Source organism: Mycobacterium sp. HM-7, assembly GCF_053852335.1.
In genome coordinates, this window is the sequence record NZ_CM132657.1 from 1,464,856 (window position 1) to 1,579,959 (window position 115,104).

97 protein-coding genes and 3 tRNA genes (2 of these 100 cut by a window edge) are annotated in these 115,104 nt (G+C 66.9%); 51 read left to right on the forward strand and 49 right to left on the reverse strand.

Annotation, left to right across the window (positions count from 1 at the left end):
- On the forward strand, nt 1-104 hold the final stretch of the coding sequence (locus ACWW1C_RS07110; protein ID WP_455982781.1) for an IF2 family translation initiation factor. The gene continues 565 nt to the left of window position 1, outside the view; the window shows 104 of its 669 coding nt (coding positions 566-669); its start codon lies beyond the left edge, outside the window; its stop codon occupies nt 102-104.
- Between the two features lie 208 nt (nt 105-312).
- On the opposite strand, the gene ACWW1C_RS07115 is transcribed toward ACWW1C_RS07110, so the two are convergent.
- Together ACWW1C_RS07115 and ACWW1C_RS07120 are read right to left on the reverse strand one after the other, a co-directional pair.
- Nucleotides 313-2,013 carry a hypothetical protein gene (locus ACWW1C_RS07115; RefSeq protein ID WP_455982782.1) on the reverse strand — a complete coding sequence of 567 codons (1,701 nt, stop codon included), beginning with the start codon at nt 2,011-2,013 and terminating at the stop codon, nt 313-315.
- A 292-nt stretch (nt 2,014-2,305) separates the two neighbouring features.
- Complete coding sequence (locus tag ACWW1C_RS07120) at nt 2,306-5,494, reverse strand: arabinosyltransferase domain-containing protein (protein ID WP_455984184.1); 3,189 nt, start codon at nt 5,492-5,494, stop codon at nt 2,306-2,308.
- A gap of 130 nt (nt 5,495-5,624) precedes the next feature.
- On the opposite strand from ACWW1C_RS07120, the gene ACWW1C_RS07125 reads away from it, so the two are divergent.
- Together ACWW1C_RS07125 and ACWW1C_RS07130 are read left to right on the forward strand one after the other, a co-directional pair.
- On the forward strand, nt 5,625-6,242 hold the full coding sequence (locus ACWW1C_RS07125; RefSeq protein ID WP_455982783.1) for a TetR/AcrR family transcriptional regulator: 618 nt from the start codon (nt 5,625-5,627) through the stop codon (nt 6,240-6,242).
- 73 nt (nt 6,243-6,315) lie between these two features.
- Nucleotides 6,316-6,948, forward strand: a complete 633-nt coding sequence (locus ACWW1C_RS07130) for a hypothetical protein (RefSeq protein ID WP_455982784.1) — start codon at nt 6,316-6,318, stop codon at nt 6,946-6,948.
- A 22-nt stretch (nt 6,949-6,970) separates the two neighbouring features.
- On the opposite strand, the gene ACWW1C_RS07135 is transcribed toward ACWW1C_RS07130, so the two are convergent.
- A complete protein-coding gene (locus ACWW1C_RS07135; protein ID WP_455982785.1) occupies nt 6,971-8,110 on the reverse strand; it encodes a sensor histidine kinase in 1,140 nt (379 codons plus the stop codon).
- Entirely contained in the window at nt 8,110-8,844 is a 735-nt protein-coding gene (locus ACWW1C_RS07140; protein ID WP_455982786.1) for a winged helix-turn-helix domain-containing protein, read from the reverse strand. Before ACWW1C_RS07140 ends, ACWW1C_RS07135 begins: the two co-directional genes overlap by 1 nt.
- A gap of 137 nt (nt 8,845-8,981) precedes the next feature.
- Here ACWW1C_RS07140 and ACWW1C_RS07145 point away from each other — a divergent pair, with 137 nt between their 5' ends.
- The 3 genes from ACWW1C_RS07145 (at nt 8,982) to ACWW1C_RS07155 (ending at nt 11,706) form a co-directional block, all read left to right on the forward strand.
- Entirely contained in the window at nt 8,982-9,281 is a 300-nt protein-coding gene (locus tag ACWW1C_RS07145; protein ID WP_455982787.1) for a hypothetical protein, read from the forward strand.
- A gap of 96 nt (nt 9,282-9,377) precedes the next feature.
- Nucleotides 9,378-10,565, forward strand: coding sequence for a CaiB/BaiF CoA transferase family protein (locus ACWW1C_RS07150; RefSeq protein ID WP_455984185.1), 1,188 nt, complete (start codon nt 9,378-9,380; stop codon nt 10,563-10,565).
- Complete coding sequence (locus ACWW1C_RS07155) at nt 10,558-11,706, forward strand: thiolase family protein (protein WP_455982788.1); 1,149 nt, start codon at nt 10,558-10,560, stop codon at nt 11,704-11,706. Before ACWW1C_RS07150 ends, ACWW1C_RS07155 begins: the two co-directional genes overlap by 8 nt.
- On the opposite strand, the gene dmpG is transcribed toward ACWW1C_RS07155, so the two are convergent.
- The 3 genes from dmpG to ACWW1C_RS07170 are packed head-to-tail and all read right to left on the reverse strand — an operon-like array spanning nt 11,703 to nt 13,791.
- Nucleotides 11,703-12,710, reverse strand: coding sequence for a 4-hydroxy-2-oxovalerate aldolase (gene dmpG / locus ACWW1C_RS07160; RefSeq protein WP_455982789.1), 1,008 nt, complete (start codon nt 12,708-12,710; stop codon nt 11,703-11,705). The genes ACWW1C_RS07155 and dmpG overlap by 4 nt on opposite strands.
- Nucleotides 12,707-13,168 carry a hypothetical protein gene (locus ACWW1C_RS07165; RefSeq protein WP_455982790.1) on the reverse strand — a complete coding sequence of 154 codons (462 nt, stop codon included), beginning with the start codon at nt 13,166-13,168 and terminating at the stop codon, nt 12,707-12,709. Before ACWW1C_RS07165 ends, dmpG begins: the two co-directional genes overlap by 4 nt.
- Nucleotides 13,165-13,791 (reverse strand): TetR/AcrR family transcriptional regulator, encoded by a 627-nt coding sequence (locus ACWW1C_RS07170; RefSeq protein ID WP_455982791.1) that lies wholly within the window; start codon nt 13,789-13,791, stop codon nt 13,165-13,167. Before ACWW1C_RS07170 ends, ACWW1C_RS07165 begins: the two co-directional genes overlap by 4 nt.
- Nucleotides 13,792-13,869: 78 nt before the next feature.
- On the opposite strand from ACWW1C_RS07170, the gene ACWW1C_RS07175 reads away from it, so the two are divergent.
- The 4 genes from ACWW1C_RS07175 to ACWW1C_RS07190 are packed head-to-tail and all read left to right on the forward strand — an operon-like array spanning nt 13,870 to nt 18,277.
- Entirely contained in the window at nt 13,870-15,384 is a 1,515-nt protein-coding gene (locus tag ACWW1C_RS07175) for a bifunctional 3-(3-hydroxy-phenyl)propionate/3-hydroxycinnamic acid hydroxylase (RefSeq protein WP_455982792.1), read from the forward strand.
- On the forward strand, nt 15,381-16,250 hold the full coding sequence (locus ACWW1C_RS07180; RefSeq protein WP_455982793.1) for an alpha/beta fold hydrolase: 870 nt from the start codon (nt 15,381-15,383) through the stop codon (nt 16,248-16,250). Before ACWW1C_RS07175 ends, ACWW1C_RS07180 begins: the two co-directional genes overlap by 4 nt.
- Nucleotides 16,247-17,230: a VOC family protein gene (locus ACWW1C_RS07185; RefSeq protein WP_455982794.1), complete on the forward strand. Its 984-nt coding sequence runs from the start codon at nt 16,247-16,249 to the stop codon at nt 17,228-17,230. Before ACWW1C_RS07180 ends, ACWW1C_RS07185 begins: the two co-directional genes overlap by 4 nt.
- Before the next feature lie 18 nt (nt 17,231-17,248).
- Nucleotides 17,249-18,277 (forward strand): amidohydrolase family protein, encoded by a 1,029-nt coding sequence (locus tag ACWW1C_RS07190; RefSeq protein ID WP_455982795.1) that lies wholly within the window; start codon nt 17,249-17,251, stop codon nt 18,275-18,277.
- 177 nt (nt 18,278-18,454) lie between these two features.
- Here ACWW1C_RS07190 and ACWW1C_RS07195 read toward each other — a convergent pair whose 3' ends face one another.
- Both ACWW1C_RS07195 and ACWW1C_RS07200 read right to left on the reverse strand, forming a co-directional pair.
- Nucleotides 18,455-19,756, reverse strand: a complete 1,302-nt coding sequence (locus ACWW1C_RS07195; RefSeq protein ID WP_455982796.1) for an acyl-CoA dehydrogenase family protein — start codon at nt 19,754-19,756, stop codon at nt 18,455-18,457.
- 91 nt (nt 19,757-19,847) lie between these two features.
- Nucleotides 19,848-20,465, reverse strand: coding sequence for a hypothetical protein (locus ACWW1C_RS07200; RefSeq protein WP_455982797.1), 618 nt, complete (start codon nt 20,463-20,465; stop codon nt 19,848-19,850).
- A 196-nt stretch (nt 20,466-20,661) separates the two neighbouring features.
- On the opposite strand from ACWW1C_RS07200, the gene ACWW1C_RS07205 reads away from it, so the two are divergent.
- A complete protein-coding gene (locus tag ACWW1C_RS07205; RefSeq protein WP_455982798.1) occupies nt 20,662-23,514 on the forward strand; it encodes an MMPL/RND family transporter in 2,853 nt (950 codons plus the stop codon).
- Here ACWW1C_RS07205 and ACWW1C_RS07210 read toward each other — a convergent pair.
- Nucleotides 23,490-24,101: a TetR/AcrR family transcriptional regulator gene (locus tag ACWW1C_RS07210; RefSeq protein WP_455982799.1), complete on the reverse strand. Its 612-nt coding sequence runs from the start codon at nt 24,099-24,101 to the stop codon at nt 23,490-23,492. The genes ACWW1C_RS07205 and ACWW1C_RS07210 overlap by 25 nt on opposite strands.
- Nucleotides 24,102-24,194: 93 nt before the next feature.
- On the opposite strand from ACWW1C_RS07210, the gene ACWW1C_RS07215 reads away from it, so the two are divergent.
- From ACWW1C_RS07215 to ACWW1C_RS07240, 6 genes are read left to right on the forward strand one after another with little or no spacing between them, the layout of a single operon-like run.
- The gene (locus tag ACWW1C_RS07215) at nt 24,195-24,719 is read left to right on the forward strand and encodes a DUF4242 domain-containing protein (protein WP_455982800.1); all 525 of its coding nucleotides are present in this window, start codon (nt 24,195-24,197) and stop codon (nt 24,717-24,719) included.
- The gene (locus ACWW1C_RS07220; protein WP_455982801.1) at nt 24,716-25,738 is read left to right on the forward strand and encodes an acyl-CoA dehydrogenase family protein; all 1,023 of its coding nucleotides are present in this window, start codon (nt 24,716-24,718) and stop codon (nt 25,736-25,738) included. The genes ACWW1C_RS07215 and ACWW1C_RS07220 overlap by 4 nt, the downstream gene beginning before the upstream one ends.
- Nucleotides 25,714-26,433: an ABC transporter ATP-binding protein gene (locus ACWW1C_RS07225; RefSeq protein ID WP_455982802.1), complete on the forward strand. Its 720-nt coding sequence runs from the start codon at nt 25,714-25,716 to the stop codon at nt 26,431-26,433. The genes ACWW1C_RS07220 and ACWW1C_RS07225 overlap by 25 nt, the downstream gene beginning before the upstream one ends.
- On the forward strand, nt 26,430-27,584 hold the full coding sequence (locus ACWW1C_RS07230; RefSeq protein ID WP_455982803.1) for an ABC transporter substrate-binding protein: 1,155 nt from the start codon (nt 26,430-26,432) through the stop codon (nt 27,582-27,584). The genes ACWW1C_RS07225 and ACWW1C_RS07230 overlap by 4 nt, the downstream gene beginning before the upstream one ends.
- Complete coding sequence (locus tag ACWW1C_RS07235; RefSeq protein WP_455982804.1) at nt 27,581-28,387, forward strand: ABC transporter permease; 807 nt, start codon at nt 27,581-27,583, stop codon at nt 28,385-28,387. The genes ACWW1C_RS07230 and ACWW1C_RS07235 overlap by 4 nt, the downstream gene beginning before the upstream one ends.
- 9 nt (nt 28,388-28,396) lie before the next feature.
- The gene (locus ACWW1C_RS07240; RefSeq protein ID WP_455982805.1) at nt 28,397-28,990 is read left to right on the forward strand and encodes a 2-C-methyl-D-erythritol 4-phosphate cytidylyltransferase; all 594 of its coding nucleotides are present in this window, start codon (nt 28,397-28,399) and stop codon (nt 28,988-28,990) included.
- 57 nt (nt 28,991-29,047) lie between these two features.
- Here the strand turns inward: ACWW1C_RS07240 and ACWW1C_RS07245 are convergent, their stop codons facing one another.
- Entirely contained in the window at nt 29,048-30,289 is a 1,242-nt protein-coding gene (locus ACWW1C_RS07245) for an IS30 family transposase (protein WP_455982525.1), read from the reverse strand.
- Between the two features lie 100 nt (nt 30,290-30,389).
- Nucleotides 30,390-31,091 (reverse strand): IspD/TarI family cytidylyltransferase, encoded by a 702-nt coding sequence (locus ACWW1C_RS07250; protein WP_455982806.1) that lies wholly within the window; start codon nt 31,089-31,091, stop codon nt 30,390-30,392.
- Nucleotides 31,092-31,248: 157 nt separating this feature from the next.
- Here ACWW1C_RS07250 and ACWW1C_RS07255 point away from each other — a divergent pair, with 157 nt between their 5' ends.
- From ACWW1C_RS07255 to acpS, 4 genes are all read left to right on the forward strand, one after another.
- Complete coding sequence (locus ACWW1C_RS07255; protein WP_455984186.1) at nt 31,249-32,451, forward strand: low temperature requirement protein A; 1,203 nt, start codon at nt 31,249-31,251, stop codon at nt 32,449-32,451.
- 123 nt (nt 32,452-32,574) lie between these two features.
- Entirely contained in the window at nt 32,575-33,300 is a 726-nt protein-coding gene (locus ACWW1C_RS07260; protein ID WP_455982807.1) for a DUF1906 domain-containing protein, read from the forward strand.
- A 539-nt stretch (nt 33,301-33,839) separates the two neighbouring features.
- Nucleotides 33,840-43,070, forward strand: coding sequence for a fatty acid synthase subunit beta domain-containing protein (locus ACWW1C_RS07265; RefSeq protein WP_455982808.1), 9,231 nt, complete (start codon nt 33,840-33,842; stop codon nt 43,068-43,070).
- A gap of 43 nt (nt 43,071-43,113) precedes the next feature.
- Complete coding sequence (gene acpS, locus ACWW1C_RS07270; protein ID WP_020102278.1) at nt 43,114-43,506, forward strand: holo-ACP synthase AcpS; 393 nt, start codon at nt 43,114-43,116, stop codon at nt 43,504-43,506.
- 68 nt (nt 43,507-43,574) lie between these two features.
- On the opposite strand, the gene ACWW1C_RS07275 is transcribed toward acpS, so the two are convergent.
- On the reverse strand, nt 43,575-44,213 hold the full coding sequence (locus ACWW1C_RS07275; protein WP_455982809.1) for a LysE family translocator: 639 nt from the start codon (nt 44,211-44,213) through the stop codon (nt 43,575-43,577).
- Between the two features lie 48 nt (nt 44,214-44,261).
- Here ACWW1C_RS07275 and ACWW1C_RS07280 point away from each other — a divergent pair, with 48 nt between their 5' ends.
- The gene (locus ACWW1C_RS07280) at nt 44,262-45,605 is read left to right on the forward strand and encodes a M20/M25/M40 family metallo-hydrolase (protein ID WP_455982810.1); all 1,344 of its coding nucleotides are present in this window, start codon (nt 44,262-44,264) and stop codon (nt 45,603-45,605) included.
- Nucleotide 45,606: 1 nt separating this feature from the next.
- Here the strand turns inward: ACWW1C_RS07280 and ACWW1C_RS07285 are convergent, their stop codons facing one another.
- From ACWW1C_RS07285 to bcp, 6 genes are all read right to left on the reverse strand, one after another.
- A complete protein-coding gene (locus ACWW1C_RS07285; RefSeq protein WP_455982811.1) occupies nt 45,607-46,875 on the reverse strand; it encodes an amidohydrolase family protein in 1,269 nt (422 codons plus the stop codon).
- A 15-nt stretch (nt 46,876-46,890) separates the two neighbouring features.
- A complete protein-coding gene (locus tag ACWW1C_RS07290) occupies nt 46,891-47,691 on the reverse strand; it encodes a class II aldolase/adducin family protein (protein ID WP_455982812.1) in 801 nt (266 codons plus the stop codon).
- On the reverse strand, nt 47,678-49,294 hold the full coding sequence (locus ACWW1C_RS07295; protein WP_455982813.1) for a class I adenylate-forming enzyme family protein: 1,617 nt from the start codon (nt 49,292-49,294) through the stop codon (nt 47,678-47,680). The genes ACWW1C_RS07290 and ACWW1C_RS07295 overlap by 14 nt, the downstream gene beginning before the upstream one ends.
- 41 nt (nt 49,295-49,335) lie before the next feature.
- Nucleotides 49,336-50,106, reverse strand: coding sequence for a FadR/GntR family transcriptional regulator (locus tag ACWW1C_RS07300; RefSeq protein WP_455982814.1), 771 nt, complete (start codon nt 50,104-50,106; stop codon nt 49,336-49,338).
- Nucleotides 50,107-50,212: 106 nt separating this feature from the next.
- The gene (locus tag ACWW1C_RS07305; RefSeq protein ID WP_455982815.1) at nt 50,213-50,452 is read right to left on the reverse strand and encodes a hypothetical protein; all 240 of its coding nucleotides are present in this window, start codon (nt 50,450-50,452) and stop codon (nt 50,213-50,215) included.
- 107 nt (nt 50,453-50,559) lie between these two features.
- Nucleotides 50,560-51,033 carry a thioredoxin-dependent thiol peroxidase gene (bcp, locus tag ACWW1C_RS07310; protein WP_455982816.1) on the reverse strand — a complete coding sequence of 158 codons (474 nt, stop codon included), beginning with the start codon at nt 51,031-51,033 and terminating at the stop codon, nt 50,560-50,562.
- 91 nt (nt 51,034-51,124) lie between these two features.
- Here bcp and ACWW1C_RS07315 point away from each other — a divergent pair, with 91 nt between their 5' ends.
- The gene (locus ACWW1C_RS07315; protein ID WP_455982817.1) at nt 51,125-51,349 is read left to right on the forward strand and encodes a DUF3618 domain-containing protein; all 225 of its coding nucleotides are present in this window, start codon (nt 51,125-51,127) and stop codon (nt 51,347-51,349) included.
- 9 nt (nt 51,350-51,358) lie between these two features.
- Here ACWW1C_RS07315 and ACWW1C_RS07320 read toward each other — a convergent pair whose 3' ends face one another.
- Entirely contained in the window at nt 51,359-51,523 is a 165-nt protein-coding gene (locus ACWW1C_RS07320) for a hypothetical protein (protein WP_455982818.1), read from the reverse strand.
- Between the two features lie 417 nt (nt 51,524-51,940).
- Between ACWW1C_RS07320 and ACWW1C_RS07325 the strand changes: the two genes are divergently transcribed.
- From ACWW1C_RS07325 to ACWW1C_RS07335, 3 genes are all read left to right on the forward strand, one after another.
- Nucleotides 51,941-52,013, forward strand: a tRNA-Lys gene (locus tag ACWW1C_RS07325).
- A 144-nt stretch (nt 52,014-52,157) separates the two neighbouring features.
- Nucleotides 52,158-52,511, forward strand: coding sequence for a hypothetical protein (locus ACWW1C_RS07330; protein WP_455982819.1), 354 nt, complete (start codon nt 52,158-52,160; stop codon nt 52,509-52,511).
- A gap of 67 nt (nt 52,512-52,578) precedes the next feature.
- Nucleotides 52,579-52,932, forward strand: coding sequence for a nuclear transport factor 2 family protein (locus ACWW1C_RS07335; RefSeq protein WP_455982820.1), 354 nt, complete (start codon nt 52,579-52,581; stop codon nt 52,930-52,932).
- A gap of 2 nt (nt 52,933-52,934) precedes the next feature.
- Here ACWW1C_RS07335 and ACWW1C_RS07340 read toward each other — a convergent pair whose 3' ends face one another.
- The 6 genes from ACWW1C_RS07340 to orn all read right to left on the reverse strand — a co-directional run bounded on the left by ACWW1C_RS07340 (nt 52,935) and on the right by orn (nt 59,704).
- Entirely contained in the window at nt 52,935-53,504 is a 570-nt protein-coding gene (locus ACWW1C_RS07340) for a GNAT family N-acetyltransferase (RefSeq protein ID WP_455982821.1), read from the reverse strand.
- A gap of 112 nt (nt 53,505-53,616) precedes the next feature.
- A complete protein-coding gene (locus ACWW1C_RS07345) occupies nt 53,617-53,856 on the reverse strand; it encodes a hypothetical protein (protein WP_455982822.1) in 240 nt (79 codons plus the stop codon).
- On the reverse strand, nt 53,856-54,905 hold the full coding sequence (locus ACWW1C_RS07350; RefSeq protein ID WP_455982823.1) for a DUF6883 domain-containing protein: 1,050 nt from the start codon (nt 54,903-54,905) through the stop codon (nt 53,856-53,858). The genes ACWW1C_RS07345 and ACWW1C_RS07350 overlap by 1 nt, the downstream gene beginning before the upstream one ends.
- Nucleotides 54,906-55,613: 708 nt before the next feature.
- A complete protein-coding gene (locus tag ACWW1C_RS07355; protein ID WP_455982824.1) occupies nt 55,614-58,751 on the reverse strand; it encodes an N-6 DNA methylase in 3,138 nt (1,045 codons plus the stop codon).
- Between the two features lie 200 nt (nt 58,752-58,951).
- Nucleotides 58,952-59,024, reverse strand: a tRNA-His gene (locus tag ACWW1C_RS07360).
- A 50-nt stretch (nt 59,025-59,074) separates the two neighbouring features.
- Nucleotides 59,075-59,704 (reverse strand): oligoribonuclease, encoded by a 630-nt coding sequence (gene orn / locus ACWW1C_RS07365; protein ID WP_455982825.1) that lies wholly within the window; start codon nt 59,702-59,704, stop codon nt 59,075-59,077.
- Nucleotides 59,705-59,784: 80 nt separating this feature from the next.
- Between orn and ACWW1C_RS07370 the strand changes: the two genes are divergently transcribed.
- Nucleotides 59,785-61,368, forward strand: a complete 1,584-nt coding sequence (locus ACWW1C_RS07370; RefSeq protein WP_455982826.1) for a helicase HerA-like domain-containing protein — start codon at nt 59,785-59,787, stop codon at nt 61,366-61,368.
- A gap of 94 nt (nt 61,369-61,462) precedes the next feature.
- Here the strand turns inward: ACWW1C_RS07370 and cmrA are convergent, their stop codons facing one another.
- Nucleotides 61,463-62,269 carry a mycolate reductase gene (cmrA, locus tag ACWW1C_RS07375; RefSeq protein ID WP_455982827.1) on the reverse strand — a complete coding sequence of 269 codons (807 nt, stop codon included), beginning with the start codon at nt 62,267-62,269 and terminating at the stop codon, nt 61,463-61,465.
- Nucleotides 62,270-62,302: 33 nt separating this feature from the next.
- Between cmrA and ACWW1C_RS07380 the strand changes: the two genes are divergently transcribed.
- Entirely contained in the window at nt 62,303-63,637 is a 1,335-nt protein-coding gene (locus ACWW1C_RS07380; protein ID WP_455982828.1) for an MFS transporter, read from the forward strand.
- Here the strand turns inward: ACWW1C_RS07380 and ACWW1C_RS07385 are convergent.
- Together ACWW1C_RS07385 and ACWW1C_RS07390 are read right to left on the reverse strand one after the other, a co-directional pair.
- Entirely contained in the window at nt 63,634-64,296 is a 663-nt protein-coding gene (locus tag ACWW1C_RS07385; protein WP_455982829.1) for an MmpS family transport accessory protein, read from the reverse strand. The genes ACWW1C_RS07380 and ACWW1C_RS07385 overlap by 4 nt on opposite strands.
- A 67-nt stretch (nt 64,297-64,363) precedes the next feature.
- Nucleotides 64,364-65,032 carry an SACE_7040 family transcriptional regulator gene (locus tag ACWW1C_RS07390; protein WP_455982830.1) on the reverse strand — a complete coding sequence of 223 codons (669 nt, stop codon included), beginning with the start codon at nt 65,030-65,032 and terminating at the stop codon, nt 64,364-64,366.
- A 92-nt stretch (nt 65,033-65,124) separates the two neighbouring features.
- Between ACWW1C_RS07390 and ACWW1C_RS07395 the strand changes: the two genes are divergently transcribed.
- Genes ACWW1C_RS07395 through ACWW1C_RS07415 form a run of 5 tightly spaced genes read left to right on the forward strand, consistent with a single transcriptional unit; the run spans nt 65,125 to nt 71,140 of the window.
- A complete protein-coding gene (locus ACWW1C_RS07395) occupies nt 65,125-66,687 on the forward strand; it encodes a carboxyl transferase domain-containing protein (RefSeq protein ID WP_455982831.1) in 1,563 nt (520 codons plus the stop codon).
- A gap of 1 nt (nt 66,688) precedes the next feature.
- A complete protein-coding gene (locus tag ACWW1C_RS07400) occupies nt 66,689-68,677 on the forward strand; it encodes an ATP-binding protein (RefSeq protein ID WP_455982832.1) in 1,989 nt (662 codons plus the stop codon).
- Nucleotides 68,674-69,837: an acyl-CoA dehydrogenase family protein gene (locus tag ACWW1C_RS07405; RefSeq protein ID WP_226521200.1), complete on the forward strand. Its 1,164-nt coding sequence runs from the start codon at nt 68,674-68,676 to the stop codon at nt 69,835-69,837. The genes ACWW1C_RS07400 and ACWW1C_RS07405 overlap by 4 nt, the downstream gene beginning before the upstream one ends.
- On the forward strand, nt 69,834-70,337 hold the full coding sequence (locus ACWW1C_RS07410) for a MaoC family dehydratase (protein ID WP_455982833.1): 504 nt from the start codon (nt 69,834-69,836) through the stop codon (nt 70,335-70,337). Before ACWW1C_RS07405 ends, ACWW1C_RS07410 begins: the two co-directional genes overlap by 4 nt.
- The gene (locus ACWW1C_RS07415) at nt 70,334-71,140 is read left to right on the forward strand and encodes an HpcH/HpaI aldolase/citrate lyase family protein (RefSeq protein WP_455982834.1); all 807 of its coding nucleotides are present in this window, start codon (nt 70,334-70,336) and stop codon (nt 71,138-71,140) included. The genes ACWW1C_RS07410 and ACWW1C_RS07415 overlap by 4 nt, the downstream gene beginning before the upstream one ends.
- Before the next feature lie 6 nt (nt 71,141-71,146).
- Here ACWW1C_RS07415 and ACWW1C_RS07420 read toward each other — a convergent pair whose 3' ends face one another.
- Nucleotides 71,147-71,824 carry a LuxR C-terminal-related transcriptional regulator gene (locus ACWW1C_RS07420; protein WP_455982835.1) on the reverse strand — a complete coding sequence of 226 codons (678 nt, stop codon included), beginning with the start codon at nt 71,822-71,824 and terminating at the stop codon, nt 71,147-71,149.
- Nucleotides 71,799-74,045: a sensor histidine kinase gene (locus ACWW1C_RS07425; protein WP_455982836.1), complete on the reverse strand. Its 2,247-nt coding sequence runs from the start codon at nt 74,043-74,045 to the stop codon at nt 71,799-71,801. The genes ACWW1C_RS07420 and ACWW1C_RS07425 overlap by 26 nt, the downstream gene beginning before the upstream one ends.
- A 475-nt stretch (nt 74,046-74,520) precedes the next feature.
- Here ACWW1C_RS07425 and pdhA point away from each other — a divergent pair, with 475 nt between their 5' ends.
- From pdhA to ACWW1C_RS07440, 3 genes are read left to right on the forward strand one after another with little or no spacing between them, the layout of a single operon-like run.
- Nucleotides 74,521-75,618 (forward strand): pyruvate dehydrogenase (acetyl-transferring) E1 component subunit alpha, encoded by a 1,098-nt coding sequence (pdhA, locus tag ACWW1C_RS07430; RefSeq protein WP_455982837.1) that lies wholly within the window; start codon nt 74,521-74,523, stop codon nt 75,616-75,618.
- A gap of 1 nt (nt 75,619) precedes the next feature.
- Complete coding sequence (locus ACWW1C_RS07435) at nt 75,620-76,672, forward strand: alpha-ketoacid dehydrogenase subunit beta (protein ID WP_455982838.1); 1,053 nt, start codon at nt 75,620-75,622, stop codon at nt 76,670-76,672.
- Nucleotides 76,669-77,877 carry a dihydrolipoamide acetyltransferase family protein gene (locus tag ACWW1C_RS07440; RefSeq protein WP_455982839.1) on the forward strand — a complete coding sequence of 403 codons (1,209 nt, stop codon included), beginning with the start codon at nt 76,669-76,671 and terminating at the stop codon, nt 77,875-77,877. Before ACWW1C_RS07435 ends, ACWW1C_RS07440 begins: the two co-directional genes overlap by 4 nt.
- Before the next feature lie 13 nt (nt 77,878-77,890).
- Here ACWW1C_RS07440 and ACWW1C_RS07445 read toward each other — a convergent pair whose 3' ends face one another.
- Entirely contained in the window at nt 77,891-78,643 is a 753-nt protein-coding gene (locus tag ACWW1C_RS07445; protein WP_455982840.1) for an enoyl-CoA hydratase, read from the reverse strand.
- 120 nt (nt 78,644-78,763) lie between these two features.
- Between ACWW1C_RS07445 and ACWW1C_RS07450 the strand changes: the two genes are divergently transcribed.
- Complete coding sequence (locus ACWW1C_RS07450; protein WP_455982841.1) at nt 78,764-79,432, forward strand: MspA family porin; 669 nt, start codon at nt 78,764-78,766, stop codon at nt 79,430-79,432.
- A gap of 338 nt (nt 79,433-79,770) precedes the next feature.
- Here ACWW1C_RS07450 and ACWW1C_RS07455 read toward each other — a convergent pair whose 3' ends face one another.
- Both ACWW1C_RS07455 and ACWW1C_RS07460 read right to left on the reverse strand, forming a co-directional pair.
- Nucleotides 79,771-80,361, reverse strand: a complete 591-nt coding sequence (locus ACWW1C_RS07455; protein WP_455982842.1) for a hypothetical protein — start codon at nt 80,359-80,361, stop codon at nt 79,771-79,773.
- A gap of 19 nt (nt 80,362-80,380) precedes the next feature.
- Nucleotides 80,381-80,454 (reverse strand) — tRNA-Arg (locus ACWW1C_RS07460).
- 130 nt (nt 80,455-80,584) lie between these two features.
- Between ACWW1C_RS07460 and ACWW1C_RS07465 the strand changes: the two genes are divergently transcribed.
- The 8 genes from ACWW1C_RS07465 to ACWW1C_RS07500 all read left to right on the forward strand — a co-directional run bounded on the left by ACWW1C_RS07465 (nt 80,585) and on the right by ACWW1C_RS07500 (nt 94,447).
- Nucleotides 80,585-82,066, forward strand: a complete 1,482-nt coding sequence (locus ACWW1C_RS07465) for a wax ester/triacylglycerol synthase family O-acyltransferase (RefSeq protein ID WP_455982843.1) — start codon at nt 80,585-80,587, stop codon at nt 82,064-82,066.
- Nucleotides 82,063-83,640, forward strand: a complete 1,578-nt coding sequence (locus ACWW1C_RS07470; RefSeq protein WP_455982844.1) for an HAD-IB family hydrolase — start codon at nt 82,063-82,065, stop codon at nt 83,638-83,640. Before ACWW1C_RS07465 ends, ACWW1C_RS07470 begins: the two co-directional genes overlap by 4 nt.
- Nucleotides 83,637-86,003 (forward strand): glycerol-3-phosphate 1-O-acyltransferase, encoded by a 2,367-nt coding sequence (locus tag ACWW1C_RS07475; RefSeq protein WP_455982845.1) that lies wholly within the window; start codon nt 83,637-83,639, stop codon nt 86,001-86,003. The genes ACWW1C_RS07470 and ACWW1C_RS07475 overlap by 4 nt, the downstream gene beginning before the upstream one ends.
- A gap of 148 nt (nt 86,004-86,151) precedes the next feature.
- On the forward strand, nt 86,152-86,604 hold the full coding sequence (gene ssb / locus ACWW1C_RS07480) for a single-stranded DNA-binding protein (RefSeq protein WP_455982846.1): 453 nt from the start codon (nt 86,152-86,154) through the stop codon (nt 86,602-86,604).
- 171 nt (nt 86,605-86,775) lie between these two features.
- Complete coding sequence (gene ettA, locus ACWW1C_RS07485; RefSeq protein ID WP_455982847.1) at nt 86,776-88,449, forward strand: energy-dependent translational throttle protein EttA; 1,674 nt, start codon at nt 86,776-86,778, stop codon at nt 88,447-88,449.
- A gap of 56 nt (nt 88,450-88,505) precedes the next feature.
- The gene (locus ACWW1C_RS07490) at nt 88,506-93,362 is read left to right on the forward strand and encodes an NAD-glutamate dehydrogenase (protein ID WP_455982848.1); all 4,857 of its coding nucleotides are present in this window, start codon (nt 88,506-88,508) and stop codon (nt 93,360-93,362) included.
- Nucleotides 93,363-93,369: 7 nt separating this feature from the next.
- Nucleotides 93,370-93,783, forward strand: coding sequence for an acyl-CoA thioesterase (locus ACWW1C_RS07495; protein WP_020102240.1), 414 nt, complete (start codon nt 93,370-93,372; stop codon nt 93,781-93,783).
- A gap of 28 nt (nt 93,784-93,811) precedes the next feature.
- On the forward strand, nt 93,812-94,447 hold the full coding sequence (locus ACWW1C_RS07500; RefSeq protein ID WP_455982849.1) for a hypothetical protein: 636 nt from the start codon (nt 93,812-93,814) through the stop codon (nt 94,445-94,447).
- Between the two features lie 128 nt (nt 94,448-94,575).
- On the opposite strand, the gene ACWW1C_RS07505 is transcribed toward ACWW1C_RS07500, so the two are convergent.
- The 5 genes from ACWW1C_RS07505 to ACWW1C_RS07525 all read right to left on the reverse strand — a co-directional run bounded on the left by ACWW1C_RS07505 (nt 94,576) and on the right by ACWW1C_RS07525 (nt 98,641).
- Nucleotides 94,576-95,814, reverse strand: a complete 1,239-nt coding sequence (locus ACWW1C_RS07505) for a DUF222 domain-containing protein (RefSeq protein WP_455982850.1) — start codon at nt 95,812-95,814, stop codon at nt 94,576-94,578.
- A 13-nt stretch (nt 95,815-95,827) separates the two neighbouring features.
- Entirely contained in the window at nt 95,828-96,652 is an 825-nt protein-coding gene (locus tag ACWW1C_RS07510) for a transposase (protein ID WP_455980067.1), read from the reverse strand.
- Nucleotides 96,653-96,777: 125 nt separating this feature from the next.
- A complete protein-coding gene (locus tag ACWW1C_RS07515) occupies nt 96,778-97,122 on the reverse strand; it encodes a transposase (protein ID WP_418001499.1) in 345 nt (114 codons plus the stop codon).
- A 527-nt stretch (nt 97,123-97,649) separates the two neighbouring features.
- Complete coding sequence (locus ACWW1C_RS07520; protein WP_455982851.1) at nt 97,650-98,141, reverse strand: pyridoxamine 5'-phosphate oxidase family protein; 492 nt, start codon at nt 98,139-98,141, stop codon at nt 97,650-97,652.
- A gap of 98 nt (nt 98,142-98,239) precedes the next feature.
- On the reverse strand, nt 98,240-98,641 hold the full coding sequence (locus ACWW1C_RS07525; RefSeq protein WP_455982852.1) for a nuclear transport factor 2 family protein: 402 nt from the start codon (nt 98,639-98,641) through the stop codon (nt 98,240-98,242).
- A gap of 90 nt (nt 98,642-98,731) precedes the next feature.
- Between ACWW1C_RS07525 and ACWW1C_RS07530 the strand changes: the two genes are divergently transcribed.
- Nucleotides 98,732-99,322 carry a TetR/AcrR family transcriptional regulator gene (locus ACWW1C_RS07530; protein ID WP_455982853.1) on the forward strand — a complete coding sequence of 197 codons (591 nt, stop codon included), beginning with the start codon at nt 98,732-98,734 and terminating at the stop codon, nt 99,320-99,322.
- Between the two features lie 88 nt (nt 99,323-99,410).
- On the opposite strand, the gene ACWW1C_RS07535 is transcribed toward ACWW1C_RS07530, so the two are convergent.
- The 8 genes from ACWW1C_RS07535 to ACWW1C_RS07570 all read right to left on the reverse strand — a co-directional run bounded on the left by ACWW1C_RS07535 (nt 99,411) and on the right by ACWW1C_RS07570 (nt 107,227).
- Entirely contained in the window at nt 99,411-100,076 is a 666-nt protein-coding gene (locus tag ACWW1C_RS07535; protein ID WP_455982854.1) for a cyclase family protein, read from the reverse strand.
- A gap of 30 nt (nt 100,077-100,106) precedes the next feature.
- Complete coding sequence (locus tag ACWW1C_RS07540; protein WP_455982855.1) at nt 100,107-101,030, reverse strand: SDR family NAD(P)-dependent oxidoreductase; 924 nt, start codon at nt 101,028-101,030, stop codon at nt 100,107-100,109.
- Nucleotides 101,027-102,604 (reverse strand): flavin-containing monooxygenase, encoded by a 1,578-nt coding sequence (locus tag ACWW1C_RS07545; protein ID WP_455982856.1) that lies wholly within the window; start codon nt 102,602-102,604, stop codon nt 101,027-101,029. The genes ACWW1C_RS07540 and ACWW1C_RS07545 overlap by 4 nt, the downstream gene beginning before the upstream one ends.
- 12 nt (nt 102,605-102,616) lie before the next feature.
- A complete protein-coding gene (locus ACWW1C_RS07550) occupies nt 102,617-103,489 on the reverse strand; it encodes a metal-dependent hydrolase (RefSeq protein WP_455982857.1) in 873 nt (290 codons plus the stop codon).
- A 24-nt stretch (nt 103,490-103,513) separates the two neighbouring features.
- Nucleotides 103,514-104,374 carry a metal-dependent hydrolase gene (locus ACWW1C_RS07555; RefSeq protein WP_455984187.1) on the reverse strand — a complete coding sequence of 287 codons (861 nt, stop codon included), beginning with the start codon at nt 104,372-104,374 and terminating at the stop codon, nt 103,514-103,516.
- Nucleotides 104,375-104,552: 178 nt separating this feature from the next.
- Nucleotides 104,553-105,260: a TetR/AcrR family transcriptional regulator gene (locus tag ACWW1C_RS07560; protein WP_455982858.1), complete on the reverse strand. Its 708-nt coding sequence runs from the start codon at nt 105,258-105,260 to the stop codon at nt 104,553-104,555.
- Nucleotides 105,261-105,263: 3 nt separating this feature from the next.
- Nucleotides 105,264-106,823 (reverse strand): glycoside hydrolase family 13 protein, encoded by a 1,560-nt coding sequence (locus ACWW1C_RS07565; protein ID WP_455982859.1) that lies wholly within the window; start codon nt 106,821-106,823, stop codon nt 105,264-105,266.
- Nucleotides 106,823-107,227: a globin gene (locus ACWW1C_RS07570; protein ID WP_455982860.1), complete on the reverse strand. Its 405-nt coding sequence runs from the start codon at nt 107,225-107,227 to the stop codon at nt 106,823-106,825. Before ACWW1C_RS07570 ends, ACWW1C_RS07565 begins: the two co-directional genes overlap by 1 nt.
- A gap of 192 nt (nt 107,228-107,419) precedes the next feature.
- On the opposite strand from ACWW1C_RS07570, the gene ACWW1C_RS07575 reads away from it, so the two are divergent.
- From ACWW1C_RS07575 to ACWW1C_RS07585, 3 genes are read left to right on the forward strand one after another with little or no spacing between them, the layout of a single operon-like run.
- Nucleotides 107,420-108,001, forward strand: coding sequence for an HNH endonuclease (locus tag ACWW1C_RS07575; protein ID WP_455982861.1), 582 nt, complete (start codon nt 107,420-107,422; stop codon nt 107,999-108,001).
- A gap of 59 nt (nt 108,002-108,060) precedes the next feature.
- Complete coding sequence (gene ctaJ / locus ACWW1C_RS07580; RefSeq protein WP_138229441.1) at nt 108,061-108,291, forward strand: aa3-type cytochrome oxidase subunit CtaJ; 231 nt, start codon at nt 108,061-108,063, stop codon at nt 108,289-108,291.
- On the forward strand, nt 108,278-108,754 hold the full coding sequence (locus ACWW1C_RS07585; RefSeq protein ID WP_455982862.1) for a DUF5130 domain-containing protein: 477 nt from the start codon (nt 108,278-108,280) through the stop codon (nt 108,752-108,754). The genes ctaJ and ACWW1C_RS07585 overlap by 14 nt, the downstream gene beginning before the upstream one ends.
- Before the next feature lie 137 nt (nt 108,755-108,891).
- Here ACWW1C_RS07585 and ACWW1C_RS07590 read toward each other — a convergent pair whose 3' ends face one another.
- Nucleotides 108,892-110,058: an alkane 1-monooxygenase gene (locus ACWW1C_RS07590; RefSeq protein WP_455984188.1), complete on the reverse strand. Its 1,167-nt coding sequence runs from the start codon at nt 110,056-110,058 to the stop codon at nt 108,892-108,894.
- Between the two features lie 514 nt (nt 110,059-110,572).
- Between ACWW1C_RS07590 and ACWW1C_RS07595 the strand changes: the two genes are divergently transcribed.
- On the forward strand, nt 110,573-112,195 hold the full coding sequence (locus ACWW1C_RS07595; protein WP_455982863.1) for a GMC oxidoreductase: 1,623 nt from the start codon (nt 110,573-110,575) through the stop codon (nt 112,193-112,195).
- Nucleotides 112,196-112,230: 35 nt separating this feature from the next.
- On the opposite strand, the gene pepN is transcribed toward ACWW1C_RS07595, so the two are convergent.
- Nucleotides 112,231-114,804 (reverse strand): aminopeptidase N, encoded by a 2,574-nt coding sequence (pepN, locus tag ACWW1C_RS07600; RefSeq protein WP_455982864.1) that lies wholly within the window; start codon nt 114,802-114,804, stop codon nt 112,231-112,233.
- A 103-nt stretch (nt 114,805-114,907) separates the two neighbouring features.
- On the opposite strand from pepN, the gene ACWW1C_RS07605 reads away from it, so the two are divergent.
- Nucleotides 114,908-115,104, forward strand: partial view of a mycothiol-dependent nitroreductase Rv2466c family protein gene (locus ACWW1C_RS07605; protein WP_455982865.1) — the beginning only. The gene runs 424 nt beyond the window's last position; 197 of the gene's 621 nt are visible here — the first part of the coding sequence; its start codon is at nt 114,908-114,910; the stop codon falls past the right edge of the window.

The following is a 115,104-nucleotide window of genomic DNA, read 5'->3' on the forward strand; positions in this document are numbered from 1 at the left end:
CGCGAGGCAAGCGGGCCGCCGCGCAAGCCAAGCGCGAGCAGGCCGAGAAGGTTGAAGTACTTGCCGACGCCGAGAAGCAGAACCGGCGGGCGGGCAGCGTCTGACACAGCACCCGAGATCTACTCCCGGCGCCGGACATGGGCGATTACGCCTGTGTCCGGCGTTCGGGCGTTGGGGCTCGAATCTGTCCGCCGTAATGTGCCTGACGCCGACGGCGGACAGACCCTCACGACTGGCAGCATCTGCCAGTGGCTTCATCGGTGGCACACCTGCCACCGATGAAGCCACTGGCGAAACCGGTTTCTGGACAGGCTATTTGCCGCCGCCGTGGCCCCCGCTACCTCCGCGACTGCTTGTGCCATGGCCATCTCCGGCTCCGTGACTGCTCGAACCCGACTTGTCCGACGAGTGCTTCGAGCCGTCACTGTCGTGAGAGTTGCTGCTGCCCTTGTTCTCTCCGGCGCCGGCCTGGCCGCTGCCGGTGTTGCTGCCGGCCTCGCCGGCATCAGTGGGCTTGCGGTGTTTACCGCCCTTGTCCGGCTTCTTGTCGGTGCCCGAGTTGTCGGACCCCGTCTTGCCCGACCCTGTCTTGTCGGTGCCGGTGGTGCCCAACCCAGTCTTGTCGGCGCCGGGCTTGCTCTTGTCGTTCGAGCCCGTCTTGCCCGGCTTCGAGCCGACAGCGGTGTTGGGTGCCGATGACGCCGCGGTCGGATTGCTGACCTTGATCAAGTTGGTCTGCACCTTCGGCACACTCGTGGCCGCGAGTGGCGCCCCGACGAGTCCGCCAAGGCTGGAGACGAACTGCCCTGCCTGCGAGACGATTTCGTGCACTGTATTGGCGAGGGCACCTCCTAGTGCATTCGGTAGATTCGTCGTGAGCAGCCCGGCGAGAACCTGCGGGGCGAGTGTGTAGGGCAGGCCGGCAACCAGTGGTATCACCACGGGCACCGCGACGGCCAGCGGCAGGTTCACCGCGTACGCCACATCATTCGCCACCATCGACACCGCGGACGACACCACGTTGCCCAGACCGCCGATCAGATCCTGCGGTGCTGAGACCGCGGGGCTGATCGAGGGTGTCGTCGCTGCAGCGGTTTGCAGCTTCGGCGCGTTCGCAGCGGCCAGCGGCGCTGCCGCGGCAGGTAGGAGGCTGCCGAGGCCACCTACGAGACTGGAGAGGAATTGCGTTGTCGTGCTGACGAATCCGTTGATGCCGGCTTCGGTGAACCATGTTATGTAGTTGGGGATATAGCTGGTGAGCAGATTGAAAAGCAGGGGAGGATTGAAGACTGCCGCAGGTCCATAAACCAACAGGGTCGCAGCTGTCTGAATTCCGATCTGCAGTGGAATGCTCGCCAGGTAGGCCCCGTCATTCCACACGGTGCTGAGCGCGCTGGTCAAAAGGCCACCCAGGCCGCCGATCAAATCCTGCGGCGAGGCGACCGCCGGCGCCAGTGCGGCATTGGTCGCCGCATTCGGCACCACGTTGCCGGGCAAGGGCAACGGGATCCCAAGTTTCTCCAACAAGGTCACGGCCGCCGGAAACAGGGCGGTGGCCGGGGCGCTGAAGTCGTACAGCGAAGCAAGGATCAGGTCGTAGAAGTTGAAGCCCGTGAGTCCACCGCCGGAGAAGGCCGTGGGAGAGAAGGCCGCATTCTTGAAGTACTCCTGCAGCGCGGCCTCCACCGCCGGCGCCACCGGTGTCGCGGCAAGTGGCGACAGCAAGGTGGCGGCAGCGTTCGTGACCACCGGCGCCGCCGCGGTGTCGAGCGCGTAGAGCGCACTGTCAGCGGCCACCAGTGGCTGCGCCATCAGATAGGCCAGGTTGTTGATCCACTGTCCGTTGCCGAGGATGGAGGCGGGCAGCGCCAGCAGACCCTGGATCAGCGATATCGGGTCCGAACCCGCTGTCAGGTTCACCTGCCGCGTGATTTCTGGCAGGTGGGCCGCGACCGTCTTGGCCTGTGGACTGGCCGCGACGAAGCTCGCGCTTACCGCGGTGGCGCTAGCCAATAGGGCTACGATGAATGGCTGTGAAGTTGCTGTGTATCGTTTGGCGTGTGCAGCCGGCATGGTCTGGTCCCCGTTTCCGTGATCGGTAATGTCGGTGACCGCAACTTTATTCATGGAAAACGCGCCAACCCCGCCCCATGTGTCATGGCCGCCAACGATTGAACCCCACGGATAAAATACCCAAGGTATGTTTGCTGAGTCAAGAACTATTTAGTCGTATGAATTAGCTGGCCGGTTACGGGCGGCCCGCTGACGTTCCTGCCACGCGGTGGTTCGTAACTCGTGCACCCACTCACGGTCCGATTCGGATGGGGCCAGGGCTCCACAGCCCGCTGCGTGTGGCGGTACCGAGGTCGAGATGTGCTTCTGGAGCATCGACGATCGGTGTGAATCGGCGCAGAGAGCCCCAGTCCCGTCCCCAGTCGCGTGAGAGGTACGTGGGCATGACATGGGCACGCAACAGCAGGTCCGTGATGCCTAGTGGGCCGCCGTTTTCACCGGATTGCCAAGTGTCCGGCATTTCGATTTTGGCGGGGTAGTCCGGGGAGATGCGATAGGCAGGGATCTGCGTGACGCCGTTGGCGTGCAGCATGGGCTGCTGGCAGGGGAACACAAGGCCCACGGCCCAGTCGAGCAGTATCGGCTGGGTGGAGCCGAGATACTCCTGGACTGAACGTAATTCGGGGACGCGCGGCGGTGTCACGGCAACCCAATCGCCGACGTCCAGCGAGTGGTCTTCGGCAACCACTCGAACGTACGGGGCAGCTGCGGGGATTTGAGCGCGAGGGAAGCGCAGGTTGCGCCAGGCTGGTTGTGGACCGATGTCGAACGGCGTGAGCCGGCCATGGGCGATGGGCGTGCCATCGGGTCCGGGGGTGCCGTACTCCAGTGCGACGGTTTGTGCTGCGGTGTGCCCGGACAAGACGCTGTTGCCGGTGATGGTCCCCGCGGCGGTGATCACGATGAGGGGGTGAGCGGTATCGGCCGCAGGAAGTCGATACCACGCCGACGTCAGTGCGCTCACCCGTTGGGGGCCGTCAGTGAAGCTGCCGGCCATCGGCACTCGGGCTGGGTCCAACCCATAGGGCAACACGACGCTCGAGCCATTGACGCCGGGCGCGTCCAGCGCAGTGGGGGCATCCCAGTCGTAGTCAGTTCCGGCTTTCGGGTGGTCCTGCCAAATCGATTCTGCCAGTGTGTGTTCCGGTACGCCATTGGAGTCGAAGCCAATCGACTCGGTGCCTCCGATCGGCCCCAAGGGGCCGTAGCGCCCCGGTAGAGGCGCCAGGAACCCAGCGTTGGCATCAGCCTCGACCAGGACGTCGTCGGCGAGCCCGCAGCCGCCGGCAAGCTCGCGGAGGTTGGCCCATCCGTTGGAGTAGCTGGGATATTCCTTGATCGCTCCGGCCAGCATCGACCCGACGCAGACCAACACCATGAACCCGGCGGCAATCGGCACCGGTGCAACGGTGAGTCGCTGAGTAATGCGATGTTCACGGCGGGTGGTCGGGGCGACGTGTAGCCACCCCGCGTATCCCGCGGTCAGCAGGCACAGTGCGAACAGGACAGCACTGACGGTGACCGGCCCCCAATGCGGGCTGCTGTCGTTGAACGGGACCCCGTAGCTCGAGACGTACCAAAACCCGTTCGTGGAGGCGAAACACAAAGCCAGGACAAAGAGCACGACTGCGAGGAACGCCATCCGGTTTCTCGCCGAGCGCAGCACCGTCGGCCCGAGCAGCACGGTGGCCACCGCCGCCATCGCCGCACCGACGGCGGCGAACAGCCCGAAGTGGTGAATCCATTTCGTTGGGGCGAAGGTGAGCAGGAACAGCGTGGCGAAGATGACGCCCATCAGTCGCCACACCGGGCCGGTGGCGATCCCGGGAATTCTTTTGCGGCGCAACAGCAACAGGATCGAGGGGAAGAGGCACGCCATCGTGGTCAGGATCCCGAAGCGGCGTGACAGGGCGGCGTCGGTGGTCGGCAGAATCAGGTAGAAGTACCGCAGGTTCTCGGTATACCAGGGTTGTGCGGGCCCGATGGCGGTGCGCACCGCAGTGGCTTCGCGTACCGCGGCCAGCGTCTGGTCGGCGAAAACCACTGTCAGCACGACGAATCCAGCTGCGGCCAGCGGTAGCAGCACGGGCCAAATCCCCACAGTTCGTGCGCGGCCCACGATGATCCGCACGATGGGGCGGCCGCCGGCGAGCAGGACGGCGACCGCGATGATGCCGGTCGGCTGGACGCCCAGCGTGAATGCGGCCACGATGATCGCCAGCCCGACTGGGGTGAGGCGGCGGGTGATGATCGCTCGTTCGACCAGTACGTAGGTGATCAAGGCGCCGGTGGCGATCTGTCCTTCGGGGCGCAGTCCGTTGTTGAACGGCATCCAGGCGGCAATGAACACCAACGCCGCTGCCCACGTTGCCGGTGCGCTTCTGGCCACGGCGGGGCCGAGTCGGGGAAGTACCTCTCGGGAGAGCAGCAGCCAGCACACCAGTGCGCAGATCAAATCCGGCAGGCGCAACCACAGGCTGGCGTGACTGACGTGGGTCATCGCGGCGATCAGGTCGTAGTACCAGCCGAATGGATCCTCTGGGCTACCGAACCAACGGAAGTAATTGGCCATGTAGCCGGCATGACTGGCGGTGTTGGACATGCCGAATTGGTAGCCGTCGTCCGAGGACCCCGCACCGGCGACGTACCAGAACAGGGACACCGCGATCACGGTGGCGTCCACTGTCGTGAGGCTTCGCCAACGGATCGGAAGCCGACGCCGGGCACGGTGGCCGTCGAGGCGGTCCAGCCGCCACAAAGCCAACAAGGCGACGACCGTGCCCACGATGCCGGCCAGCATCGCCGCGGCCTTCAACGACGAGGGGGAACTGGTAAATCGGGTGTCGATCGTCGCCGAGAACGCCAGTCCGGCCGGGGCCCGGCCGGTGAGGTCGGTGAACAGACCAACGATCTGGGGCCGCAGATTTGGATCAGGAAAACCGCCGCGCAGCTCTGCGCCAGTGTCGGGATCGCGCAGGCCGGTGATCGAAGCAAAGGTGCCTGCCGTCGACGAGGACACCTGCAGTCGCTCGCATTGTGGATCGCTCAGTCGGGTGCGCGGCACACTCAGAATGACGATATTGCGGGCGATCACATCAACGCGCTGTGTGGTCGCCGTGACGAAAAGCCCGTTGAGCATCGCCTGCTTGGCTGACGCGGGCGCGGTCCCCACCACGAGTCCACCGGCGGCGGCCATGTCGCGAATCAGGGTGCACGGCATTGATGCCGTCAGCGACACCGGAGTCAGCGAGACCAGCGGCGCGGTGACATTACCGAGCTGACCACCCTGCGGCCAGTTCAGTGTCGCGGTGGTTTGCACGACAGGGAGCACCGGAATCATCACGCTGGCAACGAATCCCACCAAGCCCGCGATGATCGCGACCCAGCGGGTGGTAGGCAACGGCCGACGTGCGCCGGCGATCTGAATATCAGCCGGTGCGTCGTCGGTCGCCGAATTTGCATCATCTCGAACCAAGCTCACTGAGCGCCCCCCGCCCACGTGTTCACACGCATCACACCATCAGTATCCGAAGCAACTGTTACAGTCAAGCGTGCCGAGACCGTTCGACCACGCGAAACGAGAAGAGCTATTGGCCTCTGCCGGCGCTATTTTGGCGCGCACCGGCGTGGTCGACACCTCGCTGCGCGAGCTCGCAACGCAGTTGGGGACCAGCGCCCGGATGTTGGTGTACTACTTCGGCACCAAAGAAAAGCTCATGCTGGAGGTTCTGCACCGCCAGCAACGCTCGGCGATACCCGCTACTGAAGAGCTGGACCTGCCAGCTTCCGTTGCAGCACATCGTCAATGGTGCTTCGAGGACTGGTATGCGTGTACCCGGGGTGAGCGCCGCGACAGTCTGCGGATCGTGCTGCAAATCTTCGGCGCCGCGTGCGGTGTCGACAGTCCTTACCGCGAATACACCTGGGACACCCTGTCTCTGCTGACCCGCAACTCCAAGGCCCGCCTTTGCGCGCTCGGAATGCCCGATCGCATTGCGGAAACCCGCTCACGCATTGCGCTGGCCGCTTTCCAAGGCTTCATCATCGAGTACTTCACCGCACCGGACCCCGCCTTCGTCGACGACACCTTCACCCGATTCGTCGACGAGTTCCTCCTTGCGCCCTTCGCTGCTACGGATCCGACGGGCACGAAGAAATCGAGTTCGTAGCCTGACGACGCGGACATCGGGACCTGACGAACTCCTGCCGTTCGAGTGTTGTGTCGCGTGTGAGAATCGGGGCATGGGGAGCGCAGGGGGAAAGAGCCCGATCGGCCGAGTGATCGGGACGCTGTTCGGGTTCGGGATGTTGGCCTTGGCCGTGGTGATCTTCCTGGGATCCAAAGATGACCCGGCCGAGTTGATCAGATCAGGCGACGTGGTGACACCCACCGAGCGTATTCACGTCGTGTATCTCGACCGATCGCAGTCGAATATTCGTTGCACGGCAACGACGTCTGGCGGTCAGGCCGAGCCATTGGCGCCCTTCACCGGCGCCCACCCCGAGAAGACGTTCGGTGGCAAGAACCGGCTGTTCATCCGCCGCGGCAAGACCTATCGGGCGGTCGGGGAGTTGCCGCTCGACCGCGGGCCGGTGACCGTGCGGTGTCCTGGAGCGAGCCGGATGTGGGTGAGTGCGCCGCCCAACGGCTGGTCGTGGCCGATCATCGTCTTTGTCGTGATCGGGGTGGCATGCCTCGTGGTGTTCGTTGTCGTGGTGCTGCGCCGCCGCCGGCGCGGCGGCGGTGGTCAGAGTGGCGGGCCCGGACCGATGTATCCCGGCTACCCGCCGCCGGGCTACCCCGGCTATCCGCCGCCCGGCTATCCCAACCAGGGCTACCCGCCGTATCCCGATTACCCGAACCATCCGCGGTAGTCGTCGCGCCGCGAACAGAAGATCAGGACTCGCGTGACCCGGCGACCGCCGTTGCGCGGCTGGGTAATTCGACGGTGAATGTCGCCCCGCTGCCGACACCGGCACTCGCCGCGGTGATCCGGCCGTGGTGGGCGTCGACAAGGGCCTTGGCGATCGCCAGCCCGATGCCGGAACCGCCGTGCGCGCGGTCGCGCGCCGAGTCGGCCCGGTAGAACCGCTCGAACAGCCGGGGCAGATGCTCGGCGGCGATGCCGTCGCCGTCGTCGGATACCTGAATCTGCACGGACCCGCCGGCACTCGTCGCCACGACTCGCACCGTGCCGCCGGCTTCGGTGTGCCGCAACGCATTGGTCAGCAGATTGGCCAGCACCTGGTCGAGCCGCTGCGGGTCGGCCCACAGATCAGGTAGACCCGGGGCGATATCTGAGTTCAGTTCAACACCTTTGGCGCGGTACGGTGCCGCGAAGGCATCGACGGCTGCGGCGATCAGCGTCGCGGGTGCGACGGCCTGCGTATCGACGAGCGCCATGTCGCGTTCGGCGTCGGACAGCGCGCGCACGTCGGAGCTGAGCCGCGCGAGCCGGCGGGTCTGGTCGCGCAGGACGCCGATCGTCGTCGCGTCGAGAGGGTGGATGCCGTCCTCGATCGACTCCAGGTAGGCGTCGATGACGGAGACCGGCGTGCGCAGCTCGTGCGCCAGGTCGGCCAGCAGCTGCCGCCGGGTGGTCTCGACGGAGCCGAGCTGTTCGGCCATGGTGTTGAAAGCGTCTGCGATGGCGTCGAATTCGGTGCCCAGATGCGGCGGCGAGACCCGGATGTCGTAGTCCCCCTCGGCGACGGCGGTTGCGGCGGCAGCAAGTTCGGCCGTCGACCGATGCATTCGTCGACTCAGATACCAGCTCAGTGCGAGTGCGGTGGTGGCGGCCACCGCGAGCGACATGCCCACCGAGACCGCGGTTGCCTGCCGGAACACATGCTCGTACGGGTGCGGTCCGGTGCGCCCGGGGACCAGGACGTCCTGCATCACTTTTCGGAACATCGGTGGGCCGATGATGAGGGCAACGGTCGTGGTGGTGGCGATGGCCGCGACCACGACGACTGCGTTGGTGACGAGCAGCCGACTGCGAATTCCGTGCTTGCTGCGCGGATGATCCTGGGCCATCAGCCTTCTCCCATCCGGTATCCGACGCCGCGCACCGTCGTGACGTACCGCGGCTCGGCCGAGTTGTCGCCCAGCTTGCGGCGCAGGTGGCCGACATGGACGTCGACGACGTTGTCGTTGCCGAACCACGATTCGCCCCAGACCGCTTCGAGCAACTGATGCCGCGTCCATACCTGTCGCGGCCGCGATGACAGTGCCGCCAGCACATCGAACTCGGTACGGGTGAGCATGATCGGCGCACCGCCGAGCAATGTCTGCCGGCTGTCGGTGTCGATGTGCAGTTCTCCGAACACGCGTGGCGGCGTCCCCGTCTCAGGGACGGATTCGGGGGTGCGTCGGGGCCGCCGCAACATGGCCCGGATGCGGGCCACCACCTCGCGGGGACTGAACGGTTTGGTGACGTAATCGTCCGCGCCGACCGACAGCCCGACGATGGTGTCGATCTCGGTGTCGCGAGCGGTCAGCATCACGACGTACGCGTCGGAGAACACCCGAAGCTGTCGGCATACCTCGATGCCGTCGAGTCCCGGCAGCCCGATATCGAGGATCACGACGTCGGGGTCGAGTTCGCGGGCGGCGACGAGGGCCGACGGGCCGTCTGCCGCGACGCGCACCTCGAACTGTTCGCGTCTGAGGTAGCTGGCCACGACATCGGCCAGCGCCGCCTCGTCGTCGACGACCAGCGCGCGCAGGCTCGGCGTGGGTTCAGTGCCGTTCACCTGCTCATAGTGCACCCGCGCGGTGGTGCGGTCGACCGGATGACCTGGTCAGCGCCCCGTTCTTTAACGAATCTTCATCGTTCCTCCGGGGAACCCTTGTCGGCCGATTCGAGTCTGGAAGACGTCAGAAACCACCGTGAAGGGACAACGACATGACCAGCAAGATCGCTTTCTTCTCCGCCGCTGCGGCGGCTCTGGCCGCTGCCGCCTTGACCGCCGCCGGTCCGGCACAGGCCGTCAGTGCGTCGGGCAACAACGGCGCCGACGTCGTGTCCACGCTGCGCAGCGAGGGCTACAACGTGCAGGTCGACGGGGCTCCGAGCGCTCCGCTGTCGGCCTGCACGGTGACGGACGTGCACGGGTTGCCGAATCCCGCGGACCCGACCCAGCGCGCGGACAGCCGCATGATCAACAACGTGTACGTCGACGTGACCTGTGCGTCGGACTCCTGACCGGGGTCGCAGCGTGCCGACCGGCGGCGACATGGTTATGTGAGGGGCGTGACCGAAGCGCAGTCGCTGCCGCTGGCCGGAATCACCGTCGTCGCGATGGAGCAGGCGGTGTCCGCGCCGATGTGCACGCGCGTGCTCGCGGACTTCGGCGCCCGGGTGATCAAAGTCGAGAATCCGCGGGGCGGAGACTTCGCCCGCGACTACGACGACGTGGTGCTCGGCCAGGCGGCGCATTTCGTCTGGGCCAACCGGGGCAAACAGTCGATCACCCTGAACCTCAAGTCCGACAAGGGCATTGCGGTGCTGCACCAATTGCTCGACCAGGCCGACGCGTTCGTCTCCAACCTGGCGCCGGGAGCCACCGCGAGACTGGGGTTGTCGCCGGAGGAGCTGGGCAGACGGCACCCGCAGGTGATCCCCGTCGAGATCGATGGCTACGGGCCGGGTGGGCCGCTTTCCCAGAAACGGGCGTACGACCTCCTGGTGCAGGCGGAATCCGGGTCGTGCGCGGCCACCGGCTTTCCGGGCATGCCGGCCAAACCTGGACCGCCCGTCGCCGATATCAGCACCGGCCTGTACTCGGCGTTGTCGATCATGGCGCTGCTGTTGGGCCGGGCGCGCGGGATGTCGGCCGGCGTGGCACCGTCGGTCGCGGTCAGCCTGTTCGACACGATGACCGACATCATGGGTTATCCGCTGACGTATACCCAGCATTCCGGTGTGAACCAGCAGCCGCTCGGGATGGCATCGCCGGCCGTCGCACCGTACGGCGCTTTCGCAACGCGGGACGGCCAGACGGTGGTGCTCGGCACGACCAACGACAGAGAATGGCAACGGCTGGCGCGGGAGATCATCGACCGGCCCGACCTTGCCGAGGATCCGCGATTCGCGAGCAACTCGGAGCGCTGCGCGCACCGCGACGAACTTCATTCCGCCATCGGATCCTGGTGCGAAGAGCGCGATCTCGACGATATTCAGCGGATCGCCGACGCGGCCGGTATCGGCAACTCGCGGTACAACCTGCCCGGCGAGGTGATCGCGCATCCGCACCTGAAAGCGCGCGACCGGTGGCGCCAGGTCAGCACACCGAACGGTCCCATCGAGGCGCTGTTGCCGCCACCGGTCATCAGCGGCTTCGAGCTGAACATGGGGGCAATCCCCGGACTGGGCGAGCACACAGATGTGATACTCGGCGAATTGGGTTACCGCGCTGAAGATATCGCCGGCCTGCGGGCCGACGGTGCGATCGGCGATGTCTATGGATCAGGGAGCGACCATGCGTGAAGTCGTCATTGTCGAGGCCGTGCGGACCGCCGTCGGCAAGCGCAACGGGGGATTGGCCGGCCAGCATGCCGCCGACCTGTCCGCGGTGGTCTTGAACGAACTGATGGAACGGTCCGGCGTGGCACCGGAACTCGTCGACGACGTGGTGTGGGGCTGCGTCTCGCAGGTCGGCGATCAGTCCAGCAATATCGCCCGCTGGTCGGTGCTGGCTGCCGGCTGGCCCGAGTCGATACCGGGGACGACGGTCAACCGGGCCTGCGGATCGTCGCAGCAGGCCTTGGATTTCGCGGCACAAGCGGTGATGTCGGGACAGCAGGACATCGTGGTGGCCGGCGGCGTCGAGGTGATGAGCCGGGTGCCGCTGGGTGCGGCGCGGCAGACCGGGCAGCCGTACGGGCCGAAAGCGCTTGCCCGGTATGACGGTTTCGCATTCAACCAGGGCATCTCGGCCGAGATGATCGCGCAGAAGTGGGGTCTGTCGCGGGCCCGGCTGGACGAATACTCCGCGCGGTCGCATGAACTCGCCGCGGCCGCACAGGATTCCGGGGCGTTCGTGACGCAGATCGTTCCGGTGTTCACCGATGACGGCGGCGTCGTGCACGAGGACGAGGGCATCCGGCGAGGGACGACCGTCGAGAAGCTGGGTGGTCTCAAACCGGCATTCCAGGAGGACGGCGTGATTCACGCCGGCAACTCGTCGCAGATTTCCGACGGTGCGGCAGCGCTTTTGGTGATGACCATGGAGAACGCGCTGCAGCTCGGACTGACGCCGTTGGTGCGGTATGTCGGCGGCGCGGTGACCGGCGCCGACCCCGTGCTGATGCTCACCGGCCCGATTCCGGCGACCGAGAAAGTGCTCCACAAGACGGGCGTCGACATCGGCGAGATCGGGGTGTTCGAGGTGAACGAGGCCTTTGCCCCGGTGCCGCTGGCCTGGCTGGCCGACACCGGCGCCGACGAGGCCGCGCTGAATCCGCTGGGCGGTGCGATCGCGCTGGGGCACCCGCTCGGAGCCTCGGGCGCGGTGCTGATGACCCGCATGATCAACCACATGCGCGACAACGGAATTCGCTACGGCTTGCAGACCATGTGCGAGGGTGGCGGCACCGCCAACGCCACGCTGGTGGAGCTGGTCGCTTAGGCGCTTTCGGCGCGCGTGAGGTCCAGCGCGATGTCGACGAGCATGTCCTCCTGGCCGCCCACGAGCCCGCGCCGTCCGGCCTCTTCCAACAGCGTGCGGGCGTCGGTGCCGAAGCGCTCGGCGGCGATTTCCGCATGCCGCAGGAAACTGGAGTACACACCCGCGTAGCCGAGCGTCAGGGTTTCCCGGTCGACGCGGACGGGGCGTTCCTGCAGCGGCCGGACCAGATCGTCGGCGGCATCCTGCAACGCGTGCAGATCGCAACCGTGTTCCCAGCCCAACTTGGTGGCCGCGGCGATGAAGACCTCCAGCGGTGCGTTGCCGGCGCCGGCGCCCATGCCGGCCAGCGAGGCGTCGACCCGGGTGGCACCGTGCTCGACGGCAGCCAGCGAGTTGGCCACCCCCAGCGACAGGTTGTGGTGGGCATGGATGCCGATTTCTGTTGTCGGGTACAGAGTTTGGCGCAGGGCGTCGACGCGGTCGGCGACGTCGCGCATCGTCATGGCGCCGCCGGAGTCGACGACGTAGACGCACGTCGCGCCGTAGTTCTCCATCAACTGCGCCTGCCGGGCGAGGGCGGCCGGCGTGGTGAGGTGGCTCATCATGAGGAATCCGACGGCGTCCATGCCGAGTTCGCGGGCCGCGGTGAGGTGATGCGCGGAGACATCGGCCTCGGTGCAGTGGGTGCCGACGCGGACGACGCTGACGCCGGCGCGGTGGGCGTCGCGCAACTGCCGCACGGTACCGATCCCGGGGAGGATCAGCGTCGCGATGCGGGCGCGCGATACCGCGGAGGCGACGGCGGAGATCCACTCGAGGTCGGTGTGCGCGCCGAAGCCGTACACGCAACTGGACCCGCCCAGTCCGTCGCCGTGCGCGACTTCGATGGAGGCGACGCCCGCGGCGTCGAGCGCCGTGGCGATCGCGATGGCCTGCCCGATGCTGTACTGGTGGCGAACGGCGTGCATGCCGTCGCGCAGGGTGACGTCGCTGAGGTAGATCATGTTGGGAATCCAGTATTTTCGGTGACGACCTCGACCAGCACCGTCACCTTCGTGCCGGTGAATTGTCCGGTTTCCGGGATGCGCAACGGGCCGATGCTCTCGAACTGCACGGTTTGCTTGAGCCGGAAGCCCGGCGTATCGGCGGCGGCCCGTTCGACGGCGGCGTGGATGTCGCGTTCGACGGCGCCGCGATCGAGGTCGCTGTCGACCAGACAGTAGACGGTGTTGCGGATCGACGGTGGTTCGGCGGAGCTGAGCAGGGAGATGACCTTGGCCTGACGGGCACCAGCATTTTCCATTGCGGCACAGGTGGTTTCGATGACATGATCGATGCCGGCCCGGATTTCCGGGCCGGCGGATCGCGACGGGATCGACGAGACGATCTCGGCGTACGTCACCGTCGTGGTGCGCGCGACTGCGGCGACGATGGGCACGGTCGCTTCGATGGTCGCGGTCACTGCGTGTTCCCGGCCAGCATGCGGAGCGCGGTGTCGTACATGGCGTTGGCGTGCAGTTCGAACAGCTCGAGCAGGTCCACCGAATCGCCGCCCAGTTCCTTGGCGATGAACAGGCCGTCGGCCCCGGCGATGGAGTAGTTCACCAACAGCCGCACCTGGGCGTCCGTGAGTCCCGGTGCCAGCTCGCTGAGTGCTTCCGCGAGCGACTGAGAAGCCTGCGCTCGCGCCTGCAGGTACCTCGCGCGGGCGCTCGGCTCGATGGGTCGGCGCTCGAGCGCGAGCATGAGCCCGAGACGCAGGAAGTCGGGGTTGTCGAGCAGGCCTTTTGCGAGTTGCTTGGCCAGGCCGATGACGCGTTCTCGCGGCTCGCCGTCGGTGGGGAGTTCCCAGACGCGCAGCCACGTCTCGAAGCTGCGGTCGATCACCGCGGCCAGGAGGTCGTCCTTGTCTTTGAAATGCCAGTAGATGGAGCTGGCGGGCAGGCCGCACTTCTTGCTCACCAGCCCGATGCTGGTGCCCTCGTAACCGCGTTCGGAGGCAATCTCGTTGGCAGCATCCAGGATTCGCTCGCGCGACTGTTCGCCGTCGGCGCGCTTGCGGCGGGCCTTGGGTGCTTCGGTCATTTTTGCTCCCGACTATTGACTCTGTAGTGATCACTACATTACCGTAGCGATCACTACAGAACAACCCTGGAGGCCCCAATGAGCAGTGAAGACATCTACGACGTCGCCGTCATCGGGTATGGCCCGACCGGCGCCACGGCGGCCAACCTGCTGGGGCAGATGGGCCTGAAGGTGCTGGTGGTCGAGCGTGACCCCGACATCTACACCCGGGCGCGGGCGATCTCGACCGATGAGGAGGTGTTGCGGGTCTGGCAGTCCATCGGGCTGGCTGAACGGCTCCAGCGGGACATGCTGCCCGACCGGCCGGTCGCGTTCGTCGACGCCGACGGCCGCCCGTTCCTCGAGACGGTCATCCAGGGCCGCGGATGCGGACACCCGTCGCAGCAGTTCATCTACCAGCCGGCGGTCGACTCGGTACTTCGCGAAGGGGTCGCGCGGTTCGCCAACGTCGAGGTGCTCCTGGAGCACGAATGCCTGCGGGTGACCAACCGAGGTGACGACGCCGAACTACTGCTCGCCGATCTGAGGGCCGACACGTTCAAGCGGATCACGGCCCGTTACGTCATCGCCTCGGACGGTGGATCGTCGGGTACGCGCGGGATGCTCGGCATCGGATACACCGGACGCACCTATGGCGAACGCTGGGTCGTCATCGACACCAAGGTGGTCAGAGAATGGGATGCCCACGACCGCTTGCGGTTTCATTGCAATCCGAAGCGCCCGACCGTCGACTGTCCGACCCCGCTGGGGCATCACCGCTGGGAGTACCCGGCGTGCGGAGGGGAATGCGACAAGGACCTCGTCAGCGATGAGGCGGTGTGGAAGGTGTTGCGCGAGCAGGGCATCACACCCGAGCACGTCGAAATCCTGCGCGCTGTCGTCTACAGCCATCATGTGCGGGTAGCGGACCGCTGGCGTGTCGGCCGGGTGTTCCTGGCCGGTGATGCCGCGCATGCCATGCCGCCGTGGATCGGCCAGGGGATGTCCGCCGGTGTGCGTGACGCCGCCAACCTGTGTTGGAAACTGGCCGCCGTCCTCCGCGGACAAGCGTCCGACTCGCTACTGGATTCCTATGCCGCAGAACGTAAGCCGCACGTCACGGAAGTTACCCGGCGCGCCGTGTTGGTCGGTCGGATCATCACCGAGCGCCGGCCCTGGCTGGCCGCGATCCGCAATCATGTCGTGCGCACCGTGACCAGGATTCCCGGCGCCGATGCCGCGGGGCAGAAGCTGTGGTGGATCCCTGATGCCCGCTATGCCGACGGCTTCTTCACGGCCACGCACCCGGCGGCGGGCCGGCAGATTCCGCAGCCGACCGTGGACGGCGTCCTCCTCGATGATCTGCTCGCTGGCCGCTGGGCGCTGCTGTACACCGGCGCGCTGCCGGCCGGCGCTGCGGCCTGGACGTCGGCCGGCGCGTCGACCCTACAGATCACCGAACCGAGCCTGCTGCGGTGGCTTCGCGACCACAAAGCCGACGCCGTGGTGCTCCGGCCGGACGGATTCATCTACGTCGCAACCTCATCCAACCAACCGATACCGGCGCCCCCGGCCGGACTGAACCTCACCACCTTGACAGGAGCACACACATGACCACCACCCTCACCGAACACACCGTCACCGTCGGTGACAAAAAGATCTTCGTCACCGAGGCCGGTTCGGGCCCCGCGGTGGTGCTCCTGCACGGCGGCGGCCCGGGGGCGTCCGGCGTCGCCAACTACTCCCGCAACATCGACGCCCTCGCCCGGCGCTACCGCGTCCTCGTGCCCGACATGCCCGGCTACGGACTTTCGTCGAAGGGCATCGACAAGTCCGATCCCTTCGGCTGCCTGGCCGACGCGATGCGCAGCATGCTCGACGAATTGAGCATCAGCACAGCACATCTGGTCGGCAACTCCTACGGCGGCGCCGCGGCGCTGCGGTTGGCGCTGGACACCCCGGGCCGCGTCGGCAAGCTGGTGCTCATGGGCCCCGGCGGCATCGGCACCACCCGCGGCCTGCCGACCGCCGGCCTGAACAGCCTGCTGGGCTATTACGGCGGCTCGGGCCCCAGCCGCGAGAAGCTGGCGGCATTCATCCGCAATTACCTGGTCTACGAGGCTGATTCGGTGCCCGACGAGCTGATCGACCTGCGGTACACGGCATCCATCGACCCGGAGGTGGTGGCGGACCCGCCGCTGAGCCGGCCGTCGGGACCATTCGCACTGCGGACGCTGTGGCGCATGGACCTGACGCGCGATTCACGGCTGGCGTCATTGCAGACGCCGACGCTCATCTTGTGGGGCCGTGACGACAAGGTGAACCGCCCCTCGGGCGGACCCATGCTGCAGAACCTCATGCCCAACGCTGAACTGGTCATGACCAGTCACACCGGGCACTGGATGCAGTGGGAGCGCGCCGACCTCTTCAATCAACTGGTCGACGAATTCCTCTCCGACAGCACGGTATTCCGGCCATGAGCGTCTTCGGTAAGGTGTCGCTCGGCTATCTGGTGGTCGAGACGGAGCGGTTCGCCGACTGGCGGCGGTTCGGCCGCGACGCGATCGGCATGCACCTCGATGATCTCGACACCGATGCACTGCGATTCCGGCTCGACGAACAACAGTGCCGGTTCCTGCTGCGGCGCGGGCCGGCCGAGGACGTCACCACGCTGGGCTGGCATGTCGACGACCACGAAACCTTCGACGAGATCGTCGGCCGGGTGCACCGGTGCGGCGTGCCCGTCACCGCCGGCACCGACGAGGAGGCTGCGTTGCGCGGGGTCGAGCGCCTGGTACGCATTCCCGGTCCCAACGGGCTGGCGCAGGAGCTGTACACCCGGGCGCACATCGACGGACAATTATCCGTGGCCGGAAAGGGCTTCGTCACGGGCGAGTTCGGACTCGGGCACGTCGCTGTCACCAGCACCAAGCCGCATCAGATACGCGGCTACTACAACACCCTGCTCGACGCCCGGCTCAGCGACTTCATCGACGAAACCATGAGTGGGGTCAAGGTGAAAATCCGGTTCCTGCGCGTCAACAGGCGCCACCACTCGGTGGCCATCGCGGCGGTGAACCGGCTGCCCATCAACCCGATTCGGACCCGCGTGCAACACCTGAACATTCAGGTCGCCGAATTGGACGATCTGACGGACAGCTACCAGCGCGTGCGAGCATTGGGTTTCGACATGGCCCTGGGAGTCGGTCAGCACACCAACGACCGGGAGCTGTCGTTCTACGCCGTCACGCCATCGGGCTTCGAATGGGAAGTGGGATGGAACCCGCTCGTTGTCGACGAATCGACCTGGAAGCCGACGACTCACCAGGGCATCAGCATCTGGGGCCACGAGATGCAGTCCAGCGTCGACAGGCTCGAACAGTTCACGACCGCAGTCACGTCATTGCTGCACCGCGAAGACACCGTCCCCGCGCTGGCGGGCGCCGGCATTCGCGACTGACTCAGTGAAGGGAACGTCATGAACCGAATCGATACGCACCACCACATGGTTCCACCGGAGTACCGAAAGGCGTTGGACAAGGCCGGTATTACCGATGCCGGCGGCCGGGCAATGCCGGCCTGGAGCGCCGAAGCATCCTTGGACGCGATGGGCGGTCTCGGCGTCGCCACCGCCATCCTGTCGGTCTCCGCTCCGGGCACGACGATGCTTCCGGCAGCGGCTGATGCGGCGGCGCTGGCCCGCGACCTGAACGACTACAGCGCCGAACTGGTAGCCGCCCAACCGGATCGGTTCGGATTCTTCGCCACACTGCCGATGCCGCATCTGGATGCTTCCGTCGCCGAAGCCGTGCGCGCACTCGACGAATTGAATGCAGACGGGGTGTTTCTACTCGCCAACAGTGCCGGGACCTACGTCGGTGCGCAAGGCCAGGACGCGCTGTTCACGGAGCTCGACAACCGGTCCGCGGTGGTGTTCGTTCACCCCGCCGAGCTGCCGGGACCCGCGGTCGACGGAGTGCTGCCCTTCGCCGCAGACTTCCTGCTGGACACCAGCCGGGCGGCATACCTGCTGGTACGCAACGGCATTCGGCGCCGCTACCCGAATATCAGGTTCATCCTGAGCCATGCCGGCGGCTTCGTCCCCTATGCGTCGTACCGGATGGCGATGGGCATCACGAGTGATGTCGGCGGCAGCCCGGCCGATCACCTCGATGACTTCGCGAGCTTCTACTTCGACACCGCACTGTCCTCCACGGCGGCCGCGCTGCCGTCGCTGCTGGCCTTCGCCAAACCCGGTCACATCACCTTCGGCTCGGATTTTCCTTTCGCGCCGCTCGAGGTGAGCCAGTTGTTTGCCGCCGGGTTGGAGACATACGGGGGACTGGATGACGCGGGCCGGCGCGAGATCGACCGGACCAACGCGTTGGCGCTGTTCCCGCGCCTCGGTTCTGTTGCGCCACCGGCAGCGCCGTCGCTGGTTGAGCAAGCGCGGCATACCGCCAGCAGGACGGTGATGCGGGGCGTGACGCGGTTGCTTGCGCGGTAGGGGTATGGCTGGAGGCCAGTGGGCCCACGGCGGCGTGGATTTTTGACCTGGGTGTGGACGCACTTCGGTCGGGAGTCGTCATCATGTGCTGACCATGTCAACGCATGATGACGGGTCCGAATCGCAAATGGTGCAGAAGCGCCCGACACGCCGGCTTGCGGACACGCCGGCTGATGTCTACAGGTTCCCCACGTTCAACTCCAGGTACTCCGCGTACTTCGCCTGTGCCGCTTCGCGTTTGCCGGGCAGCCACTCGGTCGGCCACAGCTCGTCGGTGCCGGTGTAATCCCGCAGCACCTGCTTGGCGACGGTGACCTTGTGTACTTCGGTCGGTCCGTCGGCCAACCCCATCACGGCGGCGCCGGCGACCATCCCGAGGAATGGCACTTCGTTGGTTACACCGAGTGCGCCATGCACTTGCATTGCGCGCCAGGCGATGTCGTGCAGCACCGTCGGCATGACGACCTTGACCGCCGCGATGTCCTTGCGGACCTTCTTGTAGTCGTTGTACTTGTCGATCTTCCACGCCGTGTGCAGCACGAGCAGCCGGAACTGCTGCAGCTGCGCCCACGAGTCGGCGATGTAGCCCTGCACGGCCTGCTTGTCCGCCAGCAGGCTGCCTGCGGTGTGCCGCGACAGCGCACGCTCGCACATCATGTCGAAGGCCTTCTGCGCCAGTCCGATGGTGCGCATCGCGTGGTGGATCCGGCCGCCGCCCAGCCGCGTCTGCGCGATGACGAACGCCTGACCCTCGCCGCCGAGGATGGCTGAATTCGGCACGCGCACATTGTCGTAATGAATCAGCGCGTGCGAGCCGTGGCCGTCGGACTCCCCGTAGATCGCCGAGTTGCGGATGATGTTGACGCCCGGCGTGTTGGTCGGCACGAGGAACATCGACATGCCCTGGTAGGGGCTGACGTCGGGATTGGTCACCACCATGACGATCAGGAACGTGGAGGTCGAGGCGTTGGACGAGAAGAACTTGTAGCCGTTGATCACCCAGTCGTCGCCGTCGCGGACAGCGGACGTCGTGAACTGGGTGGGGTCGGCGCCGCCCTGCGGCTCGGTCATCGAGTAGCAGGAGAAGACCTCGCCGTTGAGCAGCGGCCGCAGATACTGCTCCTTCTGCTCCGGGGTGCCGTAATGCGCGATGATCTCCGCGTTGCCGGTGTCCGGCGCCTGGCAACCGAAGATGATCGGCGCCCACTGCGACCGGCCCAGGATCTCGTTGAGCAGCGCCAGCTTCAGCTGCCCGTAGCCCTGCCCGCCGAGCTCGGGGCCAAGGTGCGTGGCCCACAAGCCTTTTCGTCGCACCTGCTCCTTGAGTGGGTCGACGACCCGGCGGCGCGTCTCGTCGAGCGCGGTGTACTGCAGGTGCGGCCAGATCAGGTCGAGCGGTTCGATCTCGTCGCGCACGAAGGCGTCGGCCCAGTCGAGGAGTTCCTGGAACTCCGGATCGGTTTCGAAATCCCAAGCCATACGGCCTCCTTCGGTTCGGCCTCGCCGCGTGAGAAACACAGCTGCCTCTTGTTCTAACGCACCGGCGACGGTTTGGGAATGCCTAGCGGGACTAAGCGACAGACAATGAGTAGGTGTTGCCCAGGTCGTCCTGAGTGACGTGGGCATCGTCGATGGTGGTGTCGATGCGCAGGGGGCTGGTCAGCTTCGACGTCCGATAGCTCCAGCCGTCGGGCAATTGCAGTCGCGCACCGAGCGCCGGCAAGTCCGCCAGTGACAGCGTCGGGTCGACCGTCTGGCTCCACGACTGCATGACCCACCGCTGCCCCTGCGGGTCGACCAGCTCGAAGACCGGCCGCCCGGCGCCGAACACGAAGACCGTGCGGCGGCTGACCTTGTTCACGCTGTAGGGCGCGGGGTTCATCGAAGACAATTCGACCGTCGCCTGCTGCAGCATCTCGATGCCGCCGAACGTCTTCTTCTCGCCGACGTCCTCGCGGGTTTTCACGATCTCGCTCATCAGCCAGTAGCGCGGACCGTTGAGCAAAGCGGCGGCCACGCCGTTCTCCGCGGCGAGAGCCTGCGGGTTGAGCGCGGACCAGGCGTCTTGCGGACAGTCGTTCAGCGGGAAGGTGTTGAACACGGCAACCTGCGGCCCCGACGGCGTCTGGGACACCAGCAGGACCTCGCCGTAGCGCTTGCCGAACGTATCGGCCGGAGAATTTTCCATCCCGTCAACGCTACGGCCGAAACCGGGCGAAAAGATCCCGATTTATCCCATTTCGCGGGAGGTAGAGCCACCTTTTACGCCAGCACTCTGGCTAAAAGTTTGGTGTGCTAGGTATATTTCGCCCGACAGTGAATGTGTAACGCCGCCGAGCTCCATCTCCATGGACCTGCCGGGCCTGATGGAAGGGTGACGCCGAGTGAGTGCCACCAACACGGAGCGATCCAAGATCGGTCACCTGATCTGGGTGCTGGCGATCCCGATCGTGATCGGCTGGTTCCTACTCAACGTCGCCACCAACACGCTGGTCCCGTCGCTGGAGAAGGTCGGCGAGGAGCACACCGTCGGGCTCAGCGCCAAAGACGGCCCCGCGATGATCGCGATGAAGCAGATCGGCGCGAACTTCCAGGAGTTCGATTCTGACAGCAACGCCATGGTGGTCCTGGAGGGTGACCAACCCCTGGGCGCCGAGGCACACCACTACTACGACGGCCTCGTCGCGAAGCTGATCGCTGACACCGCGCACGTCGAGCATGTCGCGGACTTCTGGAGTGACCCGCTGACGGCAGTCGGCTCGCAGAGCGCCGACGGCAAGGCCGCGTACGTTCAGGTCTACCTGCGCGGCAACCAGGGCGAGACCAAGGCCAACGATTCCGTCGCCTCGGTCCGGCAGATCGTCGCCGACTCGAAGCCGCCGGCCGGGCTGCATGTGTTCGTCACCGGCGGCGCCCCACTGGTCTCCGACCAGCACCACGCCGGCGACAAGAGCATCGCCAAGGTCACCGCCATCACCCTGCTGGTGATCGCGCTGATGCTGCTCCTCGTCTACCGGTCGATCATGACCATGATCCTGATCCTGCTGATGGTGTTCCTCGAACTCGGTGCGGCCCGCGGCGTCGTCGCGTTCCTCGCCAACGCGAACGTCATCGGCCTGTCGACGTTCGCGGTGAACCTGCTGACATTGATGGTGATCGCGGCCGGCACGGACTACGCCATTTTCGCCATCGGGCGTTACCAGGAAGCCCGCGGCGACAACGAGGACCGCGTCAAGGCCTACGACACGATGTTCCGTGGGACGGCGCACGTCGTTCTGGGGTCGGGTCTGACCATCGCCGGCGCCATGCTCTGTCTGAGCTTCACCCGGCTCCCGTACTTCCAGACCATGGGCGTGCCCTGTGCCATCGGCACGCTCGTCGCCGTCATCGCGGCTCTGACGCTCGGGCCCGCCGTCATCAAGATCGGCAGCCGGTTCGGGCGCTTCGAACCCAAGCGCGCGATCCACTCCCGTGGCTGGCGCCGCGTCGGCGTCGTCGTGGTGCGCTGGCCGGGCCCGGTGCTCGTCGCCACGCTGGCGCTCGCGCTCGTCGGCCTGGTGACGCTGCCCGGGTACAAGACGAACTACGACGCCCGCCGCTACGTGCCGGCCGAGCTGACCGCCAACGTCGGATATGCCGCCGCCGAACGGCATTTCAGCGCGTCTCGGATGAACCCCGAGCTGCTGATGGTGCAGAGCGATCACGACCTGCGGAACTCGGCGGACTTCCTGGTGATCGACAAGATCGCCAAGGCCATCGTGCACACGCAAGGTGTTGCACGAGTGCAGACGATCACCCGGCCCGACGGAAAACCCATCAAGCACACGACGATTCCGTTCATCATGGGAATGCAGTCCGTCACTTCGAAGATGACGGAGAAGTACCAGCAGGACTCGATGGCCAACATGCTGCAGCAGGCCAGCGACATGCAGGTCAGCATCGACACGATGACCAAGATGCAGGCCATCACCACGCAGATGGCCGCCACCACGCACGACATGTCGATGAAGACCGCCAACATGGCGCTCGACGTCGCCGACCTGCGCGACCACATCTCCGATTTCGACGACTTCCTGCGGCCCATCCGTAACTACCTGTACTGGGAACCGCACTGCTACGACATCCCGATGTGCTGGTCGACCCGGGCGCTCTTCGACACTCTCGACGGCATCGACGTCATGACCGACGACATCCAGACGCTGGTCCCGGATCTGATGAAGATGGACAAGCTGACGGCCGAGATGGTCACGGTGATGCCGCCTCAGATCGAGGTCATGAAGAACATGAAGCAGTACATGCTGACCATGTATCAGACCCAGAAGGGTCAGGTGGATCAGCGCGCGGCGGCGTCGGACAACGCGGCAGCGATGGGCGAGGCGTTCGACAACTCGCTGAACGACGATTCCTTCTACCTGCCACCGGAAGCCTTCGACAACAAGGACTTCAAGCGCGGCATGAAGAACTTCATCTCGCCGGACGGCAAGTCGGTGCGCTTCATCATTCAGCACGAGGGCGACCCAGCGACGCCGGAAGGTATCGCTCACGTCGACCCGATCAAGCAGGCCGCCAAAGAAGCCATCAAGGGCACCCCGCTGGAGGGCTCCAAGATCTATCTGGCCGGCACCGCCGCCACCTACAAAGACATGCACGACGGCGCGCAGTACGACCTGATGATCGCCGGAATCGCCGCGGTGTCATTGATTTTCATCATCATGCTGCTCATCACCCGAAGCATGGTGGCGGCGGGCGTGATCGTCGGCACGGTGCTGCTGTCACTGGGCGCATCGTTCGGCATGTCGGTTCTGTTGTGGCAGCACCTCATCGGCCTCGAGCTGCACTGGATGGTGCTGCCCATGTCGGTCATCCTGCTGCTCGCGGTGGGCTCTGACTACAACCTGCTGCTGGTGTCGCGGTTCAAGGAGGAGGTGGCCGGCGGCATGAAGACCGGCATCATCCGTTCCATGGCAGGTACGGGATCGGTGGTCACCTCAGCCGGTCTGGTGTTCGCGGCCACCATGGCGTCCTTCGCCTTCAGCGACCTGAAGGTCATGGCACAGGTGGGCACCACCATCGCGCTGGGTCTGCTGTTCGACACGCTGATCGTCCGGTCCTTCATGACTCCGGCCATCGCGGCGATGCTGGGCCGGTGGTTCTGGTGGCCGAAGCGCCTCCGCCAGGAGGCGTCCGAGCGCCGGCTCGCGGCCATCGGGATTCAGCCGGCGACAGTGGGCAAGTAGGAATCGATCAGCTCGACGACCATCTGCCGGGCCAGCGTGATCGGCGCGGTGGACCGGTCGAGCTTCGACGCGGTGAGGGCGCCGTCGTAGATGAGCTGGACGCGCTGGGCGACGACGGCGGCGTCATCGACCCCGGCGTCCCGGAGCAGTGCGACGAGCTGCCTGCGCATCCATTGCCGGTGCGCCCGCACCGGTTCAAGGGTGCCACCCGGGAATTCGGTGGCCGCGTTGACGTACAGACAGCCCCGGAACTGGCGCTTGCGTGCCGAGGCGGCCGCGAGGTCGAAGAACACCAGAAGCTTCTGCGCCGGGTCGTGGAGCCCGGAAGTCTTCGTTTCCCAGCGCTTGCGATCAGCCTGATCCAATTCGTTCAGGTACGCGATCACCAACGCGTCCTTCGATCCGTACGAGCTGTACAGGCTGGCCTTGGCCACGCCCGCCTCGCGCAGGATCGCGTCGATGCCGACGGCGCGAATGCCTTGTGTGGCAAAGAGATTCGATGCCGTGTCGAGAAGTCGCCGAGCCGGCCCGGTGGCATCGACACGGGGCGCCGGCCGGTCCGGACGGTGGGTGCGGGTCGCGCTCATAGCTGCACCATAGCCGAGGGTGGCCGATAGACAGACCGGTCTGTTCATGCGAGCGTCGTGATGTCATCGACGCCCGACGAACAGGAACACACCGTGACTTTGTACCTCTACGAAATCGCAGGACTGCCCGGCCGGGCCGAGGTCGACCAGGCCATCAAGACGCTCGACGCAGAAGTGCACCGGGACGGCGGCGAACTCATCGAGGCGCAGGTGACCGGTGGGCACCGGCTGTTCGTCGTTGCCGAACTCGCGGACGGTCCGCTGCAGCTCGACGCGACCACGGTCGGGGCCGCAGAAGTCACCGGTCCCCACGAAGTGCGGCTGGTCGGTGCGGACCTGGAGCAGCTGAAAGCTGTTCGCCCCACCGCCGGATATCTGGTCGAGTGGGACCTGCCCGCAGACCTGGACATGGACAGCTACCTCAGCCGGAAGAAGGCCAACGCACCGAAATACGCGGAGGTGCCCGAGGTCAGTTTCCTTCGGACCTACGTGCGGGTCGACATGGACAAGTGCCTGTGTTTCTACGACGCGCCCGACGAGGACGCGGTACGGCGGGCGCGCGTGGCCGTGCAGACCCCGATCGATCGGTTGTACGGACTGGAAAGCGGTGGGCAATGACGACTCTGGTGTCCGACGACGTCGCGACCAGACTGGCGCGCGTCACGGCCGGGTTGGACGCCCGGGCCGATGACCTGGATGCGGGCCACACCGATGTCCGCGCGGATCTGCGCGCGCTCGGCGCGGCCGGATTGTTCGGGTTGCGCGACCTGCCCGATTCCGTGCGCGTGATCGAGCAGGTGTCGGCGGTGAGCCTTGCGGCAGGATTCTCCGCCTGGGCGCACCAGATGGCGATTCACTACCTGGGCGACCGGCCGGACCTGTCGGAGGCGCTGCTCACCGCTCACCGCCCCGGCGTGACGGCCATGGCCGCCGGGCTCAAGCACGTGGCGGGCCTCGGCCAGCTCCCGATCGTGGCCGGAGAGACGCGCCGCGGGCTGCGGCTCAGCGGGCCGATCCGCTGGGCGTCCAACGTCTTTGATGATTCGCTGATCGTGCTGCCGGCGCGTACCGCCGCGGGACGGCTGTACGTCGTAGCCGTCGATGCGAGCGCGGTCGGGGTGGTGGTCGATCGGGCGCCCACGCTGATGGCCCTGGGTGCCACCGCGTCGACGTCATTGAGCCTGTACCAGGTCGAGGTGGGCGCCGAGCGCATCATCAGCGCCGACCTCGCGGCATTCGTCCGCGGGATCAAGCCGACGTTCCTGCTGCTGCAGACCGCGTTCTGCGTCGGCGTCACCGGCGCGGCGCTCACCGCGGCCGGCGCGGCGACCGATGCGTTGGCGGCCCAGTTCGACGGTGACCTCGCCGATCTGGTGGCGCAAGCCGAAAACAACCGCCGACGCCTCTACGAATTCGCCTCGGCGCCAGGGGAAGTCAGTCCAGCCGAGGTGATCCGGCTACGACTGGACGCCGCAAACGTCGCGGTGGCCGCGACCCGACTGGAATCGGCCCTGGCCGGTGGCCGGGGCTATCGCGCGGGGACGGCGGCCAATCGCCGGTTCCGCGAAGCAGCCTTTCTGCCCGTGCAATCACCTTCGGAAGGACAACTGAGGTGGGAACTGAAGCAGTACGGATAACCGCGGGCAGCAAGAGATTCGGTGACAGCGTCGTGCTCGACGGCATCGACCTGGCCGTCGAGGCGGGGGAGTTCGTCGCGGTACTCGGGCGTAGTGGCAGCGGGAAATCGACGCTGCTGCGGGTACTGGCCGGTTTGGACTCGCTGAGCTCGGGAACCGTGAGTTGGCCCGCTGCCGGCGAGCGACCGCACATCGGCGTCGTCTTCCAAAACGCGCTGCTGCTGCCGTGGCTGACAGTGCAGGGCAACGTCTCCTACGCGCGGCGATTCGCACACCGGCGCAAGGGATTCGACGCGGACTACGCCGCGGAACTGATGCGGCGCTTCGGCGTCGACGGGCTGGCCGACCGCTATCCCGACCAGCTGTCCGGCGGGCAGGCCCAGCGGGTCGCCATCCTGCGCGCGGTGGCCACCCGGCCTCAGCTGCTGCTGCTCGACGAGCCGTTCAGCGCGCTGGACCCCGCGACCCGTGCGGACCTGCAGCAGTGGCTGACCACGCTCACCACCGAATTGGGCGTGACGGTGCTGCTGGTCACCCATGACGTCGAGGAGGCACTGAGCCTCGCGCAGCGCGTCGTGCTCCTGGCCGAGGGCGGGCGCATCCACCGGGAATGGCGCCTGAGCGCGGCCGACCGGTCCGGCCTGCGTGAGGAAATCCTCAGCCATTACCGGGTTTCCGAACTGTGGGTGGCATGAGCCGACTGCTGATCTCGCGGCGGCAGGCCCTGATCGCCGCGGCGGCGGCCGCCGGTGGCGCATTCGGGCTCGCCGACCTGGCGCACAGTGCCACAACGGATTCGGCAGCGGCCGGGCCGTTGCGGGTGGGGTATCTGCCGATCACCGACGCCGCGCCGCTGCTCATGGCGCACTCTGCCGGGCTGTATCCGGCGGGTGCCGGCAAGCCCGTGCTGTTCCGGAGTTGGGCGGCGCTGGGCGAGGCGTTCCTGAATCGTCAGCTCGACGTGGTGCACCTGCTGATGCCGATGGCGGTGCAGTTGCGGTACGCGCTCGGTGGCGGCGTCCGGGTACTCGGCTGGAATCACACCAACGGCTCGGCGCTCACCGTCGCACCCCATATCCGCGAACTGCCGGACCTTGCGGGTTCGCAACTCGCGATCCCGTTCTGGTGGTCGATTCACAACATCGTCCTGCAGAAGATGTTGCGGGCCAACGGATTGCAACCGGTGATCCGGCGGTCGGCATCACGCGCCGACCGCACCGTCGAGCTCGTCGTGATGAGTCCGTCGGACATGGTGCCGGCCCTGGCCACCGGCACCATCGGCGGCTACGTCGTGGCTGACCCGTTCAACGCGATGGCGCAGACCAAGAAGATCGGGCGCATCCACACCTTCCTGGGCGATGTATGGCGCGATCATGCCTGCTGCGCCCTGGTGACCCGTGACGACGTCATCACCAGTCGGCCGGCGGCAGTACAACAGCTCACCGATGCCGTTGTGACGGCACAACTTGCGCTGTCGAACGATCGGAAGGCGGCCGCGGCAACACTCGGCGGCGGGCGATACCTGCCCCAGCCAGTGCCGGCGATCACGCTGGCGATGACCTATCCCACAGCGCCGTACCCGCTGCATCACCCCGAGTGGCAGCCCCAGCGGCTCGGCTTTCAGCCGTTCCCGTTCCCGAGCTTCACCAGTGAACTGGTAACGGCCATGCACGACACCGTCATCGACGGCGATCGGCGATTCCTGGAACGGCTGGACCCCACCGCCGTGCACGGCGACCTCGTCGACGACACCTTCGTCCGCAATTCCATTCAGGCCCACGGCGGTCCGGCGGCCTTCGGCCTCAGCGGCGGCTACACCCGAACCGAGCAATTGGAGCTGACATGACCACGACATCCGTCCGCGCGGTGATCGATCCGCCGGTGGCGGTCCGGCGCTGGGCGCCGCCGGTCTGCGCCGTCGTCGTCGCGGTCGGGCTCTGGTGGTTGACGACGACCGTGTTGAGCGCCCCGCATTCGCTGCTGCGCCAGGCCGCCCCGCAGCGCGTCGCGCCCGCGGTCGTCGACCTGTTCACCCGCGGTGTGCTGCTGCCCGATATCGGGATCAGCCTGTGGCGGTTGGTGATCGGTCTGGCGGTCGCGGTCGTCATCGGGATCCCGGCGGGCTTGCTGCTGGGGCTCAGTGGCACGGCCGAGCGAGCCACCGCGCCGCTCGTCCAGTTCGTGCGGATGATCTCGCCGCTGTCCTGGGCCCCCATCGCCGTGGCGGTCTTCGGCATCGGCAACGAGCCGGTGATCTTCCTGATCGCGGTGGCGGCGGTGTGGCCGGTGTTGATCAACACCGTGGCCGGGGTGCGCGCCGTCGACCCGGGCTACCTGGATGTGGCGCGGTCGTTCCACGCCACCCGCTGGGAACTGGTCACCGCCGTGGTGTTGCCGGCCATCAGAGGGCAGTTGCAGACCGGCGTGCGGGTGGCGCTGGGCATCGCCTGGGTGGTGCTGGTTCCGGCCGAAATGCTCGGTGTGCGTTCGGGTCTGGGTTATCAGGTGCTCAACGCCCGGGACCAGCTGGCCTACGACCAGGTGGTGGCGGTGATCGTGGTGATCGGAGCGCTGGGTGTCCTGCTGGATGTCGTCGCGCGTCGGCTGACTTCTTCGGAGCGGTCAAGGGTGGCGCCCAATCGGGGATAAGGTGGCGCCGTGACTCTCTCGGCGATCGTGACCGTCCCCGCGCTGCTCGCGCCGGCTGACTTCACCGCGCCGATCGCGGGCGAGCCGGCGCTGGTGCGAGCTGTGCTGGCGGTGCGCGCCGTGGCGGCGGTATCAGTGGTCGCCGCCGAGGAGTCGGCCGACGCAGCGGCGGAATGTCTTGCGGCCCACGGCTTGGGTGACGTGCCGGTGCGCACGGCGGCGGCGCTGCCCGCCGAGGGGAATTCGGTCCTGGTGCACGACGTCCGCTACCCGCTCGCTCCCGCCGCGCTGGCGGCCCGGGTGGCGGCGGGACTTACGGATCACGACGTCGTACTACCGGTGCTGACGATGACCGACAGCGTGAAAAGCATTGCCGCGCAGGACATCGTGTTGGGCAATGTAGACCGTTCCGAACTCGTCACCGCGCAGTACCCGCGGGGATTCTCCGCAACGGCATTGGCGCAGCTCCCGCAACTCGATGACCTGGCAGCGATCACGTCGGAAGGGCTGCGAGTCGGCACTGTCGAGGGCGACCCGAACGCCTTCGCCGTTGATCTCGCGCACGACCGCGGACTGCTGGAGGCGATCGTCACCGCCGGCTGAGGGCCCCACGCCGAGCGTGGGGCATCTCGTGGGGGTCGTCGGGGTGAATTCAAGGTCCTAGTGCAACAGCAGTGGATTGAAAGGGTTGCACAGTAGTTCGTCGAGGCGTTGGGCGGGTGTTTTCCAGTCGAGGGTTTTGCGTGGCCTGTTGTTGAGTTTGGCGGCGACGTAGTCGAGGTAGTCCTCGGGGAATATCGATAGGTCGGTGCCTTTGGGGAACCATTGGCGCAGTAGCCCATTGGTGTTCTCATTGGTGCCGCGTTGCCAGGGTGAATGCGGGTCGCAGAAGTAGATGTCCAGGTCGATGGCTTTGGTGATCTTGGCGTGGTTGGCCATTTCCATGCCCTGGTCCCAGGTCAATGTTTGGCGCAGCATCGCCGGCAGCCGAGGCATCTTGGCCACGATGGCGTCCTGGAGCGCTTCGGCGGTGTGATTGTCGGGCAGGTACAGCAGCATGGTGTAGCGGGTGGATCGCTCAACGAGGGTTCCGATCGCCGAGCCTGACTCCGTGCTGCCCAGGATCAAGTCGCCTTCCCAGTGCCCCGGCACCGCCCGGTCAAGGGCTTCAGCGGGGCGATCGCTGATGTGGAGCATCCCCGAAATGCGGGTACGGCGTTCCCCGGGCCGGCGCCGTGGATGACGCAACGCCCGCCCGGTGCGCAGGCATGTGTGCAGTTCACGGCGCAGATTCCCTTTGCCCTGCACGTAGATCGACTGGTAGATCGTCTCGTGGGACACCCGCATCTCCATGTCGTCGGGAAACTCCATCACGAGCTGCCGGGCGATCTGCTCGGGGCTGTGGAAGTCCGTCAACCAAGTCTGCACCTGGGCATGCAGGCGGGTGTTGGTGGCCAGCTTGCGTGGGTGCGGGCGCCGAGCGTTGCGTTGGGCACGGCCCTGAGCGGCGCTGGGGAAATAGTGCGGGCGCCGCAACGGACCGCCACGCCACGGGGCGCCGAAACGGAACTGCGGACGGTACTTGTTGCGGCCATCAGAGCTGTTGCGTTTGATCTCCCGACTGATCGTCGACGGGGCCCGACCTAGTCGCTTGGCGATGGAACGGATCGGCTCCTGTGCCGCGACCGCCAGCCCGATCTGCTCACGCTCGGCGAAGGTCAGCCGGGTGTACTGCCTTGGCGCCGAGTCGAACTTGGGTTTCACCCCACCAGCGTTGACAAACCACTGCCATCCAGTGCCCGTCGACACGCCAGCAGCGACCGCAGCGGCATCAATCGACGGCTCACCACTGACACGCGACCAAAAGAGGCGGACCACCGAAGGCAAAGGACCAGGACGCACGCAACAACTCCCCAAATAGGAGCTGTTGCACTAGACCCTTGAATGGAAGCGGCGTGTCGTCTCGTCAGCCCACACGCTCGACGTAGGGCCGCTGCGCTCGTTACCGCCGGCCGAGCAGGCGCTCGGCGACCTGCACGTCATGCGCGAAGGTCACTTTGAAATTCTGGGCCGACCCGGCGATCGCGTGGACCTCGATGTCGGTGAAGCGCTCCACACACGACGAGGTGTCGGTGCCCTCGAACCCGGCGGCCGCCGCGGCGACGTAGGCCTGCCACAGCGGCCCGGCGCGGAAGGCCTGCGGCGTCTGCACCCGCACCAGCGACTGGTCGATGGCACTCAGGCCGTCCGCCGTCATCCGCAACACATCGCCGGACGGCAGCACGGGAATGGCACCACCGTGCGCCCGTGCCGTGGTGACGGCGGAGTCCATCAGGTCGACACCGGCCAGTGGGCGGGCGGCGTCGTGGATCAGCACGACGTCGACCGTGCCGGCGTCGATGTCCGCCGCCAGGTAGCTGAGCACGTTGTGTTCGGAACCGTGTCGCGAATCGCCGCCCTCGACGAATTCGACTGCGGTGCCGGGGAGTTCGTCGGCCATCAGTTGCACGACCTGGTCGCGTTCACCGCGCCGGAACACCAGGATGGTGCGCGCGACCTCGGGGCTTGCGGCCACCGCCGCCACCGACCACGCCACCATGCTGCGGCCGGCCAATTGCAGGTAGGCCTTGTTGCCGTCGGCCCCGACCCGCGATCCGATACCGGCGGCAAGCACGACGCCGACAGCGATGGGGGGAGCGGACACGTCTTCACGGTAGTGGGACGGGAGCGGGGATCTGCGGCAGGCTTACCGTGACGCGGCCCGGACGGGGCCCGGTTCGCTGAAGGGACACGGCATGGATGGGACGCAGCAGGACGCTCCCGACCCACACAGCGCGGTGCGCGCTCACCGGTTGACGCCAATGCGGGGCCGCGATCCCCATGAGAAGCACCGCGTTGCGACGCCGCTGGAGTTGCTGTTCGACCTGACTTTCGTCGTCGCGTTCGGGGTCGCGGCGTCGGAGTTGTCGCACATGTTGTCCGCGGGTCACGTCGGCGCGGGCATCACGGGCTTCGTGTTCTCGACTTTCGCGATCTGTCTGGCCTGGATCAACTTCACCTGGTTCGCCTCGGCGTACGACACCGACGACTGGGTGTTCCGGTTGATGACCATGGTCGAAATGGTCGGCGTGCTGATCCTGGCTCTCGGCCTGCCCGCGTTCTACGCCTCGATCGAGCACGGCCACCACGTCAACAACGCGGTCCTGGTGGCCGGCTACGTGGTGATGCGAATTGTCTTGGTATCCCAGTGGTTACGCGCGGCACGGCAGAATCCGGCGGGCCGATCGGCGGCGATGACGTACGCCGTCATCGTGTCCGCGGTCCAGGTGGGCTGGATCGGCACGGTGTTCCTGCCCACGAGTGTGCCGGTGACACTGAGCATTTGGGTGCTGCTGGCGATCGTGGAACTCGCCGGGCCGATCATCGCGGAAAACCGCTGTGGCGGCACGCCGTGGCACGCGCACCACATCGCCGAACGCTACGGCCTGTTGGCGATCATCGCGCTGGGCGAGGGCGTCGTCGGGACTGTGGCCTCGCTGTCGGCCGTCGTCGCCGAGCACGGCTGGTCCTGGGACTCGGTGCTGCTGGCCATCTCGGGCACGGCCCTGACTTTCGGCATGTGGTGGGTGTACTTCATGGTGCCGTCGGCCGACGCGCTGCATGCGCACCGGGAGCGGGGATTCTGGTTCGGGTATCTGCACATGCCGGTGTACGGGGCCATCGTCGCGACCGGTGCCGGCCTGCACACGGCCGCGTATTTCATCCAGCACCATTCGGCGCTGGGGTCGGTGGCGACGGTGCTGAGCGTGGTGATCCCGGTCGGCGTCTACATCGCGCTGGTGTACGTGCTGTACACGATCATGCTGAGGTCGATGGACTCCCTGCATGTGCTGCTGGTGGTGCTGACCGCTGTCGTTCTGGTGGCGACGGTGGTACTGGCCGGCGTGGGAGTGCCGATGACGGTCTGCCTGCTGGTGGCGAGCTTCGCGCCGATGGTGAGCGTGGCCGGGTTCGAGATCATCGGGCACCGGCACGTCGCGGAAGCCGTCGAGCGCGGAGCGTGAAGAAGGTGGCGAGAAATCGCGAGATTCTGACGATCTGCCCCACGTTGAGCACGTGCGGCTGGGACAAGAATGCACTGGTGTGGCTAACGGGCCACGAGGGGTAGCTGTCATATTCTGTGACTCGTGGCAATTTCGCGTCGTGACCTGCTGAAATACGCTGCAGCCGCGCCGGCGGCGGTGGGCCTGGGAGCCGGGTTGCAATCGGTGCTCGGCGCGACGACCGCCTCCGCGGCCCCGTACGGAGTGTTGCTGGACTACGCCGCGGGAGTGCTCAGCGCGTCCGATATCCGATCGGCAGGAGCGCTGGGCGCCATCCGCTACGTGTCGGACCGCCGACCGGGCGGGGCGTGGATGCTGGGCAAGCCCATCCAGCTACCCGAGGCGCGCGACCTCTACAAAGGCGGGCTGAAAATCGTCTCCTGCTATCAGTACGGCAAGGAATCGACGGCCGACTGGCTGGGCGGGCACGTCGCCGGCGTGCAGCACGCCCAGCGCGGATTCGCCTTGCACACCGCGGCGGGCGGTCCGGTCGGGGCGCCGATCTACGCGTCCATCGACGACGATCCGACTCCTGAGCAGTACAAGGCGCAGGTTGCGCCTTACCTCCGCGGCTGGGAATCGGTGCTGGGTCACCAGCGGGTCGGGGTGTACGCCAACTCCAAGACCATCGAGTGGGCCGTCCAGGACGGCCTGGGGTCGTACTTCTGGCAGCACAACTGGGGCTCGCCCGGCGGGGTCGCGCATCCGGCGGCAGCACTACATCAGGTGGAGATCGACAAGCAACACGTCGGGGGAGTTGGCGTCGACCTCAACCACATCCTCAAGCCGCGCTTCGGGCAGTGGGACTGACGGCCGCGCAGATTACCGCTCAGTAGTTAGCTGGCGCCCGGCTCTAAGAAAACGAGATCAAACCGCAGCAAATGGCCGCTCGGTAACTTACCGCGTGTATAGACATACGGACCGTCATTGTCGAGTGTTTTCTGGATCGGGTCTTTTCCTACTCATTAGTAAGGTCGGACGCCGTCACGAGGGCGGTAACGATTTGATAACAATACCGCTTTGATCAGCGATATTGTTGCTACTCGACCGTAACCACCTGCCAACAGGACGTTTGTCCTGTTGGGTATGGGCGGTCCCGGGACGCGGTGTTACCCAGGTGGGTGGTTACCGATCCGTAGAACTCGCTGGTAACCATTTCCGGCCGAAAAACGCCGCGAATCTTATGACACTCTTAGTGCAGTCGGCCCGGCTCTCCGGCGCCCGAAAACTCGGGTGCCAGACGTAGCACGGGCCTCACGTGATCCGACGTCGCATCGCGTTGCCCCAGGGCCGACTACCAAGACCAAGCAGCACCTTGACGGTTCGCGCGGCAACGAGGGAGAGACGAAGTGACGATCAACGAGCACCGCAACGTAACCAGTAGCAACACCGAGGCCGTGGCGGCGAGTGCCCACGCGCTGGTGGACCTGCTCAACGCCGGGGAGCCGTATGCCGTCGCGTTCGGTGGCCAGGGCGCCTCCTGGCTGGAGAACCTCGAAGAACTCGTCAGCTCGGCCGGCATCGAATCCGAGCTCAGCGAGATCGTCGGCGAAGCGGCCCTGCTGCTGGAGCCCGTCGCGCGCGAGCTCGTCGTCGTGCGCCCCATCGGCTTCGAGCCCATGCAGTGGGTGCGTGCCCTCGCCGCTGACGAGCCGCTGCCGTCGGCCAAGCAGCTGACCACCGCCGCCATCTCCGGCCCGGGCATCCTGCTGGCCCAGATGGCCGCCATCCGTGCCGTGCAGCGTCAGGGCCTGGACCTGGCCGGCACCCCGCCGGTCGCCGTCGCCGGACACTCGCAGGGCATCATCGCCGCCGAGGCTCTCAAGGCCAACGGCACCCGCGACGCCGAGCTCCTCGCCCTCCTCCAGCTCATCGGTGCCGCCGGTTCCCTCGTGTCGCGCCGTCGCGGCATGGTCGGCCGCGGCGACAAGTCGCCGATGGTGTCGGTCACCAACGTCGACCCCGAGCGCATCGCCGAACTGCTCGAAGACTTCTCCCAGGACGTGCGCACCGTGCTGCCGCCGGTCCTGTCGATCCGCAACGGCCGTCGCAGCGTCGTCATCACCGGCACCCCGGAGCAGCTGGCCCGCTTCGAGCTGTACTGCAGCAAGATCACCGAGAAGGACGAGGCCGAGCGCAAGAACAAGCTGCGCGGCGGCGCCGTCTTCAGCCCGGTCTTCCAGGGCGTGCAGGTCGAGGTCGGCTTCCACACCCCGCGCCTTGCCGACGGCATCGAGGTCGTCGACCGCTGGGCCGCCAAGTGCGGTATCGACACCGAGCTGGCCCACGCGATGACCGAGGCCATCTTCGTCAAGCCCATCGACTGGGTCGCCGAAGTCGAGCGCATGCACGACGCCGGTGCCCGCTGGATCATCGATCTCGGACCGAGCGACACCGTCACCCGCCTCACCTCGCCGATCATCCGTGGCCTCGGCATCGGCATCGTGCCCGCCGCCACCCGCGCCGGCCAGCGCTCGCTGTTCACCGTCGGTGCCGCCCCGGTCGTGCAGCCCGCGTGGTCCAGCTTCGCGCCGACCGCCGTCGAGCTGCCCAACGGCGACGTGAAGCTGTCCACCAAATTCACCCGCCTGACCGGCCGTTCGCCGATCCTGCTCGCCGGTATGACCCCGACGACCGTCGACGCCAAGATCGTCGCCGCGGCCGCCAACGCCGGCCACTGGGCCGAGCTGGCCGGTGGCGGCCAGGTCACCGAGGAGATCTTCGAAGGCCGCGTCGCCGAGCTGACCGAGCTGCTCGAGCCGGGCCGCGCCATCCAGTTCAACTCGCTGTTCCTGGACCCGTACCTGTGGAAGCTGCAGCTGGGCGGCAAGCGCATCGTGCAGAAGGCCCGGCAGTCGGGCGCCCCGATCGACGGCGTCGTCGTCACCGCCGGCATCCCCGAGCTCGAAGAAGCCGTCGCGCTCATCGAGGAACTGCACGAAATCGGCATCACCAACGTGGTGTTCAAGCCGGGCACCGTGGACCAGATCAAGTCGGTCATCAAGATCGCCGAAGAGGTCCCGGACCGGGAGATCATCGTCCACGTCGAGGGCGGCCGCGCCGGTGGCCACCACTCGTGGGAGGACCTCGACGACCTGCTCGTCAGCACCTACTCCGACCTGCGTAAGCAGTCCAACCTGACCATCTGCGTCGGTGGTGGCATCGGCACGCCCGAGCGCGCCGCCGAGTACCTGTCCGGCCGCTGGGCCGAGACCTACGGCTTCCCGCTGATGCCGGTCGACGGCATCCTCGTCGGCACCGCCGCCATGGCCACCCTCGAGGCCACCACCTCGCCTCAGGTCAAGCAGCTCCTGGTCGACACCACGGGCACCGATCAGTGGGTCGGCGCCGGTAAGGCCCAGGGCGGCATGGCATCCGGGCGCAGCCAGCTGGGTGCGGACATCCACGAGATCGACAACACCGCGTCGCGTTGCGGCCGCCTGCTCGACGAGGTCGCCGGCGACGCCGACGCGGTCGCCGAGCGCCGCGACGAGATCATCGCCGCGATGGCCAACACCGCCAAGCCGTACTTCGGTGACGTCGCGGACATGACCTACCAGCAGTGGCTGCAGCGCTACGTCGAGCTCGCGATCGGCGACGGCAGCAGCACCGCCGACACCAAGCGCGACCACTCGCAGTGGCTCGACATCACCTGGCGCGACCGCTTCGAGGAGATGCTGCAGCGCGCCGAGGCCCGCCTGAACCCGGCCGACGCCGGCCGCATCGACACCCTCTTCCCGGCCACCGCGGAAGGTGAAGCGCTGCTCGAGGATCCGCAGCGCGCCATCGCCGAGCTGCTCGCCCGGTACCCCGAGGCCGAGACCCTGCGCCTGCACCCGGCGGACATCCCGTTCTTCATCACCCTGTGCAAGACGCTGGGCAAGCCCGTCAACTTCGTCCCGGTCATCGACAAGGACGTGCGCCGCTGGTGGCGCAGCGACTCGCTGTGGCAGGCCCACGACGCCCGCTACGACGCCGACCAGGTCTGCGTCATCCCCGGCACCGCTGCCGTCGCCGGCATCACCCGTGTCGACGAGCCCGTCGGCGAGCTGCTGGACCGCTTCGAGCAGGCGGCCATCGACGACGTCCTGGCCGCCGGCGTCAAGCCCGTTCCGGTCGTGTCCCGCCGCCAGGCCCGCGCCGACATCACCGGCCCGCTGGCCGTCGTCCTGGACTCGCCCGACGTGCTGTGGGCCGGCCGCACCGCGATCAACCCGGTGCACCGCATCGGCGCGCCCAGCGAGTGGCAGGTCAACGAAAACCGTTCGGCCACACACCCTTCCACCGGCTCCCGGCTGGAGCTCGATGGTGACGGCGTGGTCCTGAACGTGCCGCTGTCCGACATCTGGATCGCGATCCGCTTCACCCTGCCGACCGCCACCGTCAACGGTGGTATGCCCGTCGTCACCACCGACGACGCCTCGGCCGCCATGCGCGCCGTGCTCGCCATCGCCGCCGGCGCCGACGGTGTCGACGCCCTGCCGACCGTGACCGACAACGTCGCGACCGTCACCGCCGACTGGGACCCCGAAGAGGTCGCCGACCACACCGGCGTCACCGCCACCTTCGGCGCCCCGCTGGCGCCGGGCCTGACCCTGGTGCCCGACGCGCTGGTCGGCCGCTGCTGGCCGGCGGTGTTCTCGGTCATCGGCGCCGCCGTCACCGACGACGGCATCCCGGTCGTCGAAGGTCTGCTGAGCCTGGTCCACCTGGACCACGCCGCGCACCTGCTGGCCCCGATGCCGGCCGAGCGGGCCGAATTGACCGTCACCGCAACGGCTTCCGCCGCGTACGACACCGAGGTCGGCCGCGTGGTCCCGGTCTCCGTCAGCATCACCGATGCGGACGGCACCGAACTGGCCCGCCTCGAAGAGCGCTTCGCCATCCGTGGCCGCAGTGGTGCCGCCGAGCTGACGGACCCGGCCCGCGCCGGCGGTGCGATCACCGACAACGCCACCGAGACCCCGCGTCGTCGTCGCCGCGACGTCACCGTCACCGCGCCGGTCGACATGAGCGCCTTCGCCGTGGTGTCGGGCGACCACAACCCGATCCACACCGACCGGGCCGCCGCGCTGCTGGCCGGCCTGAAATCGCCCATCGTGCACGGCATGTGGCTGTCGGCCGCCGCCCAGCACGTGGTCACCGCCACCGACGGCCGCGCCACCCCGCCGGCCCGTCTGGTCGGCTGGACCTCGCGCTTCCTCGGCATGGTCATGCCGGGCGACGAGATCGACTTCCGCGTCGACCGCGTCGGCATCGACCGCGGCGCCGAGATCATCGAGGTCACCGCGAAGGTCGGCGGCGAACTCGTGATGGCCGCTTCGGCCCAATTGGCCGCTCCCAAAACGGTTTACGCCTTCCCGGGCCAGGGCATCCAGCACAAGGGCATGGGCATGGAGGTCCGTGCCCGCTCCAAGGCCGCCCGCAAGGTCTGGGACAAGGCCGATACGTTCACCCGCGACGTCCTGGGCTTCTCCGTGCTGCACCTGGTGCGGGACAACCCGACCAGCATCATCGCCAGCGGTGTGCACTACCACCACCCGGACGGCGTGCTGTTCCTGACGCAGTTCACCCAGGTGGCCATGGCCACCGTCGCGGCCGCCCAGGTGGCCGAGATGCGTGAGCAGGGTGCCTTCGTCGAGGGCGCCATCGCCTGCGGCCACTCCGTCGGTGAGTACACCGCCCTCGCTTGCGTGTCCGGTGTGTACGAGCTGGAGGCGCTGCTGGAGGTGGTGTTCCACCGCGGCAGCAAGATGCACGACATCGTCCCGCGTGACGCCAAGGGCCGGTCCGACTACCGGCTGGCGGCCATCCGGCCGTCGCAGATCGATCTCGAGGACGACGAGGTCACCGACTTCGTCGCACGGATCGCCGAGGAGACCGGCGAATTCCTGCAGATCGTGAACTTCAACCTGCGTGGTTCGCAGTACGCGATCGCCGGTACCGTCCGCGGCCTCGATGCCCTGGAGGCAGAGATCGAGCGTCGCCGCGAAATCACCGGTGGCAAGCGGTCGTTCATCCTGGTGCCCGGCATCGACGTGCCGTTCCACTCCGAGGTGCTGCGGGTCGGTGTCAACGACTTCCGCCGTGCGCTCGACCGCGTCATGCCGCACGGGCAGGACCCGGCGATCCTCGTCGGTAAGTACATCCCGAACCTGGTGCCGCGGCCGTTCACCCTGGACAAGGACTTCCTCCAGGAGATCCGCGACCTGGTGCCGGCCGAGCCGCTCGACGAGATCCTCGCCGACTACGACACCTGGCGCCGGGACAACCCGTCCGAGCTGATGCGCAAGACCGTCATCGAGCTGCTGGCCTGGCAGTTCGCCAGCCCGGTGCGCTGGATCGAGACCCAGGACCTGCTGTTCATCGAGGAAGCCGCCGGCGGCCTCGGTGTCGAGCGGTTCGTCGAGGTCGGCGTCAAGACCATGCCGACGGTTGCCGGCCTGGCCACCAACACGCTGAAGCTCCCGGAGTACTCGCACAACACCACCGAGATCCTCAACGTCGAGCGCGACGCTGCGGTGCTGTTCGCCACCGACACCGACCCGGAGCCCGAGGACGACGCGCCCGCCGCCCCCGCTGCCGTCGCGGACGCTCCGGCGGAAGCTGTTGCGGCAGCACCGGTTCCGGCCGCCGCGCCCGCAGCTCCGGCAGGTGGACCACGCCCGGACGACATCACCTACGACGCCGCCGACGCCACCATGGCGCTCATCGCGCTGTCGGCGAAGATGCGCATCGACCAGATCGAGCCGCTGGATTCCATCGAGTCGATCACCGACGGTGCGTCGTCGCGACGCAACCAGCTGCTCGTCGACCTGGGTTCGGAGCTGAACCTGGGCGCCATCGACGGTGCCGCGGAAGCGGACCTGGCCGGCCTGAAGGGACAGGTCACCAAGCTGGCCCGGACCTACAAGCCGTTCGGTCCCGTCCTCTCCGACGCGATCAACGACCAGCTGCGCACGGTGCTCGGCCCCTCGGGCAAGCGTCCGGCATACATCACCGAGCGCGTCAGCAAGGCCTGGGAATTGGGCCCCGGCTGGGCCAAGCACGTCACCGCCGAGGTTGCGCTGGGCACCCGTGAGGGCAGCAGCGTCCGTGGCGGCGACATGGGTGGTCTGCACACCGGCGCACTCTCCGACGCGGCCGCCGTCGACAAGGTCATCGACGCCGCCGTCGTCGCGGTCGGCGCCCGTAAGGGCATCGCCGTCGCGCTGCCGTCCGCCGGCGGTGCCGGTGGCGGTGTGGTCGACTCGGCCGCGCTGAACGAGTTCGCCGAGAAGGTCACCGGCCCCAACGGTGTGCTCGCCGGGGCCGCTCGCCTGATCCTGGGTGAGCTGGGTCTGCAGGCGCCGGTGTCCGTGCCGGACGCCACCGACTCCGAGCTGATCGACCTCGTGACCGCCGAATTGGGTTCGGACTGGCCGCGGTTGGTGGCTCCGTCGTTCGACGGCCGCAAGGCTGTGCTGTTCGACGACCGCTGGGCCAGCGCCCGTGAGGACCTGGCACGCATCTGGCTGCTCGACGAGGACGACGTCAACACCGACTGGGCCAAGCTTTCCGAGGGCTTCGAAGGTGCCGGACACGTCGTGGCCACGCAGGCCAGCTGGTGGCAGGGCAAGGCGCTCGCCGCCGGCCGCACCCTCCACGCCGCGCTGTACGGCCGCGCCGCTGCCGGTGCGGAGAACCCGGAGAAGGGTCGCTACGCCAACGAGGTCGCGGTTGTCACGGGTGCCTCCAAGGGCTCGATCGCCTCGGCCGTGGTGGGCCAGCTGCTCGCCGGTGGCGCGTCGGTCATCGCAACCACGTCCAAGCTGGACGACTCCCGGCTGGCGTTCTACCGGACGCTGTACCGCGACAACGCCCGCTTCGGCGCCCAGCTGTGGGTCGTGCCCGCAAACATGGCCTCCTACAGCGACATTGACGCGCTCGTCGAGTGGGTCGGTACCGAGCAGGTCGAGAACCTGGGCCCCAAGGCCATCCACCTCAAGGACGCGCAGACCCCGACGCTGCTGTTCCCGTTCGCCGCGCCGCGCGTGGCCGGGGACCTGTCGGAGGCCGGCGCCCGTGCCGAGATGGAGATGAAGGTTCTGCTGTGGGCCGTGCAGCGGCTCATCGGTGGGCTCTCGCACATTGGTTCCGACCGCGACATCGCCTCGCGTCTGCACGTCGTGCTGCCCGGTTCGCCGAACCGCGGCATGTTCGGTGGCGACGGAGCCTACGGCGAGTCGAAGGCTGCGCTCGACGCGGTCGTCGCCCGCTGGAAGGCGGAAACCTCGTGGTCGCAACGGGTTTCGCTGGCGCACGCCCTGATCGGCTGGACCAAGGGCACGGGCCTGATGGGCCACAACGACGCCATCGTGGGTGCTGTCGAAGAGGCCGGTGTCATCACGTACACCACCGAAGAGATGGCTTCCATGCTGCTGAACCTGTGCAGCATCGACGCCAAGGTGTCGGCCTCGCGTGAGCCCATCCAGGTTGACCTGACCGGTGGCCTCGGCGACATCGAGCTCGACATGGCCGAGCTGGCCGCCAAGGCTCGCGAGGAGATGGTGGCCGAGGCCGCTGCCGGCGAAGATGAGGCGGAAGACGCCGCACTCACCATCTCGGCGCTGCCGTCGCCGCCGCGCGGCTACCAGGCCGCGCCGGCTCCCGAGTGGGCCGACCTGGACATCGACCCGGCCGACATGGTCGTGCTGGTCTCCGGCGCCGAACTCGGCCCGTACGGCTCGTCGCGCACCCGGTTCGAGATGGAGGTCTCCGGCGAGTTGTCGGCCGCGGGCGTCCTGGAGCTGGCCTGGACCACCGGTCTGGTCAAGTGGGAAGACGACCCGAAGCCGGGTTGGTACGACACCACCACCGGTGATCTGGTCGACGAGTCCGAGTTGGTCGAGCGCTACCACGAGACCGTGCTCGAGCGCGTCGGCATCCGCGAGTGGGTGGACGACGGCGCGATCGACCCCGATCACGCTGCGCCGCTGCTGGTTTCGGTGTTCCTCGACAAGGACTTCTCCTTCGTCGTGTCTGCCGAGGCCGATGCCCGCGCCTTCGTCGACTTCGATCCGGAGCACACGGTCATCGCGCCGGTGCCGGACAGCAGCGACTGGCAGGTCACCCGCAAGGCCGGTACCGAGATTCGCGTGCCCCGCAAGGTCAAGCTGTCGCGGACCGTCGGCGCCCAGGTGCCGACCGGCTTCGACCCGCAGGTCTACGGCGTCACGCCGGACATGACCAGCTCGATCGATCGCCTGGCGCTGTGGAATCTGGTCACCACCGTGGACGCGTTCCTGTCGGCCGGCTTCACGCCGGAAGAGCTGATGCGCTGGGTGCACCCGAGCCTCGTGGCCTCCACGCAGGGCACCGGTATGGGCGGCATGACCTCGATGCAGACCATGTACCACGGCAACCTGCTGGGCCGGAACAAGCCGAACGACATCCTGCAGGAAGTCCTGCCGAACGTCTTCGCCGGTCACGTCGTGCAGTCCTACATCGGTAGCTACGGCGCGATGATCCACCCGGTCGGCGCGTGCGCCACCGCCGCGGTGTCGGTCGAAGAAGGCGTCGACAAGATCCGTTTGGGCAAGGCCGAATTCGTGGTCGCCGGCGGTTACGACGACCTGACGCTGGAAGCCATCATCGGCTTCGGCGACATGTCGGCCACCGCCGAGACCGCGATGATGCGGGCCCGTGGCATCAGCGACTCGAAGTTCTCGCGCGCCAACGACCGTCGTCGCCTCGGCTTCGTCGAAGGCCAGGGCGGTGGCACCGTCCTGCTGGCCCGTGGTGACCTCGCGGTGAAGATGGGCCTGCCCATCCAGGCCGTCGTCGCCTACGTGTCGTCGTTCGGTGACGGTGTGCACACCTCGATCCCGGCCCCCGGCCTGGGTGCCCTCGGTGCCGGCCGCGGTGGACGTCAGTCGCAGCTGGTGCGCGACCTGGCCAAGCTGGGCGTCACCCCGGACGACATCGCGGTGATCTCCAAGCACGACACCTCGACGCTGGCCAACGACCCCAACGAGACCGAGCTGCACGAGCGGCTCGCCGCCTCGATGGGCCGGTCCCCGGGCAACCCGCTGTTCATCGTCAGCCAGAAGAGCCTGACCGGGCACAGCAAGGGTGGCGCCGCGGCGTTCCAGATGCTGGGCCTGTGCCAGGTCCTGCGCGACGGCGTCATCCCGCCGAACCGCAGCCTGGACTGCGTCGACGACGAGCTGTCCAACGCCCAGCACTTCGTGTGGGTGCGGGAAGCGCTGAAGTTCGGCGACCGGCTGCCGCTCAAGGCCGGTCTGGTCACCAGCCTCGGCTTCGGTCACGTGTCGGGCCTGATCGCTCTGGTGCACCCGCAGGCACTGGTCGCGGCCCTCGATCCGGCGGAGCGCGAGGACTACCTGCGCCGTGCCGGTGAGCGGGTGCTGGCCGGTCAGCACCGGTTGGCTTCGGCCATCGCCGGTGGGCGTGCGCTGTACGAGAAGCCGGCCGACCGCCGCTTCAGCAACGATGCGCCCGAGAAGCGTCAGGAAGCCGACATGCTGCTCGACGCCGACGCGCGCCTGGGTGAGGACGGTTGGTACGCCCGCTCGTGAGGCCTTCTGAGGTCTCGGGATTGGGTCCGCTAGGTTGTTGCCCATGAGCATCCTGGGTGTGGGCATCGACCTGGTCTCGATTCCCGATTTCGCCGAGCAGGTCGACCAGCCGGGCACCGTCTTCGCGGAGACGTTCACCCCAGGTGAACGCCGTGACGCCGCCGACAAGAGTTCGTCGGCGGCACGGCACCTGGCGGCCCGCTGGGCGGCCAAAGAGGCTGTGATCAAGGCGTGGTCGGGCTCGCGCTTCTCGAAGCGTCCGGTGCTGCCCGAGGGCATCCACCGCGACATCGAGGTCGTCACCGACATGTGGGGCCGGCCCAAGGTGCGGCTGTCCGGCGAGATCGCCGAGCACCTCAAGGGCGTGGCCATCCACGTGTCGCTGACCCACGAAGGCGATACCGCGGCCGCGGTGGCGGTGCTCGAGCAGGACTAGTTTCTTTCAGATGTAGATGCCCCCGACACCTCGGTGTCGGGGGCATCTACATCTGTCCGCCCTGCTTCTCAGTCTTTGCGGCCGGTGACGGCGAGGCTGACGCCCAGGCCGACCATGGCCAGGCCGCCCGCACCACCGATGGCGGCGAAGCGGCGCGGGGACTGCGCGAACCAGTCCCGGGCCAGCCCGGCCGCCAGCGCCCACACGCTGTCAGAGATCACCGCGATGGCCAGGAACACGACACCCAGCACGAGCATCTGTGCCGCCACATTTCCCGCGCTGGCGTCGACCACCTGCGGCAGTGCCGCGACGAAGAACACGATGGTCTTGGGGTTGGTCATGCCGACGACGAAACCGTCGGCCAGCACGCGGGTCGGCCGCTTCGCCGACGCGCCGCCGGTGAGTACCTCGCCGAGTCCGTGTCGATGCCGGAAGGCTTGGATGCCAAGGTAAATCAGGTAGGCCGCGCCGACGAATTTGATGACGCCGAACGCCAGCGACGAGGCCAAGATGAGGGCACCGGCACCCAGGGCCACCGCCAGGATCTGGACGTAGGCGCCCATCGCGTTACCGGCCACGGTCAACAACGCCTGGCGGCGGCCGACGGTCAGTGCGCGACCCACGGTGAACAGCACACTCGGCCCGGGGATCACGATGACCAGCAACGAGATCAACCCGAACGCCAACAGATGACCCATCGACGGCATGCGGTGACGATACGCCGGGTCACGAGGCAGCGCACTACGCTCGACGTCATGACTGATCTCGTCGCCCGCGTCCGTGAGGTGCTGCCGTCAGTGCGAGCCGACCTGGAGGAGCTGGTCCGCATCCAGTCGGTGTGGGCCGACCCGGCCCGCCACGCCGAGGTACACCGCAGCGCAGCGCTGACCGCAAAGCTGTTGTCCGAAGCCGGTTTCGGTGAGGTACACATCGTCCAGGAGGGCGGTGCCCCGGCGGTGATCGCGCGCCATCCCGCGCCCGAAGGCGCCCCCACCGTGCTGCTGTACGCGCACCACGATGTGCAGCCCGAGGGCGACGTCACGCAATGGGACTCGGCGCCGTTCGAACCGACCGAGCGGGACGGCCGGCTCTACGGCCGCGGCAGCGCAGACGACAAGGCCGGTATCGCCGTGCACCTGGCCGCGATGCGCGCGCACGGCGGCAACCCGCCCGTCGGCGTGACGGTATTCGTTGAGGGCGAAGAGGAATCGGGCTCCCCGTCGCTCGGGGCGTTGTTGAGCGCGCACAGGGACCTGCTGGCCGCCGACGTCATCGTTATCGCCGATTCCGACAACTGGAGCACCGAGATTCCGGCGCTGACGGTGTCATTGCGGGGCCTGGCCGACTGCGTCGTCGAGGTGGCGACGCTGGACCACGGCCTGCACTCGGGGCTGTGGGGCGGCGTGGTGCCCGACGCGCTGAGTGCCCTGGTGCGGCTGCTGGCGACGCTGCACGACGACGACGGCAATGTCGCGGTCGCCGGCTTGTACGAAGGCACCGCAGCCGATGTCGACCGGGGGCCCGACTGGGTGGCCAGCGAGACCGGGATGCTCGACGGCGTGCAGCAGATCGGTTCGGGCTCTGTGGTGCAACGGCTTTGGGCCAAGCCGGCGATCACCGTTATCGGCATCGACACCACGTCGATCGCCAAGGCGTCGAACACGCTGATCCCTTCGACGCGGGCGAAGATCAGCATGCGGGTCGCTCCGGGCGGGGACGCGCTGGCCCATTTGGCGGCCTTGACCCGTCACCTTCAGAGCCACGCGCCCTGGGGCGCGCGCGTCACCGTCACGCCCGGAGACGTCGGGCAGCCGTACGCCATCGACGCCGGCGGCCCGGTGTACGACGCGGCGCGGTCGGCGTTCGCGCAGGCGTGGGGTGTCGAGCCAGTGGACATGGGGATGGGCGGGTCGATCCCGTTCATCGCCGAGTTCGCCGAAACCTTCCCCGAGGCAACGATTCTGGTAACCGGTGTCGAGGACCCCGGCACACAGGCGCACAGCATCAACGAGAGCCTGCACCTCGGCGTGCTGGAGAAGGCAGCGATCTCCGAGGCGCTGCTCTTGGGTGCGCTTGCACGCTCGACATCCAGCGGCTGACTCAGAATGACTCGGGATCGCGGTGAACCGACTCCGGTACCGGATGCTGGTACAGCCGAGAGGCGTTCTCCCAGGTGATCTTTCGGATCGCGTCGGCGGGTAGGCTGCCGATCTCCTCGTGGATGGTCGCCTGGGTGTGCGGCCATGTCGAATCGCAGTGCGGGTAGTCGGCCTCGAGCATGATGTTGTCGACACCGATGCGGTCCCGCTGCACGAACGACGACTGGTCTTCGACCGCGCAGAACCAGAAGTTGCGAGTGAAAACCTCGGCCGGAGTGAGTTTTTCGCCCAGCCGCTCCCAGGTGCCGTACATCGAGTGGTAGCTGAGCATGTGATCGAGCCGGTCCAGCAGGCCGGCGACCCAGCCGATGCCGCCCTCTGACAGGCAGATCTTGAGGTCCGGGAACCGGCTGGGCAGACCGGAGTACAGCCAGTCCACCGCTGCTGAGATGGCATAGGCGAAGAACAGCACGCCCTGCACGTCCGGTGGCGCGTCCGGCGTCGTGGAGGGGGAGGAGCCCGACGACCCGATGTGCAGGTTCACGACTGTGCCGGTCTCGGCGCAGGCCGCCATCATCGGATCCCAGTAGCCCGAATGGATGGTCGGCAGCCCCAGCATCGCGGGGTTCTCGCTGAAAGTCATGGCGTGGAAACCACGTTCGGCGTTCTCGTAGATCATCTTGGCGCCCACTTCGGGGTCCAGCAGCCACGGCAGCTGGCAAGGGATGACCCGGTCCGGGTACGACCCGGCCCACACGTCGAAGTGCCAGTCGTTCCAGGCCCGTACCGAGGCCATCGCCAGGTCCCGGTCGGTGGTGACCTGCTGCAGCCGCTGGCCGGCGAACCCGGGCAGGAACGACGGGAAGTTCAGCGAGGCGTACACCCCGTTGAGGTCCATGTCCCGGACACGTTCGTGGATATCCCAAGCGCCCCGGCGCATCTCATCGAATCGGACCGGCTCGAAGCCGTACTCGGACACCGGCCGGCCGACCACGGCGTTGAACCCGACGTTCGGCAGTTCCTGGCCGTCGTACACCCAGGTCTGACCGCCGTTGTCGGTATCGACGACGCGCGGCGCCCGGTCGGCGAACTTGCTCGGCAGCCGTCCGGTGAAGGTGTCGGGCGGCTCGACGATGTGGTCGTCGACCGAGATCACGGTGTAGCGGCGTGGAGCGCGGGGCGGGTCGGGCAGCAGCGTGACGGTGCGGTCCGCACCCGTCTTGGCGACGGTGAAGTCCAGGTTGGTGGCCAGATCGTCGATGGATTCCATGTCGTACCAACGCCTTTACTGCAGAACGGACGGATCGGATTTGATGGTCATGCGCGCAGCGCCGGCCCAGTACACGTCGGCCGCGCGCTCGATCAGGGAGGCCTTCATGCCGGCCATGTCGGACCACTTCATCTCGGTCGGCTTCAGGCCCGTCAGGAGGACGTCGTAGGCCAGCTTGCAGACCCGCTCGATCGAGGCCGCCCGATACACCGCCTCCGCCAGGTTGCGGCCGGTCGCGATGACGCCGTGGTTGGCCAGGATGGTGAGGTTTGCATTTCCGATCCGACCAGCCAATTCGGCTGCGCGCGAGGGACTGTCGACTTCGCCGTCGTACTCGTCGACCAGGCAGAGGTCGTCCAGGAACAGCGACCCGGTCTGGTGTACCAGCTCCGGCAGCCGGCCCAGCGCGGCGAGCACGCACACGTAGTAGGGGTGGTTGTGGATCACGACGCGGGCGTCCGGGCGGGCACGGTGGAGCTCAGTGTGGATGTGGATGGCCGGGGTCACGTCCCAGCGGCCCCGCTGCACGCGGGCGTCCTCGTCGACGACGCAGATGTCGGAAGCAGTGACCTCCTGCCACCACAAGCCCCACGGGTTGACGTACATGTCGGTCTGGCCGTCCGGCTGCCAGGTGATGTGCCCGGCCAGGTTCTCGGCGAAGCCGATGCTCGCGAGGTGGCGGAAGGCGATGGCCATGGCCTGCTCGTCGGTCAGGTCGACACCGATCGGGGGTGTCACCGACGGCGCCCAGACTTCGAGGCCGCCGCGGCGGGGTGTCGTTCTGCTCCTCGCGTGCGCGTGCTCAGGTGCGGTCATGTCCGTCTCCCATTCGAGCTCGAATATCTTCGCGCAGTTGTCCTTTGGCGACCTTGCCGCCCGAGGATCGGGGCAGTTCGTCGACCACGATCAACCGCTCGGGCAGCAGCTCCTTCGAAACGTCCTGGGCCAGCAGGTGCGTACACAAATCCTCGAGGTTCAGCGTCGCAGACCCGATCAATTCGACGTATACACAGACCTTTTCGCCGAACACCGGATCAGGCATCGCCACCGCCGCGGCCAGTCCGACAGCCGGATGGGTGGTGACGACGTCCTCGACCTGGTTCGCGCTGATGTTCTTGCCGCCGCGCACGATGAAGTCGGACGTCCGGCCCGTCACCCGCAGGTAGCCGTCGGTGTCGATCTCGCAGATGTCGCCCATCCGCATCCAGCCGTCGGTGGTGAACAGCTTGTCGTGGTCGGTGCCACCCAGATAGCCGAGACTGGTCGCCGGGCCGCGGCAGGCGGGCTGGCCTCGGCCGATGTCGGTGACGTCGATGTCGCCGTCGAACAGGCGGACGGCCATGTCAGCGACGATCCGGCCACCGGTGCGCAGCCGGTGCTCCAGTGAATCGTGCACCGTGGTGCCGCTGAGCAGGCCCGTCTCGTTGGAGCCGTAGAACTGCAGAATCGTTGCGCCGGTCAGCTTTTCGAACTCGAAGGCGGGGCGGTAGGGCAGGGCCTCACCGCCGGTGAACACCACGCGCAGAGAGCTCAGGTCGTAGTCGCGCGCCACCGGGTCGGCCATGATCATGGTCAATTGGGTACTGACACAACACAACACGGTGACCTTGTGCCGTTCGATGGCGGCACAGGCCGCCGCGACAGTGAATCGGTCCAGCAGCACGCTGGTGGTGCCCAGGTGGATGGGGGTGATGTGGGTGGTCCACAGACCGAAGCCGAACGGGGTCGGGATGGCCGGCAGGAAGACGTCGTCGGAGGACAGCAGGCCGTTGGCGACCGCCTGCTGATGGAAGTAATACCAACGGTTCTGGGTGTGCACGACGCATTTGGGCAGCCCGGTGGTGCCGGACGTCGAGTTGATGAGGAAGACGTCGTCGGGGCCCAGCCGGGTCTCGGGGCTCAGGTCCGCCGGCTCGGTGCCCACGGCCAGTTCGTCCAGTGTCAGCAGCGGGCAACCGATGGCGGTAGCGACGGTTCGGGCCTGCGTCTCGCGCGGGGGATCGGTGACGAGCAGCCGTGGCTCCGCACCCTGCAGGATGGCCGTGACCTCGCGGGCCCCGGCGCGCGCACCGACACCGACAACCACCGCCCCGCAGCGCTCGATCGCGACGAACAGCACGTGGATCGCCGTGGTGTCGCCGTGCCACACGGCGATCCGATCCCCGGAGCGGACACCCGCGCCGGCCAGCTGGCCGGCCAAAGCGGTTGCCGCGGTGTCGAATTCACTCCAGGTCAGCGTCCGGTCCGGGTGATCCACATAGGCGACGCGATCGGGGGTGCGAGTGGCGTTGGCGCGTACGGCGTCGGAGATCGTGGTGTCGATCCACCAGCCATTGGCGTAGAAGCGCGCGACGTCCTCGGCGGTGAAGGCGGGCGAACTCGTGACCGCCGTTTCCGTCGTCATCGCCTCCAGTCGCATCTTCAAATCATATGAAAATAAGAACGCACCTTGTCAAGGATTCACGAAGATCGCGTGCGGGTGCGCACCATCGCCGGGTCTACCACCCCGGCCGAGCCCGGGTAGTGCTGGGCGTCGAGCAGATGCGTCGCTGCCAGCTCACGTGCCCGTTCGGCGTCACCGGCCTCGATGGCATCGATCAGCGTGCGGTGCTCCTCCAGCGCGGACCGGCGCTCGTCGATGGGGATGCTGCCGTGGTCGGTGAACTGCCGCGACCAGCTCAGTTCATGCGACGACCACAGGGCCTCCAGGGTCCCGGCGAGGACGATCATCGTCTCGTTGCCGCAGTGCTGCACCAGCGCCTCGTGGAAGCGCCGGCTGGCGGAGGTGACCAGCACGAGGTCCTCGACGGATTCGACCGACTCAGCATGGATATCCCGAAGTATCGGCACCACAGCGGTCTTGCGGTCTGCCCGCTGCGCGCACAATGCCGCGCAGGCCGGCTCGACCTGTTGCAGGGCGGCGCCGACGTCGCCGAGGCTCACCTGGTTCGCGCCGAGCACCAGACCCATCGTGTAGGCCACGTTGCTCGCGCTGGGCCGGTGAACCACCGAGCCGCCGAGCTTGCCGCGGCGCACGCTGAGCAGACCTTCTGCGTCCAAGATGCGGATGGCCTCGCGCAATGACGGCTTACTGATCGGAAACTGGATCAGCAGCTCGTCCTCCGTGGGCAGCACGCTGCCGTCGGCAAGGTCGCCACTGAGGATGCGCCGGCGCAACTCGTCGGCCACCTGCTCGGCGAGGCGGCGGAAACGGACGTCAGGCGCGGCCACTGGTCGAGTGTGCCAGAGAGGGGCGCCGCGGTGACCGAAGTCGACACCCGGCCTATCCGGTGCAGCCCGGGGGTGCGAAACGTCGTACCCCCGGGCGCCGGAGTTTCTAGTCGTCGTCCTCGTCTTCTTCGTCGTCGTCCTCGTCGAAGTCCAGATCGAGCGGGTCTTCACTGTGGGGGTCCACGGAGTACTGCTGCCAGTAGGACGGGCTGAAGTAGATGGTGTCCGAGTTGTCGGCGTCGTCACCGATCTGGACCCAGAGAATCTGGTCCTCGATGCCATGGCTCAGCGCCTGGGGGTAGCGAATGCTGCTGTCGACGGTGCGGATGTGAATGTTGTACGTCACGCCAAAAGTCTTGCACCTGAACGCATATTCGGTGCGCCGTCAGGGTTGCGAACTCCGGACCCGCTGATTAAGAGTCAGCGGGTCCACCAACTTGTGCGCGGCCCCGATCAGACCGACAGGTCCCGCCGCAGTTTCGCAACGTGGCCCGTGGCCTTGACGTTGTACTGCGCGACCTCGACGTTGCCCTTCTCGTCGATGAGGAACGTCGAGCGGATGACGCCCTGCACGGTCTTGCCGTACATCGTCTTCTCGCCGAACGCGCCGTACGCGGTGAGCACCTTGCGGTCGGGGTCGGACAGCAGCGGGAACGTCAGGCCCTCGTTGTCGCGGAACTTGGCGAGCTTCTCCGGCTTGTCGGGGGAGATGCCGATGACGTCGAGTCCGGCCTCGTTCAGTTCGGCCAGGCTGTCACGGAAATCGCAGGCCTGCTTGGTGCAGCCCGGCGTGGACGCGGCGGGGTAGAAGTAGACGATGACCTTGCGGCCCTTGTAGTCAGACAGCTTCACGGTGTTGCCGTCGGCGTCGGCCAGGCTGAACGCAGGGGCTTTGGCGCCCACTTCGAGTCGCGGGGTCGGTGCCACCGGAATGTCCCTTCTGTCGGCCAAGCGTTGCTGTTGCAGCAAGCTGCTCTAGGGTAGAGCGCCAAGGAGCAACCCGAGCTGGAGGGCTGAAGTGGCTGACCGGAATCCTGACGAGATCAAGCAGGAAATCGATCGTGCACGCGATCAGTTGGCGTTGACGGTTGACGCCCTCGCGGAGCGGGCAAATCCCCAGCGACTGGCTGACGACGCAAAGGCCAAGGCCATTGCGATCGCTTCCAAGCCGGCGGTGATCGCGTCGTTCGCCGGACTCGGCGTTGTCGTGCTGGTGATTGTTATCCGCAAGATCCGCGGATAACCCGACTTTCTAGTTCCCGCGACGCGGCGTCAGCCAGCCTGGCAGCCAGCTGCGCGGAGGATTCGCGACCCGGCCCAGTCGGGTGCAGTTATGGACGATCACCAGGGTGTCCTCAGCTGCTGTCACCACGTCGGCGCTGGGCGCGGCGTAGGCGGCAGCGGCAAGGGGTGTCATCAGCTAACTCCCTTCTGGCATCGTCACCTACATTTCTACATCATGGTACGCGGTTTCAGCTAACTCTGCATTCGCCTCGCTCATCGCAAAATTGCAGGTCTATGTGATTTTTGGCGGTTTGTGGATGTCAGCCGCTATTGACGGTGATGTCTGTATGCAAGCTTTCGACGGGCGCGTAGTGGCTACTGTTCGGTTCATGTTGGGTGGCGTCGGTGCATCGCCCGTCGGCATCCGGGGCGCTGCGTGGGCGGTTCGGGGCCACTGTTCCGTTCGGTGTGATGTTGGACACCGCCGCGGGCGGTGCCGGTGCTGATCGGGCCCGTTTTCCTCGCGACGCAACGTGCCTGCCGGGTTCGAATACGGCGCTGACCATACGATTTCACCCTGCGGCCATCGGGCTGTTAAGGTCTCTCTCGCGCGCCGTTAGCTCAGTTGGTAGAGCAGCTGACTCTTAATCAGCGGGTCCGGGGTTCGAAACCCTGACGGCGCACAGAGCGAAAGCCCCCTCCTTCGGGAGGGGGCTTTCTTCGTTTGCCGCCCAGGACGGCGAGGGCAATGATCGGCGAGGGCAATGATCCCTGCACCATCGGGCAAGCTCTCCTGGCTGGGACCGCCGGCGAAGCACAATTGAGCGATGACCGCCGAGCGTGACCGCCGTGTCCGCACCCGGGCTGAGGACACTCCGCGTCGGCCAGACCTGGTTGAGGACAGGCCCCATCCGCTGCTGCAGATACAGCGCCTGGCTGGGAACTCGGCCGTGGCGCAGGTGTTGCAGCGCGAGAGTCCGACCCGTGAACAGAACATTTCGGCGTTGGACGGCGAACTCGCCGCCGCTGAGACCGATGCGTCGAAGTGGAAAGACGTGGCCTTGCGGCTGAATGGTTTCGAGCGGAGCGATATCGCGCGCATGGCGGCGAAGATGAAGCGATCTGTCCGGCCTGCGGTTGGCGCGATGAAAAGCCAAGCGGCAGAACATCGTTACCTCTGACGTAATCGACTTGCCGCGTGCCGGCCGCGAAGCTTTGAGCTGACCAACCGACACGAAAGAGGTCAGCATGAACGACATCGTCACCGCCTACCTGAAGACGTGGAACGCCACCGACCCGACCGAGCGCAAAGCACTGCTCGACGACCACTGGGCGCCCGAGGCGACGTACACCGATCCGATGGCCGACGTGGGCGGGCACGACGCCATCGCCGGCGTCATCGGCGCGGTGCACACCCAATTCCCCGGATTCGTCTTCTCGCTCGTCAGCGGCCCGGACAGCCACCACAACCAGGCTCGCTTCCAGTGGGGCCTGGGACCGGCGGGGGAGCAGCCTCCGATCGTCGGGTTCGACGTGCTCGCCACCGACGCCGACGGTCGCATCCGGTCGGTGCACGGCTTCCTGGACCAGGTGCCGGGCTGAACCTAGGCCTCGGGGGTTCGGAACGTGGCCAGCCGAGCGGTCGCCAGCGCCTGTTCGGCGTCGTACTGCTCGAACGTTCCGACCACACTGAACCCGAGGTGCTCAGCCAGTCGCAGCGAGGCGCGGTTGGCGGTCTGGGTGACGATCACGACAGGTTGGTCATCCAGCTCGCCGGCCGCGTATCGCAGCAACAGCCGCGTGGCTTCACTCGCGTAGCCGTGGCCCCACGCGTGCGGCCGAAAGACATAACTCAGTTCGAGTTCGTCGCCGCCGGGGTCCAGATGGCCGGGAACGTCGTTTCGACGGCGGCTCAGCGTCACCGTCCCCAGCATGTCGTCGGAATCCGCGGGCGTCGCGATGTAGCAGCCGGGGGCGTCCAATAGCGTTGCCGCGCCGACCCCTTCGAGTACAGCGCGCACTTCGTGGACAGGTCGCGGTCCGCCCAGATACCGGCGTACCCGTGCGTCGGTCTGCGTTTCGATCAGGCCTTGGGCGTCATCGTCACGCGCCTTGCGAAGACGGACGCGAGGCCCTTCGAGACAGGAGGCTCGCAATTCGATCGCATCACCCATGTTCACGACTGTGCGCTGGCGCGGGTGCCGCATAGTGCCGCTTTCGGCAGTTCCCTCGATCGCTAACCTGCGCAAGCGATTCCATCCAAATTTTGCGATGTCCCCATCCAAATCAGGGCGTGGAGCCCGTCGGTACAACGTCGAATTGGTCGGGATACAGGATCACGTTGTCATAGCGGAACCCGCTCGATGACGTGTCGTCGGGAATGTTGACGTCGACCGCGTAGCCCTCTGTCGGTTGTTCGTACGCTTCGACGACCGCGCCGGTTGTTCCCTTCGGAATGATCGCGTCACGGAACCCGCTGGGGATATCGACCGTCAGCACGACGCAGTCGTACACACGTGCTTTCACTAGTGAACCTCCAGCCAGTTGGTGATCAGACGAGGAACTCCGTCTTCCATCTGATAGATCATCTTGAGTGTTCCCCGACCAGTCGGTCCATTGATAGTCGAACTCACCTCGTACCGCTGGCCGAACTGGGTCATCTTGTCGAGGACAGCGGGACTGTTTGGAAGTTGAGCCCGAATCTGTTGCAGCACTTGCTGCGTCGCTGCCTCTCTGCCGGCTGCGGTGTCGACGTTAAACCCGACCTGCTGCCAGGCCTGCCATTTGCCGTTGTTCGCGAGGTTGGTCGGGTCCATCGAATAGCCTTCGAATTTCTTTGGATCGATCACGGCCTTGGCGGCGTTGGCGAGCGGGCCGCTCTCGGCGGCTGCCGCTGCCGCTGGCACCTTGACTTCGCCTTCGGCCACTTTGCCGAACGGGAACCCGCCGCCCTGAGCTACGCCAGTGTTCGGATCAAACTGCGGGGGCAGTGGTGTCTTCGGTTGAGGCTTGTGGTTGTCCGCTCCGGTGTAGGGGTTGTGTTCCCCGTCCTGCATGTCTTGTTTGAAGCGGCGCAGGTCGACCGCCTGCGCCATTCGGTCGGAGGTGTGCCGTTCGGCATCCACGAGGGCACGCGTGGTGTACCGGATGTTGTCGGCATGCTGTCGGGCCGCGGCCTGCCGTGTGGCGCGCTCGCTGGCCACGAACCGGTATCGCTGGTCGGTCACTGACAGGTCATCGCCCACGGTGAACTCGTCGGTCTCGGCGTCGCTGATTGCCTCCATGACGGAGCGATGTGCACCTCGGATCGCGTCAGCGCCCGTGCTGGCGATCTTGGCTGCAGACCGCAATGACTCCGCCGATCCACGCACGTGCACGAGGTCTCGCCAAGTTGAATCTTGCGCCGTGTCAGCGGCGTCACCCTGCCACTCCGTGCCGCCGGGGCGTTTCGTGGCCACGTGTGCGGTGTGGAAGCTGTTCTCCCACAGCTCGGCGGCGCTGTTCCAGCTGTCGGCCGCCGCGTGAAGGTGGTCTACGGACCAGCTCTCGAGCTGCGAACGAGTCAGGCCGCTCATAATTCGACTGCGGTGATTCCGACAGCTCCCGAATGGTCGGCGGCCGTGTAGGCGGCGCTGGCGGCATGCAGCTTGCTGCTTGAGCCCTTTAGTCGGTCCCCGTAGTGCGCGGCTGCTTCCCGCACTTGTGTGTGTATGGCCGCTACGGCCGTCGCGGTGGGTTGGTGAGGCGAGCCCACACATTTCGGTGGGCCATGTGCCGTGATGTGGTCCGCTGCGTCTGCTATCCCCTCGGCCGCATGCGCCAGCCCGTGTGCGTCAGCAGCCAATTTCCCCACAAATTGAGCGTAGGGCCTATATGGGGTACTCGTCGTCGCGAGTTTGTACGCACCCTGAGTTCCATCTGGCCCGTTCAAGGCTCGGCCCATGAGTGGACGGCGAGCTCGATCGGGCTTCTGTGGTGGATGCGCGTGAGCGGCAACCTCGGGCTCCGACGATCGAACCGGCCGCTCCTTTGAGTAGAAGGGGCCAACCTTGGTTGTTTTGCTTGAGTCTCGGCGGACGGCGGTATCGTCCGTCGCGATGGTGTCTCGATAGTCGTAGTAGTCCGTCAGCGCGAAACAACACTTCTGGAACAACTTCTGCGACACCGCCGACCTGGTGTTTTCAGTAAGCGGGACCCATCTCTGCTCAGCTGTCTCGCTTCCTTAGTTCTGATACATCGATCGCTGCGCCGCGTAGGTAAATGGCGGAGGTGGGATCGTGGGGCTAGGCGGAGCCGACGGCGTCAGCTGCTGCATCGATCTCGGACTGGGTAGGGAGCCATGGACGGATTGCTGCGTCGATCGCGTCGAAGACGCCGTCAGCCGTCAGAGCCTGCCGAATTAATCGGCGCGCCGCTTGGAATCCCGCGCTTGTAGGGATGTCGACCGCAGCGGACACCTTTTCCGCGTGTCGACCGAGGTCGAGGATCGACTCATGGAGCGCAAGCTTCCCGTCATACTGGGGAATTGGGAGCAGCCACACATACTTGTCGAAGTGCCTGGCGCCAAACAGGCCGCGCGACTGGTATTGGGCGACTGCAGCCGTGACCGAAGGGGCGTTGAGTATTGCGGTGAGGAACACCGCCTCGGGTTCGTTGCGTGCGGGAACCCAGTACAGCAGATGGTCAATGATTTGATCGGGGTCAGCAGTTCGCACTGCTGCGAGGGTGTTCCCGGACTTCGAATACAGCACGCGATGTTTCGCGCCACCAAGCTGCCGCGTGAGCTTGCTCATGTGGTCGGCCTGCTGCATCAACGTAATATCGCGGGCGCGATTCTGGCCGCTCTTATAGCCGTCCCACTCCGTGTTTGCGGCCTTCCACCATTGGGCCAAACCAGGATTTCTGTCGATGGCGGGCTGGTCCATCAAGTGTCCCTTGGTGATGGGGAGGACCGTTTCGACGGGCTTGAGGATGCGAAATGGAGCGATGGATTCCCCGAGCAAAGTGGTGTGGATGAACTGCTTCTCAACCGAGCCGCGCAGGTCGGGCCGGTCTTTCCATGGCACCTTCTCTCCGCTGGAGCGATGCGAGACGATCGGTTGCTTGTTGGCTGAGTGCCCGAGCTTCCCGCCGTCGTTGACGCGGTCGACTAGGAAGAGATACCGCGGAACTAGGTTGGCACCCTGCCGGGTGACTTCCGCGTACGGAGAAGCCGCAATATCGTCAACGCTGCGGCCAACGTTGGGTTCCGCGGTGCGTGTTAACCGCGACTCAGTCGCTTCCCAAGTGGAGGCACTGCGTCCTGCGAATGCTTGTTTGGTGCTTGGACTGCCGTGCTTGGGTTCGTCGAAGGAGTCGATGCCCACCCCGTCGTAGAAGTGATGTACGCCAAATGCCGCTCCCGCCGGTACCGGGAACGGCTGCGGCCGCACCTTTTCTAGGTCCCACCACTCGGTGATCTCGCCACGCTCGTAGCTGCCCCAGTTCCCGGCGCGAAACCCCTCGTACTGCTTCCTGTCGAGCACTGCGAGCGGCGTGACGAGGCCAAAGCTTCCCCCGTCCTTCAGGTACAGCTCGCAGGCGCGAACGATGAACAGGGCTACGAGGTCTTGATGGGTTGCCAACGTCTTTCCGTGCCACAATCCGCGCTGGGTGCAAAACGACTGGAACTTGGACTGCATGGCCTCGGTCATGTGTCGATATGAGACCCACGGCGGGTTTCCGATTAGAACATCGACCTTTCGGCCGGGTAGGGAGAACCAGAGCGGCCGAACTTGGTTGCGGACGAAGAAGCTCCAGATGTGGTCGCGCCCCTCCGTGTGTAGATCGCAAAGAAGGTTGAAGGTTTGGGTGAGAATCTTGCCGTCTTCGGAGCTAGGACTGATCGAGAACGAAGACAAGATCGATGCCGCTGATGGACGCTTCGACTTCTTATCCGTGACGGTTTGTGCGAGGTCCGTCAACGCGGTAGTCAACCGATCGAAGGTGCCGGGGTCATCGATGCTCGACAGTGGAAATACCAGCGTTGGCTCGATGTCGATCAATGTCGGTTCTGCGGCGGCGTTCGCAAGGTCGTGTGCTTCAACCGGAATCTTGATCGTATCGGCCGCGACCGATGCGTCTGACGCCCACTGCACGGCGTCCCCGAGGAAGATCGGCACCGTAATCGTGCCGCGTGGGCCGCTCAGGCGAGGCCCTAGCGCCATTAGGTATGTGGTTCGGGCTAACGCGACAGACACGGGGTGGATGTCGAGTCCGAATACGTGGGACTGCACGCCGTCGATCGCTTTGATCGGATCATGGCCAGCGGCGTCCGCCGCAGCGAGATAACGGCGCACAGCGTGGAAAACGAATGTCCCGCTGCCGCAGGCACCGTCGAGCACCCGCCGATCGAGTACATCGTTGCCCATGGTGCGTTCGATGATGGCTTCGGCAAGCCAGTCAGGGGTGTAGTACTCACCAAGCGTCTTGCGTGTGGCGGCGTTGACGACTGACTCATAGAGGTGCTTGAGGACGTCATATTGGGCCTTATCCCAATCGAAGACAGCGATGCGGCGAATGAGCTGGCGGATGAACTTCTGTCCGTCTGGATCGGCTAGCAACCAGTCGAAGAACCCGGCTTCGACAGCGTTGTGGATGTCGCGCTCAGTAAACTTCTCGCCAGTTAGCATCGCGGCTGGGTCTGCCATCAGGTCTTGTTCAGTGAAACCCATGAGGGCGTGCGCGATCACCGTCGCTTCGATAACGAGCATCGTATGGTCGATGAACAGTCGGCCTTGCGTAGCGTCGAAGCCCGTTCCCAATGCACTGCGGAGAAGTCGTGCCCAAAGCGCCCGCTTGAGTGCGACCGTCGGGTCCTCTGCAAGCGCGTCGTAGAGGCTGGCTAGATAGGCGTGATCTTGTGCATACGCAGGCGAATCCACACCGAGGCGTTCCTCAATCATGGCCGGGGTCGGAGTCAGCCCATGGTCGGTGGCCAACACCGAACTGAGCCACGATATGAGGCGGTCCGTGTCGTCCACCGTGTTGATCGCTAGCTCAGATCGCATCGCGAATTCACCAGTAGCCGGGTCGAGTTCGTAGAGCACCCACGTGCGGCCATCGCTCAGAATGCCGTTGTAACGGCCCCCGGTCGTCTCGATGCGGCTTTGAATGTAGCTGCTTAGCTGCGGCTCTGCCTCTTTGCGGACAGCTGCATTGAGGTCCTTCTTGACCTCGATAACTGTTGCGCCGGTGAGGATGTCGATCCGCCGCCGGGTGCCGTCCTCAGTCTGTACCTCCAGTTTCGGTGCCTGCTGGTCGCCGAGGCCGAACTGGGGCTGTAAAAGGAGATCTTTGATGTCCGACTGCACGTCAGCTTCGGTGCGCTTGTGGTCCTTCGATAGGAGCCGAACGACGACAGGTTTGGGCAAATCCGACATACAGGCAATCTACGGTCAGCCTCCGACACCGGAGGCTAGCCCCTTCTGGACACGCGGTATTGGGGTGTGCCAGCGGGAGGCGAGATGGGGTGCCTGTCGCTAAAGCGTCTGAGCGGGCTGGCGAACGTTAGGTTGCGGTAAGGGTAAGGCCCTCGCTGAACGCAAATGGTGGGAGGGCAACAATGCCCTCCCACCTGCGGGGTGGCTGACGGGACTCGAACCCGCGACACCCAGGATCACAACCTGGTGCTCTACCAGCTGAACTACAGCCACCATTGCTGCTCCGCAGAAGCAGCGTCGTAGATACTAACCGCTTGGACGCTCTAAGCCGAATCGGTTACCGCAGAGTCGTTCGTCGGTGGCCCCAGCTCGCCGGCGACGGCAGCGATTTCGCTGGTAGACGGTCCGGGTGCGGGCACGAACGCTGTGCCACGGTAGTACTTCAACTCGCGGATCGACTCGTGGATGTCGGCCAGCGCGCGGTGTGCGAGCCCCTTGTCGGGCTGCCCGAAATAGATCCGCGGGTACCAGCGGCGGCACAGCTCCTTGATCGAGCTGACGTCGATCATCCGGTAGTGCAGGAAGTCGTCGAGACGGGGCATGTCCCGGGCGATGAAGCCGCGGTCGGTGGCAATCGAATTACCGGCCAGGGGAGCGGTTTTCGCCTGCCCGATGTGGCTGCGGATGTAGTCCAGCACCATCTGCTCGGCCTCTTCGAGGGTGACGGTGGAGGTCCGCACCTCCTCGATCAGACCCGAGCGGGTGTGCATCTTCATCACCACATCGGCCATGCCGTCGAGTGCGGCGTCGTCGGTGTGGATCACCACATCGACCCCGTCGCCCAGCACGTTCAGGTCGCTGTCGGTGACCAATGCCGCGATCTCGATGAGCCGGTCGGACTTGAGATCCAGCCCCGTCATCTCGCAATCGATCCATACCAGTTCGTCACGCACGGTGTTCCAGACTATTCGCAGGCTGATCGCAGGGTGTCCATACCCGGCTACTGGGGACCTGACGAAGTAGGGTCAGGCCCATGACGACCGATTCGAGTGCATCCCCCGCGCAGCAGATCGCCGCTGGTTACGCCGTCACCGGCCAGGCGCTGAACCTGGGCGCGGTCGTCGTCGACGGGACCGTCGACCCCGGCGCTCAGGTCAAGATTCCGCTGGCCACCGTCAACCGGCACGGCCTGATCGCCGGCGCGACCGGTACCGGTAAGACCAAGACGCTGCAGGTGATCGCCGAGCAGTTGTCGACTGCCGGGGTGCCGGTCGTGATGGCCGACGTCAAGGGCGACCTCTCGGGCCTCGCGCAGCCCGGCGCCGCCAACGACAAGACCGCTCAGCGCGCCACCGACACCGGCGACGAGTGGAGCCCGACGGCGTTCCCCGTCGAGTTCCTGTCGCTGGGGACCACCGGCATCGGCGTCCCGGTGCGGGCCACCGTCACCAGCTTCGGGCCGATCCTGCTGTCGAAGGTGTTGGGGCTCAACCAGACTCAGGAGTCGACTCTCGGCCTGATCTTCCACTGGGCGGACCAGAAGGGCCTGCTCCTCGATGATCTGAAGGATCTGCGCGGCGTCATCCAGTTCTTGACCAGTGATGACGGCAAAGAGGAGCTCAAGGCGCTCGGCGCCGTGTCGCCGGCCACCGCGGGCGTGATCTTGCGCGCGCTCATCAACCTGGAGGCCGAGGGCGGAGACACCTTCTTCGGACTGCCCGAGCTCAGGCCCGAGGATCTGATGCGGCTGGACCCACAGGGCCGCGGCATCATCACGTTGCTCGAGCTGGGCAGCCAGGCCGCGCGTCCGGTGTTGTTCTCGACGTTCCTCATGTGGGTACTGGCGGACCTGTTCACCACGCTGCCGGAGATCGGTGACGCGGACAAGCCCAAGCTGGTGTTCTTCTTCGACGAGGCGCACCTGTTGTTCGCCGACGCGTCCAAGGCGTTCCTGGACCAGGTCGAGCAGACCGTCAAGCTGATCCGCTCCAAGGGCGTCGGCGTGTTCTTCTGCACCCAGCTGCCCACCGACGTTCCGAACGACGTGCTCAGCCAGCTGGGTGCGCGCGTCCAGCACGCGATCCGGGCGTTCACCCCCGACGACCAGAAGGCGCTGACGAAGACGGTGCGGACGTACCCGAAGACGTCGGTCTACGACCTGGAGTCGGCACTGACGTCATTGGGCATCGGTGAGGCCGTCGTCACGGTGCTGTCCGAGGTCGGTGCGCCGACTCCGGTGGCGTGGACGCGGCTGCGCGCCCCGCGTTCGCTCATGGGCACCATCGGCCCCGACGCCATCGCTGCCGCGGCCAAGGCCAGCCCGTTGCAGGCGACCTACGGGCCGACAGTCGACCGCGACTCGGCCTACGAGCGGCTTTCTTCGCAGCCGGCCCCCGCAGGTGCGCCGCCTGCGGCCCTGGATGCAGCGCCCGCTCCCGCGCCGGCCGAAGAGCCTGACCTCACCGCCTCCGGCCGCGTCGAGGTGGAGGCCGAAGGGCCCGGCATGGTGTCGGAAGTGCTGCAGAGCACGGCGTTCAAGAGCTTCCTGCGGTCGGCGGCGACCGTGGCCGGCCGCGAGATCACCCGCAGCCTGTTCGGCACGACCCGCCGGCGGTAAGCCGGGTCAGCTGGGGCGCGGCGAGAGGGACCAAATGGTCGTTGGCGGGCGCCGCACAGCAGCCATTTGGTCCTTCTCGCCGCAGCCGCCGGCTTTACGACCCGCCGAGCTTCTTGTAGACCGCGCCGACGATCGGCGCGACGATCGCGCGCGGGGCGTAGCCGCTCGCGGTCGACATGGCCTTGGACGTCAGGCCCGGCACGACGCGCATCTTGTTCTTCTCGAGGCCGTCCAGCGAAATGCGGGCGGTGTACTCGGTGTCGATCCAGAGGAAGTCGGGGATCAGGCGCTCGACCAGTGACTGCTCGGCCGGGTCGGGCAGTTCGGTGCGCACCGGTCCGGGCGCCAGCAGCGTGACGTTGATGCCGTGCGGTTTGAGCTCGCCGCGCAGCGACTCACTGAAGGTGTTGGCGAACGCCTTGGACGCGGCGTACGTCGCGTTGTTCGGGATGGGCGAGTTGCCCGCGGCCGAACCGGAGATCAGGATGCCGCCACCGTGACGCTCGATCATCCCGGGCAGGACGGCCAGGACGAGGTCGTGCACGCCCTGCACGTTGAGCTGAACCTGGGCCTTCTCGCCCTCGACGGGCAGGTCGGCGACGGCACCGAATGTCGCGGTGCCGGCGTTGGCGCACAGGATCGAGATGTCGCGCTCCGCGAGTTCGGCGCAGAGCTTGTCGCGGTCGGCCGGGTCGGTCAGGTCGCAGGCCCGCACCTCGACGGTGACGCCGTACTTGTCGGTGATGCGCTGGGCGACCTCGGCCAGCACGTCGCCGCGGCGGGCCGTGATGATCAGGTGGTGGCCGCGGGCGGCGAGTTCGGTGGCCAGCGCTTCACCGATGTTCTGAGAGGCGCCGGTGACGACGGCGCGGGCGTCGGGACTGGGAGCGGGTACAGGCATGGGTGCAATCGTAGGGACCAATAGAGTGAGCGCATGAGCGAGGCTTGCCGAGCGAATCGACGGGCCCCGAGCAGCCCCGCGGCGGGTATCCCGCCCGTTGGACGGGGCCGCGTCGCCGCGTGGGCGCTGTGGGACAGCGGCGCCACGGGCGTGAACGCCGTGGTGGCGACTTTCGGTTTCAACATCTACCTCATCTCGGAGGTCGGCAAAGGGCTGCCCGGCCCGACCACGCCCGAGAGCTGGCTGGGGCGCGCGGTTCTGGTGGCCGGCATCGCGGTGGCGCTTCTGGCCCCGGTGACGGGCGTGATGGTCGACGCCGCGTACCGGCGGCGCAGGGCACTCGCCGCGCTGACGGGTGCCGTGGTCGTACTGACGGCGTCGATGACGTTCATCAAGCCCGACTACCACTACCTGTGGATCGGCCTGGCATTGTTGGCCGCCACGGCGGCGTGCATGGATCTCGCGACCGTCCCGTACAACGCCATGCTGCGTCAGCTGTCGACGCCGACGACCTCGGGTCGGATCTCCGGATTCGGCTTGGCCGCAGGGTTTTTCGGCAGCGTCCTACTGCTGCTCCTGGTCTTCGTCGGGTTCAAATCGGGCAGCGGCGACACCCTGGGCCTGCTGGGCATTCCGAACTCGGACGGCAAACCGGACCGGTATGCGGTCCTGGTGGCCGCGGCGTGGTTCGTCATCTTCGCGCTGCCGCTGCTGCTCACGGTGAAGTCGCCGCCACACGACGGCACCCCGGCCGTCGGATTCTTCGGCGCCTACCGGACATTGTGGACCGAGGTGGTCGGGGAGTGGCGGCGCGACCGCAACGTCGTCTACTACTTGCTCTCCAGCGCGATCTTCCGCGACGGACTCACAGGCATCTCGATCTTCGGCCCGGTGGTGGGGGTCAGCGTCTACGGACTGGCGCCGACGAGCGTGCCGCTGTTCGGGGCCGGTGCGTTCACCATTGCGGCGCTGGGCGCGGCGCTCGGCGGAATGCTCGACGACCGGATCGGTTCCAAACGCGTGATCGTGGCCTCACTGACCGCGATGGTGACCGTGGGCATCACGCTGATGTTCCTGTCCGGTCCGCTGGCCTTCTGGATCTGCGGCCTGACGCTGTGCCTGTTCGTCGGCCCCACCCAGTCGGCGTCGCGGAATCTGATGCTCCGCATCTCCGCGGACGGCAAGGAAGGTGTGGCCTTCGGGCTGTACACCACCACGGGCCGAGCGGCGCACGTCCTGTCGCCGTGGTTGTTCTCGATGTTCATCGACATCTTCGCGACGACCCGGGCCGGCCTGGGCGGCCTGTGCACGGTCCTCGGGATCGGGCTGGTAGGGATGCTCTTGGTGAAGGTGCCGGCCCGGCGTTAGGGCCCGTGCCCGCGGCTGCGTTTGCCGGCCTGCCGGCACACCGTGAGGCCGGCGCCTTCCCGCTGCTGAATCTGCGTGCCGTCGACCGAGATGGTGCAGGCGATGCCGCGACCCGCGTTGACGATGCTGACGCTCGCCGAGCGTGCCGCCGGCCGGTTCAGCTGCACCTCTTTGGTCCACGGCAGCGCCACATTGAACTCCGTCTGCAGCACGCCGCCGGTGTCGACGTACGTGATGCTCACGGCACGACCTTTGCCGATCACGGCGTACAGCACGGCTTCGGTGTCACCGCTTTCGGCGTCCGGCGGCGCGGCCGCGGCAGGGGGACTGACGGCTTCGCTGGGCTCGGCGCTTTCGGGCGTCGTGGTGGCCGTCACAGTCGTCGACGACGACATCGGATCCTGCGTCGGCACCGGCAGCGGCGGCGGCGCGACCAGCGTCTGTTGCTCGGAGCTGTTGACGATGACAACGGCGATCACCAGGCAGAGCGCCAGGATCAGCATCGCCCCGGCCAGCGGGAACAGCCACTTGTGGCGGCGAACCTTCGGCGGTGTGGCGACACCGTAGGGATCGGTGAAGGCGTCGGTCTGGTAGCCGGCCGTCGGCATGGCCGGGAGTTTCTTGGTGGCGTCCAGCCCGTCGTCGCGCGCTCCGGTCATTCCCACCTCATGTTTGCAGGGTACCTGCGGCGAGCGGTGGACCGCGGAAACGTTGAAGCGGGCCGGATCAGCGGCGCGGGGCCAGTGCCGCGGCGGTCATGGCGCGCAGCACGGCGCGTGAGGATTCCTCCTGCTTGCGGGCACCGCCCGCTGCCGCCGAATTGCGGGCACCGCCCGCTGCCATCGAATTGCGGGCACCGCCCGCGGTGACACTGTGCGGGGTCGAGTTCAGTAGCCCGAACGCGGCGTGCGCCATGGTGCGGGCGTCGGCTTCGCTGCGCGACGGGTCGAGCCGGCGCAGGACGTCGACCCAGATCTCGACGTACTGGCGCTGCGAGCGGCGCACCTGCCGTTTGGCGGCGTCGGGGAGGTTGTTCAGGTCGCGGTCCTGAATCCGGATGAGGTCGGATTCGCCCAGTGCGAAGTCGAGGTGGAACTCGATGAGGCCTTCCAGTGCGGCTGTGGCGCTGTCCGCTTCGGCGACCACCGCGCGTCCACCTTCGTGCAGTCGGGCGCTGACGCTCACCAGCAGCTCGACCAAGAGCGCTTCTTTGTTGGGGAAGTGCCGGTAGATCGCGGGCCCGCTGATGCCGGCCGCGGAGCCGATGTCCTCGAGGCGGACGGCCAGGAAGCCACGTTCGGCGATGAGTCGTTCGGCGGCGGCGACGAGCTGGCTGCGCCGGTCGGATTTGGCTCGGCTACGCGGTGTTTCGGCGTCTGACTCCGATGCCGTCATCGACACCTCCAACCCGGTCTGGACAACTCAGTTAATGAAGACTAACATCGCGTTCGGTTATTCGCCATTAACTCAAGCGAAATGGAGCGACGATGTCGCCGAGCGTTTCCCATCGGGTATCGCATCGTGAACAGCACCTCGAGCTGGTGGCTGAGCTGAAGGACAAACTGGCTGTCGCCGCGCTCGGCGGCTCGGAGCGCTCACGTGAGCGCCATGTCGGCCGCGGCAAGCTCCTGCCGCGCGATCGGGTCGACGGACTCCTCGATCCGGGCAGCCCCTTCCTCGAGATCGCGCCACTGGCCGCGAACGGGATGTACGACGACGAATGCCCAGGTGCCGGAATGATCGCCGGCATCGGCCGGGTCTCCGGCCGGGAGTGCCTCATCATCGCCAACGACGCGACGGTGAAAGGCGGCACGTACTACCCGATCACGGTCAAGAAGCACCTACGGGCGCAGGAGATCGCCAGCCAGAACCAGCTGCCGTGCATCTATCTCGTCGACTCGGGCGGCGCGTTCCTGCCCCGCCAGGACGAGGTGTTCCCGGACCGCGAGCACTTCGGCCGCATCTTCTTCAACCAGGCCAACATGTCGGCGCGGGGCATTCCGCAGATCGCCGCGGTGCTCGGCTCCTGCACCGCCGGCGGTGCGTACGTCCCCGCGATGAGCGACGAGGCCGTCATCGTCCGCAACCAGGGCACCATCTTCCTGGGCGGGCCGCCGCTGGTGAAAGCCGCTACGGGCGAGGTGGTTTCGGCCGAGGACCTCGGCGGTGGTGATCTGCACTCCAAGATTTCCGGCGTCACCGACCACCTGGCCCACGACGACCGCGACGCGTTGCGCATCGTGCGCCGCATCGCCGCGACATTCGGGCCCCGCACCCAGACGCCCTGGGACGTCGCCCCGACGGTGGATGCGGTGTGCGATCAGACCGAGCTCTACGACGTGGTGCCGATCGACTCCAAGGTGCCGTACGACGTGCACGAGGTGATCACCCGGATCGTCGACGGTGGCGAATTCACCGAATTCAAGGCGGAATACGGCACGACCCTGGTCACCGGCTTCGCTCGCATCCACGGCCACCCGGTGGGCATCATCGCCAACAACGGCGTGCTGTTCGGCGAATCCGCCCAGAAGGGTGCGCATTTCATCGAGCTGTGCGACAAGCGGTCCGTGCCGCTGCTGTTCCTGCAGAACATCTCCGGCTTCATGGTGGGCCGCGACTACGAGGCCGGTGGCATCGCCAAGCACGGCGCCAAGATGGTCACCGCGGTGGCGTGCGCCCGGGTGCCGAAGCTGACCGTCGTCATCGGCGGCTCCTACGGCGCCGGCAACTACTCGATGTGCGGCCGCGCGTACTCGCCGCGGTTCCTGTGGATGTGGCCCAACGCCCGCATCTCGGTCATGGGTGGCGAACAGGCCGCCTCGGTGCTGGCCACCGTGCGCGGTGACCTGACGCCGGAGGAGGAAGAGGCCATCAAGGCCCCGATCCGCCAGCAGTACGAGGACCAGGGCAACCCCTACTACTCGACGGCCCGCCTCTGGGACGACGGCGTCATCGACCCGGCAGACACCAGAACCGTGGTGGGGCTGGCCCTTTCAGTTGTTGCGCAGGCTCCGCTCGAGCCTGTGTCCTACGGCGTTTTCAGGATGTGAGATGAAGACTTTCGATACTGTCCTGGTCGCCAATCGTGGCGAGATCGCCGTCCGCGTCATTCGCACGTTGCGGGCCATGGGCATTCGTTCGGTGGCGGTGTTCAGCGACGCCGACGCCGGCGCCCGCCACGTGCTCGAGGCTGACGTCGCGGTGAACATCGGCCCGGCCCCGGCCCGGCAGAGCTACCTGAGCATCGAGGCCATCGTGAACGCGGCCCGGCGCACCGGTGCGCAGGCTGTGCACCCGGGCTACGGATTCCTTTCGGAGAACGCCGAATTCGCCGCCGCGCTGCATGACGCCGGCATCGTCTTCATCGGTCCGCCGGCCAAGGCCATCGGCACCATGGGCGACAAGATCACCGCCAAGGCGGCGGTGTCGGCATTCGGAGTGCCGGTGGTTCCCGGCATCTCGCGTCCGGGGCTGACCGACGACGAGCTCATCGCCGGCGCCCCCGAGATCGGGTTCCCTGTCCTGGTGAAGCCGTCCGCCGGCGGCGGTGGCAAGGGCATGCGAGTGGTGCATGCCGCTGCCGAGCTGCCCGCCGCGCTGGCCTCGGCCCGTCGCGAGGCCGCCTCGGCGTTCGGCGACGACACCCTGTTCCTGGAACGATTCGTGTTGAACCCCAGGCACATCGAGGTCCAGGTCGTCGCGGACAGCCACGGCAACGTCGTCCACCTCGGCGAGCGTGAGTGCAGCCTGCAGCGGCGGCACCAGAAGGTCATCGAAGAGGCCCCGTCGCCCGTGCTCGACGAGGCAACCCGGGCGCGGATCGGTGCGGCCGCCTGCGACACCGCCCGCAGCGTCGACTACCGCGGCGCGGGCACCGTCGAGTTCATCGTCTCGGCCGACCGGCCCGATGAGTTCTTCTTCATGGAGATGAACACCCGGCTTCAGGTGGAACACCCTGTCACCGAGCTGGTCACGGACATCGACCTGGTCGAGCTGCAGGTGCGGGTGGCGGCCGGTGAGGCACTGCCGGTGGCGCAGGACGACATCACGATGACCGGGCACGCCATCGAGGCCCGGGTGTACGCCGAGGACCCGGCGCGCGACTTCCTCCCGACGGGCGGCACCGTGCTGGCGCTGGCCGAACCTGCTTCTGCCCGAGTGGATTCCGGTCTTCGGGCGGGCTCGGTGATCGGCAGTGACTACGACCCGATGTTGTCGAAAATCATCGCGTACGGCCCGGATCGGGAATCGGCGCGACGCGGTCTCGATCGGGCGCTGGCGGACACCGCGGTGCTGGGTGTCGGAACCAACATCGATTTTCTGCGGTTCCTGCTGGCCGACGAGGACGTCATCGCCGGACGGCTCGACACCGGGCTGCTGGACCGCCGCACCGCCGACTACGTCGCGGCACAAGCCGGCGACGACGAGTTCATCGCCGCCGCCGCGTACCGCTGGCTGCACAGCTGGTCGGACGCCGGCGAGCTGTGGGCCACGCCGTCCGGCTGGCGGGTCGGGGAGCACGCGCCGACGACGATCCGACTGCGGGCCGGCGACCGCACCGACCACGTCCACCTCACCGGAACGCCCGCTGCCGCCACGGCACGCATCGAAGACGGCGAACCACGCAGCGTGGCAGCGTCGTTGGTCGGTGACCGGCTGATCGTCACCGTCGACGGTCTGCGCACCGAATACCTGACCGCCGTCGAGGATCACCGGCTGTGGCTGGCCGGTGCCGGCCGCACGACCGTCATCGAAGATGTGCGCGAAGCCCCGGTCCGCGCCGACGACGAACACAGCGGTGACGCCGAGATCGTCAGTCCGATGCCCGGATCCGTTGTCGCCGTGGGTGTCGGGGACGGGGCGACGGTCGGCGCCGGTGACGTGGTCGTCACCGTCGAGGCCATGAAGATGGAACACGCGTTGTCGTCGCCGGTCGACGGCACCGTGGAATTGCTTGTCGCCGTGGGCGATCAGGTCAAAGTGGGCCAGCCGCTGGCCCGGATTACCGCTGCAACTGATGCAACTGAGGAGACCAAGTGAGCGACTTTATTTCCACCGGCACCCTGCCGGACCACTATGCCCAACTGGCCAAGACGGTCCGGGACTTCGCGCAGACGGTCGTCGCGCCGGTAGCGGCCAAGCACGACAAGGACCACACCTTTCCCTACGAGGTCATCGACGGCATGGCCGACATGGGTCTGTTCGGCCTGCCTTTCCCCGAGGAGTACGGCGGCATGGGCGGCGACTACTTCGCCCTGTGCTTGGCCCTGGAAGAACTCGGCAAGGTCGACCAGAGCGTCGCCATCACGCTCGAGGCGGGTGTCGGCCTCGGTGCCATGCCGGTGTACCGCTTCGGTACCGAGGCGCAGAAGCAGGAATGGCTGCCGCAGCTGGCCAGCGGAAAGGCCCTGGGCGCCTTCGGTTTGACCGAGGCCGGCGGCGGCAGTGACGCCGGCGCCACCAAGACCACCGCCAAGCTGGACGGCGACAGCTGGGTTATCAACGGTTCCAAGCAGTTCATCACCAACTCCGGCACCGACATCACCAAGCTGGTGACCGTCACGGCCGTGACCGGCGAACTGCCCGGCGGGCACAAGGAGATTTCGGCGATCCTGGTGCCGGTGCCGACGCCGGGCTTCACCGCCGAGCCCGCCTACGACAAGGTCGGCTGGAACGCCTCGGACACTCACCCGCTGAGCTTCGACGACGTCCGAGTGCCGGCCGAGAACCTGCTCGGCGACCGCGGCCGCGGCTACGCCAACTTCCTGCGCATCCTCGACGAGGGACGCATCGCCATCGCCGCGCTGTCGGTGGGTGTGGCGCAGGGCTGCGTCGACGAGTGCGTGAAGTACTCCAAGGAGCGGGAAGCCTTCGGCCGCAAGATCGGTGGCTACCAGGCCATCGCCTTCAAGATCGCCCGCATGGAAGCCCGCGCCCACGTCGCGCGCACGGCCTACTACGACGCCGCGGCGCTGATGCTGGCGGGCAAGCCGTTCAAGAAGGCGGCCTGCATCGCGAAGATGATCGCCAGCGAGGCCGCGATGGACAACGCCCGGGACGCCACCCAGGTGTTCGGCGGCTACGGCTTCATGAACGAGTACCCGGTGGCCCGGCACTACCGTGATTCGAAGATTCTCGAAATCGGTGAGGGCACAACGGAAGTTCAGTTGATGCTGATCGCGCGGGAGGCCGGGCTGTGAGCACTGGCGAAGCGGCACCCAAGAAGATCATCGAGCAGCGCGGGCTCTGGTACGAGGAGTTCCAGCCCGGTGTCATCTACCAGCACCGGCCCGGTCGCACCATCACCGAAGCCGACAACGTCCTGTTCACCACGCTGACCATGAACACCCAGGCGTTGCATCTGGACGCCGCGTTCTCCGATGCATTGCCGCCGTTCCATGCGCGGCTGGTGAATTCGATGTTCACCCTGTCGACGCTGGTGGGGCTGTCGGTCGCGCAGCTGACCCAGGGCACGATCGTCGGGAACCTCGGTTTCTCCGACATTGCTTTCCCCAGGCCGCTTTTCCACGGTGACACGCTGTACGCGGAGTCCGAGGTGATCGAGAAGCGCGAGTCCAAGAGCCGCCCGGGCGAGGGCATCGTCACGTTCGCCCACACCGGCCGTAACCAGCACGGCGACATCGTGGCCACGGCGGCGCGCAAGACGATGGTGCGTAAGCGCCCGGTGGGAGAGGCATGAGTCTGTCTGCTCCCGGTCCCGGCTGGCTGTTCTGCCCGGCCGACCGCCCCGAGCGGTTCGAGAAGGCCGCTGCCACAGCTGATGTGGTGATCCTCGATCTGGAGGACGGCTGCGCGGCGAAGGACCGGCCGGCCGCCCGTCAGGCGCTGATCGACACCCCGCTGGACCCGGCCCGCACGGTGGTGCGGCTGAATCCGTCGGACACCGCCGATCACCCGCTGGATCTGGCGGCGCTGGCCCGCACCCCGTACACCACGGTGATGCTGGCGAAAACCGAATCAGCCGAACAGGTTCGGGCGCTGGCGCCGCTGGACGTGGTGGTGCTGGTGGAGACGCCGCTCGGTGCGCTCGCCGTCACCGAGACCGCCCGGGTCGACAACACCTACGCCGTCATGTGGGGTGCCGAAGACCTGTTCGCTGCCACCGGGGGCACCGCCAATCGCTGGCCCGACGGCAGCTACCGCGATGTGGCCAAGCACGTCCGGTCACAGTCGTTGTTGGCGGCCAAGGCCTTCGGCAAGCTCGCGCTGGATTCGGTGTACCTGGACATCAAGAACCTGGACGGCCTGCGCGCCGAGGTCGACGATGCCGTGGCCGTCGGATTCGACGCCAAGGTGGCCGTCCATCCCACCCAGGTTGCGGTCATCCGCTCCGGCTACGCGCCGACCGAGAAGGAAATCGCCTGGGCGCGTGCGGTACTCGATGCCGCGACCCGCGAGCGCGGCGTATTCCAGTACGACGGCCTCATGGTCGACATGCCGGTGCTCCGCCGCGCCGAGCGCATCATCGCTCTGGCCCCGTAGCGGCAGCTAGAGGTCCTCGACGCTGAGGATGCCGTCCTGCACGGCGCGGGCGACGAGTTGGGCTTTGGTGGCCGCAGGCCGTCCCGCCGCGGCGTATTTGGCGCGGACGCGTTGCAGATGGGTCCGGACGGTGGTCGGTGCGAGGTGTAGGCGCTTGGCGACGATGTCCTTGCTCTCGGTCTGAAACCAGGCCTTGAGCACTTCGCGTTCGCGCTTGGTGAGCCCGGGCCGGCCGGAGTCGGTGTCCGAGCAGATGGCCGCGGCCATCCGGGGACCGATGTACGGCTCGTGGGTGCTGGCCGCTCGGATGGCCTCGATGAGGTGGCCCTGGCCTTCACTCTTGGCCAGATACGTGACCACGCCGATGCCGAGGCAGCGCAGAATCACCTCGGCGTTCTCCAGGTGCGAGTAGACGATCACCGCATGCCCCGCGTCGACGATGGCGGCGACAGCGTCGAAATCGGGCTGGCGGCTACGCAGTTCGAGGTCCAGGATGACCGCGGCCAACTCGTGATCGGCCTTCGGATAGACGGCCAGGAATGATTCGGCGTCGAGATGGTCGGATGCGACGCGGATGGGTGGGTCCGCCTGTGCGCACCATGCCGAGACGCCGGTGTGGATGACGTCGTGGTCATCGACAACGGCTATGGCCAGGGGCTCAGGTCGGTTGGCCGGCGCGGACATGTTCGGTCGGTCTCTCTGGCAGTGGATGGCGCACGGTGATCCACACCGTGTCATCAAGGGTGGTCAAGTCGAATTCATCTTCGTCGCAGACGCTGGATTTCGTCGGCAAATCGGTGTGGCCGGCGCGGTGACACATGATGCTGAGCTCGACGGCGGCGGCCTCGGCGGTCAGCGTGATCCGGGCGGGTGAGGCGGCCGAGTGGAGCACCTGGTCGACGAGTCGGGCCAGCCGTCGCGCTGTCGGCACATCCATGGTCGGTAGCGTGCCCTGGACGTCGACGGAGACGGCGATGCCGCGATTCTGGGCCGCGTCGACGCGAGGGCGCAACTCACGCAGCAGCACGTGCTCGAAGCTCGATGACTGGTCGAAAAGGGTACGCAGGCGCTGGTATTCGAGTTGTGCACGGCGCCGCGTCTCGTCATCGACCGGTTCGCCCTCGGCGAGGGTCGACAGCAGGGGCTGGATGGTGTCGGCGAGGTCCGCATAGCGGCGGTCGTACTCCTCCTGCACGGCATCGGCGATGCGTGCTGCGGCAGTGAGGCGCATGTGACTCTCGGTCTCGGCGGTGGCGGCAGCCGCGGACTGCCGGATCATGTCAGCCACGACCAGCGCGCAGAATTGAGCGACGAGCACGCTCGCGGTGTCGTATCCGAGGTCGACGATCGTATGGGCCGACGGATTCCGGATGATCGCGTAGATCGCGGGCACGACCCAGCACCACACCAGGACGCCGACCGCGTAGCCGAGTCGGACGCTGAGCAGCAGCGGCAGCACACACCAGCCGATCGCCCCTTCGGCCCACTGCAGCTGGGGGTCGAGGTCGTTGATCGGCATCGAGATCGACTGCACCAGAGCGACAATCACGAGTGCGACGATGCCGAAGCGGGCCCGCGGGTTGGTCCGGCCCATCACCCGTGGGATCGCCGACAGTGTCGCCGCTGTGGTCACGACGATGAGGACCCATTGCAGATGGGGATGGGCCGCGAAGGCCAGCGAGGCCGGGACGGTCACCAGCAGGTTCACCAGCGCATAGGCGACCAATGCCAGCCCGAATACCATGTGTGCCCGCTCGATCAGCCGTTCCGGGTCCGGCGCTGCCGTCGCATTGGCAGATGTTGCGGTGGGCCACCGCAATTCAACCGATGTGCCGCGTCCGGGCTGTGTGCTGATCTCGGCGACGCCGCCGAGCTGCTGCATGCGGGCGACGATCGAGTCGGCGATGCCGTGCCCGCGCGTCGGCTGCGTGCTGTCGAATCCGCATCCGTTGTCGGTGATCTGAATCCGGCCGATATGGACGGTAATGGTGACGGCGGTGGCACCGGAATGCCGGTCGACGTTGGTGAGGGCCTCCCGGGTGGCGGCCGCGATGGTCGCTGCCGTCGCGCCGTCCACCCACATCGCGGTGGCACCGGCATAGCTCACCGGCGTCGTGGCGTGGGTGGCGTGATCACGCAGGGCGGCAACGAGATCTGCCGGCGGCGCGGGTGCGTGGGATGCCTCGGTGAACACACGAAGGTCGCGGCGCGCCTGGGCGGCAACGCGATCCGGCGACAAGGCGGTGCCGGTGCCCACCATCAGCAGGGTGGACGCGACGGTGTCGTGGAGCAGGCGCATCTGCTCGCGGTCGTAATCGCGGACGGCGGCGTTGACTTTCTGGCGCAGCTCGACCGCGAGCCGTTCGGCGCGCGCGACGTCGACCTTCTCGGCCACCCGCACCGTCAACATCCGGATGAGCGTCGACGCGATCCACAGCAATGCGAAGTAGTAGACGTTGACCCACTGATCGGCGTCGCGCAGTCCGTCGACCGACGCCACCCCAGCGGCGAGCGCGGCAGCGACTCCCGCGGTCATCGCCATGTTGAGCAGGGGTTCGAATACCGTGAAGCTCGCGATGGCGGTGCCGGCGATCGCGATCGGCGCGCAGGTCGACGGGCACACCTGGCGGTCGGATGAGAGGACCGGTAGGGCCTGACAAGCGACGATCGTGACGGCGTAGTCGATCGCGATGATGCGCGGCGTCGCGGAGCGGGTCAGCAACCGGTACAGCGACCAGGCGCCGGCCAGGCACGCGAAGGCGGCGCCGGCCGCGCCGACCCGTGGCGCCGGGACCAGCACGACGGCGTAGACCACCAGCGCCGCGCCATGACGCATGAAGAGGCTGATGCCCATCGCGTGCTGCAGGAAGTTGCGGCGTGCGGCGCCTGTGTCGGTGTCAAACATGATGAGACTGAGGTAGCGCGAGGTCAGGGGGCGGGCGCGGCTGACACGCGGGCGACGCGCCGGCCGGCGCGGTTCGGACGTCTCATCGTTTTCTCGCTTCTGGCACTGCCACGTTGATGATGCGATGGTTTTAGCACGCGGCAACGACAGATTCTGGGCCGATCGGCGTGTCACCAGGGCAAATGACAGTGAATTCATACGTTCGGGCTACAAGTCGGCCGTATTGCCCGGGCGCCGCACGTACCTGCCCGACACGTCTCCACTCCGTTACCTGCGATAACCGCGGCCAGACGGCCTTCGGGCGCATAATGGCGGTGATGCCCCAGCACTGCGGCGAGCAGAGCGGATCATCCGACTGATGCCACACCCCGGCATCGGCCGGCGACCCCCACCACCCGGGGGTTGCCCTGGTCGCCACCGCGCTGAGCTTCTCGCGGACTGACGGCCGAACATGCCGTCACCGAAAGGAGACGGTATGGCTGACGTGTCGGTCCCCGGCCTGAACAACCGGGTGGATCTCGAACCCGTGCAACTCATCGCGCCCGACGGCGCACCCACCTCCGACGAGCGGTACCGCCGCGACTTGCCCCCCGAAACACTGGGCTGGCTCTACGAGGAGATGGTCGTCACCCGCGACCTCGACGGCGAGTTCGTCAACCTGCAACGTCAGGGCGAGCTCGCGCTGTTCGCCTCGTGCCGCGGCCAGGAAGCCGCGCAGATCGGCGCCGCGGCCTGCCTGCGCAAGACCGACTGGTTGTTCCCGCAGTATCGAGAACTCGGCGCCCTGCTGGTCCGCGGCATCACGCCCGCCCAGATCAGCGCGGTGTGGCGGGGGCGCTGGCACGGCGGCCTGGGATTCACCGAAAAGCACTGTGCGCCAATATCGATCGATATCGGGTCACATGGTCTGCATGCGGTCGGCGCGGCGATGGCCGCGCAGCGGCTCGGGGAGGACTCGGTGACCGTGGCGTTCGTCGGCGACGGCGGCACCTCCGAGGGCGACATGCACGAAGCGCTCAATATCGCGGCCGTCACCGCGGCGCCGTGCGTGTTCTTCGTGCAGAACAACCACTGGGCCATCTCGATGCCCGTGCGTCGTCAGCAGGCCGGGCCGTCGATCGCCCACCGTGCCATCGGCTACGGGATGCCAGGCGTCCGGGTCGACGGCAACGACGTGCTGGCCTGCTACGCGGTGATGGCCGAGGCGGCGCAGCGCGCCCGCGACGGTGACGGGCCGACGCTGATCGAGGCCGTCACGTACCGCATGGGTCCGCACACCACCTCCGATGACCCGACCCGATACCGCGATCCCGACGAGCTGAAGCGGTGGGAGGCGCGCGATCCCATCGCACGCTACCGGGTCTACCTCGAACAGGTCGGGGTGTGGACACCGCGCCTGCAGGAGCACGTCGAGAATCGCTCCCGACGACTCCGCGCCGACTTGCGTGAGGCCGTGCTGACCGCGCCGGACTTCGACGTCGCGGACATGTTCGACAACGTCTACGCCGACATCACACCCGAACTGGCCCGGCAGCGCGACGCGCTGCTGGCCGAATTGGATTGGGAGGGCTGACATGACGCAGATCATCGAGCGACCGTCGTGGTCCGGTGATGCGGAGCCCGATGAGCCGGAGCCGCCGGCCGCGTCGTCGACGGTGGCCACCGTATCGATGGTGCAGGCCATCAACCGTGCTCTGCACGACGCCATGGCCGCCGATGATCGGGTCCTGGTGTTCGGCGAGGACGTCGCGCAGTTGGGCGGGGTGTTCCGCGTCACCGACGGCCTGCACGAGACCTTCGGGGAAGCAAGGTGTTTCGATACGCCGCTCGCCGAATCGGCGATCGTGGGCATCGCGATCGGGATGGCGATCCGCGGCATGGTGCCGGTTCCCGAAATCCAGTTCGACGGGTTCGCGGCCCCGGCGTTCGACCAGATCGTCAGCCACCTCGCGAAGTACCGGATGCGTACACATGGCGATGTCGACATGCCGGTGACCATCCGCATCCCGTCGTTCGGCGGTATCGGTGCGGTGGAACATCATTCGGAATCGACCGAGTCCTACTGGCTGCACACCGCCGGGCTGAAGGTGGTGATTCCGTCGACCCCGTCGGATGCATATTGGCTGCTGCGCGAAGCCATCTCATCCCGCGATCCGGTGATCTTCCTCGAACCGAAACGCCGGTACTGGACCAAGGGGGAACTGGACACCAGCGTGCCGGCACCGCCGATCGGGCGGGCCGCGGTGCGGCGTACCGGGCGGGACGTCACCGTCATCACCTACGGCTCGCTGGTCGACACCGCCCTGGCCGCCGCCGAGCACGCCGAGGATCACGACCTGGAGGTCGTCGACCTGCGGTCGCTGAACCCGCTGGACTTCGACACCATCGCCGCCTCGGTCCGCAAGACCGGTCGCGCGGTGGTCATGCACGAGGGGCCGCGCACCCTGGGCTTCGGCGCCGAGTTGGCGGCCCGAATCTCCGAAGACCTCTTCTATGACCTGGAGGCACCAGTGTTGCGCGCCACCGGCTTCGACACCCCGTATCCGCCGGCCCGACTGGAGAAACTGTGGCTGCCCGGCGTCGACCGGCTGCTCGACTGCGTGCACAAGGCGATGAGCCAGCCATGACCGCGACCCACGACTTCCTGGTGCCCGACCTCGGCGAAGGTCTGGAAGACGCCACCATCACCTCCTGGGCCGTGGCGGTGGGGGACACCGTCGAACTCAACCAGGTCCTGTGCACCGTGGAGACCAACAAGGCGGCCGTGGAGATACCCAGTCCCTACGCGGGTGTGGTGACCGAACTCGGTGGGGCAGAAGGGCAGACGCTCGCGGTGGGCGCCGTCCTGGTCCGCATCGCCAGCGATGCGGCGGTGGCGGCCGAACCCACGGAGCCGACGGCCGCGCCGGAAGCCGAGTCCGAATCCAGACCCAAAGCCGAAGCACCGCAACGCAAACCCGTGCTGGTGGGGTACGGCGCGGACGCCGATCTCGACACCACCCGACGGCGGCCGCGGGCCAAGCCGCGGGTGCGCAAGCTGGCCGCCGAGCTGCACGTCGACTTGACCGGGGTGGCGCCGTCCGGTCCGAACGGCATCGTCACACGTCAGGACGTACTGGCCTCGGTGCACCAGACAGGCGACGCCGACCTGGTTCCCGTCAGCGGTGTGCAGGCCGAGATGGCACGACGGATGTCGGTGTCACGCAGGGAAATACCGGATGCGCACGCCTCGGTTGAGGTGGATTGCGCCGAATTGCTCCGGGTTCGCGACACCCTGGCAGGCGCCGACGGCACTGTCACACCGTTCGTGCTGACGCTACGGCTGCTGACCATCGCGCTCCGGCACCACCGCGAGTTCAACGCCACCTGGGTGCCGTCCGAACACGTTGCAAGCGTGCATCTTCACGAATCGGTGCATCTCGGTATCGGCGTCGCGACGTCGCGGGGGCTGCTGGTGCCGGTGGTCCGGGACGCCGAGCGCCTCTCCACCCGCGAACTGGCCCGGGCGGTGGACGGACTGATCCGCTCCGCCCGCGACGGCACGCTCAAACCTGTTGAACTGCATGGCTCGACGTTCACCGTGTCGAATTTCGGTGCCCTCGGTCTGGACCAGGGCGTGCCCGTCATCAACTATCCGGAGGCGGCGATCCTCGGGATGGGAACGCTCAAACCCCGTGCCGTGGTGCGCGACGGCGACGTGGTGGCGCGGCCGACCATGACGCTCACCTGTGCCTTCGACCACCGGATCGCCGATGGCGCCGGGGCCGCGGCGTTCCTCGGTGAACTACGGGCGCTCATCGAGGCGCCCGAACTCGCGCTCCTGGACGCCTAGGCCTGATCGCGGGTCAGCGCTGTTTGGCAGCGGCCAAGCGGGCGGCGAACTCAGGTGATTCGATCGACGCCGCCTGCGGGACGATCTCGATGTCCACGGCCCGCGCGTGCTGTTCGTGGTCCAGCACGCCGGGGTGGTCCGTCGCGCGCATCGATGCCTTCGTCGCCAGCACCACCTCACGCGGCGCCGAGGCCGGGCCGGCCGCCAGCGCCAGTGCCGCCGCGACGGGGTCGTCGGCGGCCTCCAGCGCCAGGCCGTGCCGCACGGAGGCGTCGGCGTCGAACTTCATGCCGAACAACAGCGCCGCTCGCGCCGCCTGCGGACCGATCGCCCGCTGCAGCATCCAGGTGGCGCCGCCGCCCGGGTGAATCCCGAGTTTCTGGAACCGCGGGTCGAAGACCGCGCCGGGCCCGGCGATCCGGACGTCGGCGGCAAGCGCGAGATTGAGCCCCGCCCCGACGGCCGGGCCGTTCACCGCGGCGATCGTCGGAAGCGTGCAGTCGGCCACCGCGAGGAAGCCGTCGTAGATGACCCGCAGGCCGTTGACAGTGGCGGCGCCGAGCGCGGTCAGGTCGGCGCCGGCGCAGAAGGCCTTGCCGGCGCCCGTCACGACCACGGCATGCACGCCATGGTCGGCCTCGGCGGCATTGATCGCGGCCCGCAGGCCTGCGGACATCTCCGCCGTCACCGCATTGCGGCGGTCGGGATCGTTGACCGTGATGAGTGCGACGCGGTCGATGACCTGGGTCAGAACGAGATCGGACACCGCACCAGCCTATGGCCTGTGTTTCGACTCACGTGATTCAAAACCTGTTTCCGCGCGGTTGTCTGCGAGATAACTGTGGGGTTCCTTGCTGTTCGGGGTGTCGAGAGGCGTTCGAAGTTCATGTTGAAGCGTTTTGCTGTGGTTGCCGCTGTTGGGCTGTTGCTCCCGTCGGGGGCGGCGACCATTGCGTCCGCCGACCCCGCACCCGCCGGGAACGAGGGTCCGCCGGTCGATACCGGTGTCGTGGCGTCCGAGGAACCCGCTACGGTGACCACCCCCGACGGCTGGACGCTGACTGTCGCGGCGAAGGACGAGAGCGAACTGCCCGTCGCGCCGCTGACCACGGCCGTCAGCTCGCGTGAGTACCTGGTGGGCGGCACGTTCACGGGCACGGTGACCGGCAAGGGCAAGGGCACCCTGACCGGCGGCACGCTGGAGGCCGGCTATCAGATCGGTTGCGGCATCGAGCTGGGGCAGATCCGTCTGGTGGGGTCGGTGGGTGCCTCGACCGCCAACGCGAACCTGTTCACCGGCGCCATCCCGACGGGTGTGACGTTCCCGCTCGTGGGCAGCATCGAGGTCCACCCGAAGCCGGGCACGGTGACCCAGGTTCCGGTCGACAAGAAGTCCTTCAAGGCCGCGCCGGCGCGTATCACCCTCAAGGACACCCACATCAAGGTCGACGGCTGCCTCGGGCAGTCGTTCCTGCGCTCGTACGCGACGCTCACGAGCTCTACTGCCGACACCGACGACATCGTCGCCTACTACGGCATCACCAAGGCCGTCTGAGCCAGACCTCCGGCCGTTTCGGCGCGGAGCTGACCCCCGACCGGGCACAATGCCCGGGTCCGTAGAGGGGGGAGCATGAGCGACGACGCCGAATCGCCGGCAATGCGGCAACGCCTCGAAGACCGGTACCGGCAGCTGGCCGAGATGCGTCAGCTCCGGCCCTTCGTCGCCGTCGTGAACCGCTTCAACGAGATCGACGGCGGCACGCTGGGCACGGTGGTGTCGGTGCAGCTGTTCACCACGGTCATCCCACTGGCGATCATCGGCTTCAGCTATCTCACCGGCTTCGCCGACAACGCCAGCCCCGGCGTCGTGGTGAGCAGGCAGCTCGGCTTGGCCTATCCGCTGACCGACCACGTGCGGGCCGCGTTCGGCCGCGCGTCGGGCCTGAGATCCAACTGGACGTTCTTCGGCGTCGCGAGCTTCCTGGTCTGGGGCATCCCGATGTCGATGACCATCGCCGGCATCTTTGCCAAGGCATGGCGCCGCGAGCCCTTCGGCTGGGGTGGCAAGCTCTGGCGCGGCGTGACGTGGTTCGTCCTGTATCTGACGATGATCGGAGTCCGCGAACGCATCGCGTTCGGCGGCGTGCACCACGGGTGGAGCCAGATTCTGCTCTTCGCGGTGTCGCTGATCCCGGTCTGGATCTTCTGGACGATCACCCCCGCGCTTCTGGTGCGAGGCGGTGGCAGAGGCCGGTCGGCGCTGCTGCTGGCGGGCTTGGCAGGCGTGGTCATCGAGGGCACCATCCTGCCGCTGGCGGCCCGGATGATCTTCCCGCCGCTGCTGCGCGGATGGGACGACTTCGGACCGATCGGGGTGGCGATGGCGCTGCTCACCTGGTGCGGGATCAGCGGCGCCGGCTGGGTGATCACCGCGTGTGTGGGCGCGGTGCTGTGGGAGCGGACGGCGCCGTCACGGACCGTCATCGAGGCCGAGACGGATGAGCGCCCCCGGCAGGAATCGAACCTGCGACCTAGGGATTAGAAGGCCCTTGCTCTATCCAACTGAGCTACGGAGGCAACGCGCTGGAAGTGTATCCCGCGGCCACTCGGCAGTGGCCATGGCAACAGCGGTATTGCCCGCGCCGTTTCCGGCGGCGGACTAGCGTTAGGGGCCAGCGCTGGGCAACGACAGAGGAGAGCGACAGCCATGAGCGACGTGCCGGACTATGACACGGCCGGGTTGCCCGAAGAGTTGAGTGCAGTCGATCAGTTGATGCATCGCGGGGAGGCGAACCCCCGCACCCGATCCGGCATCATGGGCGTCGAACTGCTGGACGTCACCCCGGATTGGGAGCAGTACCGGGCGCGGTTCGAGCAGGCCTCCCGCAAGGCGATCCGGCTGCGGCAGAAGGTCGTGATGCCGAGCCTGCCGACGGCCGCCGCGCGCTGGGTCGTCGATCCCGATTTCAATCTGGATTTCCACGTCCGCCGCGTGCGCGCGCCGGGCGCGGGCACGCTGCGTGAGGTCTTCGATTTCGCCGAGCTGGCGCTGCAGTCGCCGCTCGACATCTCCCGTCCGCTGTGGACGGCCACGCTGGTCGAAGGGCTGCCGGGCGGTGGCGCTGCCAACATCGTGCACATGAGCCACGCCGTCACCGACGGCGTCGGCAGCATGGAGATGTTCGCGAACCTCTACGACCTCGAGCGGGATCCCGGGCCGCGGCCGTCTGCGCCACTGCCGATCCCCGAGGACCTGTCGCCGAACGACCTTGCACGCCAAGGCATCAACGCGTTGCCGAAGGGCATCGCCAACAATGTGCTCGATGCGACTCGCGGTGCGGCCGGTCTGCTCGGCCGCATGGTGCGGGATCCGGCCGACGCGGTCGGCGGGGTGGTCGACTACGTCCGGTCGAGCCGGCGGGTGATGACGCCCGCGGCACCGCCGTCGCCGGTGCTGCGCCGACGTGGTCTGGCGTCACGCAGCGAGGCGATCGACATCAAGTTCAGCGATCTGCACAAGGCGTCGAAGGCGGCCGAGGGTTCCATCAACGACGCATACCTCGCCGCGCTGTGCGGTGCGCTGCGCCGCTATCACGAGGCCAAGGGCATCCCGGTGGCGTCGTTGCCGATGGCGGTACCGGTGAATGTGCGCTCCGACTCGGATCCGGCCGGTGGCAACAGATTTGCCGGCGTCAACATCGCCGCGCCCATCGGCGTCGTCGACCCACGCAAGCGCATCCAGAAGGTGCGGGCCCAGATGACCCGCAAGCGGGAGGAGCGCGCCATCGAGGTGGTGGGCGTCGTCGCGCCGCTGCTGAACCTGGTGCCGGATCCCCTACTGGAGTCCATGGCCGGCTCGGTGGTGAATTCCGATGTGCAGGCCAGCAACGTCCCCGGCCCGCCGGTCGACACCTACATCGCGGGCGCAAAGGTGTTGCGGCACTACGGAATCGGGCCGCTGCCCGGCGTGGCGATGATGGCGGTGCTCATCTCGCGCAGCGGCTGGGTCACCATCAGCACGCGCTACGACCGGGCATCGATCAACGACCCCGAGCTGTGGGCAAGATGCCTGCTCGACGGATTCAACGAGGTGCTGGCTCTGGGCGGGGACGGTCGGGCCATTCCGGCATCGTTCGAACTGGCGGATGAACAGGCCGAGCCGGCCGTGAACGGGGGTGCCGCGCAATGAGTTCGGATGACGACTACGCGGGCGAGTTCCGCAACGCCCGGCTGCCGGGCTCGGTGGCGGAAATTCTGGCCAGCCCCCAGGGGCCGGAGGTCGGCGCGTTCTTCGACATGGACGGCACCCTGGTGGCCGGGTTCACCGGCGTGATCATGACGCAGGACCGGTTGCGCCGCAGGCAGATGGGCGTCGGTGAATTCATCGGCATGGTGCAGGCCGCAGTGAACCACCAGTTGGGGCGCGCCGAGTTCGAGGACCTGATCGGCCGGGGCGCGCGGATGCTGAACGGCAATTCGCTCAGTGACCTCGACGAGCTGGGCGAGCGGCTGTTCATCCAGCACATCAAGAAGCGGATTTATCCCGAGATGCGCGAGCTGGTGCGCGCGCACCAGGCGCGCGGACACACCGTCGTGCTGAGCTCGTCGGCGCTGACGGTCCAGGTGGAGCCGGTGGCGAACTTCCTCGGCATCAAGAACGTGCTGTGCAACAAGTTCGAGACGGACGAGTACGGGCTCATCAACGGTGAGGTCGTCAGGCCGGTGCTGTGGGGACCCGGGAAGGCCAATGCCGCGCAGGCTTTCGCCGCCAACAACGGTGTGGACCTGACGAAGAGTTACTTCTACGCCGACGGTGACGAAGACGTCGCGCTGATGTACCTGGTCGGCAATCCGCGGCCCACCAATCCGGCGGCGAAACTGGAATCGGTTGCCGCCAAGCGCGGTTGGCCGGTGCTGAAGTTCTCCAGCCGCAGCGGCAGCAGCCCCATCGCGCAGCTGCGGACCTTCGCGGGCATCGCGTCGCTGGCGCCGGTCGCCGCGGGAGCTCTCGGGCTCGGGCTGTTGACCGGCAACCGGCGCACGGGCGTCAACTTCTTCACGTCGGCGTGGAGCAAGGCCCTGATGGCGACCCTCGGCATCGATCTGAACGTGCTCGGCGCGGAAAACCTTCGGGCACAACGGCCTGCGGTGTTCATCTTCAACCACCGCAACCAGGCCGATCCGATGATCGCCGGCGCCCTGGTGAGTGACAACTTCACCTCGGTGGGCAAGAAGGAACTGGAAAGCAACCCGATCATGGGCACCATCGGCAAGGTGATGGATGCCGCGTTCATCGACCGCGACGATCCCGCCTCGGCCATCGAGAGCCTGCACAAGATGGAAGAGCTTGCCCGTAAAGGCCTTTCGATCCTGATCGCGCCCGAGGGCACCCGCCTGGACACCACCGAGGTCGGCGAGTTCAAGAAGGGGCCGTTCCGGATGGCCATGGCCGCCGGTATCCCCGTCGTGCCGATCGTGATCCGCAATGCCGAGGTGATCGCCGCGCGCGATTCGTCGACCTTCCACGCGGGCAAGGTCGACGTCGTGGTCTATCCGCCGATCTCGGTCGAGGACTGGACGCTCGACGATCTGTCGGAGCGCATCGCGGAGGTGCGGCAGCTCTATCTCGACACCCTCCGAAAGTGGCCCCACGACAAGGTGCCCGACAATCCGCTCTACCACCGGGCGGAACCGCCGGCCGAACCCGGGGACTCGCCCGATGACAGCGGCGACACGCCGCGCAGCGCCAAGGGCCGACGGTGAAGCACACCGCTGACGATCTCGCCAGCTTCGACCCGACGGACGACGCCCTGGTGCTGACCGCGGTCGGCTCCGCGGCCGAGTGGGACCTGCTGAACGACTGGCTGGCCCACCAACGCAAGCAGCACCCGGACACCCGACTCGAGGTACTCCGGCTGCCGACCGAGGGCGAGCCCTCGCCCGGCACGCTGGCCCGCCTGGTCGAACTGCTCAGCGTCGACGACAGCCGTTCGGTGGTGCCCGTTCGGGTGTTCTGGGTGCCCGCCGGTCTGCCGACGCGCTCGAAGATCGTGTCGCTGATCTCCGGTCGCGACCGGTACCGGCCACCGGAACTGTTGCAGCGCCGCATCCTGCGCAAGGACCCGCTGCGGGCCCGGGTGGTCGCCGGTGAGCCCGCCACGGTGGGGCAGTTGCGGCAGCAGTGGAAGGACACGACGACCGCCGAAAACCCCAGGGAATTCGCCCGATTCGTGCTGCGCCGGGCGCAGCTCGCCATCGAGCGCGTCGAGCTGCGGCTGCTCGGCCCCGAGTACAAATCGCCCCGGCTGGTCAAGCCCGAGGTGCTGGCGTCGGCGCGGTTCCGGGAAGGCCTGGAGAAGATTCCGGGCGCGACGGTCGAGAAGGCCGGCGAGATGCTCGACGAGCTGTCGACGGGGTGGAGCCGGTTCTCCGTCGATTTCATCCCCAAGATCGGGCGCGCCATTTTCAGCCGGGGCTTCGATCCCAACGTGGACTACGACCGTGAGCAGGTCGAGGCCATGCGGCATGCGCTGGAGCTGCACCCCGCCGTGCTCCTGTTCTCGCACCGGTCCTACCTCGACGGCGTGATCGTGCCGGTGGCGATGCAGGAGAACCGTCTGCCGCCGGTGCACACCTTCGCCGGGATCAACCTGGCGTTCGGTCTGATGGGGCCGATCTTCCGGCATTCCGGCGTCATCTTCATCCGCCGCAACATCGCCGGCGACCCGTTGTACAAGTACGTGCTCAAGGAGTACGTCGGGTACATCGTGGAGAAGCGCTTCAATCTCAACTGGTCCATCGAGGGCACGCGCTCCCGGACCGGAAAGATGTTGCCGCCCAAGCTCGGTCTGCTGGCGTACGTCGCCGACGCCTACCTCGACGGCCGTAGCGAGGACATCCTGCTGCAGCCCGTTTCCATCAGCTTCGACCAATTGCACGAGACGGCCGAGTATGCCGCCTACGCCCGCGGTGGCGAGAAGACCCCCGAAGGTCTGAGCTGGCTGTACCACTACATCAAGGCGCAGGGAGACCGGAACTTCGGCAAGATCTACGTCCGCTTCCCCGAAGCGGTGTCGATGCGGGAGCAGCTGGGGCCACCTGACGGCGCGGTGGCCACCGACCCGGCGGTCAAACGCCTGGCACTGCAGAAGATGGCCTTCGAGGTGGCCTGGCGCATCCTGCGGGCCACGCCGATCAACGCCACCGCGCTGGTATCGGCGCTGCTGCTGACCACCCGCGGCCTGGCGCTGACGCTGGACCAGCTGCACCACACCTTGCAGGATGCGCTGGATTACCTTGAGCGCAAGCAGATTCCGATGACCAACTCCGTACTGCGGCTGCGTACCCAAGAAGGTGTCCGGGCCGCGCTCGACGCGATGTCGGGTGGGCATCCGGTCACCGCGGTGAACACCGGCCGGCAGCCGGTCTGGTACATCGCGCCGCAGGACGAGCACGAGGCGGCGTTCTACCGCAACACGACCATCGACGCGTTCCTGGAAACCGCCATCGTCGAGTTGGCCATGGCGCACGCGGCCAAGGCGGAATCCGACCCGGTGGACGCCTTCTGGACGCAGGTGATGCGGCTGCGCGACCTGCTCAAGTTCGAGTTCTACTTCGCCGACTCGGCTTCGTTCCGCGAGCACATCGTGGAAGAGATGTCGTGGCAGGCCAATTGCGAGCAGCAGCTGGCCGAGGGCGGCGAGGCCATCTACGCGATGCTGCGGGCCAAGCGGCCGATCATCGCCGGCGCCATGTTGCGGCCGTTCCTGGAGGCCTACGAACTGGTCGCCGACGTGCTGCGGGGCACGCCGCCCGACATCAGTGAGAAGGATCTGACGAAGCGCGCCCTCGGCGTCGGCCGGCAGTACGTCGCGCAGGGCCGGATTCGCAGCAACGAGTCGGTGTCGGCGTTGCTGTTCACGACGGCGCGGCAGGTGGTGGCCGACCAGAAGCTGCTGGCGCCGGCACCCGATCTGGAAGAGCGGCGGACCGCGTTCCTCGCCGAGCTGCGGTCGATCCTGGCGGACTTGGCGACTGTCGACTCGATCGGCTGGATCAAGTTCGATGTCCGGGAGTTGCAGCGCCGCAAGTCCAAGAAGACCATCGATGCCATCGAGGCCGACTGACTCAAGCCCGGTTGTCCACAGTTCGCGATTCATCCACAACCGGCGCCGCCACGGGAGCGGCGCCGGTTCTTTTGTCGGTGCCTGACGGATCAATGGACGCGAGAGGCCGACGAGAACGCCGGCAACACCGAATTGGATGGAGAAGCACATGTTCGAGACACCCTTCGCCGTGGTCGGCAACGTGATCACCGACGTGGTCGCGCGCCGGGCTGGGGAGAGCAACGTCGTGACGTTCCGGATGGCGAGCAATTCGCGCAAGAAGACCGACGACGGCTGGGAGCCGGGCAACTCGCTGTACGTGACAGTGAACTGCTGGGGCCGGGTGGCCGACGGGGTGGCGGGCCGGTTGTTCAAGGGCGACCCGGTGGTCGTCGTCGGCTACATCTACACCAACGAGTACCTCGACAAAGAGGGCAACCGCCGGTCATCGATGGAGGTGCGGGCGACGTCGATCGGCCCGGACATGGCGCGGAGCCAGGTCAAGATCGACCCGCGGCGGCCGAGCCCGATGGAACTCGACCAGCCGCAGGAGGAGCCCGAGAGCACCAACCCGGAGCCACTCGAGACCGAGAATTCGGACGGCCTGGTGCTGTCGGCGTAGGGCCCTGGTCGGGGCGTCCGCAGCGGGACCTCGGCCGGGCGCCCCGACCGCGCCATCGGGCGATTTGGCGGCTTGCCTAGGATGGTCAGCGAGTTTTCGCGGCACCGCGCCAGATCCAGTGCGCCGGGGCTAGCGCTACGACGAACAGCCAACGAAAGGCATGACGACGGCATGGCCGAATTCATCTACACGATGCGCAAAGTCCGTAAGGCGCACGGCGACAAGGTCATCCTCGACGACGTCACCCTGAACTTCCTGCCCGGCGCGAAGATCGGTGTCGTCGGCCCCAACGGCGCCGGTAAGTCCAGCGTCCTGAAGATCATGGCCGGCATCGACAAGGCCAACAACGGCGACGCCTTCCTGGCGCCGGGCGCCAGCGTCGGCATCCTCATGCAGGAGCCCGAGCTGGACGAGACCAAGACGGTTCGCGAGAACGTCGAGGCCGGCGTGGCGGTCAAGGCCAAGCTCAACCGGTACAACGAGGTGGCCGAGCTGATGGCCACCGACTACACCGACGAGCTCATGGAAGAGATGGGCAAGCTCCAGGAGGAGCTCGACGCCGCCGACGCGTGGGACATCGACTCCCAGCTGGAGCAGGCGATGGACGCCCTGCGCTGCCCGCCGCCGGACGAGCCCGTCACCCACCTCTCCGGTGGTGAGCGCCGCCGCGTCGCGCTCTGCAAGCTGCTGCTGAGCAAGCCCGACCTGCTGCTGCTCGACGAGCCCACCAACCACCTCGACGCCGAGAGCGTGAACTGGCTGGAACAGCACCTCGCCGACTACAAGGGCGCGATCCTCGCCGTCACCCACGACCGGTACTTCCTGGACAACGTCGCCGAGTGGATCCTCGAGCTCGATCGTGGCCGCGCCTACCCGTACGAGGGCAACTACTCCACGTACCTGGAGAAGAAGGCCGAGCGTCTCGAGGTTCAGGGCAAGAAGGACCAGAAGCTGCAGAAGCGGCTCAAGGACGAGCTGGCCTGGGTGCGTTCGGGCGCCAAGGCCCGCCAGGCCAAGAACAAGGCCCGTCTCGGACGCTACGAGGAGATGGTCGCCGAGGCCGAGAAGACGCGGAAGCTCGACTTCGAGGAAATCCAGATTCCGACGCCGCCGCGCCTGGGCAACGTCGTGGTGGAGGTCGACCACCTGAAGAAGGGCTTCGACGATCGCACCCTGATCGAGAACCTGTCCTTCACCCTGCCTCGTAACGGCATCGTCGGCGTCATCGGCCCGAACGGTGTGGGTAAGTCCACGCTCTTCAAGACCATCGTCGGCCTCGAGCAGCCGGACGGCGGCACCGTGAAGGTCGGTGAGACGGTCAAGCTGTCGTACGTCGACCAGAGCCGCGCGGGCATCGACCCGAAGAAGACGGTCTGGGAGGTCGTCTCCGACAAGCTCGACTACATCGAGGTCGGACAGAACGAAATCCCGTCGCGGGCCTACGTGTCGGCGTTCGGCTTCAAGGGGCCCGATCAGCAGAAGCCGGCCGGGGTGCTCTCCGGTGGTGAGCGCAACCGGCTGAACCTGGCGCTGACCCTCAAAGAGGGCGGCAACCTGATCCTGCTCGACGAGCCGACCAACGACCTGGACGTCGAAACCCTGTCTTCGCTGGAGAACGCGCTGGAGCAGTTCCCCGGCTGCGCCGTGGTCATCAGCCACGACCGCTGGTTCCTCGATCGCACCTGCACCCACATCCTCGCGTGGGAAGGCGACGACGAGGACGAGGCCAAATGGTTCTGGTTCGAGGGCAACTTCGGTGCCTATGAAGAGAACAAAGTGGAACGACTTGGAATCGAAGCGGCGCGTCCGCACAGAGTGACCCACCGCAAGCTGACTCGCGACTAACGTCGCATCTACGTGCCCGATCGGGGCGCGAAGGTGCAACGTCAGGAGCAAGTCGGATGACGGAAAATCGGGGCGGACGCAGCAGTACGCAGTCCGCCGGCGCGGACGGTAACGCTGGTCTCGCACGGGCATACCTGCTGACCTACCGCGGCCCCAACGACGGCTCACCGGCCGACGGCGGGGTGACCGCCCCGATTGACGTGGCGCTGGCGACCCGGGTGTCCCCGGAGTTGCTGGCCGCGCATTTCCGGCTCGGCCATCGCCGGTCGATGGGCGAGACGCTGGTCGCGATCTACCCGGCCGACGATCCCGGCCGCTTCGGTCCGGCGCTGCAGATCGTGACCGATCACAGCGCGCTGCTGATGGACTCGGTGATGGTGCTGCTGCACCGCATGGGCGTGGCCTACACCGCGATCATGAGCCCGGAATTCCGGGTGCGGCGTGATCCGGCGGGCGAGGTCGTCGCGATGGGACCCGCGGCCGACCCCAGCGCGCCGGCCGACGGCATCGACGAGACCTGGATTCATGTCCAGCTGGCGACCATGGGTGACGGCAAGGCCGTGACCGAGGCCGCGGCGGTGCTGCCGCACGCGCTCACCGACACCCGTGCGGTGCAACTCGATACGCCGGCGATGAACGCCGCGCTCGTGGGTCTGGCCAACGCACTCGACGCCGACCACAACGGCCGGTTCCCCGGCTACGACCGGCGCGACGTCGCGGCCCTGCTGCGCTGGCTGGCCGACGGGCACTTCGTCCTGCTCGGCTACCAGCAGTGCACGGTGGAGAACGGACAGGCCCACGTGGACCCGGCGACCCGGCTGGGCGTGGCCAAGCTGCGCACCGACGTGCTGCCACCGCTGGCCGGTGACGACGAACTGCTCGCGGTGGCGCAGGCCACCATGCCCAGTTATCTGCGCTACGGCGCCTATCCGTACATCGTGGTGGTTCGCGAGAGCGCGGGACCGAACGGGCCTGCTCGTGAGCACCGGTTCATCGGTCAGTTCACGGTGACCGCGGGCAACGCGAATGTGCTTGAGATTCCACTGATCTCGCGTCGGGTCAACGAGGCATTGGCGCTGTCCCAAGGTGATCCGAGCCGGCCCGGCCAGCTGATGCTGGACATCATCCAGACGGTGCCGCGGTCCGAGCTGTTCTCCCTGACCGCCCGTGATCTGGTGGATATGGGCAAGCAGGTCATCGACCTGGGATCCCGACGCCGTGCGTTGCTGTTCCTGCGCGCCGACAAGTTGGCGCACTTCGTGTCGTGCCTGGTGTACCTGCCGCGCGACCGGTACACGACCGATGTCCGGCTGGCCATGCAGGACATCCTGGTTCGCGAGCTCGGGGGTGAGAGCATCGAGTACACCGCCAGGGTCAGTGAATCACCCTGGGCCGTCGTGCATTTCACGGTGCGTTTGGGCGAGACGGCCAGCGCGGCGAGCATCGACACGTCGTCGGCCAATGAGACGCGCATCCAGGCTCTGCTGACCGAGGCCGCTCGCACCTGGGGGGACCGGCTGATCGGTGCTGTCACGCCGGGCACCATCACCCGCGCCGAGGCCGAGCATTACGCGGTGGCGTTCCCCGAGGTGTACAAACAGGCGTTCACGCCGGCGGGGGCCATCGAGGCCATCAGCATCATCGATCAGCTGCAGGACGACAGCGTCAAACTGGTGCTCGACTATCCCGAAGCCGGGGCCGACGATGACGGCACCGCTCAACTCACGTGGTATCTCGCGGGACGATCGGCCTCGCTGAGTGAGCTGCTGCCGATGCTGCAGTCCATGGGTGTGGTGGTGCTGGAGGAGCAGCCGTTCAATGTCGTGCGCGCCGACGGCGTGCCGGTATGGATCTACCAGTTCAAGATTTCCCGGCACCAATCCACCGTCGACACTCCGGAAGCCGAACGCGAAGCCATCGCGACGCGCTTCGCCGACGCGGTCACCGCCATCTGGCAGGGCAAGGTGGAGATCGACCGGTTCAACGAGTTGGTGCTGGGTGCGGGACTGACCTGGCAGCAGGTGACGATCCTGCGGGCCTACGCGAAATACCTGCGGCAGGCCGGTTTTCCCTACAGCCAGTCCCACATCGAGACGGTGCTGCGGGACAACCCGGGCACCGCGAAGTCTCTCGTCGAACTCTTCGAGGCGGTGTTCGACCCGAGCGGGGGAGACGCGGCGGATCGCGCCCAAACCGCCGCGGCCGCCGTTGCGGCGGACATCGACGCCCTGGTCAGCCTGGACACCGACCGGGTGCTGCGGGCGTTCGCCGCGCTGGTGCAGGCCACGCTCCGCACCAACTACTACGTCACGGCGGACGGTTCGGCGCGGCAACGAAATGCGTTGTCGTTCAAGCTCAATCCCCAGCTGATCGACGAATTGCCGTTGCCCAGGCCGAAATACGAGATCTTCGTGTATTCGCCGCGGGTGGAAGGCGTGCACCTGCGGTTCGGCAACGTGGCCCGCGGTGGCCTGCGCTGGTCGGACCGGCGGGAGGACTTCCGCACCGAAATCCTGGGCCTGGTCAAGGCGCAGGCGGTGAAGAACGCCGTCATCGTCCCCGTCGGCGCCAAGGGCGGCTTCGTGCTCAAGTCGCCGCCGGTCCCCTCGGGTGATGCGGCCGCCGACCGCGATGCCCTGCGCAACGAGGGCGTCGCCTGCTACCGGCTGTTCATCGCCGGCCTGCTCGACGTCACCGACAACGTCGAGACGGCCACCGGCGCGGTCGTGCCACCGGCGCAGGTGGTGCGCCGCGACGGCGACGACGCGTACCTCGTGGTCGCCGCTGACAAGGGCACCGCCACGTTCTCCGACATCGCCAACGATGTCGCCAAGTCGTACGGCTTCTGGCTCGGCGATGCGTTCGCTTCCGGCGGTTCGGTCGGCTACGACCACAAGGCGATGGGCATCACCGCGAAGGGCGCCTGGGAGTCGGTGAAGCGGCACTTCCGCGAGATGGGGCACGACACCCAGACCCAGGACTTCACCGTCGTCGGCGTCGGTGACATGAGCGGTGACGTGTTCGGCAACGGCATGTTGCTGTCCAAGCACATTCGCCTCGTGGCGGCCTTCGACCACCGGCACATCTTCCTGGACCCGAACCCCGATGCGGCGCGGTCGTGGATCGAACGCGACCGGATGTTCAAGCTCCCCCGGTCGAGTTGGGATGACTACGACAAGTCGCTCATCAGCGAGGGCGGTGGCGTCTACAGCCGCGAGCAGAAGTCGATCCCGATCAGCCCGCAGGTGCGCGCAGTGCTCGGCCTCGCTGCCGACGTCACCGAGCTGACACCGCCGGCACTGATGAATTCGATCCTGCTGGCGCCCGTCGACCTGTTCTGGAACGGCGGCATCGGCACCTACATCAAGGCCGAGACCGAGTCGGACGCCGACGTCGGCGACCGCGCCAACGATGCCATCCGGGTCAACGGAAATCAGCTGCGCGCCAAGGTGGTTGGTGAGGGTGGCAACCTGGGTGTGACGCAGCGCGGTCGTATCGAATTCGATCTGGCGGGCGGCCACATCAACACCGACGCCATGGACAACTCGGCCGGTGTGGACTGCTCCGATCACGAGGTGAACATCAAGATTCTGGTCGACGCCCTGGTGACCGCGGGCAAGGTCGCGGCCGCCGAGCGCACGGACCTGTTGATGTCGATGACCGACGAGGTCGGTCGTCTGGTGCTCGCCGACAACATGTCGCAGAACGACCTGATGGGCACCAGTCGTGCCAACGCCGCCAGCCTGCTTCCGGTGCACGCCGCCCAGATACGTGACCTGGCGGCCAACCGTGGCCTCAACCGTGAGCTGGAGGCGCTGCCGTCGGAGAAGGAGATCCGGCGGCGGATGGAGACCGGGCTGGGGCTGACCTCGCCGGAGCTGGCGACCTTGATGGCGCACGTGAAGCTGGCGCTCAAAGAGGACGTGCTGGCCAGTGAGCTACCCGATCAGGAGGTGTTCGCCGGGCGGCTGCCGGACTACTTCCCGGAGGAGCTGCGGGACCGGTTCGCGGCGGACATCCGGTCGCATCAGCTGCGCCGGGAGATCATCACCACGATGCTGGTGAACGATCTCGTCGACACCGCGGGCATCACCTACGCCTACCGCGTCGCCGAGGATGTCGGCGTGGGGCCGGTCGACGCGGTTCGCAGCTATGTCGCGGTGGACAAGATCTTCCGGGTCGGCGAGGTGTGGCGGAACATCCGGGCGGCCGGCCTGGCCGGTGTGCCGGTGGATGTCACCGACCGGATGACGCTGGACCTGCGCCGGCTGATCGACCGCGCGGGCCGCTGGCTGCTGAACTACCGGCCCCAGCCGCTGGCGGTCGGCGCCGAGGCGAACCGGTTCGCGGCGAAGGTGGCCGAGCTCACCCCGCAGATGGCGCAGTGGCTGCGTGGCGATGACAAGGCGATCGCCGAGACCGACGCCGCCCAGTTCGTGGCCGCCGGCGTCTCGAAGGAGCTGGCCTACATGGTGGCCACCGGGCTGTACCAGTACAGCCTGCTGGACGTCATCGACATCGCCGACATCGCCGAGCGTGAACCCGCGGAGGTGGCCGATACCTACTTCGCGCTGACCGACAATCTGGGCATCGACAACCTGCTCACCGCGGTGTCCGAACTGAGCCGCAATGACCGCTGGCATTCGTTGGCGCGCTTGGCGATTCGCGACGATATCTACGGTTCCATGCGGGCCCTGTGCATCGACGTGATGGCGGTCGGCGAGACCGACGAGACCGGTGAACAGAAGATTCACGAATGGGCGTCCACCAACAGTTCGCGGGTCATGCGGGCCCGCCGGACGCTGACCGAGATTCTGGGTGACGAGGTCCGCGACCTGGCGACCCTGTCGGTGGCCGCGCGGCAGCTGCGGAGCATGACCACGAGAACGACCGGGACGGGCAATCAGGGATGATGGGCCGGTGACTGAACGCTTCACGACGCCGGTGCCGGTGCGCTGGTCGGACATCGACATGTATCAGCATGTCAACCACGCCACCATGGTGACCATTCTCGAAGAGGCGCGGGTTCCGTTCCTGACGGAGCCCTTCGCCGAGGACGTCGCCACCACCGGCCTCCTGATCGCCGAGGTCAACGTGAAATACAAGGACCAACTGCGCCTGGTCGATTCACCGTTGCAGGTGACCATCTGGACCAACCGGCTGCGGGCCTGCGACTTCACGCTCGGGTATGAGGTGCGTTCGGCGCAGGCCGACCCGGATTCCAAGCCGGCCGTGATCGGGGAGACCCAGCTGGCCACCTTCAACATCGAGCGGCAGATGCTGGTCCGTATCGCCCCGCATCAGCGGGAGTACCTCCAGCGCTTCGCCCGATGAGCGCGTGCGCGAAGAGCAGGGTGCGTCGATGAGCGAACGGGGCATCTGGCTCGCCGACGCTGCCCAGGCGCAGAACCTGGCCACCTTCGTCGAGCGCGTGCTGCGGCTCGACGAGGCGGCCGTGGTGCGGTTGAAGGCGCGGAGCGAGGACGTCGTCGTCGCCTGGGCGGCAACAGGTTTCGAGGTGCTGGCCGCGCGCGTGGTGAGCGGGCGGGTGGCGCCGTCCGACCTTTGCGCCGGGGCCGATGCATTGAGCCACGAGTTGCCCGGCTCGGGCCGGATCGATCCGGGCTTCGCGATGGACTCGGCATGGCGTGGTGCGCTGCCGCCCGACAACGGCTTCAGCCATCTGGACGATGTGCCGGCCGGCGCGGTGCTGGAGTTGTTCCAGCGGGGCGTCGAGTTGGCCAAGGAACACAGCGGCCCGCAGGGCCCGCCGCCGTCGCTGCTGGACCAGGACGTCCTCACCGTCAGCGCCGGCGACCTCGAGGTCGGCATCCCGATGCGCTGTGTATTCGCCTTGACCGCCATGGGTTTCGTGCCCGACCCGCTGCCCGAGAACGAGGTGGTCCGCGTCCGGGTACATCCGACCTGGCTGCGGATCGACGCGCGGTTCGGCTCGGTGTACCGCCGCCGTGGTGGGCCGATCCTGTTGTCGCCCTAGGAGTCTTTCGAAGTTGAGAGGCTGCTCGCGCGGCGGATGTGAACTCCGCCCGCCGCGCGAGCACGAGGTCCAGGAACACTATTGAGTTATCAAGGTGCACAGCAGGTTTGAGGACGCACCTGCGGTGGTTATGCGGCGTGGTCGAGTCGCATGGTGCGGCGGTTGTAGGCGGGGATGGGTTGTCGGTGTGGGTCGACGGTCGCTGGTGGGATGAGCCAGGGGTGTTTGTCCAGGCCCATGACGACGTTCCAGCCGTCGTGGTGGACGTTGGCGTGACAGGCCGGGCACAGTAGGCATCCGTTGGCCAGTGATGTTTCGCCGTGGTGGGTCCAGTGCACGATGTGGTGGGCGTGGGTGCGTCCGGGTGGTGCGCCGCATTTGATGCAGCACTGATCCCTCAGATGCAGGGCTTTACGCAGATGCGCCGGGAACAGGCGTTTCTCCCGTCCCATATCGAGCGGCACCTGCTCGCCGTCCACGATCACCGTCGTCACCGCGGTGTCGCAGGTCAACCGCTCCAGGGTCATGGTGCTGATCGACCCCATGAACTCCAACTCGGCCAGGTCCGGGGTATCAGCGGGCACCGTCACCAGCAACTGTGTGCGCGGCGCCGATGCGACATCTCCGCCGCGGGCCGCGATGTCCAACACGGTCTCGAGGGCATCGGCCCGCCGCCGGGACGCCGACCTGGTGTCGGGGGTGCCGTCGGGTTCGGGGCGCGGCGCCGACAGCTCTTCGACCGCGGCCACCAACTTGGCGCCGACTTCGGCATCCAGATCCACCCGCACCCGCAGGCGTCCATCACTGGTGACGCGGTGATCGAGGGTGTTGATCGAGCGGTCCTCCGCCGCCGGCAACCCACCCTCGGCCGCGGCGACCCGGTTCCCCAACCGCCGGGCCCGGTCACCGATCGCGGCCGGAGTAGCCCCTGAGAAGAACTGCCCCAACAAATCCGTCACCTGCGCGAACCTGGCCGCCTCGCTGACCGGACCTGGTGCACGCGCCTGAATGTGGTTGATGCCCTTCACGATCGCATCGACATGCTCACCGGAGACCACCCCATCGCCAGCGTGCGCGGCGAGTGTCGGCAGCGCCGGCAAGGCGCCACCGACGCGGATAATCCGCTCGGCCACCGACGGTGCACATCCCAGCGACATCAACAGCTCCCGCAGCGTGCGCCCCTGCCCGGCCGCAACCCCGCACCGGTCCAACACCCCGACCGTCGTTGCGGTCAGGTGATCGATCACATTCCGCAGCCCCACCAGACCCCGCGCCACTTCGAGAGCATCACCCCCAGTGATGTCATCGGGGATGACCACGTCGCGCAGCTGGTCGAGAAACGATTGGAGATCCGGTGCGATTCCCATAACATGTCTTGCGTCAAGAAGTTGGCAGGTTTTGTGGGTTCGGCGAGTTTAGGTAGGCCTGTTTGGGGGTGCGGTCGCCGAGGGCTTGGTGGGGTCGGATGGTGTTGTAGATGGTTCGGAAGTGGTGGGCTTCCATGTCGAGGGCGTCGCCGTCGCCGATGTATCCGCGAAATAGGTGTTCGTATTTGAGGGTGCCGAAGAACCGTTCGATGACGCCGTTGGTTTGTGGGGATTTGATCCGGGTTCGCACGTGCCGCAGCAGTGGGTCGGTGTGGTCGGCGAACAGTGCCCCGAAGTCCTTGCCGCGGTAGCAGGGGCCGTTGTCGGTGACGATGGCGATCGGTGCGGGTGTCTGGCCGATGACGTTGTCGTGGGCGTCGAGGACGTCCATCAGGGCGCGGTCATCGTGTAGGTGGTCGAGTTCCAGGATGCGTTGGGCTTCGTCGATGGCCAGTTGTATGCAGCGCACGGCATCGATGCCGCGGCTGGTGGGGGTGACGGTGATCGCCAGGCAGTATTTGGTGGCGTAGTCGATGACGGCACTGATCCTCCAGATGCCGCCGTTGGTGGTTTCGAATTCGGAGAAGTCGGTCTGCCAGACCCGGTTGCGTTCGGTGGGTGGGTCGCGGAACACTTTGCGGCGCAATATCGCCCAGGATTTGCGGTCGGCGCGAAATCCCTGGGGCAGCAACAAGCCGCGTCGTTTCAGTGCTCGTTGCACTGAGGAATTGGTGACGTCGTGGCCGTCGGCGCGCATCATGGCGGCGATCTTGCGGTAGCCCCAGGCTGGCCATGCTTCGGCGTATTTGGCAGCCAGGCCTTCGATGCGATCAACCACCGGCGCCGGCCACGGACCTCTATCCGCGGCGCCATGACGCAATCGGGCCAACCGCCGCCGATAGGTGCGTTCGGGGATGTCTGCCAGTACCGCGAACCTCGAAACCGGCAGCCCCGCCGCCTCTCTTAGGGCTTCGAGGTCTTGGAAGGGACCTGATCGATCAGCGCCGCACCGCGCTGCCAAATCCGAAGCTGCACCGTGGCTTCGGCCAGCGCCAGTTTGAGTTGTTCGTTTTCGATCTGCAGGCGCCGCTGTTCGGGTGTGCCCTTAGCCCCGGCCGGGCCGCTGGGCACCTCCTCAAGCCGCTCGGCGCCAGCGGCTAAAAACTGATGCTTCCACTTCGTCACGGTTTCACGGCAGACCCCGCTGCGGCGTGCGGCCTCCCCGCACGTCATTTCGTTGGCCAACACGGCCAGCACCAGTCGGGTCTTTTCTTCGGCAGGGATCTTCGTCCGTCGCGATCTGGCCATGACTCACTCAACCTCCTCAACCCTGGCCTCGTTGTGGATAACGCGACCCTGCCAAAAAGTTTGAGTCAGTAGAAACATATTGTATCGAACAAATGTTCGAACAACAAGCCGGGATGGGGTCGAATTTCGTGTGATGTATCAGGACATCGGTGACAGTTGGTGTATCAGGACATCGGTATTCAGGGGGCGGCTCGGAGAACCGCACGAGATCGCCGCAGTGGCGGCATTCTTCTTGGCTTCAGATCGGTCGCCTCTGCTCAACGCTGCAGCGATCGTCGCTGACGGCGCCTGTACTGGATCCTGATCTGACCGCAGGCGGACGCGCGGCCGGGGTCCCGATGCGTCACGTGGTCGGGGCGCCGGTGGGCTGCTACGCAGTCAACTCCGCGGAAAGCACTGGTATTGACCATGATTCATTCAATGTCTGTGGGAGAGCATTCTGGCTCTGTGCGGCGGGAGGCGGGGCCGCACGCGACTCTGCCGGCAAGGCCTATCGCCAGACTCAGTCGCGTCGCACCCGGAGCGAATCAGTGCTTGCGGACGACGCGTTCGGATTCGCCGGGCTTCCACACCGTGATGTCGAGGTGTCCGTCGTCGACCTCGACCGCGGACGCCCCGACCAGGTCGGCGCGATAGCAGTGCTCGAACTCCTGGCCGCGGATGTCGAAGCCGGTCTGTTCGTACAGCGCTTCGGCGAACCGTCGATGCAGCGCCTTGTCCTGCACGTCCTCAACGACACCCCAGAGTTTCGCGTCGCCGTCGCCGACGTGCGTGTCGACGGTCGCGGTGTGCAGGCAGAAGCGTGGATCACGGGCGAGGTCGTTGAATTTCGTGGTGTTCGGCATGCCCGAGATCCACAACTCGTCTTCGAAGAACCGCGGCTCCATGGGGCTGATCCGGGGAAATCCGTCCGAGCGCAGGGTGCCCAGCATGCACAGGTTTCCGGTTGAGGTGTGTCGGCGGACGAAGGTGGTTGCGATTCTCGGGGCAGCGTCCGCGAATTCCTTCCAACTGGTCATGTTGCCGACGGTAGTCCCGGTCGGTCCGGCATGCTCGCGTATGCGCGGACCGGGAAGGTGCCGAATCCTGCGATCCGCGGCGCGAGGGCGGTGAAGCGTCAGCTCGCCACGAGAGCGTCATGCCAGCATTGGGTATCGGTGATCTGAATCAGTCCGACGACCTTGTCGTCCCGGACGGTGATGTCGTGCACGAATGCCGCGGAATACGGCTTGCCGGTGGCGCGGCTGTTGCCGCGGTAGTAGCCGAACGCGATGACGCGATCCTCGCCGGCGACGACGAATTCGTCTGGCAGCGGTGTGGTTTCGAAGTGGGCAGCCGCCCCGCCCCAGACGGTCAGCAGCATCTTCTCGGGACTGTCGATCTCACCGCCGAGACTGAACGGCATGCCGGTGCTGACCCGGCCGGTGAAATCGGGGTGCAGCAACGCCGCGAGGCCGGCGGGGTCGTGCGCGGCGAATGCCGCGTACAGGCGGGTGGCCAGGTCGATGGGTGTCGTCATGGTGGTCTCCCTCGATAGGACGCGGCCGGCGAGAGCGGCCTGTTTTAGAGTGATTGCTCCAAAACCGTATTAGAGCATAGTCTCTAATACATGGGAAGACCGCCGCGGCACTCTGCGGATGACGTCGTGGACGCCGCGACCCGCCTGTTCGCCGAAGGCGGCGTCCGCGCGCTGACGATGAATGCGGTGGCGCGCGATATCTCCGCGCCCAGCGGGTCGATCTATCACCGGTTTCCCGACCGGGCAGCGCTATTGGCTGCCGTGTGGTTCCGCACGACCGGCGACTTTCAGCGTGGCTATTTCGACGTCCTGGGTGACCTGGCGACGCCTGCCAGTGCGGTCGACGCCGCGGTCTGGATCGTCGACTGGTGTCGTACTCATCTGCCGCAAGCTGTTGTGCTGCAGGCAGGAGTGCGAACATTCGAGCCGGAGCAGTGGCCGGAGGCGGCCCGCATGGAGTTGGCGACACGGGACGAGAGCAGCAAGCGCGACATCGACAAGGCGATTCGGCAGCTGGCCAAGGAAACTGGCCGACCCGCTGATCAACTTGCGTTCGCCTTGCTCGACCTGCCGCTGGCTGCCGTACGGCGGCATCTGCTCGCCGGCGAAGTACCGCCCAAGCGCACCGGAAAGCTGGTGCGGGACATGGTCGGGCTGCTGCTCGGCATTGCCGACGACTAGCCGGGCAGGCGTTGCTGCGCCGTGTGCGGCCGGCCTCCGGTTCGCGACGCCGGCGGGTCTCATCGGCTACACCGGGCGGGGAGTGCCGTCAGTCGGGGACGGTGGCGAAGGCCCGGACCGGGAACGTGCCGAAGCCTTCGACCCGCGGCGGGACGGCGGTGAAGCGCGCACCCCGGGCGGGTAGCGCCGCCAGATTGGTGAGGTGCTCGACAACGTGAATACCGTTGGCCAACAAGGCGGTATGGACGGGCCGTCGGCCGGCCGATTCCGGACTGGCGTCGTCGATGTTCACCGAGTCGATGCCGACCAGCGCCACGCCGAGCCGCACCAGATGGTCGGTGGCCGCCTCGGACAGGAACGGTGCGTCGACGCCGTACGCCGTGGTGCCGAAATGCCGGTCCCACCCGGTGTCGATCAGGACCGCGCAGCCGGCGTCGATGTCATCGGGAAGCTCGGACACATCGACGGATCGTGCCGCGACGTCCCGTCGGTGGACGACGACCGCGGGCAGGTCCACCAAGGTGTTCAGGTCGAGGCCTGCCAGGTCCGCCCCGTCCGCGTAGCGGTGGAACGGCGAGTCGATGTAGGTGCCCGTGTTGCCGACCATGGTGATCGCGCCGATCGCGAATTCGGTGCCGGCGGCGTAGACCTCGCGAGACGCTTCACGCGTCAGGTGCGAATCGATCGATGGGGCCGGCAGCCCCGGGTAGGTCACCAGCCCCGCACGAATGGTGTGAGACAAATCGACGAGCATGGCGACCCTTTCCCGCGGTTGATGACCACTCTAGCGAGACGGGACGGCCGCCCTCGTGGTGGCCGCCGGCGCCACCCGGTCGAGTAACGGCCTGGCCAGCTTCTCGACCAGATCGAACGAGAAGGGTTGTGTCATAAGGCGATTGATACCAGGCGCGACGCGGTGCATGACATAGCCCAGCCATGCCTCGGCCCGCACCGGCACCACCGCGAGGTCGTAGCTGACTGCCCGCACCACGGCCCGCGCGACGAGGTCGGGGCTCATCGGCGAGAACGGCAGCAGTTCGGCGAACTCTTGCAGCTGTTTGGTGAGGCGCTGCGCCTGTGCGACGAGCGTGGGATCCACGCCGACGGTCACCGCCCGATCGCCGATGTTCGTGCTGATCACGCCTGGGCAGATCGCGCTGACCCCGATGCCGTACGGCTTGAGCTCCAGGCGCAGGCATTCGCTGAGCATCTTTACCCCCGCCTTGGACACCGAGTACGGCGCCATGACCGGCGTCGGCGTGAAGGCCGCCGCCGAGGCGATGTTGACGAGATGTCCGCCCCTGCCACGCTCGGCCATCTGGGCACCGAACACCCGGCAGCCGTGGACCACGCCCATCAGGTTGACGCTGAGCTGCTTGTCCCAATCCGCGGGGGACAGCTTGAGGAACGGGCCGCCGACGACGATGCCGGCGTTGTTGACGACGACGTCGGGCACGCCGTGCTCGGTACGCACGTTATAGGCGAACGCTTCCCAGTCCTCCGGGTCCGTGACGTCCAGCCGGGCGGCCGACGCGCGGCGGCCGGCGCCTTTGATCATGGCCGCGGTCGCTTTCGCCGAGTCGAGATCGATGTCGGAGACCACCACGTGCGCACCGCGTTTGGCGAAGCGGATCGCGGTGGCACGCCCGATGCCGCTGCCGGCACCGGTGACGACCACGAGCTGTGGGTCCAGATTGTTGAGCTTCATCCGGCTTCCTTCGAGGTGGCTGCTGCTTCGTGGACGTGGGCGGTGCCCGTCCCATACCGGTAGACGTCGAGGTCGTAATGGCGGTTCTGCCAGTACATCTCGCCGTGCGTCGTCGGTCGGAACGGTGAATCACCGTGGTAGTCGATGTAATACGTGTTGGATCCCGCGCAGGTCGGCGTGAACAGGACGTTGCGCTTCTGGCGCGCCAGGCAGTGCTGGAAATAGGCGTCGTGCACCTCTCTGCGGATCTCGACCTCCCGGGCGCCCCGCCGCTTGCCTTCGGCGATGGCGCGACTCAGATGCGCGGCGGTGGCCTCGATCATCCAGAGATACGACCCGAGTACGAATCCGTAGGGCCCCGTGATCATGAACATGTTCGGGAAACCGAGTACGGACACGCCTTGGTAGGCCTGAAAGCGGTTGACCGCCCAGAACTCCGCGGCGTCGAGTCCGTCACGGCCGACGACGGGGAAGGGCGGCACCGAATCCCGTTCCCACAGCTTGAATCCGGTCGCACAGATGAGGACGTCGACCTCGTGCTCGACGCCGTCGGTCGTCACCACGCCGCGCTCGGTGACGCGCTCGATGGCGTCGGTGACCAGGCTGACGTCACCGCGGTTGAACGTCTTGAGATAGTCGTTCGACATCGACGGCCGTTTGCAGCCCAGGCCGTAGCGGGGGATCAGTTTCTCCCTGGTCGCCGGGTCGGTGACCTGGCTGCGCATCCATGCCCGCACCGGCGCCTCCGCGAGCGAGCGCGTGGCCTCGACCAGCCAGCTCGGTCCGGTGAGCATGCCGCCCATCCCGATCTCGGTCGCGACGGTCCCGACGGCGCGCAGCGCCGACCGCACCGGGCCGATCTCCAGCGCCATGCGGGTGATTCCGTGAATCGTGTTGTCGGGCTTGGGAAACACCCAGATCGGTGTGCGCTGAAAGACGGTGAGGTGTGCGACCTCGTCGACGATCGCCGGCACCAGCTGCAGCGACGTCGCGCCGGTACCGATCACCGCGACCCGTTTCCCGGCCAACGCGACGTCGTGATCCCACAGCGCGGTGTGCATGAGCACCCCACCGAAGTCCTGGAGCCCGGGGATGTCCGGCAGCTTCGGCCGTTCGAGCCCGCCGACCGCCATCACGACGTGGCGGCCGGTGATCTCGGCGCCGCCGTCGATCCGCAACCGCCACATGCTGTTGCGCTCGTCGAACGTCGCCGCGGTTACGGTCGTGCCCAGCCGAAGCTTGTCGCGCAGGCCGTACTTGTCCACCATGTCGCCGGCGTAGTCGCGCAACTCGCTGCCGGGCGCGAACACCCGTGACCAGCCGCCGCGCTGCTCGTACGAGAAGCTGTAGATGACCGACGGGATGTCCACTGCCACACCCGGATAGGTGTTGGCGTGCCAGGTGCCGCCGACGTGGTCCCACTTGTCGACGATGACGAAGTCGTGGATCCCCTTGCGCTGGAGAGCGATACCGGCGCCGATGCCGCCGAACCCGGCACCGACGATCACCACCTCGTGATCAGGCTCGCGTCGCTCGGCCGTCGGTGACTGCGCGGCCTTCGTACTCGCTGTCATGTCGGCGCCCGGTTACCGGACATAGCCGACGAGTTCGCCGCCGGCCCCGAACAGGTCGTGCTGCCAACGTGCGAGGAGCTCATCGGTGGGCATATCGGCGGGATGGAAGCCGGGCCGCAGATACTCGTGGATCTCCCCGAGAATGCCGCGCACCAGCGGGCCGCGGAACACCCCGTACGTTTGGCGGAGCACCGTGATCGGTCGCGGCCATGCGGTCGGATCCAGGAGGATCGACAACGCCACCGCCGCCGTGACGACCGGGATCGTCAGGAAGTACATGAACCACATCACCGCGATGCGGGTGCGCTCGGAACCGCCCACCGACCGATAGACGTCGAAGGCGACGGACTTGTGCTCCAACTCCTCCATGGCATGCCAGTTCAGCAGGCGCCAGACCTCGGGATCGCCTGGAATCGCCTGGATTTCGTCGTTGGACAACACCCGCGCGCCCAGCACCGCGGTGTAATGCTCGGCGGCCGCTGTCATTGCCAGGTGCACCTTCGCGGGAATCAGCTTCTCGATGCGCAGCACCACCTTCTGGCGCACGCTGGTCGGAGCGAACAGCAAGAACCGCACGAGCGGGTAGCCCATGTCGGCGAGTTGCGTGTTCAGCTTCCGATGTTCCTGGCCGTGCACCGACTCCTGGCCGATGAACCCCGCGACCCGCTTCTTCAGTACCGGGTCGGTGATCTGGTCGGAGAAGCGTCGGACGGACCGGATGAACGATTCCTCGCCAGGCGGGAACGACCCGGACAACACCGCCACCAGGTGGCTGAACACGATGTCGCCTTCGACGAAATGGCGGTGCAGCGGCTCGGGCTCCCCGAACCGGAACCGCATCCGACGGACCGTGGGAAAAGCGACACTGATCGGGTCAGCAGTCATGATCGATTCCTTCCGTGGTGCAGGCTATTTCAGGCGGTCGACGAGGACGCCGTCGGCGCCGAAGAGGGTGTCGCGCCACTGGTGGGCCAGCGCGCTGGTGTCGACATCGTCCGGATGAAATCCGGGACGCAGATAGACCGCGAGATCAGTTAGCAGGCCCTTGAAAATCGGGCCGGTGAAAAGCTCGTACGTCTCGCGGGCCAGGCGGTCGGGCCGGCGGCGTGCCACGGGATCAGACCCGACCGAGACGGCCAGCGATACCAGGGTCAGCGGCAGGAGCGCGGCGCACGCCGCCACCATCACCGCGATGCGGGTGCGCTCGGTGCCGTCTACCGCGCGGTACACATCGAAGGCCACCGACTTGTGCTCGAGTTCTTCGAGCGCGTGCCAATTCAGCAGGTGCCACACTTCCGGATCGGCCGGGATCGACTGCAGCTCGTCGCTCGACAACACCCGCTCGGCGAGCACCGCGGTGTAATGCTCGGCGGCGGCTGTCAGCGCCAGATGGACCTGCGCGGGCAACCGGTCTTCGAACCGAATCCGCCTGTCTTTGAAGGATTCTGAATCCCACCACGCGATGGGGTAGCCCATCGCGATCAGCTTTTCGTTGAGGTGCCGGTGTTCCTGTCCGTGCATGGATTCCTGACCGATGAAGCCGGCGACGCGTCTCTTGAGATCGGGATCGGTGATCCGGTCGGCGAATCGGCGGACCGATCGGATGAAGCCTTCCTCTCCGGGCGGGAACGCGCCCGAGAGACCGGCGACGAAATGGCTGAACACCATGTCGCCGGCGACGAAGTATTTTCGGTCGGCGTTCTCACCGAAGCGGAAGCGGATTCGCCGGGTCCGGGGATGGATCGCCTGGGAGTTCCGCTCCGGCGCCATCGTCGTCTGTTGCCTACTGCGTACGGCCATGCCGCCCGCCTTTCCTCGAACATTCAGTAACTAGTACCGCGAGTTCTAGTAGTTGGCACGTTACGACGACGTGCGCCGTCGCGCAAGGGTTTTGGATAATGTCGTTTTCCGGGACGTCCGAGTGCAGGTCAGGACGACCGGAGGTGGATCAGTCGGTGGCGCCGAACAACGCCAACTGCTCGTCCGGGTCGATGACGATGCCGCGGGCCGAGGCCGCTGCCGACACCGCGCCCCAGATCACGGGGGTCAATTGGGCGATGAGTTCGTCTTTGCTGATCGTCGGCTCGTTGAGCCAGCGCAGCACGCCGAGCGCAACGGCGCCGAGGATCGCGTCGGCCGTGTATTCCAGATGGTCGGCGTCGCCGTCGTGCGCACGCACCATGGCCGCCAGCACCTCGGTCATCGCGCTGGACAGGTTGCGGCCGTTGTCGAGCAGCTTGGTGCGGGAATGGTCATCGCTGAAATGGGAACCGACGACGAACCGAAAGAGGTTGGGGCGCTCGGCCACCAATTCGACGTAGCCGCCCAGCGCCGAACGTACGAGCTCCAGCGCTGTCGCGGTGACGTGGAAGCACGGCATGACGCGCTCCACGATCAACTCCTGCATGCGCTCACCGACGGCGGCGAACAGGGTTTCCTTGTCGGTGAAGAAGCGGTACAGCTTCGGCCGTGGGACACCCGCGGTTTTCACCACGTCGTCGATCGACAGGTCCGGCCCGAATTCGTCGATCGCCCGCAGGGTTGCCTCGATCAGGTCGGCCTTCACCGTCGCGCGGTGCGCCCGCCAACGGTCGGCCCGCGCGTCACCGGTCGGTGCGGACATCCGCACCGCAACACGGGTCGCGTCGACGGGCATGGGCTAATCGTAAGTCAGCCAGAGGGCGCTGTCGGGTGGCATTCGCCGGCCGGGCATCGGCCCGCTGGCGAGCACCACCCGACCGGCCGGCACGTCGACCGCGGTGCTGCCGGTGTTCAGTAGGCACACCAGCCCGTCCTCGCACTGAAATGCCAGCAGGTCCGGCGCGGTCGGTAGCCACCGCACCGAACGACCCAAAACGGTTCGGCCCCGGCGTAATTCGATGGCCCGCCGGAACAGCGTCAACGTCGAGTCCGGGTCCGCGGACTGCGCGGCCACGGTCAACGGGTCCCAGTCGTCGGGCATCGGCAACCAGGTGTCCACCGTCGAAGAAAATCCGTACGGCGGCGCGTCGCCGGACCAGGGCAGTGGTACCCGGCAGCCGTCGCGGCCCCGCTCGGTGTGCCCGGACCGCTCCCACACCGGGTCCTGCAGGACGTCGTCGGGCAGGTCGACGTTGGGCAGGCCGAGTTCTTCGCCGTTGTAGACGAACACCGCTCCGGGCAGCGCCAGCATCACCAGCGCCATGGCCCGGGCCCGGGAAAGCCCTTGGGCGCCATCGCCGTAACGGCTGACCTCGCGTTCGACGTCGTGGTTGGACAGCGTCCAGGTGGGTGGCGAGTCGGCCAGTTCGGCGGCAGCCAGGGAATTCTCGATCGCCTCGCGGACGGCGCGTGCGGTGAAATCGGCTCGTACCAAACGGAAATTGAAACCCAGATGCAGTTCGTCGGGGCGCAGGTACTTGGCGAAATCTTCGTTGTCGAAAACCCAGACCTCACCGACGGTGGCCGCGTCGGGATAGTCGTCGAGCACCGTCCGGATGCCGCGGTGAATGGCGTGCACGCCGTCGTTGTTGAAGCGCGGATCGTCCACCCGGGTAGCCAACATGACGCCTTCGGGATCGTCCATATCCGGCAGGTCGGCCGGTTTCGCCATCCCGTGCGCGACGTCGATCCGGAATCCGGCGACGCCGCGGTCCAGCCAGAACCGCAGTGTCCGTTCGAGATCCGCCGCGATCTCCGGGTTGTCCCAATTCAGGTCCGGCTGGGCCGCGTCGAACAGGTGCAGGTACCACTGGCCTGTGGCCTCGGAAACGCGGGTCCACGCGGGACCGCCGAACACCGACGTCCAATTGTTGGGTGGCAGATCGCCGCCCGGCCCGCGGCCATCCCGGAAGAGATAGCGGGACCGTTCGGGACTGCCCGCGCCGGCGGCCAGGGCCGCCTGGAACCACGGATGCGCGGAACTGGTGTGGTTCGGGACCAGGTCCATGGTGACCTTGATGCCCGCCGCAGCCGCGGCGGTGATCAACCGCTCGAGCGCCGCCATGCCACCGAACAGCGGGTCGACGTCACGCGGGTCGGCGACGTCGTACCCGTGATCGACCATGGGGGAGACCATCACCGGGTTGAGCCACAGCGCGTCGACGCCGAGCGCGCGCAGATGGTCCAGGTGCGCCGTCACGCCGTCGAGATCGCCGACGCCATCACCGTCGCTGTCCGCGAACGAGCGCGGGTAGAGCTGATAGAAGACCGCGCGTGACCACCATCGCGCGTCCGTCATCAGAACGCCGAATTGACCATGTGCTGGGCGGCCATGTCGAAGTAGTCGAGCAGTGCCTGCCGGTGCGCGTCGTCGATGGTCTCGGGGCCGATCGAGGCGAGCGCGCTGTGCATGCACCGCAGCCAGGCGTCGCGCTCGAGGAAACCGATCCGGAACGGGGCGTGCCGCATTCGCAGTCGGGGGTGCCCGCGTTCCTCGCCGTAGGTGCGGGGACCGCCCCAGTACTGTTCGAGGAACATCCGTAGCCGGTGCTCCGCGCCATCGAGGTCGTCCTCCGGATACAGCGGGCGCAAGATTTCGTCGTCGCGGACCAATTCGTAGAACCGCGACACCAGGAGCCCGAAGGTCTCCGCTCCACCGACTTCGTCGTAGAACGACCGTTGCACCTCTGTCACGGTCGCCATTGTCCACGAGGACACCATGGCGCGTTCCACACGGGAGTCGTCACCCGAAGTTCATCGGATGGTCCAGCTAACACGCCGGAATTCTCGTGCGATCTCCGCCGATCCATGGTGGACTGTCACCACGGAGGACGTATGTCGCAACGGAGGAAGGTCCGCGGCCACAGACTTCATGGCGCCGCGGTGGGCTTACCCATGTCAAGCCCAGCACTGTCATCAACCCTGCATGCAGTCGAATCAAGTCCCACCGACGGTTCCCTCTGGGGCCGCCGCCGCGTCCTGCTGCTGAATTCGACCTACGAACCGCTGACCGCGCTGCCCATGCGCCGCGCCGTGATCATGGTGCTGTGCGGCAAAGCCGACGTGGTGCACGACGATCCGACCGGTCCGGTCATACACTCGGCGACCCGCGCGGTCGCCGTTCCGTCGGTCATCCGACTACGTAGTTACGTGCGGGTCCCTTACCGGGCCCGCATTCCCATGACTCGGGCCGCTTTGATGCACCGGGACCGCTTCCGCTGCGCATACTGCGGCGGCAAGGCCGACACCGTCGACCATGTCGTGCCCCGCAGCCGTGGCGGCGAGCACTCCTGGGAAAACTGTGTCGCGGCCTGTGGACCGTGTAATCACCGCAAGGCCGACCGGCTGCTCACCGAACTCGGCTGGACATTGCACGCGGCGCCGTTGCCGCCCAAGGGGCAGCACTGGCGGCTGCTGTCGGCGGTCAAAGAGCTCGATCCGGCCTGGGTGCGGTACCTCGGCGAAGGTGCCGCCTGAGACGGCGGATTGCCCCTGTCGTCGTTACGCGCCGAGCCACGTACTGATACGGTTTGCGCGTGAGCATTGCACTTACTCATTCGCTGCTCGGTGGCGTGCCGCTGGCGCTGCTGCTGGTGCTCGGCGCGCTGTTCCTGCTGCGTAAGGGTCCGCATCCGGACACCTACAAGATGACCGACAAATGGACCCACGCGCCGATCCTGTGGGCGGCCGAGGAACCGGCGGATCACGGCCACGGTGGCCATGACTCGCACCTGACTGTGGGAGGTGGCGCAAGTGGCAAGTGGTAGCCAGACCGAGGTCGCAAACATCGATCCGGCCAACCTGCCGTACGGCTACGCCGTCACGTACAGCGGCCGCGTCTCCGGCGTCACCGAACCCGGTGAGCTGTCGGTGCATTACCCGTTCCCGGTCAAGGACCTGGTCTTCCTCGACGACGCCCTGAAGTACGGTTCGCGCGCCGCCGGCGCCCGCTTCGCCGTCTACATCGGCGATCTGGGTGCGGACACCGCCGCCACCGCCCGTGAAGTGCTGGCAACCGTGCCGACGCCGAACAACGCGGTGCTGCTGGCCGTCTCGCCGAACCAGAAGGTCATCGAGGTCGTCTACGGCGCCGAGGTCCGTGGTCGTGGCATCGAAGAGGCCGCACCGCTGGGGGTTTCCGCGGCGGCCGCGTCCTTCAAACAGGGCAATCTGATGGACGGCCTGATCAGCGCGGTCCGCGTGCTGAGTGCCGGCGTCTCGCCCGCCTGATTTCAGTCACCCTGCCGGGTGCGGACCACTGGTTCGCACCCGGCAGAGTGCTATCCGGGGTTCGGTTGGGCCCGCGGCGAGAGCGTCGTCCACTCGCACGAATCCGCGAGTGGAAACAGGATCAGCGTCGGACCGGCTCAGCGAGCAGCGGGGTAGCGCTTGCGCAGGCGAGCCTCGTAGCCCGGCTGCAGCGCGGTGCGGCTGATGTCGCCGTCGTAGTGCGCCAACACGCGCGGGTCCATCACGCGGCGCCAGAGCGGCGGACAGATGGCCAGCAGCAGCATGGTGCCGTAGCCGCCGGGCAGCTGCGGGGCCTCGTCGGCGTGGCACAGCGCCTGGTACCGGCGCATCGGGTTGGCGTGGTGATCGGAGTGCCGTTGCAGGTGGAACAGGAAGACGTTGGCGATCACGGTGTTGCTGTTCCAGCTGTGCCCGGCGCGCACCCGCTCATACCGGCCGTTGGGCAGCTTCTGCCGCCGCAGGCCGTAGTGCTCGAGGTAGTTGACGGTCTCCAGTAGGAAGATGCCGATCACGGCCTGCCCGAACAGCCACGGCAGGACGACGACGCCGAACCAGGCGGCCAGGATGACGAACAGGATGACGCTCAGCAGCCAGGCATTGAGGACCTCGTTGCGCAGCGACCACTTCGACTTGTGCACGCGCGCGAGGCGGTCGGCCTCCAGCGTCCAGGCCGATCGCAGGCTGCCGATGACCGACCGGCAGATGAAGGCGTACAGGCTCTCGCCGAGGCGCGAGCTGGCCGGGTCCTCCGGGGTCGCCACCCGCACGTGGTGACCGCGGTTGTGCTCGACGAAGAAGTGGCCATAACAGGTCTGGGCCAGGGCGATCTTGGACAGCCGGCGTTCGGACATGCCCCGTTTGTGGCCGAGTTCGTGGGCTGCGTTGATCGCGATGCCGCCGACCGTTCCGACAGAGGCCATGAGCCCCAGCTTGTCGGTGATCGACATGGTCACCCAGCCGCCGCCGGCCCACAGCCAGCAGGCAAAGATCAGCGACAGGTACTGCGCAGGCAGGAAGAGGTGCGTGGCGAGCCGGTAGAACGGGTCGTCCTCCAGGCTCCGCAGATCACCGGGCGCCGAGTCGGCTTCAGGGCCGATGATGTGGTCGAGCACCGGGACCAGCCCGAACGTCAGGAGCGAACCGGTCCACCAGAACCCGTCGAAGCCGGTGAGCCAGACCAGCAACCAGGACAGGCCGACCATGCCGGGGGTGATGGGGCCCAGCAGCCACACGTAGCGTTTGGAATCGCGCCATTTCGACTTGGCGGCCGGTGCGTCGGGCATCTCGGGCGCGAGAGGCTGCGACGCCTCCTGGCCCGCGCGCAATGCCGACAACACCCCGTATTCGTACCCGCATTCGGCCGTTTGCGCAAATACTCAACGGTAGCCAGAGCCGGTTCCTGTCCGTTTTCTCATCGTTATCCAGCAAATTGTTTGAGCCGTCAGCATGCGGGGGTATTCGGGACAATTGGCCGGGTCCGGTGCCGGCAGTTGGGCAGCTGTCGTCGGTTCGGCGCCGTCGCCACCAAACTTGCAGGTAGAGTGCCGTGCACGGATATGGGTGACGTACGCCATACCGGGTTTCCGGCGGGTTGGACGACGCGGTGACAGCCGGATCCTGCGCAGCGGCGGAAACTCGGCGGCATCGTGTAATTTTTGTGATGAATCCGTTATTCGGGGGTTGGCTGGCGGCCGGCTTCGGGTTAGCTGGACGGTAACGCGGAAGGACGATCTTGGCAGTGATGCACGGCCGGCATCGACACATCCGGCGCTGGGACGCGGCCGCGGCAGGCAGCCGATGAGCCCGATCAGCCGACGGCAGTTTCTCGGCGGTGCGGCGGTGGCGGGTATCGCGGGCGCGGCGGGTGTCGGGGTTCTCGTCGAACGATCGCGCGACCGCACCGAGGCCCGGAGGCATTTCTCGGCCATCGTCATCGGCAGCGGATACGGCGGGGGAGTCTCTGCGCTGAGGCTGGGACAGGCCGGCGTCGAGACGTTGGTCATCGAGCAGGGCCGACTGTGGGACAAGCCCGATGACGACGGCAAGCGGTTCTCCAAGATGCTGCCCGCCGACACCCGCGCCGGCTGGTTCACCAAGGTGCCGCCGAGTCTGGTCACCTCGTTCGGTGGCTTCACCGTCGAGCAGGTGGCGGAGCACGCGCCGTCGCCCCAGCCGATCCAGGCCGGCATCTGCCAGAAGGTGACGCACGGTGCCCACGATGTCTTCCGGGGCCTCGCTGTCGGTGGCGGCTCGATGATCAATGCGGGCATCGCCGCTATCCCGACGCAGCGGCAGGTCGCCAAGGCGTTCCCCGACATCGGCGCCGACGAGTTCCTGGGCACCTATGTCGAACGCGCGAAGACTTCGCTGAAGATCAGCTACCGCGACATGGCCTGGTTCGAGCAGACCCCGTGCTTCCAATACGCCCGCGCGGGCCGCAAGTACGCGGCGGCGGCCGGCTACAAGGTCGACTACAACGGCAGCTCCTACTCCTTCGACTACCTCGTCAAGGAGGCGGCCGGGCAGGTGCCGCAGTCCTCGCTGGCGTTCGAGCAACAGTTCGGCAGCAACTACGGCCGGTTCGGCAGCGTCGACCAGACCTACATCGCCGAGGCGCTCAAGACCGGGCACGTCACACTGCGCCCGCTGACCGAGGTCACGTCGATCCGGCAGGAGCGGTCGGGTGAGTTCGTGGTGGCCACCCGCGAGATCGACCGCTGGGGCAAAGAACTGTCCAAGACCGAATTCGGTTGTGACCAGCTGTATCTGGCGGCCGGCGTGCTCGGCACCACCAAGCTCCTGCTCAAGGCGCGCGAAGCTGGTGGCCTGGCCCATCTGAACGACGAGGTCGGCAGGGGCTATGGCAACAACGGCGACCTGATGGTCAGTCACAACCTGGCCAAGAGCGATCCGGCCGGCACCACACAGTCGCTGATGGGCATGATCAACATCGACGGCCGCGACGATCCGGACAACCCGGTGTACGCCAGCATGTTCTCCATGCCGCTGCCGGTGGAGACCTATCTGCTCGGCTACTACGTCATGGTCGACACCGGCGACCGCGCCGACATCACCTACGACCGCCAGTCCGATACCGCGACGATCCAGTGGACCGAGGCCTTCGCCGCGAACAACGAGGCCAGGGCCAGGCTGGTGTTCGACAAGCTCGTGAAGGCCAACAAGGTCGACTACCGCAATGACCTGTTCAGCGGAAAAGTCTTTGCGCCCAACACTGTTCACCCGCTCGGCGGATGTGTGCGGGGCAAGGCGACGGACGCCTTCGGGCGGGTGAACGGCCACCGCAACTTGTTCGTCAACGATGCGTCGCTGATGCCCGGGCACCTCGGCTGCAACCCGTACATGACCATCACCGCGCTCGCCGAGCGCAACATCGAAGGCATCCTGCAGGGCCGCACTTAGCCGGTGGCGGCCAGGTGCGGCTCCTGCAGTCGGGGTCAGCTCACGTCGAATGCCCGGGCGCGCAGCGAACGTTCTACTCCCGCACGGCCTTCCAGCACCAGGCGGCGCAGGGCCGGCGGAACCTGCGGATCGGAGAGGAATCGGTCGGCTGCGTCGAGGCCGGCCTGGCTGATGTCCCACGAGGGGTACAGGCCGATGACCACGGTCTGGGCCACCTCGCTCGAGCGCCGCTCCCACACGCCGGAGATCGCCTCGAAGTAGCGGTCCCGGAACGGGTCCAGCAGCTCGGTCTGTCCGGGCTGGACGAAGCCGCCGACGATGGCGCGCGTGGTGATGTTCGCCAGCGTGTCGTCCTCGATGACCCGTTGCCACGCAGCCTCTTTCACCGTGGCTTGCGGGCGGGCAGCGCCCGCGGCAGCGGCACTGCGCTGACCGGCTGCTGTCGGATCCTGCTGCGCCTCGGCGTCGATGAACGGCGTCTGCCCACCGTCGGCGTCGATGACGCCTGCGCGTGCCAGCGCGGTCACGATGCGCCAGCGCAGATCGGTGTCGACCACGAGGCCCGCCATGTTCACGGCGGCGGGCTCGTTGTCCAACAGAGTCGACAGCACCGCGATGTGGTTCGGCGCCAGCACCGACGTGCACAGCGCATTGATGTACGCCAGCTGGTGGTCCGACCCCGGCGACGAATCCCGGGCCAGGTCCAGCAACGCGTCACCGAAAGCGGGCCAACCGATTTCGGCCGCCCACGCCGGATCGGCGTAGGAAGTAAGGGCGGTCTGCGCCTGCAGTACCAGTCGCTGCGCGACGCCCACCTCGGACTCGGCGTGCAGGCCGCTCATCACGAGGGCGACGAACTCGCGGGCCTTCATCTCGGCCTCTCGTGTCATCTCCCAGGCCGCCGACCAGGCGAGGGTGCGGGGGAGCGGGTCGTCGATGTCGGCGATCCGGCTCAGCACCGTCTGCAGCGACGCGGGATCGAGCCGCATCGAGCAGTAGGTCAGGTCGTCGTCGTTGACCAGGACCAGCTTGCCGCGCGAAAGACCAACCAGCGCAGGGACATCCGTCACCGGGCCCTCGACGTCGAGTTCCTCGCGATGCACCCGCACCAGTTTGCCGGAGCCGTCGTCGTCGTAGATGCCGACCGCGAGCCGGTGCACGCGGGTCTCGCCGGCGCCCGGAGCCGCGCCGCTCTGGGCGATGGCGAACCGGGTGAACACACCGGAGCTGTCGACGTCGAAATCGGCCCGCAGGGTGTTCAGGCCGGTGGTCTTCAGCCACTGCTGGCCCCAGTCCGACAGGTCCCGGCCCGACGATTTCTCCAGCGCGCCAAGCAGATCAGCGAACGTGGCGTTGTCGTACGCGTGATCGCGGAAGTAGTCGCGCAGACCGGACAGGAACGGCTCCAGCCCGACGTAGGCCACCAGCTGCTTGAGCACGCTGGCGCCCTTGGCGTAGGTGATGCCGTCGAAGTTCACCTCGACGGCGGCCAGGTCGGGGATGTCGGCCGCGACCGGATGCGTGGACGGCAGCTGGTCCTGCCGGTACGCCCAGGACTTCTCGACGTTCGCGAAGGTGGTCCAGGCCTGCTTGTACTCGGTGGCCTCGGCCTGGCACAGCACCGAGGCGAAGGTGGCGAAGGATTCGTTGAGCCACAGGTCATCCCACCAGCGCATGGTGACCAGATCGCCGAACCACATGTGGGCCATCTCGTGCAACACGGTCTCGGCGCGGCGCTCGTACGAGTAGCGCGTGACCTTCGACCGGAAGACGTAATCCTCCAGGAACGTCACCGCGCCCGCGTTCTCCATGGCGCCGGCGTTGAACTCCGGCACGAACAGCTGGTCGTACTTGCCGAATGCGTACGGCGTGCCGAAGTTCTTGTGGTAGAAGGAGAATCCCTGCTTGGTCTCGGTGAACAGCCGGTCGGCGTCCATGAACTCGGCCAGCGACGCGCGGCAGAAGATGCCCAGCGGGATGTCGCCGTGCTCGTCGCTGTAGACGTCGTCCCATCGCGCGTAGGGTCCGGCGATCAAGGCAGCCAGGTACGTGCTCATCTTCGGCGTGGTGGCGAAGGTGTGCTTGCCATCTCCGGCGGCTGTGCCGGCGCCGTTCGAGATCACCTGCCAGTGCGCGGGCGCGGTCACCGCCACGTCGAAGGTGGCCTTGAGGTCCGGCTGGTCGAAGCAGGCGAACATCCGCTTGGCGTCGGCGGTTTCGAACTGCGAGTAGAGGTAGACCTCGCCGTCGACCGGGTCGACGAAGCGATGCAGGCCTTCACCGGTGTTGGAGTAGCGGCAGTCGGCGTCGACCACGACGACGTTCTGCTCGGCGAGCCCGGCCAGCGGCACGCCCGTTGATTCGTCGTACGCGGACACATCGACGGGCAGCCCGTTGAGCGTGGCGCTGCGGATGGAGTCGGCGGCGATGTCGATGACGGTGTTGGCGCCGGGCAGGGCGCTGAAGGTCACCGTGGTCACCGACCGGAAGGTGCCATCGCCGGGGGCGCCGGCACCATCGGTGAGGTCGAGATCGATGCGGTAGTTGTCGACGGTCACCAGTGCCGCACGCTCGGCGGCCTGGTCGCGTGTCAGATTCGGAAGTGCCACGTCACCAACTTAGGGGACAACCGGTGGCCGTGACCGGGAACATCGGGACGCCGGGCATAGTTGTTCGCAACGGGATCTGTTCCGACCGCGAGAAGGAAGACGAATGGCTGACTCTGCCGCCACAAAGGACGTCGCAGGATTCTGGTTCGATCCGCTGTGCCCGTGGGCCTGGATCACCTCCCGATGGATCCTCGAGGTTCAGAAGGTCCGCGATATCGACGTCGAGTTCCATGTCATGAGCCTCGCGGTGCTCAACGAGGGCAGGGACCTGCCGGAGAACTACCGGGAGATGATGAAGAC

Coding starts and splice junctions, on each gene's coding strand:
- ACWW1C_RS07130 (WP_455982784.1), top strand. CDS start 6,316: ATGGGGAGCGCAGGGGGAAAGAGCCCGATCGGCCGAGTGATCGGGACG.
- ACWW1C_RS07135 (WP_455982785.1), bottom strand. CDS start 8,110: ATGGCCCAGGATCATCCGCGCAGCAAGCACGGAATTCGCAGTCGGCTG.
- ACWW1C_RS07145 (WP_455982787.1), top strand. CDS start 8,982: ATGACCAGCAAGATCGCTTTCTTCTCCGCCGCTGCGGCGGCTCTGGCC.
- ACWW1C_RS07150 (WP_455984185.1), top strand. CDS start 9,378: ATGGAGCAGGCGGTGTCCGCGCCGATGTGCACGCGCGTGCTCGCGGAC.
- ACWW1C_RS07155 (WP_455982788.1), top strand. CDS start 10,558: ATGCGTGAAGTCGTCATTGTCGAGGCCGTGCGGACCGCCGTCGGCAAG.
- dmpG (WP_455982789.1), bottom strand. CDS start 12,710: ATGATCTACCTCAGCGACGTCACCCTGCGCGACGGCATGCACGCCGTT.
- ACWW1C_RS07170 (WP_455982791.1), bottom strand. CDS start 13,791: ATGACCGAAGCACCCAAGGCCCGCCGCAAGCGCGCCGACGGCGAACAG.
- ACWW1C_RS07175 (WP_455982792.1), top strand. CDS start 13,870: ATGAGCAGTGAAGACATCTACGACGTCGCCGTCATCGGGTATGGCCCG.
- ACWW1C_RS07180 (WP_455982793.1), top strand. CDS start 15,381: ATGACCACCACCCTCACCGAACACACCGTCACCGTCGGTGACAAAAAG.
- ACWW1C_RS07185 (WP_455982794.1), top strand. CDS start 16,247: ATGAGCGTCTTCGGTAAGGTGTCGCTCGGCTATCTGGTGGTCGAGACG.
- ACWW1C_RS07190 (WP_455982795.1), top strand. CDS start 17,249: ATGAACCGAATCGATACGCACCACCACATGGTTCCACCGGAGTACCGA.
- ACWW1C_RS07195 (WP_455982796.1), bottom strand. CDS start 19,756: ATGGCTTGGGATTTCGAAACCGATCCGGAGTTCCAGGAACTCCTCGAC.
- ACWW1C_RS07200 (WP_455982797.1), bottom strand. CDS start 20,465: ATGGAAAATTCTCCGGCCGATACGTTCGGCAAGCGCTACGGCGAGGTC.
- ACWW1C_RS07210 (WP_455982799.1), bottom strand. CDS start 24,101: ATGAGCGCGACCCGCACCCACCGTCCGGACCGGCCGGCGCCCCGTGTC.
- ACWW1C_RS07220 (WP_455982801.1), top strand. CDS start 24,716: ATGACGACTCTGGTGTCCGACGACGTCGCGACCAGACTGGCGCGCGTC.
- ACWW1C_RS07230 (WP_455982803.1), top strand. CDS start 26,430: ATGAGCCGACTGCTGATCTCGCGGCGGCAGGCCCTGATCGCCGCGGCG.
- ACWW1C_RS07235 (WP_455982804.1), top strand. CDS start 27,581: ATGACCACGACATCCGTCCGCGCGGTGATCGATCCGCCGGTGGCGGTC.
- ACWW1C_RS07255 (WP_455984186.1), top strand. CDS start 31,249: ATGCGGGGCCGCGATCCCCATGAGAAGCACCGCGTTGCGACGCCGCTG.
- acpS (WP_020102278.1), top strand. CDS start 43,114: ATGAGCATCCTGGGTGTGGGCATCGACCTGGTCTCGATTCCCGATTTC.
- ACWW1C_RS07275 (WP_455982809.1), bottom strand. CDS start 44,213: ATGCCGTCGATGGGTCATCTGTTGGCGTTCGGGTTGATCTCGTTGCTG.
- ACWW1C_RS07280 (WP_455982810.1), top strand. CDS start 44,262: ATGACTGATCTCGTCGCCCGCGTCCGTGAGGTGCTGCCGTCAGTGCGA.
- ACWW1C_RS07285 (WP_455982811.1), bottom strand. CDS start 46,875: ATGGAATCCATCGACGATCTGGCCACCAACCTGGACTTCACCGTCGCC.
- ACWW1C_RS07290 (WP_455982812.1), bottom strand. CDS start 47,691: ATGACCGCACCTGAGCACGCGCACGCGAGGAGCAGAACGACACCCCGC.
- ACWW1C_RS07295 (WP_455982813.1), bottom strand. CDS start 49,294: ATGCGACTGGAGGCGATGACGACGGAAACGGCGGTCACGAGTTCGCCC.
- ACWW1C_RS07320 (WP_455982818.1), bottom strand. CDS start 51,523: ATGACACCCCTTGCCGCTGCCGCCTACGCCGCGCCCAGCGCCGACGTG.
- ACWW1C_RS07330 (WP_455982819.1), top strand. CDS start 52,158: ATGACCGCCGAGCGTGACCGCCGTGTCCGCACCCGGGCTGAGGACACT.
- ACWW1C_RS07335 (WP_455982820.1), top strand. CDS start 52,579: ATGAACGACATCGTCACCGCCTACCTGAAGACGTGGAACGCCACCGAC.
- ACWW1C_RS07340 (WP_455982821.1), bottom strand. CDS start 53,504: ATGGGTGATGCGATCGAATTGCGAGCCTCCTGTCTCGAAGGGCCTCGC.
- ACWW1C_RS07350 (WP_455982823.1), bottom strand. CDS start 54,905: ATGAGCGGCCTGACTCGTTCGCAGCTCGAGAGCTGGTCCGTAGACCAC.
- ACWW1C_RS07355 (WP_455982824.1), bottom strand. CDS start 58,751: ATGTCGGATTTGCCCAAACCTGTCGTCGTTCGGCTCCTATCGAAGGAC.
- ACWW1C_RS07370 (WP_455982826.1), top strand. CDS start 59,785: ATGACGACCGATTCGAGTGCATCCCCCGCGCAGCAGATCGCCGCTGGT.
- cmrA (WP_455982827.1), bottom strand. CDS start 62,269: ATGCCTGTACCCGCTCCCAGTCCCGACGCCCGCGCCGTCGTCACCGGC.
- ACWW1C_RS07380 (WP_455982828.1), top strand. CDS start 62,303: ATGAGCGAGGCTTGCCGAGCGAATCGACGGGCCCCGAGCAGCCCCGCG.
- ACWW1C_RS07385 (WP_455982829.1), bottom strand. CDS start 64,296: ATGACCGGAGCGCGCGACGACGGGCTGGACGCCACCAAGAAACTCCCG.
- ACWW1C_RS07390 (WP_455982830.1), bottom strand. CDS start 65,032: ATGACGGCATCGGAGTCAGACGCCGAAACACCGCGTAGCCGAGCCAAA.
- ACWW1C_RS07395 (WP_455982831.1), top strand. CDS start 65,125: ATGTCGCCGAGCGTTTCCCATCGGGTATCGCATCGTGAACAGCACCTC.
- ACWW1C_RS07400 (WP_455982832.1), top strand. CDS start 66,689: ATGAAGACTTTCGATACTGTCCTGGTCGCCAATCGTGGCGAGATCGCC.
- ACWW1C_RS07415 (WP_455982834.1), top strand. CDS start 70,334: ATGAGTCTGTCTGCTCCCGGTCCCGGCTGGCTGTTCTGCCCGGCCGAC.
- ACWW1C_RS07420 (WP_455982835.1), bottom strand. CDS start 71,824: ATGTCCGCGCCGGCCAACCGACCTGAGCCCCTGGCCATAGCCGTTGTC.
- ACWW1C_RS07425 (WP_455982836.1), bottom strand. CDS start 74,045: ATGTTTGACACCGACACAGGCGCCGCACGCCGCAACTTCCTGCAGCAC.
- pdhA (WP_455982837.1), top strand. CDS start 74,521: ATGGCTGACGTGTCGGTCCCCGGCCTGAACAACCGGGTGGATCTCGAA.
- ACWW1C_RS07435 (WP_455982838.1), top strand. CDS start 75,620: ATGACGCAGATCATCGAGCGACCGTCGTGGTCCGGTGATGCGGAGCCC.
- ACWW1C_RS07440 (WP_455982839.1), top strand. CDS start 76,669: ATGACCGCGACCCACGACTTCCTGGTGCCCGACCTCGGCGAAGGTCTG.
- ACWW1C_RS07450 (WP_455982841.1), top strand. CDS start 78,764: ATGTTGAAGCGTTTTGCTGTGGTTGCCGCTGTTGGGCTGTTGCTCCCG.
- ACWW1C_RS07455 (WP_455982842.1), bottom strand. CDS start 80,361: ATGACGGTCCGTGACGGCGCCGTCCGCTCCCACAGCACCGCGCCCACA.
- ACWW1C_RS07465 (WP_455982843.1), top strand. CDS start 80,585: ATGAGCGACGTGCCGGACTATGACACGGCCGGGTTGCCCGAAGAGTTG.
- ACWW1C_RS07470 (WP_455982844.1), top strand. CDS start 82,063: ATGAGTTCGGATGACGACTACGCGGGCGAGTTCCGCAACGCCCGGCTG.
- ssb (WP_455982846.1), top strand. CDS start 86,152: ATGTTCGAGACACCCTTCGCCGTGGTCGGCAACGTGATCACCGACGTG.
- ettA (WP_455982847.1), top strand. CDS start 86,776: ATGGCCGAATTCATCTACACGATGCGCAAAGTCCGTAAGGCGCACGGC.
- ACWW1C_RS07490 (WP_455982848.1), top strand. CDS start 88,506: ATGACGGAAAATCGGGGCGGACGCAGCAGTACGCAGTCCGCCGGCGCG.
- ACWW1C_RS07500 (WP_455982849.1), top strand. CDS start 93,812: ATGAGCGAACGGGGCATCTGGCTCGCCGACGCTGCCCAGGCGCAGAAC.
- ACWW1C_RS07505 (WP_455982850.1), bottom strand. CDS start 95,814: ATGGGAATCGCACCGGATCTCCAATCGTTTCTCGACCAGCTGCGCGAC.
- ACWW1C_RS07515 (WP_418001499.1), bottom strand. CDS start 97,122: ATGGCCAGATCGCGACGGACGAAGATCCCTGCCGAAGAAAAGACCCGA.
- ACWW1C_RS07520 (WP_455982851.1), bottom strand. CDS start 98,141: ATGACCAGTTGGAAGGAATTCGCGGACGCTGCCCCGAGAATCGCAACC.
- ACWW1C_RS07525 (WP_455982852.1), bottom strand. CDS start 98,641: ATGACGACACCCATCGACCTGGCCACCCGCCTGTACGCGGCATTCGCC.
- ACWW1C_RS07530 (WP_455982853.1), top strand. CDS start 98,732: ATGGGAAGACCGCCGCGGCACTCTGCGGATGACGTCGTGGACGCCGCG.
- ACWW1C_RS07535 (WP_455982854.1), bottom strand. CDS start 100,076: ATGCTCGTCGATTTGTCTCACACCATTCGTGCGGGGCTGGTGACCTAC.
- ACWW1C_RS07540 (WP_455982855.1), bottom strand. CDS start 101,030: ATGAAGCTCAACAATCTGGACCCACAGCTCGTGGTCGTCACCGGTGCC.
- ACWW1C_RS07545 (WP_455982856.1), bottom strand. CDS start 102,604: ATGACAGCGAGTACGAAGGCCGCGCAGTCACCGACGGCCGAGCGACGC.
- ACWW1C_RS07550 (WP_455982857.1), bottom strand. CDS start 103,489: ATGACTGCTGACCCGATCAGTGTCGCTTTTCCCACGGTCCGTCGGATG.
- ACWW1C_RS07555 (WP_455984187.1), bottom strand. CDS start 104,374: ATGGCGCCGGAGCGGAACTCCCAGGCGATCCATCCCCGGACCCGGCGA.
- ACWW1C_RS07560 (WP_455982858.1), bottom strand. CDS start 105,260: ATGCCCGTCGACGCGACCCGTGTTGCGGTGCGGATGTCCGCACCGACC.
- ACWW1C_RS07565 (WP_455982859.1), bottom strand. CDS start 106,823: ATGACGGACGCGCGATGGTGGTCACGCGCGGTCTTCTATCAGCTCTAC.
- ACWW1C_RS07570 (WP_455982860.1), bottom strand. CDS start 107,227: ATGGCGACCGTGACAGAGGTGCAACGGTCGTTCTACGACGAAGTCGGT.
- ACWW1C_RS07575 (WP_455982861.1), top strand. CDS start 107,420: ATGTCAAGCCCAGCACTGTCATCAACCCTGCATGCAGTCGAATCAAGT.
- ACWW1C_RS07590 (WP_455984188.1), bottom strand. CDS start 110,058: ATGCCCGACGCACCGGCCGCCAAGTCGAAATGGCGCGATTCCAAACGC.
- ACWW1C_RS07595 (WP_455982863.1), top strand. CDS start 110,573: ATGAGCCCGATCAGCCGACGGCAGTTTCTCGGCGGTGCGGCGGTGGCG.